We start from the raw sequence: 114,997 nt of genomic DNA on the forward strand, positions 1-114,997 counted from the left end.
TCGGCCTTGGAAGGAGTGGCTCCGCGAGCCGCTGCCTTTCCGCGCATTTCGCGCCTGCGCTGATGGGCCTGATCGCGGGCCTTCTTGCGGCGTTCGCGGACTAGTTTCGCCAGATGGCCAAGTTCTTCATCGGGAACGTTTTGCAAAAAAGGATGGTGCGATTTTTCGACCAGTTCTTTTTCGTCGGCATTGAGGGCACGCGCTTCCTGCTTTCTGGTGACGGCCATGGGACATCCTTTCTGCTAACGATGGGATTTTCTCGGTGGAATATAGGCGCGGCCGCCAGAATGGAAAGATAGGCTCCTCATTTCTGCTCCTCGGCGTGGACGGCTTCGCTTTGCTCTTCAAACCGTTGTAAAAGCAGCTTCAACTCATTGAGGGGCAGATGTTCCGCACCGATTGTCTCGATCTTGGTCGTAGAGACGATAGTCAGGATTTCATCAAGTTTGGCCTGGGTCGCACTCGCTTCGCGATTCTGCGCATTCTGGATAAGAAAGACCATCAGAAATGTGATTATGGTGGTCGACGTATTCACCACAAGTTGCCACGTGTCCGAGAAGTTAAACAGGGGGCCGGTGACGCCCCATATGATAATGAACAAACTCGCCAAGACGAACGCCAGGTAATGACCTGCAAGTTCGGCAGCTTTTTCGCTGAGCTTTGTGAAGAACTGTGACATCTAAACCTCCAAAATGGCTGACATGAAACGCTCAATGGAGGGGCGCGGTTCCGCAATCGCATGAGGCAGGGAACCTTCACGCGCCGCTCAACGTTTCCCCTGCATAGAAAACGCGGAGGTTAGCCGATGGAAATTGTTGAAACCCGCATCAGCTCGGTGGGGGGCTTCAAGCTCTATATGGTGGAATTCGTCACCGAGGGCGAAGAGAAGATCACTGTCAAGGTGGAGAATGAGACAGACGCAGAATTGGCACGCGATGAAGTACTGCGGCGCGCTGCCATGAAGCTGGGTGAGGCTCTTGGGGTTGCATGTACGGAATGCGGTATCGAGCCGGGCAGTTTTGTGACGCGTCCAAGCGCCCGCCGTGCCGGCGATCGGGCTGAGCTCGAACGCCAGCTAGATGAAGGTTTGGAGGACACGTTTCCCGCTAGCGATCCGGTCTCCGTAACTGGTTCAACGATTGCAGGTTTTACCGGGCCGAAAGATTGAAAGATGGCTGCAAGCAAGAAGCCGGGCTGTTCGCCCGGCTTCTGAAGTAGTTCAGAAAATGAGTCCTGCAATCAATATATCTAACTGATAATACTCAAAGATTGCGGCGCTTACCTTCCATCAGGTCGAGCACTGCACGGGCGCAGTCGAGCACATTGGAGCCCGGTCCAAACACCGCTGCCACTCCATGATCGAACAGATACTGATAATCCTGACGCGGAACGACACCGCCGCAGACCACGATGATATTCTCCGCCCCTTTTTTGCGCAGTGCGTCCACAAGCTGGGGCAGAAGTGTCTTGTGACCGGCTGCGAGCGATGAAACTCCCAGAACGTGCACCTTCGCCTTGATTGCCATGGCAGCGGCTTCGTCGGGCGTTTGGAACAGCGGACCAGCCAGCACCTCGAAGCCTATATCACCGAATGCCGAGGCAATAATTTTGGCGCCACGATCATGGCCATCCTGGCCGAGCTTGGCTACCATCACCTTTGGCTTTTCACCGATCTGTTTTGAAAAATCGCCCAGCCGGTCAACCAGCGTTTGATATTCCGGTTCGTTCTCATAGGCTGAGCCGTAAACTCTGTTGACGACCTTCGGAACGGCGGCGTGATCGCCGAATGCGCGGCGCATGGCGTCGGAAATTTCTCCGACGCTGGCGCGCGCACGAGAGGCTTCGACTGCGGCAGCGAGGAGGTTGCCTTCGCCGGTCTCGGCGACCCTTTGCAGTTCTGCAAGTGCGGCTTCGACCTTTGCCTTGTTGCGCGTTTCCTTGATACGGTTGAGACGCGCAATCTGCGACTGGCGAACGGCCGAATTGTCGATCTCCAGAATGTCGATTTCGTCTTCCTGCTCCAGCCGAAATTTGTTGACGCCGACAATGACTTCCTCGCCCTTATCGACTGCCGCTTGCCGTTTGGTGGCCGCTTCCTCGATGAGACGTTTAGGCAGTCCGCTTTCGACGGCCTTGGTCATGCCACCGAGTTTCTCGACCTCCTCAATCAAGGCCCAAGCCTTTTCGGCAAGCTCATTGGTGAGGTTTTCGATGTAATAAGACCCCGCCAACGGATCGACCACTTTGGTCACGCCGGTTTCATTCTGGAGGATGAGCTGCGTGTTGCGAGCAATGCGGGCGGAGAATTCCGTTGGCAAAGCAATGGCTTCATCGAAGGAATTGGTGTGCAGAGACTGCGTTCCGCCCAATGCGGCCGACATGGCTTCGAAGGCCGTGCGGACGATGTTGTTGTAGGGGTCCTGTTCCTGAAGCGAAACGCCGGAAGTCTGGCAATGTGTGCGCAGCATCAGCGAGCCGGGCTTCTTCGGATCGAATTCCTTCATGATGCGTGACCAGAGCAGGCGCGCGGCGCGCAGCTTGGCAATTTCCATGAAGAAATTCATGCCAATGGCGAAAAAGAAGGATAAACGCCCCGCAAATTCATCGACATTCAAGCCCTTATTGAGCGCAGCGCGTACATATTCGCGCCCATCGGCAAGCGTGAAGGCCAGTTCCTGAACCAGCGTCGCGCCTGCCTCTTGCATGTGGTACCCGGAAATGGAAATCGAGTTGAATTTCGGCATTTCGGTTGCCGTATAGGCGATAATATCCGCAATAATCCGCATGGATGGTTCCGGCGGATAGATATAGGTATTGCGAACCATGAACTCCTTGAGAATGTCGTTCTGGATCGTACCGGAGAGTTGCGCACGCGGCACGCCCTGTTCCTCACCCGCGACGATGAAATTGGCGAGGATCGGGATCACCGCGCCATTCATCGTCATCGAAACAGAGATTTTTTCAAGCGGAATGCCGTCGAAAAGGATCTTCATGTCCTCGACGGAATCGATCGCCACGCCAGCCTTGCCGACATCGCCTTCCACGCGTGGGTGATCACTGTCGTAGCCGCGATGGGTGGCGAGATCGAAGGCGACCGAAACGCCCTGCTGACCGGCGGCGAGAGCCTTGCGATAGAATGCATTGGATTCTTCCGCCGTCGAGAATCCCGCATATTGCCGGATTGTCCAGGGACGACCCGCATACATGGTGGCACGCGGGCCGCGAACAAAAGGCTCGAAACCAGGCAAGGTGCCCAGATGACCGATCCCTTTCAGGTCGTCTTCGGTATAGAGCGGTTTGACGTCAATCCCTTCGGGCGTGTGCCAGATCAAGCTGTCTGCTGGCCGCTTCAATTCCTTTTCAGCCAAGGTTTCCCAGTCTGCGCGGGTGGTGGGGCGCTCGCTCATATCGAACCTCACTCGAATTCCATGATCAGCTCATCGACAGCGAGGCTTGCACCTGCTTCCGCTGTGATGCGCTTTACGGTAGCACGGCGTTCGGCACGCAGCACGTTTTCCATCTTCATGGCCTCTACCGTGGCGAGCGGCTGCCCGGCTTCGACCGTATCGCCTTGCCCGACGAGGATGGACGTGATGACGCCCGGCATCGGACAGAGCAGCATCTTTGAGGTGTCCGGGGGGAGTTTCACGGGCATGAGCTTTGCAAGTTCGGCTATGCGCGGCTTGCGAACGTGGGCAACAACGTCCATGCCGCGCCAGCGAAGCCGCCAGCCAGTTCCGGAGCGTGAAACCTTGATGGCAATCGGCTTGCTGCCAACGGTGAATGAGCCCAGATGACTGCCGGGATGCCAGTCACTGGCAACAGGCAGGCTGCCGCCATCCACGAAATTGATTGTTGTCCCGCCTTCGCCTTCTGCGATACGCACCGGCAAGGCAAAGCCGCCGAGCGTCGCTACCCAGTCGGTGGCCACCGATTGCTGGTCGCTGGAAAGCCGCCCGGAGATTTGCGCGTTGCGTTGTTCTATCGCCAGATTGATCTGTGCGGCTACCGCAGCAAGTATGCGTGCGTCGTCTTCCGAAACGGGCACACCAGTAAAGCCGTCCGGGTATTCCTCGGCAATGAATGCGGTGGTGAGCGCGCCTTCGCGGAAGCGTGGATGATCCATCACAGCCGACAGGAAGGGCAGATTATGGCCGATGCCTTCAACCTCGAATGCGTCTAGCGCATCTCCCATCGCGTCGACAGCGCTGGCGCGGTCCGGCCCCCACGTGCAGAGCTTTGCGATCATCGGGTCATAATACATCGAGATTTCCCCGCCCTCGAATACGCCGGTATCGTTACGAACGATTGTGCCATCCGAGTTGCGGCCTTCGACCGGCGGTCGATAACGGGTCAGCCTGCCGATTGAAGGCAGGAAGTTGCGATAGGGATCTTCGGCATAGAGGCGGCTTTCCATCGCCCAGCCGTTCAGCTTCACGTCGCTCTGGCTGAAGCGGAGCTTTTCACCGGATGCTACGCGGATCATTTCTTCCACGAGATCAATGCCGGTGATGAGTTCCGTCACCGGGTGCTCGACCTGCAAACGCGTATTCATTTCAAGGAAATAGAAGTTCCGGTTACCATCGATAATGAATTCCACCGTGCCTGCCGAAAAATATCCAACGGCTTTTGCCAAAGCCACAGCCTGCTCACCCATGGCTTTGCGGGTGGCTTCATCCAGGAACGGCGAGGGGGCTTCTTCGATGACCTTCTGGTTGCGGCGCTGAATCGAACATTCACGTTCGCCCAGATAGACGACGTTGCCGTGCTGGTCGCCCAGAACCTGAATTTCGATATGGCGTGGCTGGGTGACGAATTTTTCAATGAATATGCGGTCGTCGCCGAAGGAGGATTTCGCCTCATTGCGTGAAAGCTGGAAGCCTTCGCGAGCCTCATCGTCGTTCCATGCGATGCGCATGCCCTTGCCGCCACCGCCAGCAGAAGCCTTGATCATCACCGGATAGCCGATGCTGCCAGCGATTTTGACGGCTTCGTCTGCGTCCTCGATCAAGCCCATATGCCCGGGCACGGTGGAAACACCGGCTTCGGCCGCAAGCTTCTTGGAGGTGATCTTGTCGCCCATGGCATCAATTGCTTTTACCGGCGGGCCGATAAAAGTGACGTTGGCGGCTTTCAGGGCTTCGGCAAAACGCGGGTTTTCCGAAAGGAAGCCGTAGCCCGGATGCACGGCATCGGCCCCGGTTTCCTTGATGGCGGCCAGAATTTTATCAATGACGATATAGGACTGATTGGACGGCGCTGGTCCGATATGGACTGCTTCATCGGCCATTTTGACATGGAGCGCATTGCGGTCGGCGTCGGAATAAACGGCAACCGTCGCGATGCCCATCTTCTTTGCCGTCTTGATGACCCGGCAAGCGATTTCGCCGCGATTGGCAATGAGAATTTTCTTGATCATGGGCATCTACTCAAAGAGGAATGGTGTCGTGCTTTTTCCACGGCGTGCTTTGGCTCTTGTTGCGCAGGCTTGCAAAAGCCCGTGCAATGCGGCGACGCGATGAATGCGGCATGATGACTTCGTCGATGAAGCCGCGTTCGGCAGCTTTGAACGGATTGGCGAAACGCTCTTCATATTCCTTCGTGCGCGCGGCGATTTTCTCAATGTCGCCCAGTTCTGAACGATAGAGGATTTCCGTCGCGCCTTTGGCGCCCATTACAGCGATTTCTGCCGTGGGCCAGGCATAATTGATGTCGGCGCCGATATGTTTCGAGGCCATCACATCATAAGCCCCACCATAGGCCTTGCGGGTAATAAGCGTAACCATGGGAACGGTCGCCTGGGCGTAGGCAAAAAGCAGCTTTGCGCCGTGCTTGATGACCCCGCCATATTCCTGGGCTGTGCCCGGCAAGAAGCCTGGTACATCGACAAGGGTCAGGATCGGGATATTGAAGGCATCGCAAAAGCGAACGAAGCGAGCAGCCTTTCGCGATGAATCAATGTCGAGGCAGCCGGCAAGAACCATGGGCTGGTTCGCAACCACACCGATGGTCTGCCCATCCATGCGGATGAAGCCGGTGATGATGTTCTTCGCAAAAGCTTCCTGAATTTCAAAGAAGTCGCTTTCGTCGGCCAGCGCGTGGATAAGCTCTTTCATGTCGTAAGGCTTGGTCGCGCTATCCGGGATCAGCGTGTCGAGCCGCATTTCGAGCCGCGCAGGGTCATCGAAGACCGGACGCACGGGCGGCTTTTCTCGATTGTTGAGCGGCAGGAAATCGAAAAGAATGCGAACCTGTTCCAGCGCTTCGATATCGTTTTCATAAGCGCCGTCCGCCACCGATGATTTTCGGGTATGGGTGGAGGCGCCGCCTAGTTCTTCCGCGGTGACAATTTCATTTGTGACGGTCTTGACCACGTCGGGGCCAGTCACGAACATATAGGAGCTATCCCGCACCATGAAGATGAAGTCGGTCATGGCGGGCGAGTAGACCGCGCCGCCCGCGCATGGCCCCATGATGACCGAAATTTGCGGAACTACGCCGGAAGCATCCACGTTGCGCTTGAACACGTCGGCATAGCCTGCGAGCGATGCGACACCTTCTTGAATGCGCGCGCCACCGGAATCGTTGAGCCCAATGACCGGCGCACCATTCTTCATGGCCATATCCATGATCTTGCAAATCTTCTGCGCGTGCGTTTCAGACAAGGAACCGCCCAGAACTGTGAAATCCTGGCTGAACACATAGACCTGACGGCCATTGATCGTGCCCCAGCCGGTCACCACGCCGTCGCCAGCGACTTTCTGCTTTTCCATGCCGAAATCGACGCAGCGATGGGTGACATACATGTCGAACTCCTCGAACGATCCATCGTCGAGAAGCACTTCGATCCTTTCGCGAGCAGTGAGCTTGCCTTTGGCGTGTTGCGCGTCGACGCGGCGCTGACCGCCGCCGAGGCGGGCTTCCGCCCGTCGGGATTCAAGCTGTTCGAGAAGTTCCTGCATAAAGTCCCCACTTTTGGGCGGCCTTCGGAAGGCGTGTTATGAAACTGAAAAGATAGTCTTTTTCTCCTTCCTGCTTAAAATCCGAAGGCGCTCTGGAAAAGCTTGAAAAGGTGCGATTGTGTAAGTTATAAATTTGCAAATAGCGAAATGCGAATTTGCAAAATGGCGCCAAGAAAACTTTATATCGGCAGAAAGATACGTGAAATCCGGGAGCAGCATCGAGCAACCCAGTCGGGCTTCGCCGAACGGCTTGGGATTTCAACGAGTTATCTCAATCAGATCGAGAATAATCAGCGGCCTGTTTCGGCGGCGGTCTTGCTGGCACTGGCTGAAAACTACCAGATCGACATCGGTGCCATTTCCCTGGGGGACGACGATCGTTTGCTATCCGCTGTTTCCGAAGCGCTGGCCGATCCGGTCTTCGACAATTACAAGCCGAACCTGCAGGAGCTGAAGCTTATCACGCAAAATGCGCCGGGGCTGGCGCATGCGCTGATCGCCTGCCACCAAGCCTATCGCCGCAACAGTGAACAGCTTGCAAGTCTGGATAACCAGTTGGGTCGCGCTCCGTCGGCTGCCGAACCTGCGCCTTATGAGGAGGTGCGCGACTTTTTTCATTTTATCGACAATTACGTACATGAGATCGATATTGCCGCAGAAAAGCTGGCGAGCGAGTTGAGCATTCCGGGACGCGACATCGGCGTGGCCCTGCCGCAGTATATGGGGGAGCGTCACCGTGTGCATATTGCCCGGGCTGCGCCGGAAGAAGCGGTTCTGCGCCGGTTCGACGCGCAGGCGCGGGTGCTTTATCTCAATCCCTATTCGCCCGCTTCAACCCGTAATTTCCAGATCGCGTTTCAGATTGCCGAACTGGAGATGGAAGAGCTTGTGAGTGCGATTGCCAGGCGGGCGGATTTTCGCTCTGCCGAGGCAATCGAGATTTGCAAGATCGGCTTGCGCAACTATTTTGCCGGGGCCCTCATGCTGCCCTATCAAACCTTTCTTTCAGCAGCAAAAGAACTGCGCCACGATCTGGAACTTCTGGCGTCACGCTTCGGGGCCAGCCTTGAGCAGGTCGCGCATCGTCTGAGTACCTTGCAGCGCTCCGGTCAGCGGGGTGTGCCGGTGTTTTTTGCCCGCATAGACAGGGCAGGAAACATCACAAAGCGGCATAGCGCAGCCAAGCTACAATTTGCCCGTTACGGTGCTGCGTGTCCCTTGTGGAACGTGCATCAGGCATTCGAGATGCCGGGCCGGATCATTCGCCAACTGGCTGAAACGCCGGATGGCGCGCGTTACCTTTGCATTGCGACAGAACTGACAAAGAGCGAAGGGGGCTTCAACGCTCCCCAGCGCCGCTATGCCATCGCCCTGGGCTGCGAGGTGGCCTATGCGCAGGATTTTGTCTATGCCGATGGGCTCGACATAGCAGTGCGTTCTGCCTTCGATCCGATCGGTGTTTCATGCCGCATCTGTGAGCGTGCTGAATGTGTGCAGCGGGCGGTTCCCCCGCTGAAAAGCCGATTGGCGGTCGATCACGACCGCCGCGGGATTTTACCGTATCGGCTGCTCTGAAGGTCAGAAGCCAGCATGTTCCTTGAGGAATTCAGCTTCCTCATGGGTCGTATCGCGCCCCAGCACCTTGTTGCGATGCGGGAAGCGGCCAAAGCGCTCAATGATGTCGTGATGCTGACGGGCGAAGCCGAGCGAGAACTCGTCGCCAAGCTTTTCATAGAGATCGACGCAGCGCTTCTGGTCGTTCAGATGTTCGCTATGCATGAAGGGCAAATAGAAGAACTGGCGCTGGTCAGGCGATAGCTGCCGATCGAAATCATGGTCGAGCGCCTGCGCCGCCACATCGCGGGCCAGCCCGTCGCTTTCGAATGAGCGTGGAGAGCCGCGAAACATATTGCGCGGAAACTGATCAAAAAGAATGGTGAGCGCCAGAGCGCTTTCCGGTTGCTGTTTCCACTGCTCCAGTTTGTCGGCACGCGCATCTTCGTAAGCAGCCAGAAATTTCTCGCGAATTTCAGCGTCGATCTCGTCACTTTTGCTGAACCAGTTTTCCCGCATCCGGGGCGAAAACCAGAAGTCCAGAACATCCTTGGGTTCGATAGCCATGACAGGCCTCCTCTCTGGTTTTATTGGGCTGGCTGGCTTGTGCCTTCCTGCGGCGGACAGGGTGGCTCTCCCTTGAAATTTCGCGACATGCAGGCGAATCGATCGAAGCTCTTACCCGTGTCCATCGCGGCCTTGCCGGCTCCCCCACATCCGGCAAGAACCACCAGAGAAATCAGAATAGCTAAGTTTTTCATGGAGGTCCTTTCAAGAGACTTTCACGCGGCCATGTCGCTAGCCTTTATAATAGGGATCGCAACATTCGGCGACAACCGATATAGGCCGATCACCCTCTGCCGCGATAGTTCGGGACGCCCTGTTCCGGTATCCAGACATTCTGGGGCGCCGCTCCGGTCTGGAAGAAGACGTCGATTGGAATGCCGCCGCGCGGATACCAGTAACCGCCGATCCTGAGCCATTCAGGTTCCAGCAGGTCGACGAGCCGCTTGCCGATGGTCACGGTGCAATCTTCGTGGAATGCGCCGTGATTACGAAATGAGAACAGGAAGAGTTTCAGGGATTTGCTCTCCACGAGCCAATGCCCGGGGACGTAGTCGATCACGAGATGCGCGAAATCAGGCTGACCCGTCATCGGGCAAAGCGAGGTGAATTCGGGCGCGGTGAAACGGACGCAATAAGGTGTTCCCGCTTGCGGATTTGCAACCCGTTCAAGGACGGCATCTTCCGGATTCTGCGGCACAGAAGCTTGGGAGCCGAGCTGCTTGAGGTCGGAATATATGGTCTTTTCAGACATTTACGTGCCTTTGTTTCAAGCCACGTCGCAGTCCTACAGCGCATGATTGCGCTTGTCCTTGTTTTGACCGGGTAGGCTGCGACCGGTGGCGAATTGCCAGTAGGGTGGAGCTAGCAGACCGTGTCCATCCCGTAAAGAGCGCGTGTAAAAGCCCGCGCCTTGGATAAAAGCGCGGGCACAGTATTGTGAATTTTGCGGTTAACGTCGGTCGGAAATGGCGCAACCAATCGCGACGCCGATGAGGATGCCGATAATACCGGCGGTTCCGAAGAGCGTTGTAGCCGTACCGGGATTCTCGCGCACTGTTTCGGCTACCACCTGGCCACGTTCACGCACCGCTTGCGCCGCGTTACGGAAACGACCGGATGCATCGTCCAGCGCATCTTCCGCACGTTCCCTCAGGTCACCGGATTGGGACGCCAGCGATTTGGAAAGACGTTTCAGTTCACTGCGCATGTCAGCGATCTGCTTTTCGAGCGCCTGCTGGATGTCGTTGGTGATCTTTTCATCAGCCATTTGGAGTCTCCGTTACGTTTTATAACGGTACAACGAGGAAGGGTGCGTTCGGTTCCATGCTGCGACAATGCGGTTAACAAACATGGTAAACCGCTCGTAAACCATTTTAATTTAAGCTTTTCGAATACAAGAACGATCTGGAGCGGGGCCAGAATGTATATCGAAAAAGATGCGCTTGTTGGTCGTTGCGAGCCGGTATCTGCGCGTGTTGTCCGGGCCGCACATCTGGCCAGACAATGTATCGACCAGCACCAGCCAGATCAGGTGCGCGCGCAGGCAGAAGCGGCGTTGACGCTTTTACTTGATGATCCTTCTCCGAAAGTTCGTATGGCGATGGCAGATGTGCTCTCCACCAGTGTGCATTCTCCGCTGCATATTGTAACGGCGCTTGCCGCTGACCAGCCGGGGGTTGCGGGCTATATCCTCGCGCGCTCAACGCTTCTCAGCGACGCCGATCTGATCGATCGTGTGGCCTATGGGGCGCCAACAATGCAGGTTTTGATCGCCGCGCGACCTCATGTTTCATCCGCAGTTTCAGCAGCAATTGCAGAAGTCGGAAGTAACGACGCGGTTGCCGAAATTCTCTTTAACAGTTGCGCCCGGATCGCTTCCGTTTCGTTCCGGCGCATGAGCGAACGCTGTGGACATGATGCTGTGGTGCGCGAGGCTCTGCTATCTCATCCGCATCTTCCGGCGGAATGCCGTCATCTGCTGGCTGTGAAAGTGGGGGAGGTCCTGCAGGCCCTCCCGCTGGTGAAGATGCTATTGGGCGAACGTCGCGCCGATAAAATCGTCGGAGATGCTACAGTTCGCGCATCGATGCATCTGGCGGAAACCTGTTCGCAGGAAGAACTCCCGGCGCTGGTCGAGCATCTGCGTCTGCGCGGGGAGATTACAACCAGCTTTGTCATTCGCGCCGTTGCAGGCGGACGTATAGATTTTTTTGCCAGCCTGCTGGCTGCGCTTTCCGACCTCGATGACGCGCGGATTTGTGCGATTATTTCCGGAGGTCGTCCTGCGGCTCTTGCTGCGCTGTTGCGCTCTGCCGGATTGAGCGATGCTACGCATGCACCCTTGATTGTTGCCATTGAGGCATGGCGAGCCGTGGCCGCCGGGCGGAAGCGGTGGGGAGCGGCAGAAATATCAGCCCTTATGTGCGAGGCCACACGTGCCAGCCGATACGCTGCGGCCAATGACGATCTGGCTGCACTTCTGCGCTCTATTCATCTGGAATTCATGCGTGAATCCGCGCTGGACAGGCTACAGGCTATTCCCGCCTGATCAGGTGTTTTGCCGAAAAGGGCGGATGAGGCTGAGGCCATAGCCGACGGCGATGCCGAACACTGCTCCGGCAGCCTTGAAAACGAAATCTATGAACTCCCCATGCCGTCCGGGAGCAAGACGCTGCATCAGTTCAAAAAGCGCCGCACAGCCGACCGTCAGCAAAAGAACGCCCATCCAACGGCGTGGGTAGGCTAGCGCAAACAAAGCGCCGACCAGAAAGAAAGCCCCAAACCTTTCGAGATCGGCTGGTTCGCCGGTAACGGGGCGGAAATTGATCGGGCTGATCGTAACCGCCAGAATGGCGAGAAGTATCACCCAGGCGCCGATGCGCACAATTCGCTTCATGAAGAGCGTCTCTATTCATCCGAGTAATCTCCAGGTGGCTCGTCCTGTTTCGGGTCGCCACACCGTTGGTACATTCGGTCCGTTATTGAAGTTTTCAGTGCGTTACCGAATGGCAACTCATAATGTGAAATGACATCGACGCCCATACACCATTTGACGTCATGAGGCGACAGCCCATAATTGGTTTCGAGAAAACCTAGCGCGTAGTTCATGCCTTCGTCGCATTGGTCAGTTTTGCAGAAATTGCCATCCCTTGCGAGCTGGCGAATCGAGCCTTCTCCAATCTTGACCACGATTGCTTCCACGGCAAAGGGGCTCGCTCCTATCACGGCGATGACGACAAGTCCGATCAAAGTAAATTTTATAGAGCGCCGCATGAATCGCCGTTCGTAGCTGGTTTCCGCAAGTTCATAACGCATGAGCGGCAATATGATGGCAAGCCGGAAAGCGGTGAAACCAACGCAATTGCGGGATTTTTTAGAACAATGCTGTTATCAACCGCACTTGTCGCCGAGATTGACAAATCGCGTTGACCATCCCGCCTTCGTCCAAATTCTAGCTAACCGAATTGTAGTTTACATCGCTTGCATATTGACTTTTACGTAAATGCGGGAGCACAACTTAAGCTCTGAATCCAATTTGGTTTGGAGCATGGTCCGCTTGATATAAGGCAGAAATGTTTTGGTGCGCGAATATTATACGATCACGGAGCTGACGCGCGAGTTCGGTATTTCAACCCGTACTTTGCGCTTTTATGAAGATGAGGGCTTGATCGCTCCTGTGAGACGTGGCCGTACGCGATTGTTCCGCCCGGCCGATCGCCATCTGGTGAAGCAGATTCTGCGCGGCAAGCGGCTTGGGTTTTCCATCGCGGAAATTCACGAGATCATCCAGATGTATCGCGAGCCGCCTGGGGAAACGGGGCAGCTGAAACTGCTCATGAAGCGCGTCGAGGAAAAACGCGCTGATCTTCGGCAGAAGCGGCGTGACATTGAAGAGACACTGGGCGAACTCGATCAGATCGAAGAGTCCTGCATCGAGCGCCTCGCCGAACTGGGCGTCAATACCTGAGTTGACCTACTGAGCGTCGGGCACTGGAGAGCACATTTGTGCGATGGCTTGAACCGTGCTGTTGTTGTCCTGATCGATTTTGCCGCTGAAGACATCGTCGAACAGTTTCGCCTTGTCGAGTTCCGTCACCACACAGCCGCAGAACTGCTGACATAGCCGTTCGCTGCCGTTTTGCAGGCATGCAGCGACGCAGGACTGCGTGAAGGCTTCTCGCGGCGTCGGCTGTGCCGGGGGCAGGAGCTGCGAGAACAAGTAAACCATTGCGATCAGCACAGGCTGATGAATGAGATAGAAGGCCAGGCTGTGCCTGCCTATGAAGGTCAGCGGCTTTTCAAGAAAGTGTGGTTTGATCCCGTCAGCCAAAAGCTGCAGCCAGCCGAAGCGCTGGAAAACCCGTGCGGCAGCTATTCCGACAAGGACTGCGCCGAACCATGGAAACAGCGGTACGTAATCGTTGGAGCGCAGCGTTACGGTCGAAAGCCCCACCCAACTCAACGCTGGATGATTGAAAATATCAGCCCGCGCAAAAAGCGGAGCGCTGATGACGAATACCGCAACGATCAAGGTTGCAATGGCGGGCAGGCGCAGAAACAGAAGGCCGAGGACACTTGCCAGAGCGATCTGGTGCAAGATGCCAAAGAAAATGAAACTGTCCGGAGATATATACCATGTGAGGGCTGAAATCGCCGCCGCCGCTACAACGATCTGAGCCAGCCGTTTCGCCATAGGCTTCCAGCGGATTATGTTGCCATGCGCCAGGACAAGGCTAAAGCCCACCAGAAACAGGAAGCTCGACGCGATGCAGCGCGCGAAAAGTTTCCATCCGCCGTGAGCAGTCGTTGCTGGCGCCATATAGCCGAAGAACTCGAGATCCCAGCCAAAGTGGTAGATCGCCATCGCGATCAGCGCAATTCCGCGTGCAATGTCGATGCGCCCAAGGCGAACCCGGGACGAGGGTGCGGTATCCTGGTGGGTGATGTTAGACATGGTTCCTTCCGGCTGGATAGCGATGTCCGGCGTTTTTCGATTCCCGGCAAATCTCTAACACAGCCATTTGCAACTCTATAGTATGCGGAAGCACACGGATTCGTGCTGGCGCTGGCGCAGGTAGATGGCAGATATTGGAGAGCTTGGTTGTTTTATAGTCTGTCGAAAATTTTTTGGCTGTTTTTTCAACCCGTTACGATAATATCTGTTCTCGTGTTGATTGCTTTTCTCGCCATCTGGCGAGGTATGCGCGGTTTCAGCATGGCGCTGCTGGCGCTGTCACTGGCCACGCTGTTTCTTGCCGCCTTTACGACGTTGGGTGCCGTTCTGCTGGCTCCTTTGGAAGACCGTTTCGCAAAGCTTGATGCGATGCCGCAACGTGTGGACGGGATCGTCGTGCTGGGCGGCTATATGAATGGCGAAATCAATGCGGGTCGCAAAGGCTTTGAATTGAATAGCGCGGCTGATCGCATTTTTGAAGCAATGCGGCTGGCACGACTACACCCCGACGCCAAGGTCATTATATCTGGCGGCGAGGGCGCATTCTTTGAAAAATCCGCCAAAGAAGCGGATAGTACCCGGCAGATGCTTGCCGATCTTGGCTTTTCCGGCGAGCGCTATATTTTTGAAAACAAATCTCGAAATACCGTCGAGAACGCGGTTTTCTCCAAGGAATTGGCTCAACCGAAGCCGGGTGAAACGTGGCTTCTGGTCACTTCGGCATATCATATGCCGCGGTCCATCGGATGTTTTCGCAAGGCAGGGTTCGACGTTGTGGCCTGGCCGGTGGACTTCAAGACGCGCGCCAGCGAGCACTTTGCCCTTTATCTCGAATCCCCGAATGAAGCGCTTTCGCGGTTCAGCGTGGCCATGCGGGAGTGGGTAGGACTGGCCGCTTATGGGCTGGCTGGCAAGACAGATATGCTTTTGCCTCAACCCTGATGCCGCATTTTCGCCGTCACTTTAAAGCTTTCATTAACGTTATCGTCCGGTAACCGTTTGATAATAAATGTATAGTCGGATTGTGTGCCCGGCGCGTGGAATTCGACGCCGCATTTCAGCCGTTTTTCATCGTTGCGTTCCGGTGATCACGAAGCTATATGATCGGTAACAGCGTTGTGAAGGGCGCTGTGTAGAAGAGTTGCACAACAAGGTTGCCAAAATTTCCATGGACGAAACCGTTCAAAAATCCTGCTGGGGCGTTACGCTCTGGGCAGTCATTGGTCTCGCTGCTGTCATTCTCATGGCCTATCTGTTCTCCGTCTAGAAGTCAGGCGGCATTGCGTATTCCGGAAATTTGATGCCGCATTTCGGCATTCCGTTTGCGTTGATCCTTTCCTACAACTATCTGATAGGAATGCGCGGATTCCGCGTTAGCGACTTTTTGCCCATTTTTGTCTAATATGGATGATCGGGCAAATCGCGAGCGGCGCTGCGACCAGGAATCAATCAGCCTTATGACGGCTGCAGAAGGTGTGGAATGTTTCTGTCGGTTTTCGATCTTTACAAGATTGGCATTGGGCCTTCCAGTTCTCATACGATGGGCCCGATGACGGCTGCTCGCATGTTTCTCAACGAGGTGATCGGCGGGAACTGGCCAAGGCCGGCACATTCTAAAATTCACCGTCTGAAAGCGAGCCTGCATGGCTCTCTTGCTTATACAGGTGTAGGGCATGCAACGGACCGCGCCGTTATCCTGGGGCTATGTGGCCATCTGCCGGATACGATTGACCCCGACATCATGGATGTTGAAGTCGAAAAGGTCTTTGCTGAGAAGAAGGTGAACCCGCAAGGGCATCCAGTCTACCACTTCGATCCGAAAGTCGATCTTGTGCTGGATCGGAAGACACCTTTGCCGGGACATGCCAATGGCATGGCCTTTTCCGCATTTGACGCCGACGACAATCTCTTGCTGCGTCGCGCATATTTTTCCATCGGCGGCGGCTTTGTCGTGACGGAAGAAGAACTGAGCCGCGTTCAGCGCAGTGGAGCGAAGCAGGACGATAAGGCCGACGTGCCGTTCCCATTCCGAAATGCTGCCGAAATGCTTGAGATGGCCCATGATAGTGGGCTGTCGATTGCTGAAATGAAGCGAGCCAATGAAGAAAAGCATATGGCCCGCGGCGATCTGGATGACGGGCTTGATCGCATCTGGGGTGCCATGCGCGGCTGCATCGAGCGGGGATTGAGCCGCGACGGTGTGATGCCCGGTGGCTTGAATGTTCGCCGTCGTGCGCGTCAGCTTCACGACAAGCTACAGGACGACTGGCGCAATAACCGCAGCAACCCGCTGCTGGCCAATGACTGGCTTTCCGTTTATGCGATGGCCGTCAACGAGGAAAATGCGTCGGGCGGCAGGGTAGTCACTGCTCCCACCAACGGTGCCGCTGGTGTCGTGCCGGCAGTTCTGCGCTATTACCTGCATTTTCATGATGATGCCGATCAGAAGGGCATAAGGGATTTTCTCCTGACTTCTGCCGCGATAGGCGGGGTCATCAAGCACAACGCGTCGATTTCAGGCGCGGAAGTCGGTTGTCAGGGCGAGGTGGGTTCCGCATCGGCCATGGCCGCAGCCGGTCTCGCAGCCGTGTTCGGTGGGTCGCCCGAACAGATTGAAAACGCCGCCGAAATAGCGCTTGAACACCACTTGGGCATGACCTGCGATCCGGTTGCCGGGCTTGTTCAGGTGCCGTGCATCGAGCGTAACGCGCTCGGCGCGGTAAAGGCCGTCACTGCCGCTTCGCTCGCCGTAAAGGGCGACGGCAAGCATTTTGTTCCGCTGGATGCCTGTATTGAGACGATGCGTCAGACCGGCCACGATATGAGCGAGCGTTACAAGGAGACCAGTCAAGGCGGTCTCGCGGTGAACGTGGTCGCCTGTTGATCAGCAATTCTTGGCAGAATGCGGTGCCCCGGCTTGAAGCTCGCATTCGTCTTGGCTAAATCACCTGTATGGCTCTCAATCTCGTTAAACTTTGCGTCGGCTGCGACAGTATCGAAGATCTTGCGGCTTGGATCGATTTTCGCCTGGCGGAACAGCGCGCTGCCGGCCTCGTGCCGGAACAGTTCCATACAACGAGGATGGTACCCAAGCGGATCGACGAACTGCTGGAGGGCGGCTCGCTCTACTGGGTTATCAAGGGCAATGTCCAATGCCGTCAGCGTTTGCTGGATGTGCGCCCGTTCACGGATGAGCAGGGTATCAATCGTTGTCATCTGGTTTTGGAGCCCAAGGTCATTCCGACCGAGTGGCAGCCGCGCCGTGCGTTCCAGGGTTGGCGCTATCTGAATGACAATGAAGTCCCGCGTGACGAGTCCGCCGGTAAGGCAGCCAGGGCTGCCTTACCGGCAGAATTGCGGCAGGAACTGGCGGCGCTCGGATTGCTGTAGAGATGACCTATCCATGAAAAAGGCCCTGCTTTTAAACGGCAGGGCCTTTTCGTTCTATCTGTGAAGTTTCAGTTTTCTATCGTCAGACGGACTGAAACCCTATCGAAATTCACTGGCAAGGTCATGCGCATGGACGCACGCGGTTGAACCAGGCGCTTGTTGCGCGCCGCATGGCAGACGAGCAGTCCGACCAGATCGCGGGTCTGAAAGCCGGTACCGCGCCTTACATCCGCGATTCGCAATGCGGCCTGCTTGAGGCCTTGCACCGAGAACAGCGCGCCGAGCGCTGATGCCTTACCTTCATCCGGTGTCCAGTCGACAGTTTTGAACGGAGACTGACCGAAAGTTTCTCTCATATTTGACATCTCGAAACCCTCTACGCACTACAAATTCGGGTTTGAAGCTGGCAACGAGGAGGCGAGCCTCCTCGTTATCGATTAGTTCGCGACCGCATAGCAGCCGAAATTTTTCTTCTTGAGCGAGGCGCATGCGTCCCATGCAGCCTGCTTGGAAGAGAAGCCGACAAAGCGGGCGCGGTAGAAAGTTGCGCTGCCCTTGCTGAACGTCTCGGTATAGGGAGACGCTGCGCGCAGGGTGCCGCCTGCCGTGGCAGACGCCTTGGCCAGCATGTCACGTGCCTGGCCTTCGCTTGGCAGGGAGCCGATCTGGATGGCCCAGCCGCCAGCGGCGGGCGCAGATGCGGTTGTAACCGGATCGACGTCCTGAGCCTGCGCTGATGGAACAGCTGCCTTTGGCGTTGGACGGATCGCAGCCTGTGCGGCGAGCGCCGCAGGGCGTGCCGTTGGAGCTGCGAGCGCCAGAACCTGCGGCTGTTCGCTGTCGCCTTCGCCGCTTTCATTGTTGATGAAATCTTCCACAGCCGCGGCCTCGCGTGTCACCGGAACAGGCGCGTTCTTCGCTTTTGGAAGATCGACCGAGGCGACTACCTGCGGAGCATCGTTGCGCATAGCTACGAGCGGAGCAGCGTTACGGCTACGTGTCGCCATAGGAAGATATTTGCGAATGAGCTGCGCCATATGGGCGTCACGGCTTGCGCCGGTATTGCCGCCCATCACGACTGCCACGAGCCGACGGCCGTCGAGACTGACCGATGAGGCCAGATTATAGCCGGAGGCATTGGTATAGCCGGTCTTGATGCCGTCCACGCCTTCAACGCGACCGAGCAAACGGTTGTGACCATTGATGGTCTGGCCGCGGAAAACGAAGCTGCGGCGCGAGAAATAGGAGAATTCATTCGGGAAATGCTGGCGAAGCGCAATGCTGAGGATTGCCATGTCACGTGCAGTTGTATGCTGCGCCATGTTCGGCAAGCCCGACGCGTTACGGAAAGTCGTGTTGCGCATGCCGAGACGGCGCGCCTTTGCGGTCATCATCTGGGCAAAGCGTTCTTCCGAGCCCCCAAGATATTCTCCAACCGCTGTCGCTACGTCGTTGGCAGATTTCGTGATCATGGCCAGTGCGGCATCTTCAGCGCGGATACTTTGTCCGGGGCGGAAACCGATTTTGGTGGGCGGACGCGCAGCCGCATAAGCGGAAACGGGGATACGCGTGTCCTTGCTCATGCGACCTGCCTGCATAGCCTCGAACAGCATGTAGAGGGTCATCATCTTGGTGAGAGAGGCAGGATAGCGCTGTGCATCCGCATTCGAGGCGAACAGCGTCTTGCCGGTGTTCGCATCAATTACGATGGCTGCGTATCGGTCACCCGCCGCTATCGCCGGTATTGTTGTCGAAGCTGTCGAACACCCCGTTACAACTGCAAGAAGAAGGGTGGCTTGTGCCGCTCTTTTCAAGGCATATGCGACTTTACTAAATGCGGTACGCACGATGATGACCTACCTGTATCCCGGATTTTTTAAACTGCGGCACAAAAGGCACACAGCGTCTAATTCGGTGATCCTAATGCCATCAGCGTTACCAATCCGTTTATGGTAACCGCATTGTTCATAAATTTCGGAAAAATTAGGGAGAGGGCAACGGGACCGGTAGCGGGTATCGATAGGGCCCCTTTCGGCGTTCACGCAGATGTGTCATTGAACGGGAATCCCCCTTTCGTGGCGGAGGGAGCGATAACAACAAAAAAACCCGCTTTCGCGAGTCTAATTTTTACTGCTGCCTTATCGTATAGGAGGGGAGGGGCAGCGACTTGAAATAAGTGTGTGTTAAAAAGTTGCTTTCTAATATTATATAAAATGCACCTATTATCGTTCTGATTATATGTGCAAAATAGTATTTTTTTCCATAGGTCGAAATGGCAATTTGTATTCCGCTTTCTATAGGGTGGAGTTTTTTGGGGGACAGTTAGCCCGGTCTGTATTTGAGAACTCAGGCATTTAGACCGCTATTTTATAAAGAACGCCCTTCAATTCGAGATACCATATAACTGTGTCAAGCCGCGTTATTGCAATAAGTCCCGGTTGCAAGTGCCAGTGAAGGGCTTAAAATCACCCCATGACGACCTACATAATAGGGCAAGTTGGGCCAGGCAGATGGGCATCCGGGTAATAGGTTTCATGAGGCATCTCGATATAGTCATGCAAAGCAAGACCGACGGCGGGAATGGTCCGGAAAACGGCACCGTTGTGGTCACGCGCACGCAGCCGAAGACCAAGAAACCCAGCCTCTATCGTGTCCTGCTCCTCAACGACGACTACACACCCATGGAGTTCGTCGTTCATGTCCTGCAGCGGTTTTTCCAGAAGAACCGGGATGATGCCACGCGCATCATGCTGCATGTTCACAATCACGGGGTCGGCGAGTGCGGCGTATTTACATACGAAGTCGCCGAAACCAAAGTCAGCCAGGTCATGGATTTCGCCCGCCAAAACCAGCATCCGCTGCAATGCGTGATGGAGAAAAAGTGAGGTCATATGCCATCGTTCTCCCCAAGCCTTGAAAGGGCTCTGCATCAAGCCCTCACAATAGCAAACGAGCGGCATCACGAATATGCGACGCTCGAACACCTTTTGCTTGCCTTGATCGACGATCAGGATGCGGGCGCAGTGATGCGTGCCTGCAGCGTCGACCTTGAGCATCTCAAGCGTATCGTTACCGATTATATTGATCGCGAACTTGATAACCTGGTCACGGGTTATGACGAAGATTCCAAACCCACTGCTGCGTTTCAGCGGGTCATCCAGCGTGCGGTCATCCATGTGCAGTCCTCGAACCGTGAGGAAGTGACTGGCGCGAACGTGCTGGTTGCCATCTTTGCGGAACGGGAAAGCCATGCTGCCTATTTCCTCCAGGAACAGCAGATGACCCGTTACGACGCCGTGAATTATATTTCGCACGGCATTTCCAAACGTCCGCAGAGCAGCGAAACCCGTCCGCCGCGCGGCGCGGAGAGCCCGAGCGAAGAACGGACAAGCACTGAGCAGGAGGAGAGCGCGAAGAAAAAGCAGGACGCGCTGTCAGCTTACTGCGTCAATCTCAATGAGAAAGCCAAGGCTGGTCGCATCGATCCACTGATCGGACGTGACAGCGAAATCAGCCGTACCATTCAGGTGCTTTGCCGCCGTTCGAAGAACAATCCGCTTTATGTGGGCGATCCGGGTGTTGGCAAAACCGCCATCGCCGAGGGTCTCGCCAAGCGGATCGTTGAAGGGCAGGTGCCCGAGGCGTTGGCCGACGCGACGATCTTTTCGCTCGACATGGGTACGCTTCTGGCTGGCACCCGTTATCGTGGTGACTTTGAAGAACGCCTGAAGCAGGTCGTCAAGGAACTCGAGGAGTATCCGGGTGCGGTCCTGTTCATCGACGAAATTCACACGGTCATCGGCGCTGGCGCTACCTCAGGAGGCGCAATGGACGCGTCGAACCTGTTGAAGCCTGCGCTTTCGTCGGGCGCTATCCGCTGCATCGGATCCACCACCTATAAGGAATATCGTCAGTTCTTCGAGAAAGATCGCGCCTTGGTGCGTCGTTTCCAAAAGATCGACGTCAACGAGCCTTCGATCCCGGATGCGATTGAAATCATGAAGGGGCTGAAGCCTTACTTCGAGGATTTCCACAAGGTCAAGTACACCGTCGATGCCATTAAGACGGCGGTGGAATTGTCTGCGCGTTATATTTCGGATCGCAAGCTGCCTGACAAGGCAATCGACGTGATTGACGAAACGGGCGCCAGCCAGATGCTCTTGCCCGAGAACAAGCGCAAGAAGACCATCGGCGTAAAGGAAATCGAAGCGACAATCGCAACGATGGCCCGTATCCCACCGAAATCGGTGTCGAAGGATGACGAACAGGTTCTGTCACATCTGGATGCAGAGCTGAAGCGCGTCGTCTATGGTCAGGATCTGGCAATCGAAGCTCTGTCGGCCTCAATCAAGCTCGCCCGTGCAGGACTGCGTGAACCGGACAAGCCAATCGGCTCTTATCTGTTCTCCGGCCCTACTGGCGTCGGCAAGACGGAAGTCGCCAAGCAACTGGCAAGTTCGCTCGGTGTCGAACTGTTGCGTTTCGATATGTCGGAATATATGGAGCGCCATACCGTCTCGCGGCTTATTGGTGCCCCTCCCGGCTATGTCGGATTCGATCAGGGCGGTCTTCTGACAGATGGGGTCGATCAGCATCCGCATTGCGTGCTGCTGCTCGATGAAATCGAGAAGGCGCATCCGGACCTGTTCAACATCCTGTTGCAGGTAATGGATCATGGCTCGCTGACCGATCATAACGGCAAGAAGATCGACTTCCGCAACGTGATCCTGATCATGACCACCAACGCCGGTGCGTCGGATATGGCCAGGGCAGCAATCGGTTTTGGTTCCACACGTCGCGAAGGCGATGACATGGAAGCGATCAACCGTCTGTTTACGCCGGAATTCCGTAACCGACTGGATGCGATCATTCCGTTCGGCCCGCTGCCGGTTCCGGTTATCCATCAGGTAGTGCAGAAGTTTGTGCTTCAGCTTGAAGCACAGCTTGCTGAACGCGGTGTGACTTTCGAACTGACCGAAGGTGCAATCTCCTGGCTGGCTGACAAGGGATACGACGAGCGCATGGGTGCACGTCCGCTGGGCCGGGTTATCCAGGAGCACATCAAGAAGCCATTGGCCGATGAAGTGCTGTTCGGAAAACTCAAGCACGGCGGCACGGTTCGCGTGGACGTGGTAACCAAGCCTGACGGAAAAACCGATCTGTCGTTGGAAAGTGTCGCCGACAAGCCGGTCAGTCCGAAAAAGGACATTCCGGCTGAAAAGAAGCAGTTGCAACGCAAGAAGGCTGCTCCGAAGAAGGCTGAAAAGGAAAAAGTGCTGGCGGGCAAGGACGAACCGGCGCCAAAAACGTCCTCGAAGTCTTCGGTGACCAAGTCCTCGGTGCCGAAGGTGCCGCGCAAGAAATAGTTGGGATAGAAACGGCCCCTCCGGGGGCCGTTTTTCTTGAATCCGTGACGAGCATGGACGAAAACTGAGGTTTTCCTATTCTGGCGGAAGAAACCGGGTGCAACTTGCTTGGACCTTGCTCTAACGTGGCTCCATGCCACCGATTCATCTCAGTCCTCCTGAACGTAATTTAGAAGATCAACGCCACATGCGATGGTTTCTGCGCGGTTGTATGCGCATTTGCAGCATTCCGGCTCTATTGCTGATGAGTTCATTCATCGGTTTTGCCGGGCTGGCCATCGAAAGCGGAATTACAGTTGTCCAGGCGGTTTTCATGACCCTTACCATCTGGGCTCTTCCGGCCAAGGTCGTTCTGATTGGCGCGATCAGCGCCGGCGTGGCTTTGCCTGCCGCAGCTCTCGCCGTTGGGCTGTCGTCGGTGCGTTTGATGCCGATGGTGGTTGCATTGCTTCCCGAACTGCAGGGTCCGAAGACCCGGAAACTGACGCTCGCGGCCTTGTGTCATTTCGTGGCTGTCACCGCGTGGGTCATGGCCATGGAAGAGTTGCGCAAGATACCGCGTGATATGAGAACCAGTTATTTTGCGGGAATCGGAATGGTGCTAGTGGGAACCAATGCGATCATCGTCGCAATCGTTTATTCGTTATCGACGTCTTTTCCGCCAATCGTTTTTGCGGCACTTTTCATGCTGACGCCGATGTATTTTCTGACATCGCTCTGGCGTTCAGCCAGGGAGCGGGCAGGGCAGGTTGCGATGATTTCCGGGATCGCTCTGTTTCCCATATTCCATCATCTGGCTCCGGGATACGATCTGCTGTTCACGGGTATTCTCGGCGGGCTGATAGCGTTCGGCTTTCATAGAATGCGTCAAATACCAGCAGGAGCGGGTGAATGAACTGGGACAGTTTTTCAACTTGGTGGTGGCCGTTCGTGTTTATCCTGCTGGCGGGAGCGTTGCCGACCTATCTGTTTCGCGTGATGGGAGTGCTGGTTGGCGGGCGGGTACGAGAGGATTCCGAGGCGCTTGTTCTCGTACGATGCATCGCAACCGCGCTGGTAGCAGGCGTTATTGCGCAGCTTGTTCTCTATCCCAATGGCGAATTGGCCAACTCGCCGCTGTGGCTGCGCGCTGGTTCCGCCGTGGCAGGATTTGCCGCTTTCATCATGACCGGCAAGCGATTGCTGGTCGGTGTTCTGATCGCGGAAATCCTGCTGGTGATCGGTCTGCTTACACTTTGAAAGTTTGAGTCATATCAAATTGCTGCGCGGATTTTTTCAGCGTTTGCTGAAAGAACTGCGGCGTCTTCCATCTGTCCCGTATGGGGCTTGAGCGCGACGCCTTCAAAACGCGGGATCACATGGAAGTGCAGGTGATAGACGGTCTGGCCGGATGCAGGTTCGTTGAACTGCATAACCGTTACGCCATCGGCGTTGAAAGCCGTTTTTACGGCCTGGGCGATTTTTTGCACAACCTGAATAACGTTCGCGAGGGTTTCCGGCTTGGCATCGAGCAGGTTGCGGGAAGGTGCCTTTGGCACAACCAGCGTATGGCCCGTGCCTTGCGGCATCACATCCATGAACGCAACGACATCGTCGGTTTCATAAACACGGGTGGACGGAATTTCACTGCGCAGAATCTTGGCGAAGATATTATTGTCGTCATAGGTAGCGGGCATGCGATTCTCTCCAATGCGGAATGTTTGAACGGATCAGACCGCATCTATTCCTGGTAGGCAAGGTGGATCGGTTCATGCGTCCCTGAATGGGGAGTGTTCATGCAAAGCGCTCTGGATTTGCTCGACTTCGCGGCGCTCATGCTCAAGATAATCACGCACTGCATTCCGAAAACCTTCATGGACAATGTAATGCGCCGAATGGGTCGTGACCGGCACATAACCGCGCGCGATTTTATGCTCGCCTTGTGCGCCAGCCTCCACGACACTCAGTTTTCGATCGATGGCAAAATCGATTGCCTGATGATAGCAAACCTCAAAATGCAGGTAGGGATGATCTTCAATGCAGCCCCAGTGCCGGCCGAAGAGCGTGTCACCCCCGATGAAATTGATTGCACCGGCGATATAATGCCCGTTGCGTTTTGCCATGATGAGCAGGATGTCCTCGGCCATGCTTTCGCCGATCAGCGAAAAGAACTGCCTGTTCAGATAGGGCCGTCCCCATTTGCGGCTGCCCGTATCGATATAAAACGCAAAGAAATCATCCCAGACGGCTTCCGTGAGGTCGTTGCCGGTCAGCCAGTCGATTTCTATGCCGTCCGACAAAGCCTGGCGGCGTTCTTTTTTTAACGCTTTGCGTTTCCGGGATACAAGTTCACTCAGAAAGTCATCATAGCTTTTAAAGTTCTTGTTTTTAAAGTGAAACTGCTGATCAGTGCGATGGAGAAAGCCTGCGCGCTCCAGTGCGGTAACCTCATCGGGCAGTGCAAATGTAACATGCGCAGATGAAACACCGGTCTGGTCCGCCAGTTCCCGCAATCCGCCAGCCAGCGCCAGTCGAACCGTTTCGCTTTCATAAGCGACGTGATTGATAAGGCGCGGGCCGGTAGCTGGAGTGAAGGGCACTGCTGCCTGAAATTTGGGATAATATCGGCCTCCGGCGCGCTCAAAAGCATCCGCCCAGCCATGGTCGAAGACATATTCTCCCTGACTGTGGCCTTTGAGATAATTTGGCACCACTCCGATGAGACTGCCCCGATCGTCTTCAAGGCGCAAATGCTTCGGAAGCCAGCCCGCCTTTCGGGAAACTGAGCCCGACTCTTCCAGAGCCAACAGGAAGTTGCGGGTTATGAAGGGATTGTAGTTCGCGTCCTGTCGGGAAGCCCCGACAAGACTGCTCCATTCGTCCTTCGTGAATTCGCTGATATTCTCAACGACACGGAGAACGAAGCTTTGCTCATTCCGCGGGTCTTCGTCGTTCACCGCTATTCCTTTGCCGTTATCGCGCATGTTGCGGCGCTCGGCGTGTTGTCGTCAAGCTAACAGGGCGCGTGGATCAAAACCTTCGAACGTGATCTGGTCGACATTGAGATCGCTATGCTTCTGCATTTCGCGATCTCGAACGGTCCAACTGATCACCGGCATGTGCAACTTCTCCTGAACGAAAGTGACGAACGGGTTGGGCAGATGATGCAGGTTATAGGATACGAAGGAAATGCCATGCGCCAGCATGGAGAAATGTCTTTCAAAATCTTTCGTACTGGTACCTTCGGCGGTAAGCCCTCCCGGGATTCCCGGCGCATCTGCTTCAAAGCGGCGGATCAGGTGGTGATCGAAAGACATGATCGCCGCTTCGCCCTTATAAGACGCCAGTTCTTTGGCAACGGCGGCCACTAGACCGTCGTCCTTACCTTCTATGCCCTTCAATTCGATGACAAGAGGAACACGGCCATCGACCAGATCAAGCATCTGACGAAGCGTCGGCACGTGATCGGCGGTGCCGCCGACCTTGAGCGCGGTCGCTTCGGCAAGCGTCAAATCGCTGATGTAGCCTTCGCGACCGGCGAGACGCTTCAGCTCGTCATCATGAAAGACGACCACGCCGCCATCACGGGTGAGATGAACATCGCATTCAATGGCGAATCCCGCTTTGGCTGCCGCCTCAAACGCTGAAAGGGTGTTTTCCCAGCGTTCCTTGTTAAGATCGTGCAATCCACGATGAGCGACAGGGCGCTTCTTGATCCAGTCAATGGACGTCATGTCACGCAACCTCGATGATTGCTTCTATTTCGACAGGTGCATTGAGCGGCAGGCTGGCAACGCCGACTGCGGAGCGGGCATGTTTGCCAGCGTCGCCGAGGACTGCGACGAGGAGATCGGATGCGCCATTGGCAACCAAATGCTGCTCCACAAAGTCGGGCGTTGAAGCTACGAAGGCCGTAATTTTTACAATTCGCTTGATGCGGCCGAGGTCACCAAGTGCCGCCTTTGCCTGGGCAAGAATGTTGACAGCACAGGCGCGTGCCGCCGCTTGTCCGTGCGCAACTGTCAGCTCGTCTCCGATCTGGCCAGTGTGCACCAGCTTGCCGCCTTCGAGTGGAAGCTGGCCAGAAGTGAGCAGCAAAGAGCCGCTTTGGGCAAAAGGAACATAGTTTGCGGCGGGTGCGGCGGCTTCCGGGATGGATATACCCAGATTTTTAAGGCGGCTGTCGATCGTGTCGGTCATTATATTAATCCTTGCTTGCAAAGGTACTTCGCGATCTACCTATAAGCAGAATCGGTGAAGCTTTGGGGAAGGGTGCTTTTTTTGCCTCGCTTCCGCCACGAGTTTTTTTATCATGCTCGTCAACTCATCGGGAGATTCATGTATGCGTTTTTTCAAGAGTGCGGTTGCGGCGAGTGGAACGGCTGCTTGTATTTGGGCCGGATTTGCGGTCGCCGCTCATGCGGCCTCGACGGTAACGTTGGTTCCACATCGCGCAGTCTATGATCTGACTCTGGATCGAGCCGATGAAAAATCAGGGATCAGTGGTTTGACCGGCCGCATGGTGTATGAGTTTAACGGATCGGCATGTGAAGGCTACACCACCAATTTCCGTTTCGTGACCCGGATCGATATGGAAGAGCAGCCGCAGCGCGTGACCGACCAGCAGACGACGACGTTCGAAGGAGCGGACGGAAAGAACTTCCGCTTCGTCAACAAGACCTTCGTGGACAAGGAACTGGTCAAGGAAGTGCGTGGCGACGCGAAGCTCGAGGGCGGCAAGACCGTCGTCGAGTTGAGCAAGCCGAAGGAAAACAAGCTCGACCTCAAGGGAACGCAATTTCCCACCGGTCATATGGAAGAACTGATCGGCAAGGCGGAAGCCGGGCAGAAGTTCTACCAGACATCGCTGTTTGATGCTTCCGAAGATGCCGACCGGGTGGTTGCAACCACCGTTGTCGTCGGCAAGGAACAGTCCTTGACGGACGACGAGACCAAGATCATGGGCAAGTTTTCCAAGGATCAGGTCTGGCCGGTAACGATTGCCTATTTCGATGACAAGGAAAAGCAGGACGGGCTGCCCATCTATCGCATCAATTTCAAGCTTTATCGCAATGGAATTACCCGCGACCTTACCATGGATTATGGAGATTTCTCCATGAGGGGAAAACTCGTGAAGCTTGATGTCTATGATACGGCAAAACAGGCTGGAACCTGCAAGTAGACGCCCTGGTGGGCATGTTTGTTAGCCCGTTCAGTGCTATATTGTGCAGACGACTTGCATTTTGCGGCGTGATCAGTTAACAGCGCGCCTATTCCACACACGGGATTGGGCTTTTGTCGGGAGAAATCCGGCAAAAACCTCCGGTGGCGAGAAATCGCCTCAGCCCGTGGAGGTTAAACCGGAAAAGGAAAATAAAGATGGCATTACCTGATTTCAGCATGCGCCAGCTTCTGGAAGCTGGTGTTCACTTCGGCCACCAGACCCATCGCTGGAACCCGAAAATGGCACCATACATCTATGGTGACCGCAACAATATCCACATTCTCGATCTGTCCCAGACCGTTCCTCTGCTGCACAACGCGCTGAAGATCGTTTCGGACACGGTTGCCCGCGGCGGTCGCGTTCTGTTCGTCGGCACGAAGCGTCAGGCTTCGGACATCATTGCCGATGCTGCCAATCGTTCGGCACAGTATTACGTCAATGCACGCTGGCTCGGCGGCATGATGACGAACTGGAAGACGATCTCCAATTCGATCCAGCGTCTGCGCAAGCTCGACGAACTGCTGGCTGGCGAAGCTCAGGGCTTCACCAAGAAGGAACGCCTCAACCTTGAGCGCGAGCGTGAAAAGCTTGACCGCGCCCTCGGCGGTATCAAGGACATGGGCTCGGTCCCGGACCTGATGTTCATCATCGACACCAACAAGGAAGCGATTGCCATTCAGGAAGCCAAGCGTCTTGGTATTCCGGTCGTTGCCGTGATCGATTCGAACTGCGATCCGGACCAGATCGATTACCCGATCCCGGGCAACGATGACGCCGCGCGCGCTATCGCCCTGTATTGCGATCTGATTGCCCGCGCTGCTCTCGACGGCATTGCGCGTCAGCAGGGCGCGATGGGCATCGACATCGGTGCACAGGCTGAAGCTCCGGTAGAGCCAGCCCTCGAAGCTCCGGCTGAAGGCGCTTAATCAGCGTATGATTTCATCCATCCGTCATATCTGTGATAGGGCGGGTGGATAATCTCGTTTCATCCCGGTGCGAGATCGTGATTCCTGTAGTGCAACGCTCAGGTCAGGTCGCGATCCAGAAACCAAGCGCCGGTTAAAAGTTGGCACACCTTTTCGGTGTGCCTTCGCTTTCATGAAAGGCGACATCATGAGCATTTCCGCATCTCTCGTCAAAGAACTCCGCGACCTCACCGGCGCCGGCATGATGGACTGCAAGGCAGCACTTGCCGAAACCAATGGCGACATCGACGCTGCCGTTGACTGGCTGCGCGCCAAGGGTATTGCAAAGGCTGACAAGAAGGCTGGCCGTACGGCTGCTGAAGGTCTGGTTGGCGTTGCAGCTTCCGGCAACAAGGCTGTTGTCGTTGAAGTAAACTCCGAAACCGACTTCGTTGCCCGCAACGATGCTTTCCAGGATCTGGTCCGCAAGATCGCCCAGGCTGCTCTGTCGACCGATGGCTCGACCGAAGCTGTGGCCGACGCCAAGATCGATGGTAAGACCGTTACCGAAACGGCAAAGGACGCTGTTGCCACCATCGGTGAAAACATTGGCTTCCGCCGTTCGGCTGCGCTGACCGTTCCGCAGGGCGTTGTCGCGACCTACATTCACAACGGTGTTGCTGATGGCCTTGGCAAGCTGGGCGTTCTCGTTGCAATCGAAACCGCTGGCGATGCAGAAGCTGCAAAGGCATTCGGTCGCCAGGTTGCCATGCACGTTGCTGCAATCAACCCGCTGGCTCTGACCGCCGAAGATGTCGATCCGGCTGCTGCCGAGCGCGAAAAGGCGATCTTCATTGAGCAGGCTCGCGAATCCGGCAAGCCGGACAATATCATCGAAAAGATGATCGAAGGCCGCATGCGCAAGTTCTACGAAGAAGTCGTTCTTCTTTCGCAGGCTTTCGTTATCAATCCTGACCTGACGGTTGCAGCTGCCCTCAAGGAAGCTGAAAAGACCATCGGTGCGCCGGCCAAGATCACGGGCTTTGCCCGTATCGCTCTCGGTGAAGGCATCGAAAAGGAAGAAACCGACTTTGCTGCTGAAGTAGCTGCTGCTGCCAAGGGCTAAGCAGGTCTGTTTTTCAGCGCATCTCGCCCGAAATTAGGTTTTCCCTTTTCGGAATGCGTTGATTGCCTGAAAAGGCTTTTGATTACGAAGGGCATCGCGTGACAACGCGGTGCCCTTCGTGTATCGGAACCCGAACACATCCACTTGATCACCATCTGCGGAGAGCATCCAATGCCAGGTCAACCCGCCTACAAACGCGTCCTTTTGAAAGCCTCAGGTGAGGCATTGATGGGCAGCCAGGGCTTTGGCATCGATGTTTCCGTAGCAGACCGTATTGCAAGCGATATCAAGCAGGCACGGTCGCTTGGGGTCGAAGTCGGCGTCGTCATTGGCGGCGGTAATATTTTCCGTGGCGTGGCAGTGGCCTCGAAAGGTGGCGACCGCGTGACGGGCGACCACATGGGAATGCTGGCCACGGTCATCAATTCTCTTGCGCTGCGTACCTCACTGCACAAGATCGGTGTCGACTCCGTCGTGCTCTCGGCCATCGCCATGCCTGAAATCTGTGAGAGCTTCTCGCAGAGACAGGCTACGGCCTACATGGATGAGGGCAAGGTCGTGATCTTTGCTGGCGGTACCGGAAATCCATTCTTCACGACGGATTCGGCGGCGGCTCTTCGCGCTGCCGAAATCGAGGCGGATGCGCTTTTGAAGGGCACGCAGGTTGACGGAATTTATTCCGCCGACCCAAAGAAAGATCCGAACGCCACGCGTTTCGATCGTCTGACGCACAAGGAAGTTCTCGATCGCGGGCTTGCGGTCATGGATACAGCCGCTGTTGCCCTTGCGCGTGAGAACAACATTCCGATAATAGTCTATTCCATCCATGAAAACGGCGGCTTGGCCGAAATTCTGCAAGGCAAGGGGCGCTGCACGATCGTTTCCGATAATTGATCGGCCCTTGCTGCGTATCGAAGGAGAAAATGCATGAGTGATGCTTTCGACATCAACGACCTGAAACGCCGCATGGAAGGCGCTATCAACTCTTTGAAGCACGATCTTGGTGGCCTGCGCACGGGCCGTGCTTCCGCAAGCCTGCTGGAGCCGATCGTGATTGAAGCCTATGGCTCGACGATGCCGATCAACCAGGTTGCAAATATTACCGTTCCCGAATCGCGCATGCTTTCGGTCTCCGTCTGGGACAAGAGCATGGTGGGCGCCGTGGAACGCGCAATTCGCGATTCAGGCCTCGGCCTCAATCCAATCACCGACGGTACGACGCTGCGCATTCCGCTGCCGGAGTTGAATGAACAGCGCCGCAAGGAACTGGTCAAGATTGCACATCAATACGCCGAGCAGGGCCGCATCGCTGCCCGCCATGTGCGTCGCGACGGCATGGATACGCTGAAAAAGCTGGAGAAAGACAGCCTCATCAGTCAGGATGATAGCCGTGTTCTGTCGGAAAAGGTGCAGAAGCTGACCGACGAAACCATTGCAGAGATGGATAAGATCGTTGCCGTGAAAGAAGGGGAGATCATGCAGGTCTAGGACTTGCATGATTTTCATTGAAGGAGAGCTTCGCCATGTCCGAACCGCGCCACATCGCCATTATCATGGATGGCAATGGCCGTTGGGCGAAGGCACGCAACTTGCCCCGCAGTGCCGGACATCGGGCAGGTGTGGAAGCTCTTCGCGAGACAGTGCGGGCAGCCGGGGATCGTGGCCTCGGCTACCTGACTTTGTTCGCATTCTCTTCTGAAAACTGGTCGCGCCCGAGTGGAGAGGTGAATGACCTCCTCGGCTTGCTGAAGATTTTCATCCGTCGCGATCTCGCGGAGCTGCACCGCAACAATGTGCGCGTCAGCATCATCGGCGAACGCGAGGAGCTTGCCCCCGATATCAGGACGCTATTGGTAGAAGCAGAAACGCTTACGCATCGCAATACCGGCCTCAACCTGATCATAGCTTTCAACTACGGTTCCCGCGACGAGATCGTTCGTGCCGTGCGAAGCCTGGCGCGCGACGTTGCCGCCGGTCTGCTTGATCCGGCGTCCATTTCCGCTGAACTGATTTCCGCAAATCTTGATACGGCGGGGATACCCGATCCGGATCTAATCATCCGCACGAGCGGAGAAATGCGGCTGTCGAATTTCCTGCTCTGGCAAGCGGCATATTCGGAATTCCTATTCCTGCCCATTCACTGGCCCGATTTTCGTTCATCGGACCTCGACGCTGCCTATGATGCTTTTCGCCAGCGGGAGCGTCGATTCGGTGGTGTTGAGGTGCGCACAGGAATTGAAGAACTCGAAGAAGAAATCGCATGCCCTTCGACCAAGGGGGCGGCAGTCTAAAGTGGTTCCTGAGAATCGGAACCACTGCAATGCTCTAGAAAGGCGCAAGCCGGTCCGTCGAAAGGTCTCAATGTCCAATCTGCAAACCCGTATCATTACTGCTATTGTTCTCGGTGCAGCTGCCTTGTGGCTGACATGGATTGGCGGTTTGGGTTTCACGCTGTTTTCGATTGCGATCGGATTGGCCATGTTCCATGAGTGGACCAGCTTGACCGCACCCAAGCAGACACTTTTCTCGCGAGCATTCGGTTGGGGATGGCTGGGTCTTACGAGTATTCTGCTCGTTTTGGACCGCTCTGCGTTGCTGACCATCGGCGTTCTGTTAGCGGGCACGCTCATACTTTTGCTCACCCAATGGCAGGCAGGGCGCGGCTGGCCGGCGGCAGGACTATTCTATGCGGGTTTCTCCGCCGTTTCGCTTTCGCTCCTGCGCGGCGACGAACCTTTCGGCTTTACAGCCATTGTTTTTCTTTTCGCTGTGGTCTGGTCCACAGATATCGCAGCCTACTTCAACGGCCGGGCATTGGGTGGGCCGAAGTTGGCGCCGCGCTTCTCGCCGAACAAGACGTGGTCTGGCGCCATCGGTGGCGCCGCTGCCGCGGTGGCCGGCGGCATCCTGGTTGCCTCTCTGGTGGCGGCTCCAGGCAGCTGGCTTGTACCGCTGCTCGCGCTCCTGCTGTCTATCGTATCGCAGATCGGCGACCTCGCGGAATCCTGGGTGAAGCGTCAGTTCGGCGCAAAGGATTCAGGGCGCTTGCTACCAGGACATGGCGGTGTATTGGACCGTGTTGACGGACTTGTAGCTGCTGCCGCACTTTTGTACCTGTTTGGTGCAATTTTCGCCGAGCCAGACGTCCCGTCCGCGATTTTCTTCAGTTTCTAAGGGCGCAAGGAATTGTTTAAATTCATTCGGTTTTTTGGCGATCCGGTAGTGTTTTGTAAGGAGCAGTGATTTGCAGGACGCGTTGGCCTTTTTTCTGGGTGGCGAAAGCCTGCTTGTCGGGACCATCATTCCTTTTCTGTTTGTGTTGACCGTTGTGGTCTTTGTCCATGAAATGGGCCACTATTTGGTTGCGCGCTGGTGCGGCATCGGCTCCCAGGCTTTTTCCATCGGTTTTGGGCCCGAGTTGATCGGTTTCACGGATAAACACGGAACGCGATGGAAGATTTCCGCCATTCCGCTTGGCGGCTACGTCAAGTTCATTGGCGATGAGAGCGCCACGAGTTCTCCGGTGGACGTCAATAATGCGTGTCTGAGTGTGGATGAGCAGCGAAGGGCGTTTCACACCCAACCTGTTTGGAAGCGTGCGGCGACGGTCTTTGCCGGACCTGCTTTCAATATTATTCTGACTGTCGTCATTTTCAGTGTGTTCTTCGCGCTTTACGGCCGTCAGATTTCTGATCCGCTTATCGCGGGTGTCCAGCCGGGCAGTCCAGCGGCTGAGGCCGGGTTTGAGGCTGGAGATCGCTTCATCAGCGTCGACGGCGAAAAGATTACCACTTTTTCCGATGTGCAGCGCATCGTATCCGGGCGAGCCGGGGACACGCTGAATTTCACTGTCGAGCGTGACGGCAAGATGGTTGATCTTCAAGCTGTTCCGGCAATTGTCGAGCGCACCGATCCGCTTGGAAACAGGATCAAGCTTGGCGCTATCGGTGTGGAAACCACTGAAGCTGTAGGCAATTTCCGCCGGATTGAATATGGCCCGCTCGAATCAGTGGCACAAGCTGTCATGGAAACGGGCTATATTATTGGTCGCACCGGAGAGTTTTTTCAGCGCTTTGCGGTCGGTCGTGAGGATAAATGCCAGCTTGGTGGGCCGGTCAAGATTGCCAATATGGCTGGCAAGGCAGCAAGCCAGGGATTTGATTGGCTCATCCAGTTGATGGCGATGTTATCTGTCGGCATCGGGCTTTTGAACCTGTTTCCGCTGCCTCCGCTGGATGGCGGTCATCTGGTTTTCTATGCGGTGGAGGCCATCAAGGGCAGTCCGGTGTCTGCCGCAGCGCAGGATATTTTCTATCGTGCCGGGTTCTTACTTGTTATGGGATTCATGGGGTTCGTACTTTTCAACGACCTGTTTGCCTGCTAGATGACTCTCCGGCTGGCTCAGTTGGTGATCTTGGGGATCGGTGCAGGCTGGAAGTTCCAGCGAGCAAACCGCTATGATGCGTTTCTTCTCCGGCGAGGACCGGGGAAGGTGTTAAACAGAAATGAAAGTTGGGAGTGACGGCTGGAAAAGCTAAGCGATTTGTTTACCATAACACCTAAATCGCGTGGCGCGGATGCCACGCTGGTTGCTTAAGTAAACAGAATTTAACCGTGACGCTTGCTTGTATGGAAAAACCGGGTATGACGGTTGTATCTGTACGTGCTTTTCTGGGTTAATCGCCCCGGGGACAGAAAGAAACGAAGGTTCGGAAAGCCTATGACGGCAAGTTCTAAATTCTTTGGCGCCGCTTCTGCGCTCGCCATGTCAGTGGCTCTTGTGGCTTCGGGTACTGCTGCACTCTCGCTGGCTTCGGTCAACGTTGCCGAGGCTGCTGTCGTTAGCCGTATCGAGGTACGCGGTAATACACGCGTCGACGCGCAGTCCATCCGTGACAATATCGATATTCGTCCGGGCAAGGCCTTCACCAGCGCCGATATTGATGCTGCGGTGAAGCGTCTGTTTGCGATGGGGCTGTTCTCGGATGTCCGCATCAACCAGTCCGGCAGCACGCTCGTCGTCAACGTTACGGAGCGCTCGGTTGTCAACAACGTCCTCTTCCAGGGCAATAAGAAGATCAAGGATCCCGATCTTGCCCGCGCTGTTCAGCTCAAGGCTCGCTCGCCTTACGATGCTGCAACGATGGAAGCGGACGTCGAGGCAATCAAGGGAGCATATGCACATATCGGGCGCAGCGATGCGACTGTGAATGCGCGTACCGTTGATCTCGGTCAGGGCCGTGTAAACGTTGTTTATGAAATCAACGAAGGCTCGCGTACCAAGATTGCGAACGTCGATTTTGTCGGCAATCAGGCTTTCAGTTCCCGTCGTCTGCGTGATGTGATTTCGACCAAGCGTTCGAATCCGCTTTCGTGGCTGACGCGTAACGACGTCTACGACGAAGGTCGTCTTCAGGCTGACGAAGAAACGCTCCGCCGTTTCTATTACAATCGCGGCTATGCGGATTTCCGCGTCATTTCGTCCAATGCTGTTCTCGATCCTTCGACGAACGAATACACGATCACCATCACGGTCGATGAAGGTCAGCGCTATACGTTCGGCAACGTCAGCGTCGAGAGCAATGTGGCTGGTGTCGACGGGCAGGCTCTGGATCATCTGGTCAAGACGCGCTCGGGTAAGCCTTACAGCGCGAAGGAAATCGAGGATTCTGTTCTCGCGGTTACCGAAAATGTCGCTGGAAGCGGTTACGCTTTTGCGAAAGTCGAGCCGCGTGGTGATCGTGATTTCGAAAACCGCACGATCTCGGTCGTTTACAGCGTCGATGAAGGTCCGCGCGCTTACATTCAGCGCATTGAAATCCGCGGCAACGATAAAACCCGCGATTTCGTGATTCGCCGCGAATTCGACGTGAATGAAGGTGATGCCTTCAATCAGGTCATGGTGCAGCGTGCAAAGCGTCGTCTGGAAGCGCTTGATTTCTTCCAGACCGTCAACATTTCGACCGCGCCTGGCTCTGAGCCGGATCAGGTCATTCTGGTTGTCGATGTGGTTGAAAAGTCGACCGGTGAATTCTCGATTGGTGGTGGCTATACCACCGGTGGTGAATCGCCAGGTGCGCAGGTTGAAGCTGCTATCACCGAGCGTAACTTCCTCGGACGTGGCCAGTATATCCGTATCAGCGCGGGTGCCGGCCAGGACGATATGCGCAATTACGGCCTTTCCTTTACAGAGCCATATTTCCTCGGTTACCGCCTCTCGGCCGGCTTTGACGTCTTCCGTCGTACATACCGCGTAAACGACGACTACGACGTCGAGCAGACCGGTGGTACCATCCGTTTCGGCCTGCCGATCACGGATGACTTCTCGGCAGGTATCGCGTATAACCTGGTTCAGGAAAAGTACGATCTGTTCCGTCCGGACCGGGAAAATTTCTATGCACCTGCTTTGCTTGAGGCTGCCGAACATAGCCCGTGGTTGCGTTCTTCGATTAGCTATTCGCTGACCTACAACTCCATCGATGACATGAAGAACCCGCATGACGGTCTTTATGGAAAGTTCACGCAGGAGTTTGCTGGTCTGGGTGGTGACGCCAAGTACATCAAGACCACGTTCAAGGGTAACTACTACAAGACGCTTTCTCAGGAAGCCGATATCGTCGGCATGCTGGGCATCGGCGGTGGTTATATCCATGAATTTGGTGATGATGGCGTCCGTATCTTCGACTTGTTCAAGAACAATTCGGACATCATTCGTGGCTTCAAGTTCAATGGTATCGGTCCGTATCAGGATGCTGCGAACGGCAAGCGTTACTGGATGGGTGGCACGACCTACATCAATGGTACGGCTGAAGTTCAGTTCCCCATGCCATTGGTTCCTGAGAGTCTGGGTATCCGTGGCGCCGTGTTCGCAGACGCTGCAACGCTTTACGGCAACGACTCCTCGCAGGGCGGTTCTCCGATCTACGGCGACGACAAGAAGCTTCGTGCTTCGGCAGGTGTCAGCTTGATGTGGGCTTCTCCGTTCGGTCCGCTGCGCTTTGACTATGCGTTCCCGATCGCGAAGGCTGATACCGACAAGGTTCAGAACTTCAACTTCGGTGTTTCGACCAAGTTCTAATAGATTTGCCTTTTCCCGGGGTATAACAACCGGGAAAGAAAGTGTTTTGATGGCAGATCCTGTTTTTTTCGCGCCTTCGCGTGAACTCACGATTGGCGATATAGCAGATTTTACCGGTGCAAGACTTCGCGATGCGAAGCTTGCGCCGCGTTCTGTTGCGCGTCTCTCTTCTCTTAAAGATGCAACTGAAGGTTCTCTTGTCTTCGTCGAGGGCAAAAAGAACGCCGATGGACTTTCGTCGATCAGTGCGGCCGGTGTTTTGTGTACGGAAGCCGTAGCCGACATAGTACCGTCGCATATAGCTGCATTGGTGACCCGTAATCCTCAGCGAGACTTTGCCTCCGTAGGGCGAATGCTGTTTCCTGCGTCGGTCAGACCAGTAAGCTGGTTTGGTGAAACAGGTATTTCGTCGTCGGCGATCATTCACCCGACCGCGCATATCGAGGATGGCGCGACCATCGAAGCCGGAGCAGTGATTGGTAAGGGCGTTACCGTTGGTAGCGGTACCCTGGTCGCATCGACTGCGGTCATTGGGGAAGGTAGCCAGATCGGTCGCAACACCTATATTGCGCCGGGCGTTACCGTCCAATGTGCTTTTATCGGCAACCAAGTTGCGCTTCATCCGGGCGTTCGGATTGGTCAAGATGGTTTCGGCTACGTCCCAGGCCCGGCTGGTCTGGAAAAAGTTCCCCAGCTCGGCAGGGTCATTATTCAGGACAATGTCGAGATCGGCGCCAATACGACGGTGGATCGTGGTTCGTTGAATGACACCGTTATCGGTGAAGGCACCAAGGTCGATAATCTTGTCCAGATCGCGCACAATGTGCGGATCGGCCGCTTTTGTATCATTGCCGCACATTGCGGCATCTCCGGCAGCTGCGTTATCGGTGACCAGACGATGCTGGGTGGACGTGTGGGCCTTGCTGACCATTTGATCATCGGTTCGCGCGTGCAGGTTGCCGCGGCGAGTGGCGTTATGAATGACATACCCGATGGTGAGCGCTGGGGCGGTATCCCCGCGCGGCCTATCAAGCAGTGGTTCCGCGATATTGCGAATATCCGCAGCATCGGGCAATCGAGAAAGGAGCAATCCTCTGATGAGTGATGCAAATCAGACCAAGCTGGAAGCAGCAGATATCCAGGACCTTCTGGCAGTGCTGCCGCATCGCTATCCGTTTTTGCTGATTGATCGTATCGTCGACATTGACGGTGACGTCTCTGCGACCGGCATCAAGAATGTGACAATCAACGAGCCGCATTTTACAGGCCATTTTCCTGAAAAGCCGATCATGCCGGGCGTATTGATTGTCGAAGCCATGGCACAAACGGCAGGCGCTATTTCCCTGCTTCAGCGCAAGACCGGGCGTCCGGGTGTGGTCTATTTCATGACTATCGACAATGCGAAATTCCGTCGTCCCGTCATACCGGGTGACAGGCTTTTGCTTCATGTCAAGAAGATCAAGCAACGCGCAAATATCTCCAAATATGAATGCATTGCGGAAGTTGATGGTGTGAAGGTTGCGGAAGCTGAAGTCGCTGCCATGATCAGCACAGCTGAAGAAAACCAGTGAGCATATCAATGAAAGAAACATTCATTCACCCCACCGCTCTCGTAGAGCAGGGCGTGGAACTGGGGCAGGGTGTGTCTGTCGGCCCTTTCTGTCATATTCAGTCTGGCGCCGTCATTGGCGACAATTCGGAATTGATGAGCCATGTGGTTGTAACGGGCGCGACGACGCTTGGCGAGGGAGCGAGGGTCTATCCGCACGCAGTTCTGGGGTGCGATCCGCAGAACAACAAGCATAAGGGAGGCCCCACCAAGCTGAACATCGGCACGAACTGCCTGATCCGTGAAGGCGTGACCATGCACAAAGGGTCGGACAGCGCACGGGGATATACTTCGGTTGGCGACAACTGTTCGTTTTTGGCTTACGCTCATGTAGCGCATGATTGCGATATTGGCGATTACGTCACATTTTCCAATAATGTGATGATTGGCGGCCACACGACGATCGGACACCACGCCATTCTGGGCGGTGGCGCGGCTATCCATCAATTCGTGCGTATCGGACACCACGCTTTCGTAGGTGGCATGGCTGCTGTTGTGAGCGATCTTATCCCATACGGCATGGCAATAGGCGTGCATGCTCATCTTGGCGGATTGAATATCGTCGGCATGAAGCGCTCTGGTATGGAGCGCAAGGAAATTCATAATCTTCGTCATGCTGTCAGGATGCTGTTCGACCGTACAAAGCCGATTCGGGACCGCGCCAAAGACGTTCTAATTGCAATACCGGGCTCTCCGGCTGTCATCGATATGATCGACTTCATCAACGTCGATACGAAGCGTGCCTACTGTACACCTCCGCTTGATGCGGTGCATGGCGGGGCCGGACATGACAGCGGCGAAGATTGAGAAAATCCAGCGTCTCGCAGACCATGCGGGGCGCGTTGCCATTATCGCCGGGAACGGCCTGTTGCCGATCAATGTGGCAGAGGCTCTGGCGACAGCGGGAAACTCTCCCTTCCTTGTGCCGCTGCGCGGAGAAGCCGACCCGATACTTTACAAGTATGAACATCAGGAAATCTCGATCGTAGAGTTTGCAAAGCTGCTGCGCTCTATGAAAGCTGCGGGAGTGGATCGGGTTGTCCTCGCCGGTGGCGTGACGAGCCGCCCTCATGTCAGCGATTTGAAGCTTGACTGGCCTACGCTGCGGGCGGTGCCTTATGTTCTGCGGGCTTTGGGACAAGGGGACGATGCGCTCTTGCGGGCGTTCATAGGGCTGCTGGAATCTTTTGGTTTCAAAGTTGTCGGGGCTCATGAAGTTGTCCCGGATCTGCTTTCCCCATCACCGGCTCAAATTCTGACTCGAGCCGTGCCAGACGCCCGAGAACGCCATAATCTTGAACTTGCGATGGAATCTGCGCTTCGCCTCGGTGATCTCGATGTCGGGCAGGGCGCAATTGCGGTCGGCGGACGTGTGGTGGCCCTCGAAGGAGCGGAAGGCACAGATCAAATGATCGAACGTGTGCGGGAGTTGCGTGCGGCTCGCCGCATACCTCGCCGAGGCGGTGTTCTCGTGAAGATGGCAAAGCCGCAGCAGGATGAAAGAGCCGACCTTCCAACCATCGGGATTTCAACAGTCGAGAATGCCGCCAAAGCGGGATTATCGGGAATAGCGGTTGAGGCAGGCAGGACATTCATTCTAGGCTTCGGTGAAACCATCGCTGCAGCAAACGACAAGGGTCTCTTCATAGAGACAGTCAGTCGCGAGAGAAAGGATGCCAGGACGTGAGCACTAACAGCCGGCCTCTGAAAATAGCAATCGTGGCCGGTGAAGAATCCGGTGATCTTCTCGGTGCTGATCTGATTGATGCACTACGAAACCAGACAGACCGGCTTGTTGATATCGTCGGCGTCGGTGGCGATCATCTTGCGGCCCGGGGCATGAAGTCTTTCTTTGATCCGCACGAAATTGCCCTTATGGGGCTGGGCGCAATTCTCAAGAATTTACCGGGGCTGATGCGGCGCATTAGGCAGACCGCGCAACGCATCATTGCGGAGAAGCCAGATTGCGTTCTTCTGATCGATAGTCCCGAGTTTACGCATCGTGTTGCCCAAAAGATCAGGGCAGCGAATGCGTCCATTCCCATTGTAAAATATATAGCGCCGAGTGTGTGGGCTTGGCGACCGCAGCGTGCCCGGGCGATGAAAGCCTATTTCGACCACGTGCTGACCATTCTTCCATTTGAGGTGGAGGTCATGCAAAAATTGAGTGGACCGAGTGCCACCTATGTCGGGCACCGCCTTTCCAGCTATGAACCGATATTGCAGGCAAGGGCAGAACAAAAAGTACTGGAAGTGCAACGGTCTAATGAATCCCGCAAAACGCTGCTTGTTCTACCGGGGTCTCGCCGTACTGAAATCCAGATGCTGATGGAACCGTTCGGGCAGGCTGTTGGTGAACTTGCTGCCAGAACCGAAAGACTTGATGTGGTTTTGCCGACACTGCCGCGCATCGAGGAAATGGTGCGGGATCTTTCGAAGAATTGGGCGGTCAAACCCCTTATTGTCTTGGGCGATGAGGAAAAGTGGAAAGCTTTTTCCAGGGCTGATGCGGCGCTTGCCGCTTCCGGGACGGTCTCGCTGGAACTGGCTCTCTCACGTATCCCAAGTGTGCTTTCCTATAAGGCGGACTGGTTTGCACGCAAGTTTCTGATGCCCAAGATAACCATCTGGAGCGCGGCTCTGCCGAACATCATAGCCGATGAGCCGGTAGTGCCTGAGTATTTCAATGAATTCGTTCGCCCCGGAATGCTTGCTCGCAATCTCGAGCGGCTGATGAAGCCCGGATCGGCACGGCAGGCACAACTCGACGGATTCGATAAGGTTGCTTCGATCATGGCGACCGAGCAGCCGTCTGGCGAGATCGGTGCGCGGGTCGTTCTGGAGCTGGCAGGGAAGAGCATTTCCAGTTTAAACTGAATCGTCGGAAGTACTCTATCGCAACACAACAATCGCGCTTTTGCTGGAAATGATTGTGTCCAGGACGTGACTACCTGCTGCGAGCAGGCGTGAAAAACCCGGTTGTTTTGCAACCGGGTTTTCTTGTGCGGATCTGATATTTATTTGCGCTTTGCGAGCGGCACGTAATCGCGTTCGGCGGCGCCGGTGTAGAGCTGGCGCGGGCGACCGATCTTCTGCTGCGGATCTTCGATCATTTCCTTCCACTGTGCGACCCAGCCAACGGTACGAGCAAGTGCAAAGAGAACCGTGAACATTTCGGTCGGGAAGCCGAGGGCCTTCAACGTGATGCCGGAATAGAAGTCGATGTTCGGATAAAGCTTCTTTTCGATGAAGTATTCATCCGTCAGGGCAATCTTTTCCAGTTCCATCGCAACGTCGAGCAACGGATCGTCCTTGATGCCGAGTTCGCCCAGAACTTCATGGCAGGTCTTCTGCATGATCTTGGCGCGCGGATCGTAATTCTTGTAGACGCGGTGACCGAAGCCCATCAGACGGAACGGATCGTTCTTGTCCTTTGCACGGCCGATGAATTCAGGAATGCGGTCGACGGAACCGATTTCAGCCAGCATGTTGAGCGCGGCTTCGTTAGCGCCGCCGTGGGCAGGGCCCCAGAGGCAGGCAACGCCGGCTGCGATACATGCAAATGGATTGGCGCCCGACGAGCCGGCAAGGCGCACGGTCGAGGTCGAGGCGTTCTGCTCGTGATCCGCGTGGAGAATGAAGATGCGGTCCATCGCGCGCGCCAGAACCGGATTGACCTTGTAATCCTCGCACGGAACGCCAAAGCACATGTGCAGGAAGTTCGACGCGAAATCGAGATCGTTCTTCGGGTACATGAACGGCTGGCCGATATGGTACTTATAGGCCATGGCAGCGAGCGTCGGGACCTTGGCGATCAGACGGATCGAGGCGACCATACGCTGATGCGGGTCGGTGATGTCGGTCGAGTCATGATAGAAAGCCGACATCGCGCCGACACAGCCGACCATTACGGCCATAGGATGGGCATCACGGCGGAAGCCCGTAAAGAACTTCGTCATCTGTTCGTGAATCATCGTGTGGCGCGTCACACGATAGTCGAAGTCAGCCTTCTGGGTTGCCGTTGGCAGTTCGCCGTACAGAAGCAGGTAGCAGGTTTCCAGAAAATCGCCGTGTTCGGCAAGCTGATCGATCGGGTAACCGCGATAGAGCAGGGTGCCTTCGTCACCGTCGATGTAGGTGATTTTGGATTCGCACGATGCCGTGGAGGTGAAGCCCGGATCGTAGGTGAACATCTGGGAATTCTTGTAGAGTGGACCAATATCAACGACGTCTGGTCCGACAGTGCCTTGTCGTACAGGCAGGTCGAATGTTTTGCCTTCTAGTGTAAAGCTGGCTGTCCTATCTGACATCGTGTTTCCTTTCATGTCCACTTTGCCGCCCGCACGACGGCAGAATTGTAATCGTCGTTATAATTTGTCTTTTATCTCGTGGAATGGTCCCGCCCCTGTGGGACCATTAGCGTTCACGCATTATCCTAACGATTTTGCCCGTCAAACTATCCCAAACGGTTCGCGATGCAATGCGTAATTTGAACTATTTACGCCGGTTTTGTCACGTCAGCGTGAATGTTCCCACCTTAACCGATTTGATCGCGAATACGCTCGAGTGACTCCTCACGGCCAAGGACGAACAGCACGTCGAACACGCCCGGAGAAGTGGCGCGACCGGTCAATGCTGCGCGTAGGGGCTGTGCGATCTTGCCGAGTTTCAGCCCGGTTTTTTCCGCGTGAGTCCTCACGACGGCGTCGAGAGATTCGACAGTCCATTCGGTTGCAGCTTCCAGATCCGGCAGAACAGACTTGAGTACAGCGCGGCCTTCTTCATTCAGGAGGGAGGCTGCCTTCTCATCAAGGTCAAGGGGACGAGCAGCGAAGATGAATTTCGATCCGTCAGCCAGTTCCACAAGAGTTTTGGCACGATCCTTCAGGCCGGGCATGGCGGCGAGCAATTGTGCGCGGCGCTTATCGTCCAGCGCATCGGAAATTTCCTTGCCGCCTTCAATCTCCGGAAGAACGGCTATAAGCGCATCATAGAGCGCCCGGTCGTCGCTGGCGCGCATATAGACGCCGTTGATCGCCTCCAGCTTCTGAAAATCGAAGCGGGCCGCACCCTTGTTGATGTCCTTGACGTCGAACCATTCGATCATCTGTTCGGTCGACATAATCTCGTCATCGCCGTGACTCCAGCCAAGGCGCACGAGATAGTTGCGCAGGGCCGCGGGCAAATAGCCCATCGCACGGTAGGCATCGACACCCAGAGCGCCGTGACGCTTGGAGAGTTTTGCGCCGTCAGCGCCATGGATCAGCGGGATGTGCGACATCTGCGGCACGTCCCAGTTCATTGCGTTGTAGATGACTGTCTGCCGCGCGGCATTGGTCAGATGATCGTCGCCGCGAATGATATGGGTCACCCCCATGTCGTGGTCATCGACAACGACTGCATGCATGTAGGTGGGCGTGCCATCGGAACGGAGGATGATGAAATCATCGAGATCCTTGTTCGGAAAGCGCACATCGCCCTGCACGGCATCCTGCACGAGAGTTTCCCCTTCCTGTGGCGCCTTGATGCGAATGACCGGCTTAACGCCTGCGGGTGCCTCAGATGGATCGCGATCACGCCAGCGACCGTCATAGCGCGGTGGACGACCTTCGGCGCGGGCTTTCTCGCGCATTTCTTCCAGTTCTTCCGGCGTTGCATAGCAGTAGTATGCCTTGCCAAGAGTAACCAGCTCCTCCGCTACTTCGCGATGGCGAGGCGCACGCTCGAATTGCGAGATGGCTTCGCCGTCCCAATCCAGCCCCAGCCAGGTCAGTCCATCGAGAATGGCAGCCGTCGCGGCATCGGTGGAACGTTCCCGGTCGGTGTCTTCGATACGTAGCAGCATCTTGCCGCCGTTATGCTTGGCGTAAAGCCAGTTGAACAGGGCAGTGCGTGCACCGCCAATGTGCAGATACCCCGTGGGCGAAGGGGCAAAACGGGTGACGACCGGTTTCGGCATGATAGCTCCACTATGTCGTGCGCCATTCCAGAGCAGCGGCGAATGCCGGAGACACAGGCGCGAACTTGAATTCCAATGCCTGCACGAGCAACTCGGCAGGTAATCGCGGTTCTTTGTACGAACTCACTCGATTTCGGCTGCGGTTCATGTAGCATAGGCAGCAACGTGCGCAAGGGCTTCGCAACCCTTTCGCACCGATGAGCCGTTGTTCTTTCGGGGTACTTTGGCGGCTTAGGCCAACTTTTGCGGTCAGGCGGGGGCATGACGGGCATCAGGGAAGCGAGCGATGTAAACGAACGGGCGCTTGTCAGAAGCATGCCTGATGGTTCGCTGCGCGCCTTATTTCCGGAGACTTCGCCTCCAGGTGAATTCGAAGTAGACTTACCACCCGTCAAGCCTTCGGTATTGAGCCTGCGTGAACGGCTTTTGTCTATAACTTCGGTCGCAGGCAGCCAGATCAAGGCTGCGGTGGAAACGGAAGCCGGACGCGGCGCATTCTTCCTCCTGCTTCCGGTTTTTGCCGGTATTGGCGCGATAATCTATTTCACGCTTTCATTCGAACCTGCGTGGACTCCGCTTCTGTCCATGCTCGCGATTGCCTTCAGCTTGCGAATTGCGACGCGCAAGCAGTTCGCGGTTGCCCAGGGCACGACCTTGGCCATCGCTCTGATCGGGGGGCTTATGGTCGGCAAATGGGAGACGGAACGTCGTGCAACGGCGATGTTGGGCTCAGACGTAGCGACGCGTGTGACGGGCCGAGTCGTTGCGCTTGAATATCAGGATAATGGCAGCTGGCGGATAACACTTGAGGTGCTTCAAACCGAGCGCCCCAAACTTCGCTTTCCGCCGAAGCGCGTTCGCATCAATGCCAGAGATATACCGGCGACAACAGCGATTGGCAGCGGATTGTCCGGTTTTGCGCGATTGCGCATCCCGTCTGGCCCCGTCCGCCCCGGAAACTACGATTTCTCTTTTCACGCATATTTCAATGGCATTGGCGCCAACGGGTTCTTTCTCGGGACGCCCAAATTAGCGATTGTTCCCCCGCCGGATGAACTGACAGCGGAAATGTCCCAGTGGATCGCCATGCTACGGGTCCGGGTTTCTGAACGGATTGAGGAAGTGGTTGGAGGGGAGGATGGTAGCGTCGCTTCGGCGCTGGTGGCAGGCACCCGCGCCGGGATCAGCGAGCAAACCAACGACGATCTGCGCAAGGCAGGGCTCGCACATATTCTTTCAATCTCGGGTTTGCATATGGCGCTCGCCGCTGGCGTCGTCATGTTGACGCTACGGTCCGCCTTCGCGCTGTTTCCCGCTTTCAGCGTCCGGCACCCGGTGAAGAAATACGCGGCTTTTTTCTCCCTGCTAAGCTGTACCTTCTACCTTGCCATGTCCGGTGCGGACGTTGCTGCGCAACGAAGCTATGTAATGATTGCGATTATGCTTGGAGCATTACTGGTCGATCGCGCTGCCATCAGCATGCGCAATCTGGCCATAGCGGCGCTCGCGATGATTGCTCTTTCGCCGCATGAGATTTTGGGGCCGAGTTTTCAGATGTCGTTCTCTGCAACCGCTGCGTTGATCGCCGGTTATGCCTGGTGGAGCGAAAGCAATGCGAACAGGCGTGTCGGCGCAGAGAAGCTTAGGAGGTCCAGAGACGGCTTTGTTGGGCGGATATTAAAGCTAGTCGCGGCAGCGGCAGGCACCTCGCTCATTGCCGGGTTGGCGAGCGGCATTTTCGCCGCCTATCATTTCAACAACACAGCGCCATTGGGATTGGTGGGAAATGTGCTTGCTGAACCCGCAATAGCCTTGCTTGTGATGCCGTTTGCTGTTTTCGGCCTGGTGCTGATGCCTTTGCAGCTTGACTGGGTGCCTTTGCAAATAATGGGCTGGGGCATTTTCGCGGTAAGGCACATTGCTGCCTTCGTCGCGGCCTGGTCGCCGGATGGTAATCCAGGAACCATGCCCGCGCTTACTCTTGTTTTCTGGACCATTGCGCTGGTTCTGGCGGTTGTGCTTTCCACCAGACTGAAGGTACTGGCGCTCCCATTTGTCGTCCTCGGCCTGATGGTTTTTATAAGGGAGCCTTTTCCCGATATCGTCGTATCCGAAGATGCCAAGCTGGTAGGCGTCCGATTGGAGGACGGAAGGTTTGCGGTTAATCGAAATCGACCTTCCCAGTTTACGATCGACAATTGGAAAACTGCCTATCTGGTCAAGGAAATGATTCCCCCGCTTTCGGTTAAAAAAGGAAAGCTGGCCGCGTCCGATGGTTTCGAGTGTGTTGAGGGAGTGTGCACGATTACCCTGCCTGATGGTCGCACGCTTGCCTATACTGCAGAACCGGCAATGCAGGAAATTGCCTGCAATATCGGGGATGTGGTCATCCTGGCTGTTCCGGGCAAGGATGCAACATGTCGTCGCTCAACGACTACCAGCATCAGTAAACGCGATCTGGCGCTGAAAGGAGCCGTAGAAATCAGACTTGGACAACAACGCGATGAAAGCCGCTCTCCCAAAGCGGCAACGGGAAAATCGCATGAAACTGCGAGGCTCGACAAGAAGCAGCCGACACCTGATTTGCGTCCGGACGACCGAATTACATACGCTGTGGATGCTCCAAGCCGTCCCTGGCATTTGCATCGCATTCATTCGCGCGCGGCACGCGGCTTGCCCGAACGAGAATACAAGCCCAAATCCGGTTCCACTCGAAACGTAGCAAACTGTTCATCAGAAGCGGCCGACGCTACAACGCGCTGCAATTGATCTCGAGCGGTCTCTCGCTCTATTCAATCCAAACCGCTCGTTCTAGTTTTGTCACGCGCATCACCCGAAACCGGTTCCCGCTTTCGGAAGACGTGCTCTAGTAACGGCGGATGAGACCGACGAGCTTCCCCTGTACGCGAACACGGTCAGGGCCGAATATCCTCGTTTCATAAGCGGGATTTGCCGCTTCCAGAGCGATGGAGGCACCCTTACGGCGAAAGCGCTTCAAGGTTGCTTCTTCATCATCGACCAGAGCTACCACGATCTCACCGGGATTTGCGGAATCTCCGCGTTTGATGATTACCGTGTCTCCGTCGAAAATTCCGGCATCGATCATTGAGTCCCCTTTGACCTCAAGCGCGTAATGCTCGCCCGCGCCGATCATTTCTGGCGGGAGACTGAGGGAGTGGGTCTGATTTTGAATGGCGGAGATCGGCACACCCGCAGCTATTCGTCCCATGACCGGTACGGATACCGTAGCCGACGTGTCGTCATTGGTAGCTACCGGGGCAGGGCGAGCCGGTGGAGGGGGGGGCGGCGCTTTGCCAAGACTACCTTCGATCACGCTGGGAGCGAACTTCTTTTGGGCATTGAGCCCAGGAGCGATTGAATCCGGCAACCGCAACACCTCAAGCGCACGCGCCCTGTTGGGCAGGCGGCGGATAAAGCCACGCTCCTCCAGAGCAGTGATCAGACGATGGATACCCGATTTTGAAGCCAGATCGAGCGCTTCCTTCATCTCGTCGAAAGAGGGAGGAATGCCCGTTTCCTTCAGACGTTCGTGAATGAACAGCAGAAGCTCGTGCTGCTTACGGGTCAACATGCGCGACACCCTCCCGGCCAGGAATCGAGAAAAACAAAACCAGAACGAACACTATATGTTCCAGTCTTGTTCTGCAATGGTTTTAAAATCGTTAATGCTCAAAACAAGGAAAGATGGGATGTTCCGGCGCTGCATTTCTGCCACCGGAGTGGGTGGGACGACATTCTGAATAATATATATCCCACCGGGGCTTAGGGCGAATTCCTCATGTTCGGATGAGGCGTTGCCGCTATAGCATCAGAACTCGGCAATCATCGCCACTAGCGGCAGCGGGAGCGTTCTCACCCCTGATGATAAGCGCTTTTGAGCGGACGAGGGCCGACAGCATGGACGAATCCTGCACCGGGAAAGGCGACGCGACCAGCGTTCCATCCGGTCCTGATTCGAGGGTCGCCCGGATATAGTCGCGGCGATGATCGTTAGCTGGCAGGGCAACACCCAGCTTTGCCGGACGGATGTCGGCGTCAAGGCTGGTGCCGGCAAGCTTCGCGACAAGCGGCCGGAGAAAAACAAGGCTGCACACCAGGCTGGAAACAGGATTGCCCGGCAAGCCGATAATATGGACGATCTTGCCATTCACCTCGATCCGTCCATGCATCAGCGGTTTGCCGGGCCGCATGGCGATCTTCCAGAAATCGAGGTCGACGCCCAGTTTCTGCAGCGCGCCATGGACAAAGTCCCTGTCACCGACCGAAGCTCCGCCGATTGTGACCAGAACGTCGACGCCGCTTTGCAGGCTATCTTCTATTGCCTGCTCTATTTTAGCGGGATCATCGGGAATGATCCCCTTATCTTGAGAAGTCCCGCCGGCTCGTCTTACGATCTCGGCAATTCCAACACTGTTCGATGCAACGATCTGGTCTTTTCCGGGTATCTCGCCCGGAGCAACAAGCTCGTCGCCGGTGGCGATAATGGCTACCGTGGGCTTTTTGAATACGTCGATTTTCGCATTGCCGCTGGCAGCTGCCAGCGACAGTGCAGCAGCATCCAGTTCACGGCCTGATGAAATGACTATGTTGCCCGGCGAAAAGTCCAGGCCTGCGCGGCGTATATGCCGTCCCGGTTCCATGCCTTTATGGACGATCAGCCGGTTGCCTGAGCGCTCGGTGTGCTCCTGAATGACGATTGTGTCCGTACCGTTGGGAAGCGGCGCGCCGGTGAAAATGCGGACTGCCTGTCCGCTTCTCAATTCGCCTTCGAAGCGATTGCCCGCTGCCGACTGGCCGATGATATCGAACTCGGCAGGATAGGAGATGTTGTCCGGCGCGATCAGGGCATAGCCGTCCATCGCCGAACCGTCAAAAGGCGGCTGCAGAAAATGTGCCAGCACGGGTGTTGCAACGACACGCCCACCAGCATCTGACAAAGCGATCTGCTCAGTGCCGCGCGGTTCCGCCGACTTCAGAATGCGGGCCAGTGCTTCATCGACCGGGAGAAGGGACATGGCGTTTCCTCTCGAACTGAATTTCTGCCCCGTCTAAACCATAAAAAACGATTGGCAGAATTGATCCAAAGCAAAGTCAGCAGCATATCTGGAAAAAGCGGTTTATGCCGTCCAGTCGCCTGATTTGCCGCCGCTCTTTTCGATAACGCGAATGCCGCCGATCTCCATATGCTTGTCGACCGCTTTGGCCATATCATAGATCGTGAGGCAAGTAACTGAAACGGCGGTGAGCGCTTCCATTTCCACGCCGGTGCGTCCCTTCAGCCTGGCGAGCGCACGAACGCGCAGGCCGGGCAAAGTGCGATCCGGTTCGATTTCGACCGCGACTTTGGTCAGCATCAATGGATGGCAGAGGGGAATAAGGTCCGAGGTCTTTTTCGCTGCCATGATGCCTGCCAGACGCGCAGTGCCGATGACATCCCCCTTGGCCGCATTGCCTTCCAGAATGAGCGCCAGCGTTTCCGGCTTCATTATGACCGATCCTTCGGCCACAGCTTGACGGTCTGTCTCGTCCTTGCTCCCAACATCTACCATGTTGGCAGCGCCACTCTGGTCGATATGGGTGAGTTTGGAGACCATCGGTCAGGCCTTGCCGGTCAGAAGTTCGCGGGTCGCCGCTGCAACATCTGCCTTGCGCATCAGGCTTTCCCCGATGAGGAACGTCCCGATCCCCGACTTTTCCAGCCGCAGACAATCTTCGTGTGTGAAGATGCCGCTTTCCCCAACCAGCAAACGGTCGGAGGGAGCCATTTTCGACAGGCGTTCGGAAACGGCGAGATCGACCTCGAATGTACGCAAATTGCGGTTGTTGACCCCGAGCAGACGCGACGACAGTTTGAGTGCGCGTTCCATCTCGGCCTCGTCGTGCACTTCGATGAGAGCATCCATTCCGAGCTCGAAAGCGGTTTCTTCGAGCGCTTTCGCCAGATCGTCATCGACGCTGGCCAGGATAATCAGAATGCAGTCAGCGCCCCAGCTGCGGGCTTCATGCACCTGATAGGTATCGAACAAAAAGTCTTTGCGAAGTGCCGGCAGGCTACATGCGTTGCGGGACGCCGTCAGAAATTCTGGCGCTCCTTGAAGGATGGCGCGTCGGTCAGCACGGAAAGACACGCCGCGCCACCAGCCTCGTAGGCCTGTGCAAGGATGGGCGGGTCGAAATCAGGACGAATAAGGCCTTTCGAAGGGCTCGCCTTCTTGATTTCGGCTATCAGGGCGAATTCCCCAGCCGCGCGTTTCGCTTCCAATGCCTTGAGAAAACCGCGCGGTGTTTCCTGATCCTGAGCGCGTGCTTTCAGATCTGCCACGCTACGCTCGGCCTTGGCGGCGGCGATTTCGTCGCGTTTGTAAGCCTCAATCTTGCGCAGAATATCGGTAGACATAGCTTGATCCTTTCCGTCAGGCGGTGTTGTCGTTTGAAACGGCAATCACCTTCTGCAAAACACCAAGTGCGGCACCGCTATCGATGGATTGCGCCGCCAGTTCGATGCCTTCTTTCAAATCTTTCGCCTTGCCAGCAATGACGAGCGCCGCGCCCGAATTGAGCAACACGATGTCTCGATAGGCGTTTTTATCGCCTTCAAGTACACCTAGCAGAGCCTTCGCGTTCACGGCAGCCTCGCCGCCTTTCAGTTCCGCAGGATCGCAACGGCGAAGCCCGACTTCTTCCGGCGTGATTTCAAAAGTACGGATTTGATCCTTCTCAAGAGCCGCAATCTGCGTCGTGCCTGTGGTGGTCATTTCGTCGAGACCATCGCCGTAGACAACCCATGCCGCTTCGGAACCCAGTTCCTTGAGCACTTCGGCCAAAGGTACGAGCCATTGAGGCGCGAACACTCCGACGAGCTGACGCTTGACGCTGGCCGGATTGGAAAGAGGTCCAAGCAGATTGAAGATGGTACGCGTGCCGAGTTCGACCCGTGAAGGGCCGACATGGCGCATGGCGGAATGGTGCATCGGCGCAAACATGAAGCCAAGGCCAGCTTCGGTGATGCTGCGGCCGATCGTGTTTGCATCGGCTTCGATATTGATGCCGAGCGCGGCGAGCGCATCGGCGGCACCTGAGCGAGAGGAGAGGGCCCGGTTGCCATGCTTGGCCACAGGGACGCCGGCGCCAGCCACGACAAACGCCGAGCAGCTTGAAACATTGTAGGAGCCGGACTGGTCACCGCCGGTTCCGACGATATCGATTGCATTGTCGGGAGCGGAGACTCCAAGCATGCGGGAGCGCATGGAGGCGACGGCCCCAGCGATCTCCGGTACTGTTTCACCGCGTACACGCAACGCCATCAGCAATCCACCTATCTGCGATGGCGTTGCTTGGCCAGACATCATGATGTCGAAGGCGGCCCTGGAATCTTCCAGCGAAAGCGGCTCTCCAGCAGCAGCTTTCGCAATATAGGGTTTTAGATCAGCCATTTTGGATGCCCACCGTCCCTAAAACGCCAAAGCGTTGTTGATGACGGTCTGATTTATCTTAACGGGGTACTGCTTCTGCAATTCACCGACGAGCTGTTCAAGGATGTCATCCGAGAGTGAGGTCGCCAGATATTTCTGCTGCTGTTCCGGAATGGCTTCCGGGCCAGCTGCGGCAGGTTCGGTTACTTCCGTAACCTTGAACAGGATCTGGGCATCATCCGAAGGTGCGGCAGCGCTGCCGGTGAAGCCATTTGCTCCGCGGAAAATCTGCGCTGCGGCAGCGGTTCCGATATCGGCATCATTGGTGGTGCGGACAACACCGCGCTTGGTTTGCTTTTCGACACCCAGTTCGGAAGCGATCGTGTCGAGTGTCGCGCCGCCATCGAGACGCTTCTTCAATTCTTCCACACGCTGGTTGAGGCGCTTAACGGCCTCTTCTCCCTTCCAGGCAGCCACAACCTTATCCTTGACTTCATCAAGCATACGGTCACGGGCCGGGGTGATCCCATCGACCTGATACCAGAGATAGCCGACATTGCCCATGGTCAGGGCGTCGTTGTCAAAACCCTGATCGGCCTGAAAGGCTGCTGCAAGGAGTGCTTCCGAGTTCGGCAGCTGGACAGGATTGCCGGAAGGATCGTTGCCTTCGGCGTCAACGGCTTCGACGGTGACAGTTTTCAGGCTCAGTTTCTTAGCCACATCTGCCATGGATGCGCCATCGGAGCGTTCCTGCTCGTAGGAGTCATGAATTCCGCTGATGCTGCTCGCTGCGATATTGTTCGCAAGGGTGGTGCGAATTTCGCCTTCGACTTCGGTCAGCGGCTTTACATGAGCCGGTTCGATCTGCGTTACGCGCAGGATGACGGGACCGAAGCTTCCCTTTACGACTGGGCTAACACCATTCTCCGCCAGCGCAAATGCTGCATCGGCCACGGCCTGGTCGGGAATAGCGGATTTTTCGAAGGTGCCGAGCTTCAGGTCGTCTTCGGTTTTGCCCTGTTCCTTACCGATGTCAACGAAGCTCGTTCCAGTGGCAATTTTCTGTTGGGCAGCTTCAGCCGCTGCGTCATCGGCAAAGTTCAACTGCTCGATGGCGCGCTTTTCGATTGTACCGAAGCGATCCTTGTTCTTCTCATAATACTCGCTGATTTCTTCCTGCGTGACGGCGGACGGATCGGCAATGTCAGCCGGCTCCAGCTTCACATAGGTTATCTTACGGTATTCCGGCGCCTTGTACTCGTCTTTGCGCGCTTCGAAATAGGTCTTGAGCGCATCGTCGGATGGCGCGGGGACGGCATCGGCTTTTTCCGCCTGAATGGTAACATAGTCGACGCTGCGAGTTTCACCCTGATACAGAGCCAACGCCTTCAACGCTGCATTCGGTAGCTTGATGCCATCCGTGGCAGCTTCCACGATCTGCTGGCGGCGGGCGACTTTGGCGCGGTTGTCGAGATAGTCCTGCGCACGAATGCCCGATTGACGAAGAACTGCGTCGAACTGAGCGCGATTGAAGTTGCCGCTTGCATCATGGAAAGCCGGATCCTCACCCGTCAGTCGCGCAATTCCGTCCTTGGAAAGGCCAAGCTGCATGTTGCGCGCGCCTTCATCTAGAACTACACCGGCTGCGAGTTGGGCAAGCACCTGGTTTTCGACGCCGAGCGTTTTTGCCTGTTCGCGCGTCAGGCGCTGGCGGAACTGCTGGGACAGACGCATCATCTGCTGCTCATAGGCAAAGCGATAATCAGTGGCGCTGACTTCAGAGCCCCCGGCCGTCAAAGCGGCATTGCCTGACAGGCCGCCGCGAAAGACATCGGAGATGCCCCAGATCGCAAAGCTCAGTACAAGCAGGCCAAGCAGAAGTTTGGCGACCCAGGATTGAGCGGCGGAACGCAGGCTGTCGAGCATTGGAAACCCTTCAAGAACAAAACGAAGCTCGGCTATTATGGATAGAGCCAGTCAGGGGATAACCTTAAGCCAGCCCTATATGCAAGGTCTCATTGCAAGTAGGAACCTAAGAACATTTGCATTGCGGCACGAATACGCTTAGTCAGTGGCAAATTTTGGCGCTGATCCGCTTTCAAGGCGCGTGATCACGCCTGCTGTTTCGAACAGGCGAGGAGAATGAAATGACTCCGGGAATCCGTCCGCTGGTTGCTGGCAACTGGAAGATGAATGGAACGGGAGAATCCCTGACCGAACTGCGTGCGATTGCTGCCGGCCTGAGCTCTGATCTCGGCCGCAAGCTTGATGCAGTGATCTGCGTGCCTGCGACGCTTCTTTCCCGCGCGGCGGAAACGCTCGAAGGTGAGACCGTTGGTCTCGGTGGTCAGGATTCCCACCATAAAGTGTCTGGCGCGCATACGGGCGATGTCTCGGCCGAGATGCTTAGGGAAGCAGGCGCCACACATGTCATTATCGGACATTCCGAGCGCCGAACTGACCATTACGAAAGCAATGAGGTCGTTCGCGCCAAGACCGAAGCCGCCTGGGCCGCGGGACTGATCGCCATCGTGTGCGTGGGCGAGACTGCCGATGAACGCAAAGCAGAGCGCACGCTGGATGTAATCGGCGAGCAGCTTGCCGGTTCCTTGCCCGACGGTGTCAATGCGGAGAATACCATCATCGCCTATGAGCCAGTCTGGGCAATTGGCACAGGCCTGACACCGACGGTGCAGGACGTGCGCGCTGCGCATGCTTTCATGCGTGAGCAACTGATTGAACGTTTCGGCGCGAAAGGTGCCCATCTTCGGTTGCTGTATGGCGGTTCGGTCAAGCCTTCAAATGCATTGGAATTGCTTGGCGTCGCGGATGTGGACGGCGCGCTTGTCGGCGGTGCGAGCTTGAAGGCTAACGATTTTCTCGCCATATGCGAAACCTATCGTAATTTGTAACCGGCGTCTCACGTCTGTCTATCTTGGTCTCGGGGCTTGGATTATCGGACAATAGCGTGTAAAGAGCCGCTCTAGTTTTAGGGATGTAAAGACCGTAACCCATGCAGACCGTACTCATTGTCATTCACTTGTTGATCGTGCTGGCGCTTGTCGGCGTTGTGCTCATCCAGCGCTCGGAAGGCGGCGGCCTTGGCATTGGCGGTGGTTCGGGGTTCATGACGGCTCGCGGTGCTGCGAACGCGCTGACCCGCACGACGGCCATTCTTGCGATTGGTTTCTTCGCCACGTCGCTTATCCTCGGCATCATGGCTCGCTACGGGGAAAAGCCTACCGACATCCTCAACCGTATTCCGGCAGCAACCGGTAGCCAGACGGCCCCGGCTGGTGGAAACGGCGGCGGTATTCTTAACCAGCTGGGCGGTGAGTCTTCACGCCCGGACGCAAATCAGGCAGCACCTGCGGCTCCAGGCGCCGGTGCGCCGGCAACGCAGCCTGATGCCGCGCAGCCACAGGCTCCGGCTGTTCCGGAAACCCCGGCCAATCCGGTTCCAAGCTCGCAATAAAACGCGCAGCGTGAATTGAATGCGGAAACCGGCCCTTGTGGCCGGTTTTCTTTTTGTTAACCACCAAGCCGCAAAGTGTTGCAGCTAGGCAATAGGCTGCGCCGAATCGCATTGCAGAACGGTGGCAGCGAATTGAGAACCGGATCGCTTTGCAGTAAGCAGGGCGAAAGTCTGGTCGCAATTAATGCGGCAGGCGTTTCTCCCTTGTGCTTGATTTTTCGGGAACCGAACATGTTTTCACGCCGTATTCTGATGGCAGGTATTGCAAGTCTCTGCATTGGGGCGACTGCTCCGGCATTTGCAGCTTCGCCGGTAAGCGCTGAAGCGCAGCTCAACGAAGCTGCCGCATCCGTTCAGCAGGTAGCGCTTTCAAGCGACACCAAGGCCAATCCCGAAAAGCCGAAGAAGAAAAAGGCTTCCAAGAACGGCAATGCGGTTAAAGCCAACAAGTACAACATTGATCCCAAGTTCCGGGCGCAGGAAGTAGCATTCACCGGCTATAAGCCCGGCACGATCGTGATCGACCCGAAACAGCGTTTCCTTTATCTCGTTGAAACGTCGTCGACGGCTCGCCGCTATGGCATTGCTGTCGGCAAGCAGGGGCTGGAGTTCAAGGGCACCGGAACAATCAACGCGAAGCGTGAGTGGCCGCGCTGGATTCCGACCAAGGAAATGATCGAGCGCGATCCCGCCCACTATGGTCGCTTCAAGAACGGGATGGATGGTGGTCCGGGCAACCCGCTTGGTTCCCGCGCCCTCTACCTGTTCCAGGGAAACAAGGATACCTATATCCGCATTCACGGCACTGTGCAGCCCTGGACCATTGGAAGCTCGGCTTCGAACGGCTGCTTCCGCATGATCAACGAGGATGTGATGGATCTATATGAGCGCGTCGGACTTGGCACCGAAGTGGTTGTTCTCTGATCTGCAATTGACTATGTGAAAGTGGCCGGGCTTCGGGCTCGGCCTTTTCTTTTGCGCATTCATCATTTCGGAAGCTGTGGATTTCGAGCTTCGACATGGCTTTATGTGAAGATGGGCGCTAGAGAGTACAAGCGTATTCGCTCCGGGGTTTCTGGCTCCGGTTTTTCTTTGTGCAACGACGATTACCGCCTGGCTCCGGTGAAAAAACACCACCGGGGTGCATTTTTTTGTGGCGGAATCAATCAAGAAAGTCTAACGAGATAAGCCCATGGCGCGATATGTATTCATCACTGGCGGCGTGGTTTCTTCCCTTGGAAAAGGCATAGCTGCCGCAGCTCTGGCTGCACTCCTTCAGGCACGTGGTTACCGCGTGCGTATCCGTAAACTCGACCCTTATCTGAATGTCGATCCCGGCACTATGTCGCCTTACCAGCATGGTGAGGTGTTCGTTACTGACGATGGTGCCGAAACCGACCTTGATCTGGGCCATTACGAGCGGTTCACCGGTCGTCCTGCCAACCAGCAGGACAATATCACGACCGGCCGTATCTACCGCAACATCATCGAAAAGGAACGCCGCGGCGATTATCTTGGCGCGACGGTTCAGGTCATTCCGCATGTGACCGACGAGATCAAGAACTTCGTCCTTGAAGGCAACGAAGATTACGATTTCGTGCTTTGCGAAATCGGCGGCACGGTTGGCGACATCGAAGCCATGCCGTTCCTCGAAGCAATCCGACAGCTCGGCAATGAACTGCCACGCGGAACAGCGGTTTATATCCACCTGACCCTGATGCCTTATATTCCAGCTGCGGGCGAACTGAAGACCAAGCCGACCCAGCATTCGGTCAAGGAGCTGCGCTCTATCGGCATTGCTCCGGATATCCTTCTGGTTCGTGCTGATCGCGAGATTCCGGAATCGGAACGGCGCAAGCTTTCATTGTTCTGTAATGTCCGCGAAAGCGCGGTCATTCAGGCGCTCGACGTGGCCACGATCTATGACGTTCCGATTGCCTATCATAAGGAAGGTCTTGATTCGGAAGTCCTGTCTGCATTCGGTATCGATCCGGCTCCAAAGCCACGCATGGATCGCTGGGAAGAAGTTTCCAACCGGCTTCACAATCCGGAAGGCGAAGTGACCATTGCCATTGTCGGCAAATATACGGGTCTCAAGGATGCGTATAAGTCGCTGATCGAAGCGCTTTATCACGGTGGTCTCGCCAATAAGGTGAAGGTCAACCTCGACTGGATTGAGGCGGAAGTCTTCGAAAGTGAAGACCCGGCTCCATATCTGGAAAAGGTTCATGGCATTCTGGTGCCTGGCGGTTTCGGCGAGCGTGGTGCGGAAGGCAAGATACTGGCGGCGAAGTTTGCTCGCGAACGCAAGGTTCCTTACTTCGGCATCTGCTTTGGTATGCAGATGGCCTGCATTGAGGCTGCGCGTAATCTCGTTGGCATCGAAAACGCCTCTTCGACCGAGTTTGGTCCGACCAAGGAGCCGGTTGTTGGCCTGATGACCGAGTGGCTGAGGGGCAATATGCTTGAAAAGCGTGCAGCGGCGGGCGACCTTGGCGGTACGATGCGCCTTGGCGCATATGAAGCAGCATTGAAGCCGGGCTCAAAGATCGCGGAAATCTATGGCTCGACCGATATTTCCGAGCGCCATCGTCATCGCTATGAAGTCAATATTGACTACAAGGAACGTCTGGAAACTGCCGGGTTGAACTTTGCAGGCATGTCGCCGGATGGTGTTCTGCCTGAAACAGTTGAATATCCTGACCATCCTTGGTTTATCGGTGTTCAGTACCATCCCGAACTGAAATCCCGGCCGTTCGAACCACATCCGCTCTTCGCTTCCTTTATCGAAGCGGCAATCGAGCAGAGCCGTCTGGTCTAAAACTCTAACGCGCCTTTCGGGGCGCGTTTTCGTTTCGGCATTCAGGATGCGGTCTTGTTTTCAACCTGCCTTTACGCCAGATAAGATGCCGGAAAGCATCCAATATTGAGGTTCACGTTATGGCCACTGCCAATTCATCCGTAAAAATCGGAAACGTTACTTTTTCAAACAGTGCGCCATTTGCCCTGATCGCAGGTCCATGCCAGATGGAAACGCGTGAACACGCTTTCGAGATGGCAGGACGTCTCAAGGAAATGACCGACAAACTCGGCATCGGTCTCGTCTACAAGTCGAGCTTCGACAAGGCTAATCGCACCTCCTTGAAGGCAGAGCGCGGTATTGGTCTCGAAAAGGCGCTCGAAGTCTTTGCCGACCTCAAGAAAGAATTCGGTTTTCCAGTACTGACCGATATCCATACGGAAGGGCAATGTGCTGAAGTTGCTCCCGTGGTTGATGTCCTGCAAATCCCAGCATTCCTCTGCCGCCAGACCGATCTGCTGATCGCTGCGGCAAAGACTGGACGCGTCGTGAACGTAAAGAAGGGCCAGTTTCTGGCGCCGTGGGACATGAAGAATGTTCTTTCCAAGATCACGGAAAGCGGCAATCCGAATGTACTGGCGACAGAACGCGGCGTTTCTTTCGGCTATAATACGCTTGTTTCCGATATGCGTTCCTTGCCGATCATGGCTGCCCTTGGTTCGCCGGTTGTGTTCGATGCGACTCACTCGGTCCAGCAGCCAGGCGGGCAGGGCGGTTCGTCGGGCGGACAGCGCGAGTTTGTTGAAACACTTTCGCGCGCGGCCGTTGCTGTTGGCGTCGCGGGGCTGTTCATCGAAACGCATCAGGACCCCGATAACGCGCCCTCCGATGGTCCCAACATGGTGCCGGTGGATAAGATGCCCGCACTGCTCGAAAAGCTCATGGCTTTCGATCGTATCGCGAAGGGGCTTTAAACAGTTCTCGGAGAATTTAGAAAGGCGGGGGATTTTCCTCCGCCTTTTGTTTCGCTAAGGCTTAGAAACCGGCCCGGTGGATAATCTTTTCTGAAATGTCTGCAAAGTTTCGGGATTATGCGCTAAGAAATGGCCGCATCGGATTTGTTAAGCGCCTCGCGCATATGGCGGGGCAATCTATAGGGAAGGACTGGTTCCTATGACTGCAATCATCGACATCGTCGGTCGCGAAATTCTCGACAGCCGCGGCAACCCGACCGTCGAAGTGGACGTTGTGCTTGAAGATGGCTCTTTCGGACGCGCGGCGGTTCCGTCCGGCGCATCGACTGGCGCACATGAAGCCGTAGAATTGCGCGACGGTGGCGGCCGCTATCTTGGGAAGGGCGTGGAAAAGGCCGTTGAAGCGGTCAACGGCAAGATTTTCGACGCGATTGCCGGCATGGACGCAGAAAGCCAGCTGCTTATCGACCAGACGATGATCGAGCTCGACGGCTCGGCCAACAAGGGCAATCTCGGCGCCAATGCAATTCTGGGTGTTTCGCTTGCCGTTGCCAAGGCTGCAGCCCAGGCAGCCGGTTTGCCGCTTTACCGCTACGTCGGCGGCGCAAACGCCCATGTCCTGCCGGTTCCCATGATGAACATCATCAATGGCGGCGCACATGCCGACAATCCGATCGATTTCCAGGAATTCATGATTCTTCCGGTCGGCGCTTCGTCCGTTCGTGAAGCTGTTCGTTATGGTTCGGAAGTTTTCCACACGCTCAAGAAGCGCCTCAAGGATGCCGGTCACAACACCAATGTCGGCGATGAAGGCGGATTTGCTCCGAATCTGAAGAATGCCCAGGCTGCCCTCGATTTCATCATGGAGTCGATTGAGAAGGCTGGCTTCAAGCCGGGTGAAGATATCGCTCTTGGCCTCGATTGCGCGGCAACCGAGTTCTTCAAGGATGGCAACTACGTCTATGAAGGCGAACGGAAGACGCGCGATCCAAAGGCTCAAGCCAAGTATCTCGCCAAGCTCGCCAGTGACTATCCTATCGTCACCATCGAAGACGGTATGGCTGAAGACGACTGGGAAGGCTGGAAATATCTGACCGATCTGATCGGCAACAAGTGCCAGCTCGTTGGCGATGATCTCTTCGTCACCAATTCGGCCCGGCTTCGCGACGGTATCCGCATGGGCGTCGCCAACTCGATTCTCGTGAAGGTCAACCAGATCGGCTCGCTGTCCGAAACGCTTGATGCTGTCGAAACCGCTCACAAGGCCGGCTACACTGCTGTCATGTCGCACCGTTCAGGTGAAACCGAGGACTCAACCATTGCCGATCTCGCGGTTGCCACCAACTGCGGACAGATCAAGACCGGCTCTCTGGCTCGCTCGGACCGTACTGCAAAGTACAACCAGCTTATCCGCATCGAGGAAGAGCTTGGCAAGCAGGCGCGTTATGCTGGTCGCAACGCCCTGAAATTCCTCTAATTTTTCGCAACGAATCATACAATGGGCGGGCTTCGGTCCGCCTTTTTTCGTTTTGGCTCTATTTGATCCGGATATCGGGTATTTGACCCAATGCAGTTATATTGATATCAATATTATTGCATTGGTGCTCAAGCTGATGAGGGAACGGCTTGCAATTCTGGTAACCGAGCCGTGGGCGGAGCTAGCAACGGGAGAGAGAAGATGGCTTATATTGAAGGATTTGTTGTCGCGGTCCCCAAGGCGAACAAGGAACTCTATCGCAAACATGCCGCCGAAGCGGCTGTATTGTTCAAGGAATTCGGCGTAACGCGCATGGTCGAAGCATGGGGAGACGATGTGCCGGATGGCAAGGTCACCGATTTTCGACGTGCTGTTAAGGCTGAAGCCGACGAGGAGGTTGTGTTCTCCTGGTTCGAATATCCCGACAAGGCAACGCGCGATGCTGCAAACAGCAAGATGATGAGTGACCCGCGCATGAAAGCAATGGGCGACCAGATGCCATTTGATGGCAAGCGCATGATATATGGCGGCTTTTCCACCATCGTTGATGTCTGATCAGATTAAAGACTTTCTATGAAAACGAGGAAGCGGTTTGTTCTGACGGCGAGCCGCTTTCCTATTCTGGCCGCTCCGCGTCTTTCCGCTTCTTGAGCATACAACAAAAACGCTGCCCCACTGGCCGTAGCGAGGGTCCTTGGTAAATCTCTGTTAAGCAAAATAATGCTTGATGGTGGAATTCGGAATGCTGCCTTTCGCAGGATTCGCCGTGGCTCCGAATATCCGGGAAGGAAGCCGAAATGTGGACCAAGCAGAAGCGTAAATCGATCCGTGGGCGTTTTGTATTGCCTATCCTGACGGCTGCGTTTCTGAGCTACTTTGGCTTTCACGCTTATCATGGCGAGTTCGGTCTTTATTCCCGTATTCAGCTGGAAGAGCAGAAAAGCCTTCTGGCCAAGCAGCTCGAACAGGTAACTGCCGATCGCAACGCTCTTGAAAAGCGAGTCACACTTTTACGTGACGGTTCCATCGAAAAGGATATGCTTGACGAGCAGGCCCGCAGGGCGCTTAATCTCTCCCATCCCGATGAAGTGACAATTATCACTTCCCGGGAAGATCGATCGAATTAACTGAAATCCGGTTAATTGTCTTTTTGTGATATGTTTTTAAGGGTTTGGCGACATAGCAGCTATGCTCTGGGCGCATATTGTATCTTGTGGTGCGCCCGTATAACGTCACAATAGAACGACAATTTAGGGAGCGAGAAATGGCACCGAGGGCTAAAAAGGCGCCTGCTAACAAAGCGCAGGCGTCTTCTGTAACTGCACCCAAGGCACCTGCACCTGCGAACTTCGACAAGAAGCAGGAGTTGGACGCTTATCGCGAAATGCTGTTGATCCGGCGTTTCGAAGAAAAGGCCGGCCAGCTTTACGGCATGGGCTTCATTGGCGGTTTCTGCCATCTCTACATCGGCCAGGAGGCCGTGGTGGTTGGAATGCAGATGGCGCTGAAGGAAGGTGATCAGGTTATCACCGCCTATCGCGATCATGGTCATATGCTTGCAGCGGGCATGAGCGCGCGCGGCGTCATGGCCGAACTGACCGGACGCCGCAGCGGCCTTTCCAAGGGCAAGGGTGGCTCCATGCACATGTTCTCCAAAGAGAAGCATTTCTACGGTGGTCACGGTATCGTCGGTGCACAGGTTTCGCTCGGCACGGGTCTGGCTTTCGCGAATCGTTACCGCGACAACGACAATGTCACGCTGACCTATTTCGGCGACGGCGCTTCCAATCAGGGGCAGGTCTACGAAAGCTTCAACATGGCATCGCTGTGGAAGCTGCCGGTGGTCTACATCATCGAGAACAACCGCTACGCCATGGGTACATCGGTTTCGCGCTCGTCCGCAGAAACCGATTTCTCGAAGCGCGGTCTCTCTTTCAATATTCCGGGCATCCAGGTCGACGGTATGGATGTTCGTGCGGTCAAGGCTGCTGCCGACCTGGCTGTAGAATGGACGCGTTCCGGCAAGGGGCCGATCATTCTCGACATGCAGACCTATCGCTATCGCGGTCACTCGATGTCGGACCCCGCCAAGTATCGCTCGAAGGAAGAAGTGCAGAAGATGCGCTCCGAACACGATCCGATCGAGCAGGTCAAGCAGCGTGTGATCGAGAAGGGTTGGGCAACCGAGGAAGAGCTGAAGGAAATCGACAAGGAAGTTCGCGACATTGTCGCCGATTCTGCCGATTTCGCTCAAAACGATCCGGAGCCGGATGCATCCGAGCTCTACACGGATATTCTGCTCTAATTCCAGGAAGGTGTTGTCATGCCTGTAGAAATTCTCATGCCCGCACTTTCCCCAACCATGGAAGAGGGCAAGCTCTCCAAGTGGCTGAAGAAAGAAGGCGACAAGGTTACGTCCGGCGATGTGATCGCTGAAATTGAAACCGACAAGGCGACGATGGAAGTCGAAGCTGTCGATGAAGGCACGATCGGCAAGATCCTTGTCGATGAAGGCACGGAAGGCGTGAAGGTTAATACGCCGATTGCCGTGCTTCTCGGTGACGGGGAAAGCGCTTCCGATATCGGTGCTGCTCCTGCCGCCAAGGCTGAAGCGCCGAAGGCCGAAGCCAAGGAAGAACCCAAGGCCGAAGAAAAGAAGGCCGACGCTGTTCCGGCTGCGCCCAAGGCTCCCGCGCTCGAAGTGGCGTCCGATCCAGACATTCCGGCTGGAACCGAAATGGTCTCCACCACGGTTCGTGAAGCGCTTCGCGATGCGATGGCTGAAGAAATGCGCCGTGACCCGAACGTTTTCGTAATGGGTGAAGAAGTTGCCGAATATCAGGGCGCTTACAAGGTAACGCAGGGCCTTCTCGATGAGTTCGGTCCCAAGCGCGTTGTCGATACCCCGATTACCGAGCACGGTTTTGCCGGCGTTGGTGTTGGTGCGGCTTTCGCAGGACTGCGCCCGATCGTTGAATTCATGACTTTCAATTTTGCCATGCAGGCAATTGACCAGATCGTGAACTCCGCTGCCAAGACGCTTTATATGTCCGGTGGGCAGATGGGCGCTCCGATGGTCTTCCGCGGTCCATCCGGTGCGGCTGCGCGCGTTGCTGCCCAGCACTCGCAGTGCTACGCTGCCTGGTACAGCCATATTCCCGGTCTGAAGGTCGTCATGCCGTACACGGCTGCTGACGCCAAGGGCTTGCTGAAGGCTGCTATCCGCGATCCGAATCCGGTGATCTTCCTCGAAAATGAAATCCTTTACGGTCACCATTTCGATGTGCCGAAGCTTGATGATTTCGTTCTGCCGATCGGCAAGGCCCGCATTCACAAGCAGGGCAAGGACGCGACCATCGTTTCGTTCGGTATCGGCATGACCTATGCCGTCAAGGCGGCAGAAGAGCTGGCCGAGCAGGGCATCGATGTCGAAATCATCGATCTGCGCACGATCCGTCCGATGGACATTCCGACCGTCATCGAATCGGTCAAGAAGACTGGCCGACTGGTGACAGTGGAAGAAGGTTTCCCGCAGTCGTCGGTGGGTACGGAAATTGCTACCCGCGTCATGCAGCAGGCTTTCGATTATCTCGATGCGCCGATCCTGACCATTGCCGGTAAGGATGTTCCGATGCCTTACGCGGCAAATCTGGAAAAGCTGGCGCTGCCGACTGTCGCAGAAGTGGTCGAAGCGGTGAAAGCCGTTACCTATACCGCTTAAACAGAAAGGGTCTGGACATGCCGATCAATATCACCATGCCAGCGCTTTCTCCGACGATGGAAGAAGGCAATTTGTCGAAATGGCTGGTCAAGGAAGGCGACAAGATCGCTCCTGGCGATGTCATCGCTGAAATCGAGACCGACAAGGCCACGATGGAAGTGGAAGCCGTGGATGAAGGCACGATTGCCAAGATCGTCGTTCCCGCAGGTTCCGAAGGCGTCAAGGTCAATGCGTTGATCGCCATCCTTGCCGAGGAAGGCGAGGACGTGGCTGCTGCGGCCAAGGGTGCAGCTTCTGCCCCTAAGGCTGAAGCAAAGGCCGAAACTCCGAAGGAAGAGCCAAAGCCAGCTGCCCCTCCTGTGACAGCCCCTGCACCAGCCAAGGCAGAGCAGCCTGCTGCTGCGAACAAGGGTGACCGGGTGTTTGCGTCGCCGCTCGCGCGCCGCATTGCCAAGGAATCCGGTGTCGATATTACTGCTGTGAAGGGCACCGGTCCGCATGGACGTGTCGTTCAGCGGGATGTGGAAGCTGCTCTGACGTCGGGTGGCGTAAAGGCCGCTGCGCCGAAGGCCGAAGCCGTCTCCGCTACCGCTCCAAAGCCGATGTCTGACGATGCCGTTCTCAAGCTCTTTGAGGAAGGCACCTACGAAATCGTTCCTCACGACGGCATGCGCAAGACGATTGCCCGCCGTTTGGTGGAATCGAAGCAGACTGTTCCGCATTTCTATCTGACGATCGATTGTGAACTGGATGCGCTTCTGGCTCTGCGTTCGCAGATCAATGCCGCTGCACCGATGATCAAGACCGAGAAGGGCGAGGTTCCGGCCTACAAGCTTTCCGTCAACGATCTGGTGATCAAGGCTGTTGCTCTTGCGCTGCGTGACATTCCTGAAGCCAATGTCTCCTGGACTGAAGGCGGCATGGTGAAGCATAAGCGTGCGGATGTCGGTGTTGCCGTGTCGATCCCGGGTGGTCTGATTACGCCAATCGTGCGTCAGTCGGAATCGAAGACTCTTTCCGCCATCTCGAATGAGATGAAGGATCTTGCCAAGCGCGCGCGTGATCGCAAGCTCAAGCCTGAGGAATATCAGGGCGGTTCGACCTCCGTTTCCAACCTCGGCATGTTCGGTGTGAAGGATTTTGCCGCTATTATCAATCCGCCGCATGCGACCATTTTCGCAATCGGTGCTGGTGAACAGCGTGCAGTGGTCAAGAACGGTGAAATCAAGGTTGCGACGGTTATGTCCGTAACCCTTTCAACCGACCACCGTGCTGTCGACGGGGCGCTGGCTGCGGAACTTGCACAGGCCTTCAAGCGCCACATCGAAAACCCGATGGGTATGCTGGTCTGATCGATCAACTTCAAGGGCGTCGCGTTCCAATGAACTCGACGCCTGAGGTTTTTAATGGCTGGACAACTGAACCTACGCCCGGCTCAATGCCGTGAAGCCGCTGAGATCGCCATTCTTGTCGATATCTCGTCGCACGGTTTTGCGTCATGGCTCTGGTACGGAGCCGTTCTCGATGGACGGACTGAAACGGCCATGGAACGGGGGCGGCAATATATGCGCGCTGACGGGACCGAAGGCTGGCAGAGCACCACGATTGCCGAATGGGCAGGCGACATTGCCGGACTTTCGATCGGCTTCACACTCGATGACAGTTTGAACGACATCCCGCCGCAGCATCCGGTTCTCGATCAGTTGATCGACCTGCAGCGCAAGGTGATAGGCAACCGTTTCCTAGACAGCGTTGGCGTTTATCGGGAGTTTCGCGGCAAAGGAATTGGCCGCGCCCTTGTCGCCAATGAAATCGACCTGGCCCGCCGGAACGGTAACCCGGGAATCAGCCTGATAACCGAAAGCCACAACGATGTGGCGCTCTCCCTTTACGGCGCCCATGGTTTCAAGGAAATTGAGCGGCTCGAAGCGATAGAACGCATTGGGCAGGACAAAAGACACGACTGGGTGCTGCTCACCCGAGAAGTGAACTGAGCAAAGGCAGGACAATATGGCCGACATTTACGACGTTATTGTTATCGGCTCGGGCCCGGGTGGCTATGTAACCGCAATCCGCGCTGCGCAGCTTGGCCTCAAGACCGCTATCGTCGAGCGCGAACATCTGGGCGGCATTTGCCTCAACTGGGGCTGTATTCCTACCAAGGCACTGTTGCGCTCGGCGGAAATCCTGCATTTTGGCGAACATGCCAAGGATTACGGCCTCAAGTTGGAAGGTACGATTACGCCTGATGTGAAGGCTGTCGTACAGCGCTCGCGCGGTGTTTCGGCCCGGCTTAACGGCGGCGTCGGGTTCTTGATGAAGAAGAACAAGATTGATGTGATCTGGGGTGAGGCAAAGCTGGTAAAGGCTGCTTCGGGCAGCAATCCGGTCGAGATTTCGGTCGGGAAGTCGTCAAAGCAGCCGATGCAGCCGCAGAACCCCGTTCCCAAGGGTGTTCTGGGCGAGGGCAGCTACAAGGCGAAGCATGTCATCGTCGCGACCGGCGCGCGTCCGCGTTCTCTGCCGGGCATCGAGCCGGACGGCAAGCTGATCTGGACTTATTTCGAGGCAATGGTTCCGCACGAACTGCCGAAATCCATGCTTGTGATGGGCTCGGGTGCAATCGGTATCGAGTTTGCCTCTTTCTACAACGACATGGGCGTCGACGTGACGGTCGTGGAGTTGATGCCGCAGATCATGCCTGTTGAGGATGCGGAAATTTCCGCACTCGCTCGCAAGCAGCTTGAAAAGCGCGGCCTGAAGATCATTACCGATGCCAAGGTTACAAAGGTGGAGAAGGGCACAAATAATGTGACCGCTCACATCGAGACCAAGGACGGCAAGACCCAGTCGCTAACCGTTGACCGCATGATTTCGGCTGTTGGTGTTCAGGGCAATATTGAAAACCTCGGCCTCGAAGCTCTCGGCGTGAAAACCGACCGAGGATGCGTTGTCATCGACGGTTATGGCAAGACCAATGTGGCGGGCATCTATGCTATCGGCGACGTTGCCGGCCCGCCTATGCTTGCACACAAGGCTGAGCATGAAGGAGTTATCTGTATCGAGAAGATTGCCGGTCTTCCGAACGTGCATCCGCTCGAAAAGAATATGATTCCGGGCTGCACCTATTGTAATCCGCAGGTTGCGTCGGTTGGTCTGACCGAAGCAAAGGCCAAGGAAAAGGGTTACGATATTCGCGTCGGCCGCTATTCCTTTGCCGCAAACGGCAAGGCGATTGCGCTTGGTGAAGACCAGGGACTGGTCAAGACCGTCTTTGACAAGAAGACGGGACAGCTGCTCGGCGCCCATATGGTCGGAGCGGAAGTGACCGAACTCATCCAGGGGTTCGTGATCGCCATGAACCTTGAAACAACTGAGGAAGAACTGATGCATTCGGTCTTCCCGCATCCGACGCTTTCGGAAATGATGAAGGAAAGCGTTCTGGACGCATATGGTCGCGTGCTGAATGCATAAGATGGAGGGACGCTCATTCCGCTGATCGAAAACGGAGGGCCTTGGCGGCGTGCCGCCTGGCCCACCATCAAATGGTGCACCGTCGGAGGACTGGTGCTGGGGTTCGCAGCCGGCACCTTGAGTGTTCTTGGCGGGAACACCATATCGATCAACGGAATGGCCTTGCCCGGCTGGTATGGCGTGTGGATGCTCACCTTAGCGCTGGGGACTGCTGGTTTGGTATTTGGCCTCATATGGGCGTTGGTCTTCCGCGCTCTCGGACTGGCGACGCGGCGATGAGTAGCAAATCGCTCAAGTTGACAGGGTAGAGGGCAGGGATTAGGACCGAACCCAATTTTGAAAGCATTTCAGGTCCATTCTTGAAAATGGCCCGGATAGGCAGGGATAAGCATGGTTACAGTTCTCGATCTGGTGAACCAAGGCAAGCGCGAACGGCATCCAGAAAAGGCGCATCGTCCGGACAATGTTGTCCTGAAGAAGCCGGACTGGATCCGCGTCAAAGCTCCTGTCTCGCGTGGCTATAGCGAAACGCGCGATATCGTTCGCTCGAACAAGCTTGTTACGGTTTGTGAGGAGGCTGGTTGCCCGAATATCGGCGAGTGCTGGGAAAAGAAGCACGCCACCTTCATGATCATGGGCGAGATTTGCACACGCGCCTGCGCATTCTGCAATGTCTCCACCGGCATTCCAACCGCACTTGATCCGAATGAACCGGAAAATGTCGCGAAGGCCGTCAAGCAGATGGGCCTGACTCACGTGGTCATTACTTCGGTGGATCGCGACGATCTTGCCGACGGTGGTGCGCAGCATTTTGCGGAAGTTATTCAGGCTATCCGCGAAGCCACGCCTGCGACCACGATCGAAATCCTGACGCCGGATTTCCTGCGCAAGGAAGGCGCTCTTGAAATCGTCGTTAAGGCACGTCCTGACGTTTTCAACCACAATCTGGAAACCGTTCCTTCGAAGTATCTCAAGGTTCGTCCCGGCGCCCGGTACTTCCATTCGATCCGCCTCCTGCAGCGCGTCAAGGAACTCGATCCAACCATTTTCACCAAGTCCGGCATTATGGTTGGCCTTGGCGAAGAGCGGAATGAAATCCTTCAGCTGATGGATGATCTTCGTTCGGCTGACGTGGACTTCATGACCATCGGTCAGTATCTTCAGCCGACCCGCAAGCATCATCCTGTCATTCGCTTCGTGACCCCTGATGAATTCAAGTCGTTCGAAACGATTGGCCGGACGAAGGGCTTCCTGCTGGTCGCATCCAGCCCGTTGACCCGCTCGTCGCATCATGCTGGCGATGACTTTGCCAAGCTGAGGGCAGCCCGCGAGGCGCAGATCGCAGCCAGGGCCTGAGATCAGACATGCCGCAGTTTACAACCGTCAGGCGGGTGCATCACCGGGCAGAGCAGATGTTCGGGCTCGTAGCGGATGTGGAGAAATATCCGGAATTTCTGCCAATGTGCGAGGCTTTGTCGGTTCGCTCCCGCAAGGAGCGTGACGGGAAGGCCCTTCTCATTGCCGACATGACGGTTGGTTACAAGCTCATACGCGAGACATTCACCAGTCAGGTACTGCTGAAGCCTGAGGATAATGTCATTGATGTGAAATATCTCGACGGGCCGTTTCGCTATCTCGACAATCGCTGGACCTTTAAACCCGTGGATGATGGCAGCGAATGTGATGTCGAGTTCTTCATCGATTACGAGTTCAAGAGCCGGACGCTGGGTCTTCTCATGGGAACCATGTTCGATCTAGCTTTCAAGAAGTTTTCCGAAGCTTTCGAGAAACGGGCCGATCAGATATACGGAACGGCCTGAATGTAGCCCCGATTTTCGGGGGCTCTGTTTATTGCGCCGTATAGCCGCCATCGACCAATATGGACGCACCGGTGACGAAGGAAGCTTCGTCGCTCGCCAGGAAGAGCACGACGCTGGCAACTTCCTCGGCGCGTCCGAGCCGGCCAATTGGATGCAAGGCTACCAGGGCCTCTTTCTTGTCTTCGGGTATATCCTTGAGCAGCGGTGTGTCGATATAGCCGGGGCAGACTGCATTTACCCGAATGTTCTGCGCTCCATAATCAATCGCAAGCGTCTGCGTCAGGAGTTTCACGCCTCCCTTTGCTGCCGCATAAGCCGTGACACCAGATTTTCCAACATGACTATGGATGGACCCGCAATTCACGATCACACCGCCGCCTTGCGAACGCATCTGGTCGATGGCGTATTTATCGCAAAGATAGACGCCGGTAAGATTGATATCGATGGTTTTCTGCCATGCAGTTTCGTCCAGTTCATCAATCGGGCCATCTGCGGCGATGCCTGCATTGGCGAACATGATGTCGAGGCGCCCATAGGTTTCGACGGTTTTAGCAATCAGCGCCTGCACGGCTTTTGTGTCGGCCACATCGGTCTTGACGAATAATGCCCGCTCGCTGCCGCCGGCAAGCTCATTGGCCAACTGCTGGCCGTGCTCAGAATAATCGGCGATGACGACATTCGCTCCCTCGCGAATGAAAGCTCGAGCAGTTGCTTCACCGATGCCGCTTGCCCCACCGGTAACGATTGCCACCTTTCCGTCGAAACGCATCGCCATGTTCTCCTTATCTTGACCAAAGACAAAGGTAGGGCGCGGCAGATAAAAGTGTACGCCTCAAGGCTGTCGAAGATTTTCCAGAACGAGGTCCAATGCAGCAAGAACCGTTGCGTGGCGGATGTCAGCTCTGGTTTTTTGACCGAAACGGCATTCGCGATGGAGCGTCGTGTAGCCTTTTCGCGCCGAGGCGATGTGAACAAGCCCGACAGGCTTTTCATCGGAGCCCCCACCAGGTCCGGCAACCCCGGTAACAGCCACAGTTACACCGGCGCGGGACCGCGCAAGTGCGCCTTCAGCCATGGAAAGTGCTACTTCCTTCGAAACCGCGCCAAGGCGATTGATCAATTCCAGCGGAACGTTGATCATTTCGGCTTTTGCTTCATTGGAATAGGTGACAAAACCGCGATCCACGACATCGGATGATCCGGCGATATCGGTCAAGGCTCCGGCTATCAGTCCCCCTGTGCAGGACTCAGCCGTGGCGATCATTACACCGGCGTTGCGGCATGCCTCCAGCACGACAATGGCTTTTTCTTCTGCGATGAGTGCGCTCATTCGGGAACCTCACCGGGATAGATGACGGTTGCCGTTGCGATTGCTGCGATACCCTCACGACGTCCCACGAAGCCCAGCTTTTCATTGGTCGTGGCTTTGACGGAAACGCGGTCCGCTGCAATGCCCAGCATGTCGCAAAGCGCTTCTGTCATTGCTGTGCGATGCGGGCCAATCTTCGGTGCTTCGCTGATAAAGGTAACATCGACATTGGCGATACGACCGCCTGCTTCCCGCACGATATTTGCGGCATGCTCAACAAATATACGGGAAGCCGCACCTTTCCATTGCGGATCGGAAGGAGGGAAATGCGTGCCGATATCGCCGGCTCCCCGTGTTGCAAGCAGGGCGTCGGTCAGCGCATGAAGTCCGACATCGGCATCTGAATGGCCGTTGAGTTTTGCTTCATGGGGGATTTTCACACCGCACAGCGTCACGTGATCGCCGGGTTCAAAAGAATGAACGTCGTAGCCATTGCCGGTGCGAATGTCGGGAAACGAAACGTGGTCTTGCCGCAGGCGCTTGTCAGCCATTTCAATATCCTTTGCCCAGGTAAGCTTTGTATTGTCTGCCGATCCTTCGATGATGCGAACAGCAATGCCCTGCCATTCGGCAATGGCGGCATCATCCGTGAAATCAGAACGATTGATTGCGAAGGCCTTTTCATGCGCGTTTAGGATCGGCGCGTAGGGAAACGCTTGTGGTGTCTGCGCCGCAAAAAGACCGGCGCGGGGCACAGTCGTTTTTACGGTTCCGTCCGTGGACGATTGCTTGAGCGTGTCGGAGACAGCTAATGCGGGCAGAACGCCTTCATCCGGCGCAAGGTTTTCAACGATACGCTTCAGCAAGTCCTGACCGACGAACGGCCTCACGCCATCATGGATCATGACATGTTGGGGCGCAGAGTCTTGCAACGCACGGAGACCAAGACGCGTGGATTCCTGCCGGGTGGGGCCGCCGTTCACAACCAGAATATTGCTTCCGTTTTCCGGAAGGGCGCGTTCATAAAGCGCATGATCGTCAGGATGAATCACGACAACGATGCTATCAATCAGGGGGCAGTCGATAAAGACGCGCAAAGTACGGGCAAGCACGGCTTCGCCGCCGATGCGCCGGTACTGTTTCGGCCCTTCGACACTCTGCCCGGCTCGCTCTCCGCGGCCAGCTGCCACAATGACTGCTGCAATCTTTGAAATGGTTGTTGCCTCTGCCAAGGGTTGTGTTCCCAAGCCGAATAATGCCTTGCGCGGATAAATGCCAGACGACAATTGATTTATCGTAATCTTGCGCGCGCTTTTCCTTGCGTTGAAAAGTGAGACTGATTAATGTATGTGCTAATCGCACTATGCACATCAAATAGGCATTATTGGTGAGTTTTCTCGATCAACCTTTGAACATCGGCGGTGTGGCGCTTGCCAACCGCGTCTTTCTCGCGCCTATGTCGGGAGTTTCGGACCTTCCTTTCCGCAGGCGTGCCGCAGAGGCTGGCGCGGGCATGGTGGTGTCTGAAATGGTCGCCAGCGCCGAACTGTGCAACCACCACAAGGAAAGTCTTCTGCGCCTTTCCGGAGAAGGGCTTGGAACACACGTTGTACAACTCGCGGGACGTGAAGCCCAATGGATGGGCGAAGCGGCCAGGATCGCCGAGGGAGAAGGCGCTGATATCATCGATATCAACATGGGCTGTCCAGCCAAGAAGGTGACGGGCGGCTATTCCGGGTCCGCACTAATGCGCGATCTTGATCACGCAATGACGCTTGTTGAGGCCACCGTTAATGCGGTCAACGTTCCGGTTACGCTCAAGATGCGGCTGGGATGGGATGAGAAAAGCATCAATGCGCCTGAACTCGCAAGGCGGGCGGAAAGTGCGGGTATCGCCATGGTGACTGTGCATGGGCGGACCCGTTGCCAGTTTTATGAAGGCAAGGCGGACTGGGATGCAATTCGCGCCGTTCGCGATGCGGTCAAGATTCCGTTAGTCGCCAACGGAGATGTGGCGTGTCGGGAGGATGCCGAGGAAATTCTGCGCCGTTCCGGGGCGGACGCCGTGATGGTGGGACGTGCTTCTTATGGCCAGCCTTGGTTGGCTGGCGCAATCGCAGGAAGTGATTTTGCCCCAAAGTCGCGAAGTGAAGTTCTCGAATATATTATAAAGCATTACGAAGATATGCTCGACCATTATGGAAGCACGACGGGTGTCCGTCATTCCCGTAAACATCTTGGCTGGTATCTTGATCGTCATGCGGGTGCGGCATGTATGCCTGCCGAGAAAGCGGAAGTTATGACTCAAACCGACCGGCAAGCCGTTATCGATGCTTTGCGCCGTATTTTCACGCGCGAAGTTCCGGAAGTCGCGCTCAAAGAGGTTGCCTGATGCGCGAAAGAACAGAAGCGAATGGCATTCCTTCCGTCGTGCTCGATGCCATCAGCCAGCCGGTCATCATGGTCAGCGCCGAGAATTATATCGCCTATGCCAATCTGGATGCGGAACAATTCTTTCGTTCCGGCTCGTCTATTCTGGCGCGCAACCGACTGGAATCCTTTCTGCCTTTCGGCAGTCCGCTTCTGGCGCTGGTCGATCAGGTTCGCACCAGCCAGATGCCGGTGAATGAATATCGCGTGGATGTCTCGTCGCCCCGTCTTGGAGCCGAACGTATCGTTGATATTTACGTGGCGCCCGTCGCAGAACTGCCGGGAGCGGTGGTCATCCTCTTCAAGGAAAAGACGATGGCCGAAAAAATCGATCGGCAGATGACACATCGCGGCGCTGCACGGTCGGTGACCGGGCTTGCATCGATGTTGGCCCATGAGATCAAGAACCCGCTTTCTGGTATCCGTGGCGCGGCGCAATTGCTGGAGCAGGTTGTCAGTGACGAGGACCGCGCCCTTGCCCGGCTTATTACTGACGAAACGGATCGGATCGTCTCCCTTGTCGACCGCATGGAAGTTTTCTCGGATGAACGTCCTATCGAGCGCTCTGCGGTCAATATTCATGCGGTTCTGGATCATGTGAAGGCAATTGCGAAGAACGGATTCGCGCGTAAGATTCGTTTCGTGGAAGATTATGATCCGTCGCTCCCGCCGGTCTTCGCCAATCGTGACCAACTCGTGCAGGTTTTTCTCAATCTGCTGAAGAATGCCTCGGAAGCCATCGGTGAGCGTGAGGGCGGCGAGATTGTTCTGTCCACGGCCTATCGTCCGGGCATCCGCCTCCAGGTGCCGGGTGCGCGGGACAGGGTGGCGCTGCCTCTCGAGTTCTGCGTGCATGATAATGGGCCGGGAGTGCCGCAGGACATGCTCCCGCATCTGTTCGATCCCTTCGTGACGACGAAGACCAACGGTTCCGGGCTCGGCCTGGCGCTGGTCGCGAAGATCATTGGTGATCATGGCGGCATCATCGAATGCGACAGCCATCCTTCGCGCACGACTTTTCGGGTTTTGATGCCCGCATGGAAAAATACGGCTGGAAATACTGGAGATAACGCATGATCGCAGGACGTCCGTCTGGAACCATATTGGTGGCGGATGATGATGCCGCCATTCGGACAGTGCTGAACCAGGCCTTGTCGCGTGCAGGCTACGATGTGCGCGTGACTTCCAATGCTGCCTCGCTCTGGCGGTGGGTGGCTGCAGGTGACGGCGATCTGGTCATTACCGACGTCAATATGCCCGACGAAAACGCCTTCGACCTTCTCCCGCGCGTCAAGAAGATGCGCCCGGACCTTCCGGTCGTCGTCATGAGTGCGCAGAACACATTCATGACAGCAATCCGGGCCTCCGAGGCGGGAGCGTACGAATATCTGCCGAAGCCATTCGATCTCACGGAGCTCATCAATATAGCCGGTCGAGCGCTGTCGGAGCCCAAGAACAAGCCCGCCGCAGCCCTTTCCGACGAGCAGGCAGACAACATGCCACTGGTTGGCCGCTCGCCTGCGATGCAGGAAATCTATCGTTTGCTGGCGCGCATGATGCAGACGGATTTGACCGTCATGGTGACAGGTGAATCCGGTACGGGCAAGGAACTGGTTGCGCGCGCCCTTCACGAATACGGGCGTCGCCGAAAAGGACCCTTTGTTGCGATCAATATGGCGGCAATCCCGCGCGATCTGATCGAGTCTGAACTGTTCGGTCATGAGAAGGGCGCTTTCACCGGAGCACAAAACCGCTCAAGCGGCCGCTTCGAGCAGGCAAATGGCGGCACGCTGTTTCTCGATGAGATTGGCGATATGCCAATGGAAGCGCAAACCCGTCTTCTGCGTGTGCTCCAACAGGGCGAGTATATGACAGTCGGCGGACGCACGCCGATCAAGACAGATGTGCGTATCGTTGCTGCAACCAACAAGGATTTGCGGCAACTGATCGCGCAAGGACTGTTTCGCGAGGATCTCTATTACCGTCTGAATGTCGTACCTCTGCGCCTGCCGCCACTTCGCGAGCGAAGCGAGGACGTAGCCGATCTCGTGCGCCATTTTTTCAAGCGGGCTGCTGAAGAAGGACTGCCGGAGAAACGCATCAGCACTGCTGGTTTGGAAATGATGCGCCGGTATCCATGGCCGGGCAATGTCCGCGAGCTTGAAAATCTCGTGCGAAGGCTCGCGGCGCTTTATCCGCAAGAAGAAATTTCCCCCGAAATTATCGAAACGGAGTTGCGGGCCGAGCTTACCAAACCGGATGTGGTTCCAGCAGGCGCCGGAGATATGGAAAATATCTCCATTTCTCAGGCTGTCGAGCAGAACATGCAACGCTATTTTGCGTCTTTCGGTTCGGATTTGCCACCCCCGGGCCTCTATCACAGGGTTCTGGCAGAACTGGAATATCCTCTGATCCTGGCGTGCCTTACGGCGACACGGGGAAATCAGATCAAGGCGGCCGATCTTCTGGGGCTGAACCGCAATACGCTGCGCAAGAAAATTCGCGAACTCGGTGTGAATATATATCGCGGAAACAAGGGAAATTAGCGACAATCACGTGCTGATAACCTATTAACTACGTTATTTAACGGCCGGTTAAGTCTGTTCAGCTACTGTTGGTTGTATGAGAAATCAGCAATCAACACGACACAACAGAACCCGGCGTATTCTTGAACCGGCTGTAAGGAGCGGCATTCTTGCCGCACCGTTGATATTGATGCTTGCCATCGTTGTGATTTTATCCGGAGCAGAGCCGAAACTCTCTGCCATGATCGATCAAACTTTCACGGGTTCGATCAGTCCTATCATCAAGTAATTATCTGTGGGGCTTGAAGACGGCGCCTGAACCCCTATCCTTTACGGTAGATAAAGGAGAAGATCATGCGTCTTGCCGCTACGACCTTGTTTATTGGTTTATCCGCCGCTGCCGCTTATGCTGCACCGCCACCGGAAGGCTCCAAGCTTTCGGAGATAATCGCAAAAATCGAACAGAAGGCGGATACGGCTTTTATCGATGAAGTCGACTGGAACGACCGCGGATATTATGAGATCGAGTATGTGACCAAGGCCGGCGCCAAGGTGGAGGTCAAAGTCGATCCCAAGACCGGAGAAAATGTCCGGTAGACCTTCGCTTTTCAGTGGGGTCGGCTGGAGCGGGTAGCGGGAATCGAACCCGCGCGTTCAGCTTGGGAAGCTGACAGGCTACCATTACATCATACCCGCAAACTGTAATACATTTCAATAATTTAGCGACAAATCCGAGGAGGTCGCTTTAGAACGATTTACAGTTGGTTTTGACAACCTATGTTCTCTTTCTAGGCTCGTCAAACTGTTTTGTCGACAGCCTCCGCTTGTCATTCCAATCGATCTCACCGCCTCACGAAACACTACAGCGCCGTGACAAATCTTTCATGACCTGTCCCATTGATATCCGAGTTCCAGGGGCCATCTGCAGATGACGCTCCCAACCATGCAGCCAGATTCCAGGCTGTTGCAGATGACAGGAAATCCATGGGCAAGACCACAATGCGGCGGGCACTGCTTATAGTAAATCCACATGCCCGAAACGGTAGGGGATACGGTGCGGACATTCGTTCCGCGTTGGAGCACGGCGGGCTCCAACTCGTCGAGCGAAGCCCGCAAGATGACGAGACGATTTCCGATGTGATCCTTAGGGAAAGAGATTGCGATCTCGTCATCGTTGGTGGTGGCGACGGATCGTTGAATGCTGCGGCCAGAGGATTGATGGAAACGGGACTGCCGCTCGCAATTCTGCCACTTGGAACCGCAAACGATTTTGCTCGGACCGTCGGCATTCCTGCCGATCCGGTTGAGGCGGCGCGGCGCATTGCTTCTTATGAGGCGCGCCCCATCGATCTTGGCGAGGTGAACGGTCATCTTTACTTCAATGTCGCGAGCATAGGTTTCAGCGCCGAACTGGCACAGCAGCTGAGTTCCGCGGCGAAGAAGAAATGGGGCAAACTCGGCTACGCGATTGTCGCGGCACGGATTCTCATGCGTTCGGAGCTTTTTACGGTCTATCTGGAACATGACGGCATGACGGAAAAAATCCGTACGTTGCAGGTCTCAGTGGGGAATGGAAAATTCTACGGCGGGGGCATGGCTGTAGAGAAGGATGCCACTGTGGATGACGGTAAACTCGATTTCTACAGCCTGGAAGTCGATCACTGGTGGAAGCTGTTGCGTCTTCTGCCAAGCCTCCGTCGTGGTACGCATTCGAAATGGGATGATGTGCGGGCCTTTCAGACAACGGAGGTGATTGTTCGCACCAAGAAACCTCGCGCCGTCAATACTGACGGGGAGTTGTCGACGTGGACGCCCGCCCATTTCCGTCTGCTGCGCAGGGCAATAAAAGTCTATATGCCCGATCCCACGGCGAGGCCGTAACGCGATTGCGCGAAAAAAGGGCCCGCCTTTTAGACGGGCCTAATCCATGACGTTAGGTGACTGGCTCGGAGGTCATTTGAGCCGTATGAATAACGGTTCAATGGGCCGAACGTTCCACCGTCAAAAGAAAAAATACCAGATAACCAGCACGAGAATGAGCGGGACGCCCATCAGCCAAAGGATCATTGCTCTGAACATTTGTTTTCTCCTTCCTGTTGAAAATCCAACGTTTCTGATGAACGATTGTTCCATCGGGCAGGAGGAATGCGGTGCGGTGTAGTTGAGTAGAGGGGCAACACGACTCAAATGAGCAGAATTCCGAAAACTTTAATGATCCGTCAATGAATCGGTGACATCACTAAAATCTAAAAAGGCGCAACCAGCGTTTCCGGTTGCGTTTGTTGAGTAACGGGCGTGTGGCGTATGGATTCGAAACGAGGGCTGAAACATTCGGTCAACGGAAAGACGGCTAAGCTGCGAGATAAGCGTGGTTCAGTCGCCTTATTGTTATTCATGGCTATTGCTGTCGCCTTGGCGGGCTGCGCATCGGCGCCGCAGCCGAAATCGAAGAGCAAGCGATCCAAGGAATATTTCGCCGAGTCCAAATACGGTGTGAAAGCCAGTCCCCGCGTGGCTTTTGCAAAAGGAAAGCCCTTGCCGCGTGGCGGCGGACGAGATCAGACGGGGCAGCCGTACAAAGTTAAGGGACGCTGGTACTATCCCAAGGAAGACAAGAACTATGTCAAAGTTGGTCATGCCTCCTGGTATGGCGAAGCTTTTCATGGCCGCCTGACGGCGAACGGTGAAGTTTACGACATGGCGCACTTGACCGCTGCGCATCCAACCATGCCGTTGCCCAGTTATGCTCGCGTCACCAATCTTGCCAATGGCAGCTCGGTCATCGTGCGCGTGAATGATCGTGGTCCGTATGAATTCGACCGCGTCATCGATCTTTCCCAGAAAGCTGCCGAAATGCTGGATTACCAGCACCACGGTACCGCGAATGTGAAGGTTGAGTATGTTGGTAGAGCGCCTCTCGACGGGAACGACGACGCATTTCTTATGGCCTCTTACCGTCCCGGAGGTGGTGATGCGATCGGCCAGCCGGCAACCGGCGTCATGATGGCGATGAACGGACCGACGCCTACCTCGCCGAAGTCTCGTGTTCCGATGCCTGTGATGGAAGCGGTTCCGGCCTCTGCGCCTGTACCTGAAAATTCACCTTTTGCGGTCGATCCTGCCTATGGCGATCCGTCTGGTGGGGCAGCTCCGTTGCTGCCGGCAAACGTTCCTGTGCCATCGCATCGTCCGGCAACCAGCTTCGGCGTGGCGAATGCTGCCGGTGTGAGCGGTCTTGCCGGTTATGCCACCGATCGGCTTGCTGTGGCTGCTTATGCTGAGGAGCGTGCGTATGGCAGCATCTTGTCCAAGGATGCGATCTCAAGCGCGTGGAAGCGTCGCCTGGCTGAAGAACATGGAGAATATGTCGAGCTTGGTACTTTCGAAACGCTGGAAGAGGCAAAACAGATTCAGTCATCGCTGCCTCGCTCGACCAGATTCACACTGACCAAGCTTCCGACCGAAACCGGCGCAACCTATGAGTTGACGGCGGTGGCGACGAAGGGTGGAAACGATGCCCTGTTGCGCGAGGCCTGGAAGGCTGGTGCAGTGAATGCGTTTGTCGTTCGCCTCGATTGAGCTCACGATGCGGTGATAAGAGCTGCCATATTGATTTTGGTCAGATTCGTTGCGTAAGCTCTAAGACATTGCTCACGTAACGGGGTTCGCATGGGGCTGTTATCAAAAACACTGGTATTCGTCCGTGCCGCTGCCGCTGGCATTTCGGTGGCGGTTGTGGTGCCAGCTATTTGTGGGGCAGCCCCTGTTGACGCAGCATTCGTTACGAAAGCGCCGCAGGTGTTGCTCGTAGATGACCGGAGCGGAACGGTGCTTCTCTCCAAGAACGCCAATGTCCCGATTCCTCCCGCTTCTCTGGCCAAGCTGATGACGGCTGAAGTAGTATTTGAAGCTCTCGAAAAGGGACTTACCACACTCGATACTGCTTATCCCGTCAGCGAGAATGCCTGGAGAACGGGCGGCGCTCCTTCAGGAACGTCTACGATGTTTGCGCGCATCAAATCGTCGCCGACGGTTGCTGATCTGTTGCAGGGAATGATCGTTCAGGCGGCGAATGATGGGGCCATCGTGCTGGCGGAAGGGCTGGCAGGCAGCGAACGCGCTTTTGCAGAGCGGATGAACGACCGGGCGCGGGAGCTCGGCTTGACCGCCTCCAGATTCGTCAACTCCACAGGGTTACCCGCCGAAGGGCAGACGGTTTCTCTCCAGGATCTGGTCAGATTGGCCCAGCATATCCGGACCGCCCATCCTGAATACTATAAATATTATGCTCAACCAGCTTTCACCTGGAACAACATCATGCAACGCAACCGCAATCCATTGCTGCGGCTTGATGTGGGAGCTGACGGTATGGGTACAGGATTTACGGAGGCATCCGGCTTTGCACTCGTCGGGTCCGCTGAGCAGAATGGCCGCAGGCTCTATCTGGCGATGAGCGGTCTTTCCAGCATCAAGGAGCGTGAGGAGGAGGCAAAGCGGCTTCTGCAATGGGGGATGACGGCATTTGACGATGTGCTGCTGTATCCCGCAAACGAAATTGTAGGTGAAGCGCAGGTTTTCGGAGGTGCGCTCGCGCATGTGCCGCTGAAGGTCAAGGACAGTGTCGAGTTGTTGCTGCCGAAGAATGGTCGCGATAGGCTTAAAGCGCGTATCGTCTATAAGGGCCCACTTGATGCCCCCGTTGCCGACGATCAGCAAGTCGGCGTTCTTCAGCTTGAGCTGAATGGAAGCATTCTCCGCGATGTGCCTGTTTTTACGGCTCAATCTGTCGATGAGGGAAGCCTTTCAAAGCGCGCCTTGGGGGCGGCGATGGAGCTTTCCACAGGTTGGCTACGGAAATACCTTTAGCCTGCGTCATGCGTAATCCAGGCTCGACCTGATAACCAAAGGCCGATAATAACTTTCACAGAAGTCCATTCGGACATCGATTCAAACATTTGGAAGTTGGCTTGTCGGGATTGTTCATCACATTCGAGGGCGGCGAAGGAGCGGGCAAATCAACGCAAATTGCGTTGCTGGCGAAGCACCTGCGTGCAAGCGGCTTCGATCCGGTCATCACACGAGAACCTGGCGGTTCTCCTGGTGCGGAAGCAATTCGTCACGTCATATTGAGCGGCAATGCGGAGACCTACGGTCCGGCGATGGAGGCGCTGCTGTTCGCCGCTGCAAGAGCAGACCATGTGGACCAGCTTATCCGCCCGGCATTGGACGAGGGACGTGTGGTGCTGTGCGATCGCTTCATCGATTCCAGCCGCGCTTATCAGGGCGTTACCGGCAATCTCGACAGCACCTATATGTCGGCAGTGGAACGTATTGCTATCGACGGTATCATGCCAGATATGACGATCATTCTCGATATTTCTGCGGAGAAGGGATTGTCACGTGCCGGAAAACGGCGCGGCAGCGAAACTGCGGACCGGTTCGAGAAGGAAGATATCGCAGTACACGAGGCACGGCGGCAGGCCTTTCTCGCAATCGCGGAAGCAGAGCCTCGGCGCTGTAAGGTAATCGACGCCGATCGCCAGCAAGACGCGATTGCGGGCGAGATAGCAAGAGAGATCGATAGTGTTCTAAAGGAAAGGGGGCTGTTGTGATCGAGGAACTCGACGTCCCTAAAGCTCACGATTCGATTGAGGGTGTGCCTGAGCCATCCGCGAGCGATTATGTTTCCGGACACCGCGAGATCAGTGGTTTTCTGGCTCAAGCCTATCGTGAGGGGCGCATGCATCACGCGCTGCTCTTTGAAGGTGCGCAGGGCATCGGCAAGGCAACGCTCGCGTTTCACCTCGCAGGCCATATGCTGGCGCATGGCAACAATGGACAGGCGCCGGAACATATTACCGCTCCGGATTTTGCAAGACCGCTCTGGCGTCAGATTGCGGGCGGCATGCATCCGGCTGTCCTGCATATCAACCGTCCGTTCGATCAGAAGACCGGAAAGTTCAAAACCGGCATCCCGGTGGAGGAAATTCGCCGTGTCACGCATTTTCTGACCAGAACGGCATCGGACCACGCCTGGCGCATCGTCATTGTCGATCCAGCCGACGATATGAACCGCAATGCCGCCAACGCTTTGTTGAAAACGCTGGAAGAGCCTCCCGCACGGGCGCTCTTTATCCTCATTTCCCACTCGTCTGGACGCTTGCTCCCGACAATCCGGTCGCGCTGCCAGAGCATCGGCTTCAAGCCGCTTGACGATAAGGCGCTTACGGACGCCTTGTCTCATGTCGGTCCTGGTGTCGGAATGGAGGCTGGTAGGGTAACGCAAACGCTGCTCCAGCGATCGGAAGGCAGTGTGCGCAAGGCACTTTTGTTGGTGGCAAATGGCGGTATCGAAATCTCCGACACGGTCGACACCCTTCTTGAAGGACAGAATTTCGACCTGCCGAAAGCACAGGCGCTTGGCGGCATATTGAATGGCCGGGAGTCGGAAGTTCAGTATGAACTGTTTCGCGACCACCTGCTGGGGCGGGTTGCAATGGAAGCTCGGCGTCGCGCCGAGACTGGGCAACTGCATGATGCAGATCGCTGGTCGCGATTCTGGAGCGATCTGTCACGCGAAACCGTGGATGCTGAAACCTACAATCTCGACCGTCGGCAAGCGGTGGTAATCCTTCTGGAAAAAACCCATCGCGCTTTTCGTTCCGGTCTGCCTCCACTTGCGTGACATGGCCGCTGACATGCGTTATGTCACCGCTGACGAATTTTCTTCCGCGTGTGCCTTGTTTTGTTCAGAGCGCGCGCTTCCAAACATCGAAAGACCGGGTCCATAATGAGCCGCGAAAAATATTACATCACCACCGCGATTGCTTATCCCAACGGAAAGCCACACATCGGTCACGCGTATGAACTGATCGCGACCGATGCGATGGCACGTTTTCAGCGACTGAACGGTAAGGATGTTTTCTTTCTGACCGGTACGGACGAACACGGCATCAAGATGCTGCAGAGCGCGCGCAAGGAAGGCATCACGCCGCGCGAGCTTGCCGACCGCAATACGACTGCGTTCCGGCAGATGGCAGACGTGCTGAACAGCTCCAATGACGATTATATTCGCACTTCTGAAGAGCGCCACTACAAGGCCAGCCAGGCTATCTGGAAAGCGATGGCTGATAATGGCGATATCTACAAGGGTGGATATGCCGGTTGGTATTCCGTGCGTGACGAGGCCTATTACGGTGAAGAGGAAACAGAAGTTCGCGAGGACGGCGTTCGTTATGGCCCGCAGGGGACCCCTGTCGAGTGGGTTGAGGAGGAAAGCTATTTCTTCCGTCTCTCATCCTATCAGGACAGGCTGCTCGATCTTTACGAGCAAAACCCCGGCTTCATCATGCCTGCGGAACGTCGCAATGAGATCGTGAGCTTCGTCAAGTCCGGGCTGAAGGACCTGTCGATTTCCCGCACGACCTTCGATTGGGGCATTCCGGTGCCGGGTGACGAAAAGCATGTCATGTATGTCTGGGTCGACGCCCTGACAAACTACATCACGGCCCTTGGCTATCCGGACACTACGGACGGCAAATGGGGCTATTGGCCTGCCGATGCGCACATCATCGGCAAGGACATCTCTCGCTTCCATGCTGTCTATTGGCCCGCATTCCTGATGTCGGCTGGCATTCCGTTGCCGAAGCGGGTTTTCGCGCATGGCTTCCTGTTCAATCGCGGCGAGAAGATGTCGAAGTCGCTCGGTAACGTGATCGATCCGTTCGGTCTCGTTGAGCGCTATGGGCTCGATCAGTTGCGCTATTTCCTGATGCGCGAAGTACCGTTTGGTCAGGACGGCAGCTACAGCCATGACGCTATTGTCAACCGCACAAATGCCGACCTGGCGAATGATCTCGGCAATCTCGCCCAGCGCTCGCTGTCGATGATCGCCAAGAATTGCGAAGGCAAGGTCCCGGTTCCAGGTGAATTCTCGGAAGCTGATAAAGCTATTCTGGATCAGGCCGAGGCGGCGCTGGATACCGCGCGCAAGGCAATGGACGATCAGGCGCTGCATCTGGCGCTCGGTGCGATCTTCGCTGTCGTTGCCGAAGCAAACCGCTATTTTGCGGGGCAGGAGCCCTGGGCGTTGCGGAAGACCGATCCGGCGCGTATGGGAACCGTCCTTTATGTGACCGCGGAAGTGATCCGGCGTGTCGGCATCATGGTACAGCCCTTCATCCCGCAGTCGGCGGAAAAGCTTCTCGACATATTGGCAATTCCTGCCGACAAGCGTCAGTTCTCTGACGTTACGGCAAGCCAACTTGTCGGCGGTACCGATCTGCCAGCTCCGCAGCCGGTATTCCCGCGTTATGTGGAAACAGAAGAGTAGAACTGAGTTCGATGATGCTTGTCGATAGCCATTGTCATCTCGACTTTGCCGATTTCGAGCCGGAGCGCGATGCCGTTGTGCAGCGCGCGCTCGACGCCGGGATCAAGCGCATGGTGACGATTTCCACGCGGGTCAGGAAATTCGATACGATCCGTGCCATAGCGGAAGCCTATGAGTCCGTCTATTGTTCCGTCGGTACCCATCCCAACAATGCGCATGAAGAACTGGACATTACGGCTGACGATCTCGTGCGCCTTGCGGAACATCCGAAGGTTGTCGCCATAGGCGAAGCAGGTCTCGATTATCACTACGACTACGCTCCGCCGGCAGCGCAGCGTCAAGGTTTTCTCGTTCACATCGAAGCCGCACGTCGGACCCAGTTGCCACTTGTTATACATGCACGCAGTGCGGACGACGATATGGCTGAAATTCTTGAGCAGGAGACGGAAAAGGGTGTTTTTCCGTTCATTCTCCATTGCTTTTCTTCCGGACGAGCGCTGGCTGAAAAAGGCATTGAACTGGGCGGCTATATTTCCTTTTCCGGCATTTTGACATTCAAGAACTCACCAGAAATCCGCGAAATAGCATCCATCGTTCCGCGTAACCGCCTGCTGGTGGAAACAGATGCTCCGTTCCTTGCCCCGTTGCCACATCGCGGCAAGCGCAATGAGCCGTCTTTCGTTCAACATACGGCCGCCATGTTGGCCGAAACGATTGGCGTGAGCAATGACGAGGTTGCGCGTATTACGAGTGATAACGTGTTCAGGCTGTTTTCCAAGATGCCTCGGCCTTCAGAGGAAAATTGAGCGTGAATTTCCCCCGAAACTGCCTGCGCTTTACGCTTCTGGGTTGCGGCTCTTCTCCCGGCGTCCCGCGCATCAATGGCGATTGGGGCAGTTGCGATCCCGAGAACCCAAAGAACAGGCGTCGTCGTGCATCGCTTCTGGTTGAGCGGTTTGACATGGACGGCAAGAGCACAACGGTTGTGATCGATACGGGCCCGGATTTCCGCGCCCAGATGATCGATGCGGGCGCACATAGCCTCGATGCGGCTGTCTACACCCACCCGCACGCGGATCATATTCATGGAATCGACGATCTTCGCACCTACGTCGTTGAAAATCGTCGTCTGATGGATGTCTACGCCAATCGGCTGACGCGTAATCGGCTCTTCGAGGCCTTCGGTTATTGTTTTGAGACACCTGCCGGGTCGAGTTATCCGCCTATCCTCAGCATGCACGATATTGCCCCCGAAACCCCGTTTTCAATATCGGGGGCCGGCGGTGCAATTCGTTTTGAGCCATTCAGCCAGGTGCACGGCGATATCGAGTCGCTCGGATTTCGCATTGGTTCTGTGGTCTATTGCACCGATGTGAGCGCGTTTCCCGAGCAAAGCCTCAACTATTTGGGCGGAGCCGATGTCCTTATAATCGATGCATTGCAATACCGCCCGCACCCAAGCCATTTCTCCCTCGGCGAAGCGCTCGAATGGATTGAGAAGCTGGCGCCCAAGCGCGCCGTTCTCACGCATATGCATGTTCCGCTCGATTATGAAACCGTCTTGCGTGAGACACCGGACAATGTGGAGCCCGGATATGATGGACTCCGCTTCGAGGTGCCGCTTTAAATTCAGGCGTGTTGGTAAAAAGCAAAAGCCCGCGATGAGATCACCGCGGGCTTTTCGCTTGCAACATGTCTGATTTTAGCCAACTGCGCCTTTGGTCGGGAAAGGCATGACGTTGCTACCTTCGATGACTTTGGTAGCCTTGTCTTCAAGCTTGAGACCACCAGCGCGCAGAAGGTCGGTAAAGCGACCGCCGCGTGCGGCAAGCTCATCGAAGCTGCCGCTTTCAACCAGATGTCCCTTGTCCATGAACAGGACCAGATCGGCCGAACGAACCGTCGAAAGACGGTGCGCGATGATAAAGGTTGTACGGTCATGGCTCAGATCGTCCACCGCCTGTTTCACCTTCTCTTCGGTTTCGACGTCAAGCGCACTGGTGGCTTCGTCAAGAACGAGGATGGGCGAATCCTTCAGGATAGCACGCGCAATCGCGAGACGCTGGCGTTCGCCGCCTGAAAGCTGCGAGCCACGTTCGCCGACAACGGTATCGTAGCCATCGCTCTTGGCCAGAATGAAGTCGTGGGCGGCAGCAGCGCGAGCGGCAGCGTGCACTTCTTCAGATGTGGCGTCTTCACGACCAACACGAATATTCTCTTCAACAGAGCGATTGAACAGTCCGGCGTCCTGAAAGACGGTCGCAATAGCATGACGCAGGGAGCGACGGCTGACGGTACGCGTATCGGTTCCATCGATGGTGATGCGACCGGCTGCCGGATCGAAGACCCGTTGCAGCAGATTGATGAGTGTGGTCTTGCCCGCGCCGGTGGGGCCGACAATAGCCACCGTCTGCCCTGGCTTGATCTCGAAAGACACGTCATAGACGCCCTGACCGGAGTTCGGAAACTCGAAGGTAACGTTGTCGAAAACGATGTCGCCCTTGACGTTGGCGAGGTCCGAAACGTCCTGCGGTTCCTGACGGTCAGCGGTTGCATCTTCCATCTGGAAAAATTCTTCAAGCTTGGCGCGTGCGGTTACGGTCTGATTGATGAAAGCGCTGATCTGATCGAGACGGCCGATCATCAGTTGGGCAAAACCGATAAAGGCGATCACGTCGCCGACGCGCATCTGGCCCTTGGTGACGAAGTAGGCGCCCAGAACGAGGACAACCACCATCGAGAAGGTCGAGGCCATCCGGTTCAGGCCGCTGGCAAGTGCCCACCAGTTGAGAACGGGGAACTGGGCCTTCTCAAGATTTTTGGCATAATTGCGCAGGGATTGCGTTTCCGACGCGATACGGTTGTAGCTCTGCACGACCGAGACGTTGCTGATCGTATCGCTGACATGCTCGAAAAGCTTGTGGTGGTGCTTTTCGACAGCTGTCTGACCGTCCTTGGTCTTGCGCATGACCAACTGCCCGATCATCACATAGATGACGCCGAGCACAATAAGCACCAGCGACATGCGCATATCCATGTTCATGGCAACCGGGATAAGCGTCGCCAGAGCAACGATTGTCGTCAGATGCTGGCGCATGAATTCGAGCCAGAGGGTGAAAAGCGAGTCCGTTGCGCGGATCAGCGTATGGAGCGCGTTGGACGTGCCGCGCTTCTGGTGCCACGAAAGCGGCATCGTGATGAGACGCTCATAGGAATCGATCATCACGCCCAGACGGCGGCGGTGTGCGAGACGGTCTGCGCCGCGGGCCACAAAGACGGCGGCAACAATGTTGAAGCCGCCGAGTGCAGCCCACATCGCCAGGGGCGAGAAAATGTCACCCTTGTCGGAGATAGCCTGAATGACCCGACCGAACAGAATTGGTTCGGCAAGTGTGACCAGGGCAACCAGGACGCTGGCCACGCACATGGTTATCGTTGCAGCCTTCTCGACCGCAAGATATTCCATGGCTCGCCAGTAGATTTTGAGCAATGACACTTTCGCACTCCCGCTCGTGTATTCACGGGCTAAATGGTATAGCCCGCTTGTTCTATCAATATCAGATGGCGACAAGAAGTGGCGATTGGGTGTCAAGACCGACCATAAATTAAAAACGTATGTAACCGAGCGTGAAGTTTATGCGTGGAAATCAAACTCTTTGAAGAAAGAGAACCGGTTTCCTTCAAAGCAGCCAAATTTCGGTTTTCGGGAATTCCGCCTAGCAATCCGCGAAACTCGCGTCTATTGAGATGACTAAATGACCGGCGGGCTAGTACACGCCGTATTAGGAAGAGTTGATCGGGTTTCTCCATGGCAGTCGTTGAACAGAAGATTGTGGATACAGGCGAGGCGGGCATGCGGCTCGACCGCTGGTTCAAGGTCCATTATCCAGGCCTGGGTTTCGGTCACCTGCAAAAACTTCTGCGGTCGGGCCAGATCCGTATCGACGGCTCCCGGGCCAAGGCCGATACACGTGTTCAAGCCGGGCAGACTGTTCGCATTCCGCCGCTCGGCGTCGATGAAAAAGCCACCGGACCGGTTACGGCGCGAACAATCCGCAGCCAGCAGGACGGTGATGTGCTTTCGCAGATGCTTCTGTACGAAGACCCGAAAGTGTATGTTTTCAACAAACCGGCAGGCCTCGCTGTGCAGGGCGGGTCCGGCGTAACGCGACATATCGACGGTATGCTGGAGGCATGGCGCAACAAAAAGGGCGAAAAGCCGCGTCTTGTGCACCGCATCGACCGTGACACGTCGGGCGTGCTCGTCGTGGCGCGCACCCGCGGCGCGGCACAGGCGTTAACCGCCGCTTTTCGCGAGCGCGATACCAAGAAGACCTACTGGGCCTTGGTAAAAGGTGTTCCACGCAAGCGCGAGGACAAGATTTCCACGTGGCTGGTCAAGGATCAGACGCCCGACGGTGACAAGATGCGTGTCTGCCAGCATGGCGAACCGGACTCTGATCATGCGGTCTCTTATTATCGCATCATCGAGAAGGCAGGGAACAACCTGACCTGGCTCGAGATGGAACCCTATACCGGCAGAACCCATCAGCTGCGCGTTCATGCGGCTTATATCGGTCATCCAATTATCGGTGATCCAAAATATTTTGAAGCTGACCAGAATTGGGAGTTTCCGGGCGGGATTCAGAAACGGCTGCATCTTCATGCACGCCGCATTCGCATTCCGAACCCGTCGGGCGGCATCATCGATGTGACGGCTCCTTTGCCGCCACACATGGTGCAGTCGTGGAATCTGCTCGGCTTTGACGAGGAAAGCGCGGTAGATTAAAAATGTCAGGCGAAGCGGGGGGATCGTCCCAAGGACGAGTTTCGTTCGATGGGCTGGCCATCATGCTGGTCGTGTTCATCATGTTCAGTTGGGGGCTTAATCAGGTTGCCATCAAGATCGGCAATCAAGGTTTCAACCCTATGCTCATGGCGGCGGGACGTTCTGCGCTCGGCGGCATGTGTGTCTTTCTCTGGTGTTGTTGGCGTCGTATCCCGCTTTTCAAGCGTGATGGCACGCTTGCGGCGGGAATAGCCGCCGGATTGCTATTCGGCACCGAGTTCGTCCTGATTTTTCTGGCGATGGAGCTGACAAGCGTGGGACGTGTAACGCTCATGATGAATGTCATGCCGTTCTGGGTCGCTATCGGCAGTCATTTCCTTTTAGGCGAACGCATGTCTGTTCGTGCGTTCATCGGCATGTGTATCGCCTTTCTGGGCGTGTTTCTGGTCTTTTCCGATCATGTCAGCCGTCCGGGACCGCATGCGATATATGGCGATATGCTAGCGCTGGTGTCCGGTGTGTTGTGGGGTTTAACCACGCTGGTCATCAAGCGGACCCGGCTTGCCTACACAGCGCCGGAGAAGACACTTCTTTACCAGTTGGTGATTGCAACGCTGGTGCCGTTGCCGTTCATTTCGTTGAGTGGCCCGCTGCTTCGCAGTCCCGATGTGTTGTCAATATTAGCCTTCCTGTTTCAGGCGGTATTCGTGGTGGCGTTTACCTATCCGCTCTGGTTCTGGATGGTACGCCGATACCCCGTGTCAAAACTTTCAAACTTTGCCTTTCTCACGCCGGCTTTCGGCGTGTTATTGAGCGGCCTCATCCTGAACGAGCCACTGAGCTGGAAAATATTTGCGGCTCTCGCGTTGATCGGTTGCGGACTGATGATTATCAGCAAGCCGGCAAAGGTATCCAACGCCCGATGAAACTTGTACTCTTCGATTGCGACGGAACGCTCGTCGACAGCGGCGACTTCATTCACAGATGCATGGCAACCAGTTTTGCCGATGCTGGTCTGGAACCTCCTGCAATCGAGGAAACGCATTCGATCATCGGCCTGTCGTTGCATCTTGCCATTGCGAAGCTGTTGAATCGGGAACCGGACGAGCAGGTCCACTGGCTGACACAACGTTACAAGCAAAACTTCGTGATGTTGCGACAGGCGCCGGACTTCGCAGAGCCGCTTTATGATGGAATTCTGCCGCTCCTGAGCGAGCTTGGGGCGAGGGACGATCTTCTGCTCGGTATCGTAACCGGCAAGTCGCAGCGCGGTGTCCGCTCTGTTTTTGAACGTCACGGTATAGGGCACCATTTCGTGGTCACACGTACCGCCGATGACTGCCCGTCGAAGCCGCATCCGGCTATGGTGCTTGAATCCTGTGCTGAAATGGGAATAGAACCCAATCGAACGATTGTTATCGGCGATGCTGTTTATGATATGCAGATGGCCCGCTCGGCGGGCGCTATGGCCGCAGGCGTCTCCTGGGGTTATCATCACCGGCAGGGACTGATCGAAGCTGGCGCCCATCATATTCTGGAAGTGCCATCTGAACTCCATGCATTGCTGCAGACTATGGACGAACAGGTCCTCTAGTTGTTGGGGCGTTCTGCCAAGTCAGCGATACAGAACTGGATAAATATATGCGTGATATTCTGAGTGATCTTGAAGCGGGAAAGCAGCTTTCCGACGAGAACCCCATCGTGCGTGCGCAGAAGCAGATGCTGGCGCAACTGCCCAAACGTTTCTACGAGAAAGCAGAAGTAGCCGAAGTTGAAGGCGGTTTTGCAGTCCATCTGGACGGTCGTCCGGTCAAGACGCCAGCGCGCAGCCTGCTGAGGTTGCCGACGAAGGCCGCTGCCGAGATCGTGGCGGACGAATTTGCTGCTCAGGAAAAGGTCATCGATCCCGGCAAAATGCCCGCAACGCGTTTGGTCAATACGGCAATCGACGGAATTGCGCAGGACCCGCAGGCGGTTTTCGAGGATATTCTACGTTTTGCGGGTACGGATATGCTTTGCTATCGCGCCGACAGTCCGCAGGAACTCGTTTCTCGGCAGACGCAGCAATGGGACCCGCTGATCGATTGGATGCAAGGGCTTGGCGCACGGTTTTCGCTCGCCGAAGGTGTAATGCATATTGAGCAGCCGCGTGAAGCCATAGCAGCCTTTGGTGTGCATCTGTCTGCCTTCAAGGATCCAATTGCACTGGCGGCTCTGCATACGATGACGACACTGACGGGGTCAGCGATTATTGCACTGGCTATAGCAAAAGGCGAAGTGACCGCGGAACAAGGCTGGCAGCTGGCCCATATCGATGAGGATTGGACCATCGAACATTGGGGAGCCGATGCGGAAGCAGTGGAGCGCCGCAGGAGCCGTGAAATCGAAATGATGATGGCTGCCCGCGTGCTCGCAGCCCTTTAAATAACATGTCTATTGCATTGGTCTAACAAAGAAACCCCGGCGTTGCCGGGGTTTCTTTTTTTGGGGGCCTCGGTAGAAGGCAAAAAACGCGCGGACTACCTGAACCGGTGTCCGCGCACTTTTTTAAACCGAGTAATACATGTCGTACTCGACCGGGTGCGGCGTCGTTTCATAACGCATCACTTCGGCCATCTTGAGTTCGATGAAGCTGTCGATCTGATCGTCGTCGAACACACCGCCGGCCTTGAGGAATTCACGATCCTTGTCGAGCGACTGCAGGGCTTCGCGCAGGGAACCGCAGACGGTTGGAATTTTCTTCAGTTCCTTGGCGGGCAGATCATAAAGATCCTTGTCCATGGCCTGTCCCGGATGAATCTTGTTCTTGATGCCGTCAAGACCAGCCATCAGCAGGGCAGCAAAGCACAGATAAGGGTTGGCCGCCGGGTCAGGGAAGCGAACTTCCAGACGCTTGGACTTCGGCGAGTTGCCAAACGGAATACGGCAGGAAGCCGAACGGTTGCGAGCCGAATAGGCGAGCAGAACCGGAGCTTCATAACCTGGAACCAGACGCTTGTAGGAGTTGGTTGACGGATTGGTGAATGCATTCACGGCCTTTGCGTGCTTGATGACGCCGCCGATGAAATAGAGGCAGTTTTCCGACAGGCCAGCATATTCGTTGCCAGCGAAGGTCGGCTTGCCTTCTTTCCAGATCGAGAAGTGGACATGCATGCCCGAGCCGTTGTCACCGAAGATTGGTTTCGGCATGAAGGTCGCCGTCTTGCCATAAGCATTGGCAACCTGATGCACGACATACTTGTAGATCTGCATCTTGTCTGCATTGCGCACGAGCGTGTCGAATTTGACGCCGAGTTCGTGCTGGGCGGAAGCCACTTCATGGTGATGCTTTTCGACAGTCACACCCATTTCGGTGAGAACGGTCAGCATTTCCGAGCGCATGTCCTGCGCGCTGTCGATTGGCGGAACCGGGAAATAGCCGCCCTTAACACGCGGACGGTGGCCGAGGTTGCCTGTTTCATAATCGGTGTCGTCATTCGACGGAAGTTCGGTCGAATCGAGCTTGAAACCGGTATTGTACGGGTCGGCCTTGTATTTCACGTCGTCGAAGACAAAGAATTCAGCTTCCGGGCCGACATAGACCGTATCGCCGATACCGAGCGACTTCATGTAGGCTTCGGCCTTCTTCGCGGTCGTGCGGGGATCGCGGCCATAGGCCTCGCCCGAAACGGGGTCGAGAATGTCGCAAAGGATGACGAGTGTAGACTGAGCGAAGAACGGATCGATATGAGCGGTCGTCGGATCCGGCATCAAAACCATGTCGGATTCGTTGATTGCCTTCCAGCCAGCGATGGAAGAGCCGTCGAACATCACGCCGTCGACAAACATGTCTTCGTCGACGAGGCCGATATCCATCGTAACGTGCTGCAGCTTACCCTTCGGATCGGTGAAGCGAAGGTCGACAAACTTGATGTCGTTGTCTTTGATTTGTTTCAGAATATCGTTGGCAGTCGTCATATTAATTCCCTGTTTGCACGACGATGGATTGTACGCAGGTATTGTCAGATGGCATCCACGCCGGATTCACCGGTACGGATACGGATAACTTCTTCGATGTTGGAGACGAAAATCTTGCCATCGCCGATGCGTCCCGTCTGGGCAGCCTTGCGGATGGCTTCAATAGCGCTGTCCACGGTTTCGTCTGCGACGATGACTTCAACTTTCACCTTGGGAAGAAAGTCGACGACATATTCGGCGCCGCGGTAAAGCTCGGTATGACCCTTCTGTCGTCCAAAGCCCTTGGCTTCGATGACAGTGATCCCCTGCAAGCCGACTTCCTGAAGGGCTTCCTTCACTTCATCCAGCTTGAAGGGCTTTATGATGGCTTCGATCTTTTTCATCAGAGAATGGTCTCCGCTCTTCTTCGGAAATGAGCATTGTGCCCGCTTCACCCATAGAGAAGCATGAACTGTGCCAGTTTGAATGGGGTGTGAAAATTTTCTCCCACTTCCTTCATCTGGAGGCAGATTGGCACTAATCATGATGCTAGTGCAAGCGCCACTCTGGCGGCGCGCAAGAAAAGCGGTTCTATCAACTGGGCCTTCTGGCTAAAAAATAGCCATTTCGCCTTAAAAGAAGGCAAGCTTGCATAAAGCCCGCTGCCGCGTATTTAATCACTCCAATCACCCATGTTCAAAAGGTACGCGATGTACGAGTTGCTGACCCCGCAGGAAATGGCAGAAGCGGATCGCCAGACGATAAAGGCTGGTATCAAGGATGGCTTTTCGCTGATGTTGGTGGCAGGACGCGCCGTCGCGGAGGTTGCGCAGGGGATGTTCGCCCGCAATTCGCCGGTCGCGGTTCTGTGCGGACCCGGCAATAACGGTGGTGACGGCTATGTCGCGGCCCAACTTCTGCTGGAAGCCGGTCTGGAGGTCATGTGTTTTGCATCGGCTCCTCCGCAAAAAGGTTCGGATGCCATGCGCGCATCGCTTTTTTACAAGGGGCCTGTCTCGAATCTGGGTGAGTTTTCAGCCGTCAGTTTTGGGGGCGTGATCGATGCTTTATTCGGTGCCGGGCTCGCCCGCGATATTCATGGGTCCGAAGCCGTTGCGATTGATGCGCTGAACAGTTCGGACGTACCGGTGGTGGCTGTTGATTTGCCGAGTGGCATATCGGGTGAGACCGGAGAGGTTCTGGGAACAGCGATCCGGGCGCGCGCCACAGTTACTTTTTTTCGAAAGAAGCCCGGCCATCTGCTGCAGCCGGGAAGGGCGCATTGCGGGGTGCTTCACGTCGCGGATATCGGCATTCCCGATCATATACTTGCAGCCATCGAGCCCCATACTTTTGAAAATGCGCCCGAGCTTTGGGAAGGTGCCCTTCCTGTGCTGGGCGTTGAAACTTATAAATATAGTCGCGGCCACGCAGCCGTGTTTTCGGGTGGCCCTCATTCGACTGGCGCTGCGCGTCTCTCGGCTCTCGCCGCAGCACGCATTGGGGCAGGGGCGGTTACGCTTTTATCTCCGCCCGATGCGATGGCGATTAATGCTGCCAATCTGACCAGCATCATGGTTCGCGAAACCCGCAGCTTGAAGGATGTTCGGCAGTTTTTCGCCGAGCGCAAGGTTGGAGCGGCGGTCCTCGGTCCGGGCTACGGGAATCCAGCATTTGCGCGTGAGCACGCACTATTTCTCGCCGCTGGCGGACTAGAGGGGTGCCACGGACTGGTCCTCGATGCTGACGGAATTACGGCCTTTGAGCAGGACCCAAATGAGCTTTTCGATCGCCGGCAGGATGCCCGGTCTGCACTTGTGCTGACACCACATGAAGGTGAATTTCGACGGCTTTTTCCCGATATTGCAAAGGCTGCGGTCTCGAAGATTGAAAAGGCGCGTGAGGCGGCAAGGCGCGCCAACGCTATCATTGTATATAAAGGGCCTGATAGCGTGATTGCGGAACCGGGCGGGGTGGCCGTGGTCAACGCCAATGGAACTCCTTTGCTCGCAACGGCAGGATCAGGCGATGTTTTGACCGGAATTGTATGCGGCCTGCTTGCGCAGGGCATGCCCGCATTCGCGGCAGCCTGTGCTGCTGTGTGGATACATGCCGACGCAGCCCGCCGTTTCGGTCATGGGCTTATCGCCGAAGATTTGCCCGCTCAACTGCCAGCCGTCCTGTCGGCGCTGGCCCGAGCTTCCCGAAATTAGCGACGGGACGAGCGACTGTTTCCGGTGCCGACATCGACGCTAATGCTGCCCGAAATCGACACGTCGGTGTTACCAACACGAAAATTTCTCCAGTTGCCGCTTTGTGCCTGATCCGGTTCGGGAGCGGGTGGTGGAGCGGACACTATTGGTTTTTGCGGGTGCACGCCGGGCAAACCCGGCGATCCATCATTCGCAGACGCCGTTGATAATGCGGCTAAGAAAATCGCGCCCGATACTAGAATCCGCAGCGTAGACATTTTCTGCTTCCCGTTACACTGGATCAGTTACGGCAGCGATGAGTTCGCCAGCCATTTCGAGAGTGAACTCGTCAAAATGCGAGATGACGCGGCTAGGACCATAATGCTGCACGGGCAGATCAGTATATCCGAAATCGACGGCAACAACGGGGATGCCAGCCGCTTTCGCAGTGTCGATGTCGGTGCGGCTGTCGCCAACCATTATGGCCCGTTCGCGATTGCCGCCTGCACGTGCGATGGTGTCAGTAAGGTGACGCGGGTCAGGCTTGCGATAAGCGAATGTATCTGCCCCGCAGATCGCTGCAAATCGCGTGGCTTCGCCCATCGAAGTCAGGAGTTTTACCGACAGGGCCTCGAATTTGTTCGTGCAGACCGCCAGTTCGTAACCGCTCGCGGAGAAGCGGTCCATTGCCTCCAGTACGCCTGGAAAGAAAGTGGAATGCCCCGGCATATTATTCGCATAATGCTCCCGGAACTCTTCTACGAGGTTATCGAGTTGCGCTTCGTCTGCCTGTTTCTGCTGCGCGGCGAATGCGCGTTCGATCATGACGCGTCCGCCTTGTCCCACGAATCTGCGCAACGATTCACGGTCGGCTGTTTTCAGTCCGGATATCGCCAGGCAGTGATTGAGGCTATCGAGAAGGTCTGGTGCTGTATCGACGATGGTTCCGTCGAGATCGAAAACGATGATGGGCTTGGGATTAGCAGCAGACATTAGCTTCTCGTATGTGAAAATAGGGAATAGAGAACTCCTATCTGATTGTCGTCCTCGGCTCAACCTCGCGATCAGATTTGCTTAAAATCCGAAATTCTGCGTCATAGTTCGAATAGAAGCTTTGTTGCGCCGCGCCCGCATGCTAGAGGCGAACCGGATGACAATGAGAATCCGCTGGGATTTCGGGGAACTTGGTATGGATGAAGCTCGCAAGTTAAAAATTGCAGCCGCCGCAGAAGCACTCACACACGTCAAGGACGGAATGCGTCTGGGAATTGGTACCGGTTCAACTGCCGAGGAGTTTGTGCGACTGCTTGCTGAAAAGGTAAGTGGTGGCTTCAAGATCATTGGCGTGCCCACTTCCGAACGTACCGCCAAGCTTTGTGAGGAACTCGGAGTTCCGCTTACAACGCTTGACGAAACGCCCCATCTCGATCTCACGGTTGACGGTGCGGACGAAGTCGATACCAATCTCTCGCTCATCAAGGGTGGCGGTGGGGCGCTTCTTCGTGAAAAGATCGTTGCTGCCGCCTCTGATGCAATGATCGTCATTGCCGACAGCTCCAAGGTGGTCGAGACGCTCGGACGTTTTCCTCTGCCAGTGGAAGTCAACCGCTTCGGTCTTGGCGCGACCTTCCGCGCTATCGAGGAAGCAGCTGCAAAGTGTGGCCTTGCAGGCCCGCTGGCACTGCGTTTAAAAGATGGCTCACCCTTCGTAACAGATGGTGGGCATTATATCGTGGATGCATCTTTTGGCCGCATTCCCGATCCAAAGACACTATCTGACGCTCTCTTCGCAATTCCAGGCGTTGTCGAGCACGGACTTTTCATCGGACTCGCGCGTGCGGCAGTGATTGCCGGCAACGACGGCATCCGCACCATGAACCGGTCTTGAACTGATTGAACGGAGTACTGACTTATGATCCCGGCAACTGGCTTTCGCCGTCTGATTGCACCGTTTTCCGCGCTCGTACTGATGTCGGGCATTCACGCAGCATCGGCACAGGAAATCTCTGAAGCCCATCTGGAAGCTGCCCGCGCTGCTATTTCTGCAATTAATGCCACCGAGCAGTTCGACGAAATTCTTCCGAATGCGGCGCGCTCCCTGAAGGGCGAGCTGATTCAGAAGGACCCGAATCTGGAAGCCCTCATCACCAAGACAGTCGATGACAAGGCTTTGGCTCTTGCTTCCCGCCGCGCAGATCTCGAAACCGAATCCGCTCGCGCTTACGCAAAGGCTTTTTCGGAAGACGAACTGAAGGCTATCGCAGCATTCTATACGTCGTCTGCAGGCAAGAAGCTTTTGTCGGAAGGCCCGATTGTAACACGTGAAGTCGTCAAGGCCGCCAATATCTGGCAGAACGGCATCGCCCGGGATCTGGCAACCAGCGTGGCAGAAGTTCTGGCCGCACAGGCCGGCGCCGCTGCCGCTCCGGCGCAGCCTGCACAGCAGTAATTTTAGCGATAACAGGGAATTTGAAAGCCCGGTCACTTGGCCGGGCTTTTTCTTTTGCCTACATATCGGCCAACCTAATGTTTTTTGGAGAATCCCATGTCCGGCTTCGATTATGATCTTTTTGTTATCGGCGGCGGGTCCGGCGGGGTCCGGGCTGCCCGCCTTGCCGGAGCGATGGGTAAGAAAGTCGCCCTTGCTGAAGAGTATCGCATGGGCGGAACTTGCGTTATCCGTGGGTGTGTCCCGAAGAAGCTTTTTGTCTATGCCTCGCAGTTCCCCGAACATTTCGAAGATGCTGCTGGCTATGGCTGGAATGTGGGCGCATCGGCATTCGACTGGAAAAAGCTGATCGATGCCAAGGACAAGGAGATTGCACGGCTAGAGGGGCTCTACACCAAGGGGCTCCAGAATTCTGAAGTCGAGATTTTCGCCAGCCGTGCTGAATTGATCGATGAGCATACCGTCGAACTGAAGGCGGAGGGTCGCCGCATAACGACCGACCAGATATTGATTGCGACGGGCGGCCACCCCACGATGCCGGAAACCATGCCGGGCCATGAATATTGCATCAGTTCCAATGAAGCGTTCCATCTCGCCGAGCTGCCGAAAGCGATCGCCATCGCAGGTGGCGGTTATATCGCTGTTGAGTTCGCGAACATATTCCATGGTCTTGGCGTCGAGACCACGCTCGTCTATCGCGGCAAGGAGATTCTCTCCCGTTTCGATCCCGACTTGCGCCATCTCTTGCACGAAACCATGGAAGCAAAGGGCATCCGTATCATTTGCGAAGCGGTTTTCGAGAAAATCGAGAAGCAGTCCGACGGCAACCTGAAGATTTCGCTGAATAACGGCGACAGGTTGGAAGTCGGTCAGGCAATGATGGCTATCGGGCGCAAAGCCAACACGACTGGTCTCGGCCTGGAGAGGGCTGGTGTAGAGACGGATGAGCTGGGTGCCATTCTTGTGGACGATTATTCACGCACCAATATCGCGAATATATGGGCAGTGGGCGACGTCACGAACCGTGTCCAGCTGACGCCCGTGGCAATCCATGAAGCAATGTGCTTTCTCGAGACAGCCTTCAAGGACAATCCGACGAAGCCGGATCATGAACTGATCGCGACGGCCGTCTTCTCGCAGCCGGAAATCGGTACTGTCGGCCTGCCCGAAGATGAGGCTGCGAAGAAGTATCCGGAGCTTGAAGTCTACAGAGCACTGTTCCGTCCGATGAAGAACACGCTTTCCGGTCGAAACGAGAAAATGCTGATGAAGCTCATCGTGGATGCAGTAAGCCGCCGTGTGATCGGAGCCCATATCATGGGGCCGGATGCTGGTGAGATGGCCCAGCTTCTGGGCATTTCGCTCAAGGCTGGCGCGACCAAGGATGACTTCGATCGCACGATGGCGGTTCATCCGACTGCGGCCGAAGAACTGGTCACCATGTACAAGCCGACCTATCGGGTTGTACATGGTGAGAAAGTCGCCGGATAAATCTTTCGCAGCCGGTTTCTTCGGTTAACGAATATTGCTGGCATAAAGTTTCAGCCTGCATTATATCAGCGCGATCACGCACGCCGGTTTTCCGGGATATGCTGTCATCTTTGTCAGATGGGGCTGTCCGTTAAGGAATTCCGGCTTTCGTGCAAGGAGGATATAATCCGAGAGAAATCGAGCGGATAGAAGCAAACAGGTGCTCAAATGACGAAGAACTGGACCCCGCATTCCTGGAGAAGCAAGCCGATCAAGCAAGTGCCGTTTTATCCGGACGCACAGGCTCTGAACGACGTTGAGGCCCGTCTTCGCACCTATCCGCCGCTGGTTTTTGCAGGTGAAGCGCGCAAGCTCAAGCAGCAGTTGGCCGAGGTTGCGGAAGGCAAGGCATTTCTGCTTCAGGGCGGTGATTGCGCCGAAAGTTTTGCGGAACACGGCGCAGACAATATCCGCGACTTTTTCCGTGTATTCCTTCAGATGGCCGTCGTGCTTACATTTGGCGCATCGAAGCCTGTTGTGAAGGTTGGCCGTATCGCCGGTCAGTTCGCCAAGCCGCGTTCGTCCGACATGGAAACGCTGAATGGCGTAGAACTGCCATCTTACCGTGGTGACATCATCAACGGTATCGAATTTGATTCAGCTTCGCGCACACCCGATCCTCAGCGGCAGGACATGGCATACCGTCAGTCGGCGGCGACGCTCAATCTGCTGCGCGCTTTCGCTCAGGGCGGCTACGCAAATCTGGAGAACGTTCACCAGTGGATGCTCGGCTTTGTCGGCAAAAGCCCACAGGCAGAACGCTATGCAGCTTTGGCCCAGCGTATTTCCGAAACCATGAACTTCATGCGTGCAATCGGGATTACGGCTGACAGCAATCATTCGTTGCGCGAAACCGATTTCTACACCAGCCATGAAGCGCTGCTTCTTGGGTATGAGGAAGCGCTGACCCGTGTCGACTCGACCTCTGGCGATTGGTATGGCACGTCCGGTCACATGATCTGGATCGGCGACCGCACCCGCCAGGCCGATCACGCGCATATTGAATACTGTCGCGGCATCAAGAATCCGCTCGGTCTCAAATGCGGCCCGTCTTTGCAGCCGGATGATCTTATCCGCCTGATCGATCTTCTGAATCCCGAAAATGAAGCAGGTCGCCTGACGCTGATTGCGCGCTTTGGCTACGATAAGGTCGGCGATCACCTGCCGCAGCTTATTCGTGCTGTCGAGAAGGAAGGCCGTAAGGTCGTATGGTCATGCGACCCCATGCACGGCAACACGATCACCGCTGGCGGCTACAAGACCCGTCCGTTCGACCGTATCCTCAAGGAAGTGGAATCTTTCTTCGCGATCCATCGTGCCGAAGGCACGCATCCGGGCGGCATCCATGTCGAAATGACCGGTAAGAACGTAACGGAATGCACAGGCGGCGCACGTGCGATCTCGGCCGAGGATCTGCATGATCGCTACCATACGCATTGCGACCCACGTTTGAACGCCGATCAGGCGCTGGAACTGGCGTTTCTGCTGGCTGAACTCCTCAAGAAGGAGCGCGATGCTGGAACTGCCCAACTGGCGGAAATCGCCTGATCCTGCAAAGATAGTGCGTTTTGATTTTGAGCATCAAAACGCACATCCATTATTATCTTCTAAATACTATTAAAATTACTTGCTCATGCATTCATTGTATTTTTGATCTATACATTGTGCATGAATGGGACTTTTCTCGAAAGGTTTGCACTGTATGGTGGCGTATTTCATGCAGGATTGTGATTTGCTGTCGCCGAATTGCTGCCCTTCATTGGAGTAGCTTTTTTCGACGGAAAGAATCGTCAATGTGGAAACGAATGTAAGAAATAATGCTCTTTTAAACATAAATCTTTCCTTGAAGTTGACATTCAATACATACGAAACTTTGTAGTTTTGATATAATCCAAAAATATTCCGGCAATTATTTTGATGATCGGTCGCTATTAGTTGATTATATTATCCCTGTTTAGATGTAATGACTTATGTAATCAGAACAACATCGAAGATGCACGCCTGTGGGCAGCTAACGTAGCGATTTCGATCTCCGCCCTGTTGCTTTTCAGGAAAACTCGCCTATTGATTGCCGTGACCGATCATATTGGGGGTATTCATGCAGCGCATTTTTCTGGCTTTTCTGAACTCCATGCGGGCACTGAAATATCTCGCGGGACATGAAAAGGCCGTCCAACAGGAATTGGTGCTGTTTCTCCTATCGTTGCCGGTGGCGTATTTTCTTGCGCCGACCTGGCTCACTTTCCTCTTCATGGTCGGCTCGATCCTGTTTCTTCTCCTCGTGGAAGTATTGAACACCGGTATCGAGGCAACTTGCGATGCCGTTTCCCGGGATTTTCACAAGGAGATCCAGATTGCAAAGGACTGCGGGTCGCTCGCTGTCCTGATTTCCATTGTGTTCGTCGTTGCCGTCTGGGGCTACATTCTCGCCAATACCTATCTGGCCTGACAAACAAAGCGTTGATTGATTGCATCCGTTGCATTTGCTTGCCCAAGCGCGCTAAAGCTTGGACATGTTAGCCTCTCACGAGAATCTCGCCATGCTCCGTATTGCCGTTGCGCAACTCAATCCCGTCATGGGTGATATCGCCGGAAATCTGGCAAAGGCACGTGCCGCGCGCGCTGAAGCCGCCAGAATGCAAGCCGATCTCATTCTTTTTACGGAATTGTTCATCTCAGGATATCCGCCGGAAGATCTGGTTCTGAAACCATCTTTTCTTGCTGCGTGCGAAAAGGCTGTTCGTGATCTGGCGAACGACACCTCGGACGGAGGGCCGGGCGTCATTATTGGTACGCCGCTCAGTCGTGAAAGTGGTCTGCATAACTCCATTGTCGTTCTGGATAGCGGCGAGGTTATTGCGGAACGGTTCAAGGTGGATCTGCCGAATTATGGCGAGTTTGATGAGAAGCGGGTATTTCAGTCCGGCCCAATGCCGGGCCCGGTCAACTTCCGTGGTGTTCGCATCGGAATACCGATCTGTGAAGACATTTGGGGTGAACTCGGTGTAGCTGAAACCCTGGCGGAGAGCGGCGCCGAGATCTTGCTTGTGCCGAATGGTTCGCCCTATCACCGCGCGAAGATGGATCGGCGTCATCAGGTGGTTCTCAAGCAGGTGATCGAAACCGAGTTGCCGATGGTCTATGCCAATCAGGTCGGCGGGCAGGATGAGTTGGTCTTCGATGGTGGATCGTTCGCCTTCAACGCCGACCGGTCGCTCTGTTTGCAAATGCCGCAGTTTGCGGAGCAAATCGTACTCACCGTATGGCATAGGCATAATGACGGCTGGCGCTGCGAAGAGGGCGAGAAAGCTAATCTTCCAGAAGGACTCGAAGCTGATTATTCCGCCTGCATGCTGGGTTTGCGGGATTATGTGAACAAGAATGGTTTCAAGGATGTGGTGCTTGGGCTTTCGGGCGGCATCGACTCGGCGATCTGTGCGGCACTGGGTGTAGACGCCCTGGGCAAGGATCGCGTGCGCTGCATCATGCTGCCTTACCGCTATACATCCGACGAATCGCTGAAAGACGCAGCTGACTGTGCAAAAGCGCTCGGTGTTCGATACGATGTTGTGCCGATCGCTGCACCGGTCGAAGGCTTTCTTGAAGCGTTGCATCCGCTGTTCTCGGGAACCGAAAGCGGTGTCACCGAAGAAAATCTGCAGAGCCGCGCACGTGGAACCATTCTGATGGCGGTTTCGAACAAGTTCGGTTCGATGGTTGTTACCACGGGCAACAAGTCCGAAATGTCGGTGGGCTATGCCACGCTTTATGGCGACATGAACGGCGGGTTCAACCCGATCAAGGACGTCTACAAGATGCAGGTCTATGCAATGTCGGAATGGCGCAACAACCATGTACCGACTGGTGCGCTTGGACCATCAGGAGAAGTGATCCCGCAAAATATCATTTCCAAGGCGCCATCGGCCGAACTGCGCGAAAACCAGACCGATCAGGATAGTCTGCCGCCTTACCCGGTTCTAGACGACATCCTTGAATGCCTTGTCGAAAACGAAATGAGCAACACCGAGATCGCTGCGCGGGGGCATCCGCTCGAAACAGTCCAACGGATTGAACACCTGCTCTATCTGGCTGAATACAAGCGCCGCCAGTCGGCGCCCGGTGTAAAAATTACCAAGAAGAATTTCGGACGCGATCGCCGCTACCCTATAACGAACCGCTTCCGCGACCGCTGAAAGACAATAAAATGACTGTGACCGTTCGTTTTGCTCCGTCACCAACGGGCTATATTCATATAGGCAATACGCGTACAGCGCTGTCAAACTGGCTCTTCGCGCAAAAGAATGGCGGCAAGTTCATTCTGCGCTATGACGACACTGATGTTGAACGCTCCAGGGACGAGTATGCGCAGGCAATTGCAGTCGATCTTGATTGGCTGGGCGTTAAACCGGATCGCGTGGAATATCAGTCGAAACGTTTCGATGTTTATGGCAGGGCGGTCGAAAAGCTGAAGCAGGCCGGGTTGCTTTATGCCTGCTACGAAACGGCGGATGAGCTGGAGCGTCGTCGTAAGCTTCGCCTCGCGCGTCGCTTGCCACCCGTTTATGGCCGCGAGGGCCTGAAGCTCACGGACGAAGAGAAAGCAGCCTTCCAAGCGGAGGGGCGCAAGCCCCATTGGCGTTTCCTGCTGCCAAATTTCGATGCCGATCCTTTTAACACCAAGCGTACTGAGGTGCATTGGGACGATCTGGTCCGCGGCCCGCAGACGGTGGATCTTGCCTCGATGTCCGATCCGGTACTGGTGCGCGAGGATGGCACCTACCTCTATACGCTGCCCTCTGTGGTCGATGACATTGATCTCGGCATCACCCACATTATTCGTGGTGATGACCACGTGACCAATACGGGTGTGCAGATCGCGATTTTCGAAGCTCTTGGTGCCAAAGCGCCCGTTTTTGGTCACCACAATCTGCTGACGACGATTTCAGGCGAGGGGCTTTCAAAGAGAACCGGGGCTCTATCGGTAGGATCGTTGCGCGAAGCTGGATTCGAGCCTATGGCCGTAGCTTCGCTTGCTGTTCTGATCGGCACATCGGAAAGTGTTTCGGCTTCCCCAAACATGGAAAGCCTGGCTGAGAGGTTCGATCTGGCTTCGATATCGAAGTCGTCGGCGAAGTTTGACCCCGCGGAACTCGATACACTCAATCGCGCCCTGCTGCACGAGATGCCGTTTTCAGAAGCCAAGTTGCGCTTGGCGGCATCGGGTATTTCCGGCGACAAGGCCGAACCCTTCTGGCTCGCGGTACGGGGAAATCTCGACCGCTTCAAGGATGTGGCTCATTGGTGGGCTATCGTTGACGGCGAGTTACCAGAAACGCCGGATTTCTCGGAAGAAGATCGCGCTTTCCTGGGAGAGGCTTTCACTCTTCTGCCACCAGCGCCCTGGGATCATCAAACCTGGAAAATCTGGGCTGATTCCGTGAAGGCAGCAACAGGTCGCAAGGGCAAGAATCTTTTCATGCCGCTACGCCTGGCACTCACGGGGCAGGCGCATGGTCCGGAATTGGCTGACTTGCTAGTGCTGCTTGGTCCGGAAAGAACTCTGAGCCGACGACCCTGACTTTTGTGTTTGCGGTATAGGCGCGCTCAGCAGGCGGGGTGGATGTGACCGGCGCAACATAGGTCGGTGCGTTTGACGTTTGCGTTATCGGGGAGGAGTTGTAGTTCACTTCCTCGGCTTTGACGGGAGCGACCGTTTCATAGACCGGTAATGTAACCGTGGCGACGGATTTGGTGATCGGCCTGGCGGGGGTCTTGATCTTCCGCTGCGGAATGTGAGCGGCTTTCGGCTGAACTTTTTTGGGTACGACGACCCAGGAGGCTTTGCATAATTTGACATGCTTGGACGGCGATGGGCGTCCGGCAATTGCCATATTCAACTCGTGAACGCGCTCGTGCAAAGTTCTTGTTTCCGTTGTCAGCCGATCCATCTTTGTCAGCAATTTGGTGCACTGGGCTGATTTTGCCGCTGGAGCAAACAAAGTTCCCAGGCAACGATCCTGAGTTGCTGTCTTTCGCAAAACCGAGAGATTGGTTTCGTTTCGATCCAGAAGTGACTGGGTAATGAGAAGTTGCTTTCTAAGCTGTTTCTGTTCCTTGGGCGAGCATAATTCTGCGGGAGGTACCGTTGTGCAGCCGGCCAACGCTCCCGAAACTATCAAAAGTACTGAGTAAAACAAATTTCTATTAGAACACTGTGAAATAATAGACATGATTTCCTCGTGTGTGATAGCGATTAAAACATGTTTGAAGAATATAGTAAATTAAATATTAATGGCGAGTATACCTAAATATACTCGCCACCAACTGTACTTATATTAAGTAATTCTAACTTAGTTTTGGATGATTAACCTCTTTTGCGAAGAGTTTCTCCGGATTTCTGCAAAGCCTCAACCACTGCCAGAGCGGTCATATTGACAACGCCACGTGAGGTGACGGAAGGGGTCAGAATATGAGCTGGTCGAGCTGCTCCGAGCAGAATTGGCCCCACATGCAGCGCGTCTGTAACCATCTTGACCACATTCAGCGTAATGTTTGCAGCGTCGAGGTTCGGGAACACGAGAAGGTTGGCTTCACCTTTCAGACGCGAGTTCGGGAAAACGCGGTCGCGAAGGGCCTGCGAGAGTGCCGAATCGCCATGCATTTCACCATCAGACTCAAGTTCAGGCGCCTTTTCGGCGAGAATTGCCGCTGCTTCGCGCATTTTTTCCGCGCTTGCTGATTCTTTCGATCCGAAATTCGAATGCGACACCAGCGCCGCTTTCGGTTCGATACCGAAGCGGCTGATTTCTTTAGCGGCAAGAATTGCCATTTCGGCGACTTCGTTCGCGCTCGGTTCGACGTTGACATAAGTGTCTGTGAGGAACAGCGCGCCGCGTTGCGAGATGAGCAGGCTCAAAGCCGAATAGTCGCGGATGCCGGGAACCTTGCCGATAATCTGGCGCACGACACGAAGATGGCGTTCGAAGCGGCCTTCAAGACCGCAGATCATGGCGTCAGCTTCGTCACGCATGACGGCCAGGGCGGCAATAGCGGTCGAATTCGTACGTACGATGGTGCGCGCGGCTTCCGGTGTGACGCCTTGTCTGCCAGTATAGGACAGATAGAGATCGACGTAGTCGCGATAGCGCGGATCGTCTTCGGGATTGATGAGTTCGAAATCCGTTCCCGGTCGGATTTTCAGGCCGTAGCGGCGCAGGCGCGTTTCGATAACCTGCGGGCGGCCGACGAGGATCGGAGCGGCGACGCGCTCTTCGATCACAACTTGGGCTGCACGCAATACGCGTTCATCTTCGCCATCGGCATAAATTACGCGCTTTGGCTTTTCCTGTGCGCGAGCCGCGGCAAAGACCGGCTTCATGATGAGGCCGGACCGGAAAACGAAGCGATTGAGGCGATCGAGATAAGCTTCCATGTCTTCGATCGGACGCGTCGCCACGCCTGTTTCCATGGCGGCCTTGGCCACTGCCGGGGCGATGCGGAGAATCAGGCGCTGATCGAATGGCGAGGGGATGATATAGTCAGGTCCGAAAGTGGGCGTATCGCCGGAATAAGCGCGTGCGGCGACATCGGAAGGCTCTTCGCGGGCGAGCGCGGCAATCGCGCGAACCGCCGCGAGCTTCATTTCTTCGTTGATCGCAGTGGCACCGACATCGAGCGCGCCACGGAAGATATAAGGGAAGCAGAGGACGTTGTTGACCTGGTTCGGATAATCCGAACGTCCGGTGCAGATCATGGCGTCGGCGCGGGCAGCACGGGCCTCTTCCGGCATAATTTCCGGCTTCGGGTTGGCGAGTGCCATGATGAGAGGCTTTTCGGCCATCTGCTTGAGAAGTTCGGGCTTCAGCACGCCTGCGGCCGAAAGGCCGAGGAAAACATCGGCTCCGCCGATAACGTCTGCCAGCACGCGCGCGTCGGTCTTTTGGGCGTAAACTTCCTTCCAGCGATCCATCAGCGTGTTACGGCCTTCGTAGACGACGCCTTCGAGATCGCAGACCCAGATGTTTTCGCGCTTTGCACCGAGATTGACGAGCAGATTAAGGCAGGCAAGGGCCGCTGCACCTGCTCCTGAGGTGACAATCTTGGCGTCGCTGATTTTCTTGCCAGCGAGTTCCAGGCCGTTCAGCACTGCGGAAGCCACGATAATCGCCGTGCCGTGCTGGTCGTCATGGAAGACAGGGATGTTCATTTTTGCGCGAAGCTGCTCTTCAACTTCGAAGCACTCAGGTGCCTTGATATCTTCAAGATTGATACCGCCGAAAGTTGGCTCCAAGGCAGCGACTACATCGACGATGCGATCGATTTCGTGCGCGTCGATTTCGATATCGAACACGTCGATATCAGCAAATTTTTTGAAAAGGACGGCCTTGCCTTCCATGACCGGCTTGGAAGCAAGTGCACCGATATTGCCAAGGCCAAGAACCGCAGTGCCGTTCGATACGACGGCGACGAGATTCCCCCGGGCGGTGTATTCGGCAGCCGTTGCAGGGTCTTCGTGGATCGCGAGGCAGGGAGCGGCTACACCGGGCGAATAGGCGAGCGCCAGATCTCGCTGGTTGCCAAGGGGCTTTGTCGCCTGAATTTCCAGCTTTCCGGGCTTCGGATAACGGTGAAAGAACAAGGCTGCTTCATCGAAATCCGAACGGGAAGTGGAAGGTGTTTTCTTGGTCATGGTCGCATCGCTTTCCAAAATTTCTTGTGCAGGGCAAAAGCTTGTTTGCACGTGGAGGAAACGGTGACATCCCGTTTCTGCACGCAGCTTTCGCTCACAACTTCCGCACGCTGGGCCATTATTGTTCTTAGTCTATCGGCTCAAGTCTCAGTAGGCCCGTTTTCGAGAATGAGTTTTTCCAAATTTGCAGATCTATCGTTTGGTGCTGTTAAAACGCACTCTGATAAGCGCCGCCATCGATAACGAGATTCTGCCCGGTAATGAACCCGGAATGTTCCGAGCAAAGGAAGGCGCATGCCTGCCCGAATTCCTTCGGCTGGCCAATTCGCCCGGCAGGAATTGCCGACGCTCGCTTCGCAGCTTCCGCATCGGGCGTTGTGCCATTCTTCTGGGCGGAAAATGCAAAGCCGCTGCGAAGCCGGTCTGTGTCGAAAGCGCCGGGGAGAATGTTGTTGATCGTCACGTTGGAGGCTGCGACCGTCCGGGCGACACCGGCGAGAAACGCGGTAAGACCGGCGCGAGCCCCGGATGAAAGATCGAGGCCAGGAATAGGCGCGTATACAGACGTCGATGTGATGTTGACGATACGACCGAACCGGCGCTCGACCATTCCGTCGATCACGGCTTTGATCAACTCCAGAGGAGTAACCATATTCTGCGTTACACCTCGAAGGATCGCATCGCGATCGAGAAGGCGGAAATCCTTGAAGGCCGGTCCGCCGTTATTGTTGACGAGAATGTCAGGCGCAGGACAGGCGGAAAGCAGTTCAGCCTGTCCTTCAGCGGTGGATACATCCGCGGCAACAGCGTCAACCCTTACATTAAATGCCTGCCGAATTGCTTTCGCGGTTTCTGCGAGGGTTTGCTCATTTCGCCCATTGAGAACCAGGTCGCACCCGGCCTCGGCGAGTGCCTCTGCACAGGCTCGTCCGAGCCCCTTGCTGGAAGCGCACACAATTGCTTTTCGACCTTTCAGGCCCAAATCCACGGCTTCATCCTCGCAATTCATTCAGTTTTCAAGACATGCCACCAAGCAAGCAGTCTGATCAACCGGATTCTGGTTCATCGGCTCATATGTCCACCTTTTAGGGCAGAAACCGTGTTACTCGAGAACAAAATTTGGTGAGTTCCGCTATTCAAGCGGAGGCGTAAACTCTGCTCTTGGCCGTATCAGCGATCCACTATCCGCCTGTTCCAGCGCATGAGCAAGCCACCCTGCGATCCGCGCGAGCGCAAACAACAACAGTGGCGCATCTGACGGAAGTCCATAGATTTCAGTCACTGCGGCGAGGGCGAAATCGACATTCGGTTTCTCACCAAGAATATCTGCAGCGGATTGTTCAAGATCGCGATAAGGCGCGGGTAGTTCCAGATGTTTCAGCAGGGCGGAAGCACGGATATCCCCGGTTTCGCCGTAAAGCGGATGACCGAACAAATGAAGTTGGGCACCTTGCCTGAGCAGGTCCTTGATGGTGGCTTCGGCGCCTATCTGGCGGGCTTGTGCGATGATTGTCGTTGCGGCAGTTGCGGCACGTCCATGTCGCGGGCCGATCAATGTAGATAACCCGGCAAGAACTGCTGCGGAAAGTGGCGCTCCTGTCGAGGCCGCAACGCGGGTGCCAAATGCTGATGCGTTGAGTTCATGATCAGCCAGAAGCACCAATACACGCCGGATCACATCGCTCGCCCGCGGCTTTTGCCAGGCTGACGCAATGCGTTCATGCATAGGGGCGCTGGATGAGGGAACGTCAAGGATCGTATTGTGGAATAACTGCAGCAGAGCGAAAGCCTCTTGCTGCAGGATTGCCGTGGAACGTCCGGAACTGGGCAGATCATTCGCTGCCCGAATGGCAAAGACGGTAAACAACCTTTCCAACGGTGAAGATTGTGGCTGATGTCTGCGGAGCTTCGTCTCGTCGAAATTGCTGGCACTGGTATCGAAATTCATCTGCCATAGCAGGGCGGCCACTTCTTCCAAGGTTGCTGTTTCGGACAGTTCGACCGCGTCACGACCGCGATAAAGCAGGCGACCGTCGACAATGGTCGAAATGCCCGAACGCATGATGGGAAGCCCCCAACGAATAGTATCGGCTGCAACAACACTGTCTCTTTTACGACCGGGACGCCTCTCGGCCAATCGATGAACGTCCTCCGATCTGTAGAGGCTGCGTCTGGGGTCGTCGGGCAGGGGCTTGGAACGAATGCGGCCGCGGCTGACGTTGGCATAAAGGGTTTGCGGCTTTGTCTGAAGAATGGAAAGCGCTTCCTCCGCTGTGAGCCAGTTCATTGTTGCTCCCAACATTGATCGATTTCATCAAGATTGACGTCAATTATACTTGGAACCAATGTCGAAAGGCAAACAAGGAGAAATACCATGAATAGCGGACTTGAAGATGTGGTTGCTGCCGAAACCGTGCTGTCTGATGTTGATGGGCTTGCAGGCAGGCTGGTCATCCGCGGTCGATCGCTGGATGATCTGGTCCCCCACAGCAGCGTCGAAGATGGAATTGAACTTTTGTGGGACGGATTCTTCGAACAACTCCCGACAGGAGAAGAGCTTCAGAAGGCGCTCGGCGAAGCCCGCTTGCAGGTATTTCATCACACGGATGCTCTTGATGACGCACTGATGGAGTTGTCGCCGCTGGAAGCACTGCGTGCCTTGATGGCTCGCATCCCAGACGAGAACGATTTGACAGCCGCCTTGCATCTGATGGCCGCACCGGCAGTTTTCACAACCGCCATTTTGCGTGAACGCAAGGGGCGGCGCCCCATCCGCCCTGATCCCACACTGCCGCATAGTGCGGACATACTCCGCATGATGAATGCCGGAATGCCTGACGAAGTGGAAGTTGCCGGGCTGGATACTTATCTCATGGCGGTTTGCGATCATGGATTGAACGCCTCGACATTCGCCGCCCGCGTCGTGGCATCGACACGTGCTGGCCTGACTTCTTCCCTGCTCGCCGCCATCAGTGCGCTGAAAGGACCGTTACACGGTGGAGCTCCGGGTCCCGTACTCGATATGCTTGATGCCATTGGCAGGCCTGATAACGCAGAGTGGTGGCTTGAATCGGCAATTGCCGACGGAGAACGGTTGATGGGCTTCGGTCATCGGGTCTATCGCGTGCGCGACCCGCGTGCCGACGCCCTGAAAGGCGCCTTGAAGCGTATAGAATCCCTTGGGCATGAGCGTGGAAAACACCGGGTTGAGTTGGCGGAGGCGGTGGAAAAGGCAGCCATAGCAATTCTCAGGCGCCACAAGCCGGATCGGGCTCTCGAAACCAATGTCGAGTTCTATACCGCCCTTTTGCTTGAGCAACTGGGTTTCCCTCGCGAGGCATTCACCTGCGTCTTTGCAATGGGCAGAACCATGGGGTGGATAGCTCACTGCCGAGAGCAGATCGCGACCAACAAGCTCATTCGTCCGCAATCGCGTTATGTTGGTCCAAAGGTGGAGCTCGTAGCTTGAAACATAGTCAGCGCATTCGAAGCTGTGTGAAGTTGCTCATCGCACCATAAAAACAGCTGTCATATCGCTGTGACAGGAATCGGGTTTTCTGCGCTCAGATCAGGTTGCCATTGAAGGGGACAACCAATGAGCGCAGATGCTCCGCAGCCCAGAAAACTCCGAACGCTATTCATTTCGGATGTGCATCTCGGTTCAAAAGCAGCACAGGCTGAACTGCTTTTGGATTTTCTCCGTTATCATGAAGCGGAGACAATCTATCTCGTAGGGGATATTGTCGATGGATGGCGCCTGCGGCGCAATTGGCATTGGCCGCAGGAACACAATGATGTGGTCCAGAAACTGCTTCGCAAAAGCCGCAAGGGCGCGAATATCATCTACATCGCCGGCAACCACGACGAATTCCTGCGAAATTTCCAGGGAACGCATTTCGGCGGCATCGAAGTGATGAACCGGGCGATCCATGAGACGGCAGACGGTCGGAAGTTTCTGGTCATCCATGGCGACCAGTTCGATGTAGTTGTCCGCAATGCTCGCTTCATCGCTTATCTCGGCGATTGGGCATATGACAGTGCGATCTGGATAAACACCGTCATGAGCCGTGTCCGCTCGCTTTTCGGATTGCGCTACTGGTCATTTTCAGCCTGGGCGAAATTCCGGGTCAAGAAGGCGGTAAATTTTATCGGCCAGTTCGAGAATGTGGTTTCTGAAGAGGCGCAGCGTATTGGTGTTGATGGAGTGATCTGCGGTCATATCCATCATGCGACAATCGAAAGCATGAATGGCGTCGAATACATCAACACGGGTGACTGGGTGGAAAGCTGCACCGCTGTGATCGAACATTTTGACGGTCGGATGGAACTCGTCGAATGGACCGAACGCCGTGACCACCGCCCGAAGGCAGGACGCGTCAATTTCGACAGCGAAGAGCATGACGAGGGCAGGATAATCCAACTGCCGCGCCCCGTTCGCGAATTGGCGAACCTTCGCCAATGAAGAAAATTGTCATCGTCACCGACGCCTGGCATCCACAAGTCAACGGCGTCGTGCGCACGTTGACCAAGTGTCATGATCTGATGATCGAACGGGGATATGACGTCACTGTCGTGTCCCCATTAGACTATAGATCAGTTCCGTGTCCGACATACCCGGAAATCCGGCTGGCCTTGACGACACCGGGCGCGCTCAAGCGGCGCTTAAAAACCATGCAGCCGGATTTCGTGCATATTGCAACTGAAGGCCCGCTTGGATTTATGGCTCGACGTGCCTGTCTGAAAATGGGGTGGTCCTTCACGACGAGTTTCCACACACGGTTTCCAGAATATCTGCAGGAACGCTTTCCGGTCCCTCCGAGTTGGACCTACGCATTCCTTCGGCGTTTCCACAATGCGGCCCGGCACACGCTCGTGCCTACCCAATCCATACTGGATGACCTCAAGGCCCGTGGCTTTACGCAACTGGATCTCTGGACGCGCGGTGTCGACCGTACATTGTTCTACCCCCGACCCGAGGTGCCGAAGGAATTGCCCCGACCGGTGTTTATCTGCGTGGGACGAGTCGCGGCAGAAAAGAACCTGCCTGCATTTCTGGAACTCGATCTTCCCGGCACAAAGCTGATTGTCGGAGACGGGCCCTCCCTTAATGATCTGCAGGCGCGGTTTCCGGAAGTGGTGTTCGTCGGGAAACGCGAAGGCGAAGCGCTGGCCCAGACTTATGCCGCAGCAGACGTGTTTGTCTTTCCTAGCCGAACGGATACGTTCGGTCTCGTTTTGCTTGAAGCGATTGCATCCGGCCTGCCGGTCGCAGCCTATCCGGTCCCCGGATCACGAGATGTTGTCGGTGTTACCGGTGCAGGCGTTCTTTCCGAAGACCTAGGCGAGGCATGCTTGGCCGCCCTGGAGATGGAGCCGTTTGAGCCTGCAACAGTGCTCAAACAATTCACCTGGGATGCCTGCGCCGATATCTTTGAAAGTGCGCTCGCTCCGGTCAACGGGACAGGGAGCGAGAGCTATCAACGCGCAGATCAGCCCCAGACGGCAGCTTCCGGCGGATAGACCAAAGCGCCTTCATAACGCAGGCCGGGATTGCGGTCATGGGCCAGAAGCAGCGGTCCATCTAGGTCGACCACATTGGCTTTCTGGGCAAGCAGGACTGCCGGCGCCATACCGAGCGACGTGCCGACCATGCAGCCGACCATGATCTGAAGCCCCAGGTCGATCGCCTTGTCCCGCATGATGAGGCCTTCCGTCAGCCCTCCTGCTTTATCGAGCTTGATGTTGACAGCGTCATAGCGTTTGGCAAGTTCTTCAAGGCCCACCGACGTATGAACGCTCTCATCGGCGCATATAGTGACCGGTCGTTCGATTTCACTGAGAATCTGATCGTTGTCGGCTGGCAAGGGCTGCTCGATAAGGACGACACCTGCTGCGGCGGCGGCGCGCATGTTCTCGGCAATATTGTCGGCTGTCCATCCCTCGTTCGCATCGATGATGATCCGGCTGTTCGGAGCAGCATCTGCGACGGCGCGGATTTTCTCGATATCGTTTTCACCGCCCATTTTCACCTTGATAAGAGGATAATGAGCGACTTTTGCCGCTGATTCCGCCATTTCGGAAGGCGTGCCAAGCGAAACGGTGATTGCCGTTTCGAGGGGGTGTGGCGGCATACCGAGCATATCGGCAACGCTTTTGCCCGATTGCTTTGCTTCGAGGTCCCATAGAGCGCAATCGACTGCGTTGCGTGCAGCTCCAGCAGACATCAAACTCTGAATATCCTTTCGCGTCGCGCCGTTCTCGATAGCGGAGCGGACGGCCTCTATCTGGGCGCTTACGCTTTCGATACTCTCGCCATAGCGTGCGTAAGGAACGCATTCGCCACGTCCTTGACGAGAACCGTTGCTGATCGCACACACAACAACAGCGGCCTCTGTCTTGGAGCCTCTGGAGATTGTGAATTTTCCGGCGATGGGATAGCGTTCTACAGTGATATTCAAGGTATTGTGCATAGAGATGCCCTCTGGGACGCAGTATTTCGGTCGTTCAACGACTCGTATATGAGGTAGGCCATGTTGACCGACACTGCCGACAAAGCAAGAGCCACCGACAACTCTGCGCCGAAGATTGATCTGGCGGAGCACGACGGCGTGCGCCATATACGGATGAACGGTCGCTGGGTATCGCAGAGCGTCAACCTTGTTGATGACAAGGTGCGCCGCCTGGAGAAGGCGGACAAGAGAGAAGCCACGATCATTGATATTTCTGGCGTTTCCGGTCTCGATACGGCCGGCGCCTGGCTCATTGAACGCTTGCGGCAGCGTCTTGTCGCGCAGCAAGTGGAAGTGCAGCTGGAAGGTGTGCGTCAATCCTGGCTTCCTCTGATGGAGGAAGTAGGGCAGGCCGTCGAGCGTACCCTGGACATCCCACGCCAGAAGAAACCGTTCTTCCTTATTTCGTTTCTGGCCGCGCTGGGCGGTGGCGTTGTTTCCTTGGGTAATGACTTCAAGA

106 protein-coding genes, 1 tRNA gene and 1 pseudogene (2 of these 108 running past the window's edge) are annotated in these 114,997 nt (G+C 55.6%); 69 read left to right on the plus strand and 39 right to left on the minus strand.

Going from position 1 to position 114,997, the window contains the following annotated elements:
* Both ACS5UA_RS02425 and ACS5UA_RS02430 read right to left on the minus strand, forming a co-directional pair.
* A protein-coding gene (locus ACS5UA_RS02425) for a hypothetical protein (protein WP_021585267.1) crosses the window boundary here: on the minus strand, positions 1-227 show its beginning. The gene continues 310 nt to the left of window position 1, outside the view; the window shows 227 of its 537 coding nt (coding positions 1-227); its start codon is at positions 225-227; its stop codon lies off the left edge, out of view.
* A gap of 77 nt (positions 228-304) precedes the next feature.
* Positions 305-679, minus strand: a complete 375-nt coding sequence (locus tag ACS5UA_RS02430) for a low affinity iron permease family protein (protein WP_021585266.1) — start codon at positions 677-679, stop codon at positions 305-307.
* 126 nt (positions 680-805) lie between these two features.
* On the opposite strand from ACS5UA_RS02430, the gene ACS5UA_RS02435 reads away from it, so the two are divergent.
* Positions 806-1,168, plus strand: a complete 363-nt coding sequence (locus tag ACS5UA_RS02435) for a hypothetical protein (protein WP_021585265.1) — start codon at positions 806-808, stop codon at positions 1,166-1,168.
* 94 nt (positions 1,169-1,262) lie between these two features.
* Here the strand turns inward: ACS5UA_RS02435 and scpA are convergent, their stop codons facing one another.
* The 3 genes from scpA to ACS5UA_RS02450 are packed head-to-tail and all read right to left on the minus strand — an operon-like array spanning position 1,263 to position 6,962.
* Positions 1,263-3,407: a methylmalonyl-CoA mutase gene (gene scpA, locus ACS5UA_RS02440; protein WP_021585264.1), complete on the minus strand. Its 2,145-nt coding sequence runs from the start codon at positions 3,405-3,407 to the stop codon at positions 1,263-1,265.
* Positions 3,408-3,415: 8 nt separating this feature from the next.
* On the minus strand, positions 3,416-5,419 hold the full coding sequence (locus ACS5UA_RS02445; protein WP_021585263.1) for an acetyl-CoA carboxylase biotin carboxylase subunit: 2,004 nt from the start codon (positions 5,417-5,419) through the stop codon (positions 3,416-3,418).
* 10 nt (positions 5,420-5,429) lie between these two features.
* Positions 5,430-6,962, minus strand: coding sequence for an acyl-CoA carboxylase subunit beta (locus tag ACS5UA_RS02450; RefSeq protein WP_443101127.1), 1,533 nt, complete (start codon positions 6,960-6,962; stop codon positions 5,430-5,432).
* A gap of 162 nt (positions 6,963-7,124) precedes the next feature.
* Between ACS5UA_RS02450 and ACS5UA_RS02455 the strand changes: the two genes are divergently transcribed.
* Positions 7,125-8,537, plus strand: a complete 1,413-nt coding sequence (locus ACS5UA_RS02455; RefSeq protein WP_021585261.1) for a helix-turn-helix domain-containing protein — start codon at positions 7,125-7,127, stop codon at positions 8,535-8,537.
* A 3-nt stretch (positions 8,538-8,540) separates the two neighbouring features.
* Here ACS5UA_RS02455 and ACS5UA_RS02460 read toward each other — a convergent pair whose 3' ends face one another.
* From ACS5UA_RS02460 to ACS5UA_RS02470, 3 genes are all read right to left on the minus strand, one after another.
* Positions 8,541-9,083 carry a DUF924 family protein gene (locus tag ACS5UA_RS02460; protein WP_021585260.1) on the minus strand — a complete coding sequence of 181 codons (543 nt, stop codon included), beginning with the start codon at positions 9,081-9,083 and terminating at the stop codon, positions 8,541-8,543.
* A gap of 283 nt (positions 9,084-9,366) precedes the next feature.
* Positions 9,367-9,834, minus strand: coding sequence for a preQ(1) synthase (queF, locus tag ACS5UA_RS02465; protein ID WP_021585259.1), 468 nt, complete (start codon positions 9,832-9,834; stop codon positions 9,367-9,369).
* A 198-nt stretch (positions 9,835-10,032) separates the two neighbouring features.
* Positions 10,033-10,350 (minus strand): DUF883 family protein, encoded by a 318-nt coding sequence (locus ACS5UA_RS02470; RefSeq protein ID WP_006466974.1) that lies wholly within the window; start codon positions 10,348-10,350, stop codon positions 10,033-10,035.
* A gap of 153 nt (positions 10,351-10,503) precedes the next feature.
* Here ACS5UA_RS02470 and ACS5UA_RS02475 point away from each other — a divergent pair, with 153 nt between their 5' ends.
* Complete coding sequence (locus tag ACS5UA_RS02475) at positions 10,504-11,631, plus strand: DUF2336 domain-containing protein (protein ID WP_021585258.1); 1,128 nt, start codon at positions 10,504-10,506, stop codon at positions 11,629-11,631.
* Here ACS5UA_RS02475 and ACS5UA_RS02480 read toward each other — a convergent pair whose 3' ends face one another.
* The gene (locus tag ACS5UA_RS02480) at positions 11,632-11,979 is read right to left on the minus strand and encodes a VanZ family protein (protein ID WP_006466973.1); all 348 of its coding nucleotides are present in this window, start codon (positions 11,977-11,979) and stop codon (positions 11,632-11,634) included. It abuts the gene before it with no gap.
* 11 nt (positions 11,980-11,990) lie between these two features.
* Entirely contained in the window at positions 11,991-12,356 is a 366-nt protein-coding gene (locus tag ACS5UA_RS02485) for a hypothetical protein (protein WP_021585257.1), read from the minus strand.
* 307 nt (positions 12,357-12,663) lie between these two features.
* Between ACS5UA_RS02485 and ACS5UA_RS02490 the strand changes: the two genes are divergently transcribed.
* Complete coding sequence (locus ACS5UA_RS02490) at positions 12,664-13,050, plus strand: MerR family transcriptional regulator (RefSeq protein ID WP_006471625.1); 387 nt, start codon at positions 12,664-12,666, stop codon at positions 13,048-13,050.
* 6 nt (positions 13,051-13,056) lie between these two features.
* Here ACS5UA_RS02490 and ACS5UA_RS02495 read toward each other — a convergent pair whose 3' ends face one another.
* The gene (locus ACS5UA_RS02495; RefSeq protein WP_021585256.1) at positions 13,057-14,037 is read right to left on the minus strand and encodes a heparan-alpha-glucosaminide N-acetyltransferase; all 981 of its coding nucleotides are present in this window, start codon (positions 14,035-14,037) and stop codon (positions 13,057-13,059) included.
* 147 nt (positions 14,038-14,184) lie between these two features.
* On the opposite strand from ACS5UA_RS02495, the gene ACS5UA_RS02500 reads away from it, so the two are divergent.
* The 3 genes from ACS5UA_RS02500 to ACS5UA_RS02510 all read left to right on the plus strand — a co-directional run bounded on the left by ACS5UA_RS02500 (position 14,185) and on the right by ACS5UA_RS02510 (position 17,427).
* The gene (locus ACS5UA_RS02500) at positions 14,185-14,979 is read left to right on the plus strand and encodes a YdcF family protein (protein WP_021585255.1); all 795 of its coding nucleotides are present in this window, start codon (positions 14,185-14,187) and stop codon (positions 14,977-14,979) included.
* 538 nt (positions 14,980-15,517) lie between these two features.
* Positions 15,518-16,921, plus strand: a complete 1,404-nt coding sequence (locus ACS5UA_RS02505) for an L-serine ammonia-lyase (RefSeq protein ID WP_021585253.1) — start codon at positions 15,518-15,520, stop codon at positions 16,919-16,921.
* Positions 16,922-16,989: 68 nt separating this feature from the next.
* On the plus strand, positions 16,990-17,427 hold the full coding sequence (locus ACS5UA_RS02510) for a DUF1489 family protein (protein ID WP_021585252.1): 438 nt from the start codon (positions 16,990-16,992) through the stop codon (positions 17,425-17,427).
* Between the two features lie 68 nt (positions 17,428-17,495).
* On the opposite strand, the gene ACS5UA_RS02515 is transcribed toward ACS5UA_RS02510, so the two are convergent.
* Positions 17,496-17,792 (minus strand): hypothetical protein, encoded by a 297-nt coding sequence (locus tag ACS5UA_RS02515; RefSeq protein ID WP_006466964.1) that lies wholly within the window; start codon positions 17,790-17,792, stop codon positions 17,496-17,498.
* A gap of 72 nt (positions 17,793-17,864) precedes the next feature.
* A complete protein-coding gene (locus ACS5UA_RS02520; protein WP_025089495.1) occupies positions 17,865-19,274 on the minus strand; it encodes a D-alanyl-D-alanine carboxypeptidase family protein in 1,410 nt (469 codons plus the stop codon).
* A gap of 708 nt (positions 19,275-19,982) precedes the next feature.
* Here ACS5UA_RS02520 and clpS point away from each other — a divergent pair.
* From clpS to ACS5UA_RS02540, 4 genes are all read left to right on the plus strand, one after another.
* Complete coding sequence (gene clpS / locus ACS5UA_RS02525) at positions 19,983-20,312, plus strand: ATP-dependent Clp protease adapter ClpS (RefSeq protein WP_036565154.1); 330 nt, start codon at positions 19,983-19,985, stop codon at positions 20,310-20,312.
* Between the two features lie 6 nt (positions 20,313-20,318).
* Positions 20,319-22,793, plus strand: a complete 2,475-nt coding sequence (clpA, locus tag ACS5UA_RS02530; RefSeq protein ID WP_021585248.1) for an ATP-dependent Clp protease ATP-binding subunit ClpA — start codon at positions 20,319-20,321, stop codon at positions 22,791-22,793.
* 244 nt (positions 22,794-23,037) lie between these two features.
* Positions 23,038-23,688, plus strand: coding sequence for an AzlC family ABC transporter permease (locus tag ACS5UA_RS02535; protein ID WP_318258017.1), 651 nt, complete (start codon positions 23,038-23,040; stop codon positions 23,686-23,688).
* A complete protein-coding gene (locus ACS5UA_RS02540) occupies positions 23,685-24,032 on the plus strand; it encodes an AzlD domain-containing protein (protein WP_021585246.1) in 348 nt (115 codons plus the stop codon). Before ACS5UA_RS02535 ends, ACS5UA_RS02540 begins: the two co-directional genes overlap by 4 nt.
* Before the next feature lie 14 nt (positions 24,033-24,046).
* On the opposite strand, the gene ACS5UA_RS02545 is transcribed toward ACS5UA_RS02540, so the two are convergent.
* The 4 genes from ACS5UA_RS02545 to ACS5UA_RS02560 all read right to left on the minus strand — a co-directional run bounded on the left by ACS5UA_RS02545 (position 24,047) and on the right by ACS5UA_RS02560 (position 26,972).
* A complete protein-coding gene (locus ACS5UA_RS02545) occupies positions 24,047-24,469 on the minus strand; it encodes an HIT family protein (RefSeq protein ID WP_021585245.1) in 423 nt (140 codons plus the stop codon).
* Positions 24,470-24,541: 72 nt separating this feature from the next.
* Positions 24,542-25,729, minus strand: coding sequence for a GNAT family N-acetyltransferase (locus tag ACS5UA_RS02550; RefSeq protein WP_025089497.1), 1,188 nt, complete (start codon positions 25,727-25,729; stop codon positions 24,542-24,544).
* A 51-nt stretch (positions 25,730-25,780) separates the two neighbouring features.
* Entirely contained in the window at positions 25,781-26,506 is a 726-nt protein-coding gene (locus ACS5UA_RS02555) for a glycerophosphodiester phosphodiesterase (RefSeq protein WP_021585243.1), read from the minus strand.
* A gap of 1 nt (position 26,507) precedes the next feature.
* Positions 26,508-26,972 (minus strand): RidA family protein, encoded by a 465-nt coding sequence (locus ACS5UA_RS02560; protein WP_006471616.1) that lies wholly within the window; start codon positions 26,970-26,972, stop codon positions 26,508-26,510.
* A gap of 142 nt (positions 26,973-27,114) precedes the next feature.
* On the opposite strand from ACS5UA_RS02560, the gene eipB reads away from it, so the two are divergent.
* From eipB to lpxB, 14 genes are all read left to right on the plus strand, one after another.
* Complete coding sequence (gene eipB, locus ACS5UA_RS02565; protein ID WP_021585242.1) at positions 27,115-27,954, plus strand: cell envelope integrity protein EipB; 840 nt, start codon at positions 27,115-27,117, stop codon at positions 27,952-27,954.
* Positions 27,955-28,151: 197 nt separating this feature from the next.
* Positions 28,152-28,922, plus strand: a complete 771-nt coding sequence (rpsB, locus tag ACS5UA_RS02570; protein WP_006466952.1) for a 30S ribosomal protein S2 — start codon at positions 28,152-28,154, stop codon at positions 28,920-28,922.
* Between the two features lie 187 nt (positions 28,923-29,109).
* Positions 29,110-30,027 carry a translation elongation factor Ts gene (tsf, locus tag ACS5UA_RS02575; RefSeq protein ID WP_031346049.1) on the plus strand — a complete coding sequence of 306 codons (918 nt, stop codon included), beginning with the start codon at positions 29,110-29,112 and terminating at the stop codon, positions 30,025-30,027.
* Between the two features lie 171 nt (positions 30,028-30,198).
* A complete protein-coding gene (gene pyrH, locus ACS5UA_RS02580) occupies positions 30,199-30,921 on the plus strand; it encodes a UMP kinase (RefSeq protein WP_006471613.1) in 723 nt (240 codons plus the stop codon).
* A 33-nt stretch (positions 30,922-30,954) separates the two neighbouring features.
* Positions 30,955-31,515, plus strand: coding sequence for a ribosome recycling factor (gene frr, locus ACS5UA_RS02585; protein WP_006466949.1), 561 nt, complete (start codon positions 30,955-30,957; stop codon positions 31,513-31,515).
* Between the two features lie 35 nt (positions 31,516-31,550).
* A complete protein-coding gene (locus tag ACS5UA_RS02590; protein WP_021585240.1) occupies positions 31,551-32,318 on the plus strand; it encodes an isoprenyl transferase in 768 nt (255 codons plus the stop codon).
* 70 nt (positions 32,319-32,388) lie between these two features.
* Positions 32,389-33,201 carry a phosphatidate cytidylyltransferase gene (locus ACS5UA_RS02595; protein ID WP_021585239.1) on the plus strand — a complete coding sequence of 271 codons (813 nt, stop codon included), beginning with the start codon at positions 32,389-32,391 and terminating at the stop codon, positions 33,199-33,201.
* A gap of 70 nt (positions 33,202-33,271) precedes the next feature.
* Positions 33,272-34,411, plus strand: coding sequence for an RIP metalloprotease RseP (rseP, locus tag ACS5UA_RS02600; RefSeq protein ID WP_021585238.1), 1,140 nt, complete (start codon positions 33,272-33,274; stop codon positions 34,409-34,411).
* 336 nt (positions 34,412-34,747) lie between these two features.
* Positions 34,748-37,105, plus strand: a complete 2,358-nt coding sequence (gene bamA, locus ACS5UA_RS02605) for an outer membrane protein assembly factor BamA (protein ID WP_021585237.1) — start codon at positions 34,748-34,750, stop codon at positions 37,103-37,105.
* Between the two features lie 49 nt (positions 37,106-37,154).
* On the plus strand, positions 37,155-38,210 hold the full coding sequence (gene lpxD / locus ACS5UA_RS02610) for a UDP-3-O-(3-hydroxymyristoyl)glucosamine N-acyltransferase (protein ID WP_021585236.1): 1,056 nt from the start codon (positions 37,155-37,157) through the stop codon (positions 38,208-38,210).
* Positions 38,203-38,676 (plus strand): 3-hydroxyacyl-ACP dehydratase FabZ, encoded by a 474-nt coding sequence (gene fabZ, locus ACS5UA_RS02615; RefSeq protein WP_006466942.1) that lies wholly within the window; start codon positions 38,203-38,205, stop codon positions 38,674-38,676. Before lpxD ends, fabZ begins: the two co-directional genes overlap by 8 nt.
* 8 nt (positions 38,677-38,684) lie before the next feature.
* On the plus strand, positions 38,685-39,521 hold the full coding sequence (gene lpxA / locus ACS5UA_RS02620; RefSeq protein WP_021585235.1) for an acyl-ACP--UDP-N-acetylglucosamine O-acyltransferase: 837 nt from the start codon (positions 38,685-38,687) through the stop codon (positions 39,519-39,521).
* Positions 39,502-40,401, plus strand: a complete 900-nt coding sequence (locus ACS5UA_RS02625; protein ID WP_025089501.1) for an LpxI family protein — start codon at positions 39,502-39,504, stop codon at positions 40,399-40,401. Before lpxA ends, ACS5UA_RS02625 begins: the two co-directional genes overlap by 20 nt.
* Entirely contained in the window at positions 40,398-41,591 is a 1,194-nt protein-coding gene (gene lpxB / locus ACS5UA_RS02630) for a lipid-A-disaccharide synthase (RefSeq protein WP_025089502.1), read from the plus strand. Before ACS5UA_RS02625 ends, lpxB begins: the two co-directional genes overlap by 4 nt.
* A gap of 140 nt (positions 41,592-41,731) precedes the next feature.
* Here lpxB and gltA read toward each other — a convergent pair whose 3' ends face one another.
* Entirely contained in the window at positions 41,732-43,024 is a 1,293-nt protein-coding gene (gene gltA, locus ACS5UA_RS02635; RefSeq protein WP_025089503.1) for a citrate synthase, read from the minus strand.
* 227 nt (positions 43,025-43,251) lie between these two features.
* A complete protein-coding gene (gltX, locus tag ACS5UA_RS02640) occupies positions 43,252-44,673 on the minus strand; it encodes a glutamate--tRNA ligase (protein WP_021585231.1) in 1,422 nt (473 codons plus the stop codon).
* A 261-nt stretch (positions 44,674-44,934) separates the two neighbouring features.
* Here gltX (ACS5UA_RS02640) and ACS5UA_RS02645 point away from each other — a divergent pair, with 261 nt between their 5' ends.
* Positions 44,935-47,442, plus strand: a complete 2,508-nt coding sequence (locus ACS5UA_RS02645; RefSeq protein WP_443101128.1) for a ComEC/Rec2 family competence protein — start codon at positions 44,935-44,937, stop codon at positions 47,440-47,442.
* Positions 47,443-47,539: 97 nt separating this feature from the next.
* On the opposite strand, the gene lexA is transcribed toward ACS5UA_RS02645, so the two are convergent.
* The 6 genes and pseudogenes from lexA to ACS5UA_RS02675 form a co-directional block, all read right to left on the minus strand.
* On the minus strand, positions 47,540-48,265 hold the full coding sequence (gene lexA, locus ACS5UA_RS02650; protein ID WP_006470537.1) for a transcriptional repressor LexA: 726 nt from the start codon (positions 48,263-48,265) through the stop codon (positions 47,540-47,542).
* 229 nt (positions 48,266-48,494) lie between these two features.
* On the minus strand, positions 48,495-49,709 hold the full coding sequence (locus ACS5UA_RS02655) for a molybdopterin molybdotransferase MoeA (protein ID WP_021585229.1): 1,215 nt from the start codon (positions 49,707-49,709) through the stop codon (positions 48,495-48,497).
* A gap of 102 nt (positions 49,710-49,811) precedes the next feature.
* Entirely contained in the window at positions 49,812-50,288 is a 477-nt protein-coding gene (moaC, locus tag ACS5UA_RS02660; protein WP_021585228.1) for a cyclic pyranopterin monophosphate synthase MoaC, read from the minus strand.
* A 3-nt stretch (positions 50,289-50,291) separates the two neighbouring features.
* Positions 50,292-51,091 (minus strand): annotated as a pseudogene (gene trpC, locus ACS5UA_RS02665) (indole-3-glycerol phosphate synthase TrpC).
* Between the two features lie 16 nt (positions 51,092-51,107).
* Positions 51,108-52,127, minus strand: coding sequence for an anthranilate phosphoribosyltransferase (trpD, locus tag ACS5UA_RS02670; RefSeq protein ID WP_021585226.1), 1,020 nt, complete (start codon positions 52,125-52,127; stop codon positions 51,108-51,110).
* An 18-nt stretch (positions 52,128-52,145) separates the two neighbouring features.
* Complete coding sequence (locus ACS5UA_RS02675; protein ID WP_021585225.1) at positions 52,146-54,032, minus strand: peptidyl-prolyl cis-trans isomerase; 1,887 nt, start codon at positions 54,030-54,032, stop codon at positions 52,146-52,148.
* Between the two features lie 221 nt (positions 54,033-54,253).
* On the opposite strand from ACS5UA_RS02675, the gene tpiA reads away from it, so the two are divergent.
* The 15 genes from tpiA (at position 54,254) to ACS5UA_RS02750 (ending at position 69,847) form a co-directional block, all read left to right on the plus strand.
* Positions 54,254-55,018: a triose-phosphate isomerase gene (gene tpiA / locus ACS5UA_RS02680; RefSeq protein ID WP_021585224.1), complete on the plus strand. Its 765-nt coding sequence runs from the start codon at positions 54,254-54,256 to the stop codon at positions 55,016-55,018.
* 101 nt (positions 55,019-55,119) lie between these two features.
* Positions 55,120-55,581: a preprotein translocase subunit SecG gene (gene secG, locus ACS5UA_RS02685; protein WP_021585223.1), complete on the plus strand. Its 462-nt coding sequence runs from the start codon at positions 55,120-55,122 to the stop codon at positions 55,579-55,581.
* A gap of 231 nt (positions 55,582-55,812) precedes the next feature.
* Positions 55,813-56,505 (plus strand): L,D-transpeptidase, encoded by a 693-nt coding sequence (locus ACS5UA_RS02690; protein WP_006470535.1) that lies wholly within the window; start codon positions 55,813-55,815, stop codon positions 56,503-56,505.
* A gap of 268 nt (positions 56,506-56,773) precedes the next feature.
* A complete protein-coding gene (locus tag ACS5UA_RS02695; RefSeq protein ID WP_006466926.1) occupies positions 56,774-58,402 on the plus strand; it encodes a CTP synthase in 1,629 nt (542 codons plus the stop codon).
* 119 nt (positions 58,403-58,521) lie between these two features.
* The gene (gene kdsA, locus ACS5UA_RS02700) at positions 58,522-59,355 is read left to right on the plus strand and encodes a 3-deoxy-8-phosphooctulonate synthase (protein WP_021585222.1); all 834 of its coding nucleotides are present in this window, start codon (positions 58,522-58,524) and stop codon (positions 59,353-59,355) included.
* 199 nt (positions 59,356-59,554) lie between these two features.
* Positions 59,555-60,832, plus strand: a complete 1,278-nt coding sequence (gene eno, locus ACS5UA_RS02705; RefSeq protein ID WP_021585221.1) for a phosphopyruvate hydratase — start codon at positions 59,555-59,557, stop codon at positions 60,830-60,832.
* Between the two features lie 201 nt (positions 60,833-61,033).
* Entirely contained in the window at positions 61,034-61,387 is a 354-nt protein-coding gene (locus ACS5UA_RS02710) for a DUF1428 domain-containing protein (protein WP_021585220.1), read from the plus strand.
* 242 nt (positions 61,388-61,629) lie between these two features.
* Positions 61,630-61,959, plus strand: a complete 330-nt coding sequence (locus tag ACS5UA_RS02715) for an FtsB family cell division protein (protein WP_021585219.1) — start codon at positions 61,630-61,632, stop codon at positions 61,957-61,959.
* A 137-nt stretch (positions 61,960-62,096) separates the two neighbouring features.
* The gene (pdhA, locus tag ACS5UA_RS02720; protein WP_006470533.1) at positions 62,097-63,137 is read left to right on the plus strand and encodes a pyruvate dehydrogenase (acetyl-transferring) E1 component subunit alpha; all 1,041 of its coding nucleotides are present in this window, start codon (positions 62,097-62,099) and stop codon (positions 63,135-63,137) included.
* A gap of 18 nt (positions 63,138-63,155) precedes the next feature.
* A complete protein-coding gene (locus ACS5UA_RS02725) occupies positions 63,156-64,553 on the plus strand; it encodes a pyruvate dehydrogenase complex E1 component subunit beta (RefSeq protein ID WP_021585218.1) in 1,398 nt (465 codons plus the stop codon).
* Positions 64,554-64,609: 56 nt separating this feature from the next.
* Positions 64,610-65,905: a pyruvate dehydrogenase complex dihydrolipoamide acetyltransferase gene (locus tag ACS5UA_RS02730; protein ID WP_376780789.1), complete on the plus strand. Its 1,296-nt coding sequence runs from the start codon at positions 64,610-64,612 to the stop codon at positions 65,903-65,905.
* 54 nt (positions 65,906-65,959) lie between these two features.
* A complete protein-coding gene (locus tag ACS5UA_RS02735) occupies positions 65,960-66,547 on the plus strand; it encodes a GNAT family N-acetyltransferase (RefSeq protein ID WP_021585216.1) in 588 nt (195 codons plus the stop codon).
* 16 nt (positions 66,548-66,563) lie between these two features.
* A complete protein-coding gene (gene lpdA / locus ACS5UA_RS02740) occupies positions 66,564-68,027 on the plus strand; it encodes a dihydrolipoyl dehydrogenase (RefSeq protein WP_021585215.1) in 1,464 nt (487 codons plus the stop codon).
* 390 nt (positions 68,028-68,417) lie between these two features.
* Entirely contained in the window at positions 68,418-69,383 is a 966-nt protein-coding gene (gene lipA / locus ACS5UA_RS02745; protein ID WP_006470529.1) for a lipoyl synthase, read from the plus strand.
* 8 nt (positions 69,384-69,391) lie between these two features.
* Positions 69,392-69,847, plus strand: a complete 456-nt coding sequence (locus tag ACS5UA_RS02750; RefSeq protein ID WP_025089505.1) for a type II toxin-antitoxin system RatA family toxin — start codon at positions 69,392-69,394, stop codon at positions 69,845-69,847.
* A gap of 28 nt (positions 69,848-69,875) precedes the next feature.
* Here the strand turns inward: ACS5UA_RS02750 and ACS5UA_RS02755 are convergent, their stop codons facing one another.
* From ACS5UA_RS02755 to ACS5UA_RS02765, 3 genes are all read right to left on the minus strand, one after another.
* Entirely contained in the window at positions 69,876-70,616 is a 741-nt protein-coding gene (locus ACS5UA_RS02755) for an SDR family NAD(P)-dependent oxidoreductase (protein ID WP_021585212.1), read from the minus strand.
* Between the two features lie 63 nt (positions 70,617-70,679).
* Positions 70,680-71,177: a CinA family protein gene (locus ACS5UA_RS02760; RefSeq protein WP_021585211.1), complete on the minus strand. Its 498-nt coding sequence runs from the start codon at positions 71,175-71,177 to the stop codon at positions 70,680-70,682.
* The gene (locus ACS5UA_RS02765; protein ID WP_051556890.1) at positions 71,174-72,403 is read right to left on the minus strand and encodes a bifunctional 2-C-methyl-D-erythritol 4-phosphate cytidylyltransferase/2-C-methyl-D-erythritol 2,4-cyclodiphosphate synthase; all 1,230 of its coding nucleotides are present in this window, start codon (positions 72,401-72,403) and stop codon (positions 71,174-71,176) included. Before ACS5UA_RS02765 ends, ACS5UA_RS02760 begins: the two co-directional genes overlap by 4 nt.
* 140 nt (positions 72,404-72,543) lie before the next feature.
* Here ACS5UA_RS02765 and dusB point away from each other — a divergent pair, with 140 nt between their 5' ends.
* From dusB to ACS5UA_RS02785, 4 genes are all read left to right on the plus strand, one after another.
* Entirely contained in the window at positions 72,544-73,548 is a 1,005-nt protein-coding gene (dusB, locus tag ACS5UA_RS02770; protein WP_021585209.1) for a tRNA dihydrouridine synthase DusB, read from the plus strand.
* Entirely contained in the window at positions 73,548-74,663 is a 1,116-nt protein-coding gene (locus ACS5UA_RS02775) for a two-component system sensor histidine kinase NtrB (RefSeq protein ID WP_021585208.1), read from the plus strand. The genes dusB and ACS5UA_RS02775 overlap by 1 nt, the downstream gene beginning before the upstream one ends.
* Positions 74,660-76,132: a nitrogen regulation protein NR(I) gene (ntrC, locus tag ACS5UA_RS02780; RefSeq protein WP_021585207.1), complete on the plus strand. Its 1,473-nt coding sequence runs from the start codon at positions 74,660-74,662 to the stop codon at positions 76,130-76,132. Before ACS5UA_RS02775 ends, ntrC begins: the two co-directional genes overlap by 4 nt.
* A 333-nt stretch (positions 76,133-76,465) precedes the next feature.
* Positions 76,466-76,708 (plus strand): PepSY domain-containing protein, encoded by a 243-nt coding sequence (locus ACS5UA_RS02785; protein WP_006466907.1) that lies wholly within the window; start codon positions 76,466-76,468, stop codon positions 76,706-76,708.
* Between the two features lie 25 nt (positions 76,709-76,733).
* Here ACS5UA_RS02785 and ACS5UA_RS02790 read toward each other — a convergent pair.
* Positions 76,734-76,807: transfer RNA gene (locus tag ACS5UA_RS02790), tRNA-Gly, on the minus strand.
* 288 nt (positions 76,808-77,095) lie between these two features.
* On the opposite strand from ACS5UA_RS02790, the gene ACS5UA_RS02795 reads away from it, so the two are divergent.
* The 8 genes from ACS5UA_RS02795 to ACS5UA_RS02830 all read left to right on the plus strand — a co-directional run bounded on the left by ACS5UA_RS02795 (position 77,096) and on the right by ACS5UA_RS02830 (position 86,070).
* Entirely contained in the window at positions 77,096-77,992 is an 897-nt protein-coding gene (locus ACS5UA_RS02795) for a lipid kinase (RefSeq protein ID WP_443101129.1), read from the plus strand.
* Positions 77,993-78,415: 423 nt separating this feature from the next.
* Positions 78,416-79,690 (plus strand): septal ring lytic transglycosylase RlpA family protein, encoded by a 1,275-nt coding sequence (locus tag ACS5UA_RS02800; RefSeq protein ID WP_025089508.1) that lies wholly within the window; start codon positions 78,416-78,418, stop codon positions 79,688-79,690.
* A 90-nt stretch (positions 79,691-79,780) separates the two neighbouring features.
* The gene (locus ACS5UA_RS02805; protein WP_021585202.1) at positions 79,781-80,977 is read left to right on the plus strand and encodes a D-alanyl-D-alanine carboxypeptidase family protein; all 1,197 of its coding nucleotides are present in this window, start codon (positions 79,781-79,783) and stop codon (positions 80,975-80,977) included.
* Positions 80,978-81,078: 101 nt separating this feature from the next.
* On the plus strand, positions 81,079-81,723 hold the full coding sequence (gene tmk / locus ACS5UA_RS02810) for a dTMP kinase (RefSeq protein ID WP_021585201.1): 645 nt from the start codon (positions 81,079-81,081) through the stop codon (positions 81,721-81,723).
* Positions 81,720-82,796, plus strand: coding sequence for a DNA polymerase III subunit delta' (locus ACS5UA_RS02815; RefSeq protein ID WP_025089509.1), 1,077 nt, complete (start codon positions 81,720-81,722; stop codon positions 82,794-82,796). The genes tmk and ACS5UA_RS02815 overlap by 4 nt, the downstream gene beginning before the upstream one ends.
* 105 nt (positions 82,797-82,901) lie before the next feature.
* Positions 82,902-84,443 (plus strand): methionine--tRNA ligase, encoded by a 1,542-nt coding sequence (metG, locus tag ACS5UA_RS02820; RefSeq protein ID WP_021585199.1) that lies wholly within the window; start codon positions 82,902-82,904, stop codon positions 84,441-84,443.
* Positions 84,444-84,457: 14 nt separating this feature from the next.
* Positions 84,458-85,249 carry a TatD family hydrolase gene (locus ACS5UA_RS02825; RefSeq protein WP_025089510.1) on the plus strand — a complete coding sequence of 264 codons (792 nt, stop codon included), beginning with the start codon at positions 84,458-84,460 and terminating at the stop codon, positions 85,247-85,249.
* 2 nt (positions 85,250-85,251) lie between these two features.
* Entirely contained in the window at positions 85,252-86,070 is an 819-nt protein-coding gene (locus tag ACS5UA_RS02830) for an MBL fold metallo-hydrolase (protein WP_021585197.1), read from the plus strand.
* Positions 86,071-86,145: 75 nt separating this feature from the next.
* On the opposite strand, the gene ACS5UA_RS02835 is transcribed toward ACS5UA_RS02830, so the two are convergent.
* Positions 86,146-87,939, minus strand: a complete 1,794-nt coding sequence (locus ACS5UA_RS02835; RefSeq protein ID WP_025089512.1) for a glucan ABC transporter ATP-binding protein/ permease — start codon at positions 87,937-87,939, stop codon at positions 86,146-86,148.
* 312 nt (positions 87,940-88,251) lie between these two features.
* Between ACS5UA_RS02835 and ACS5UA_RS02840 the strand changes: the two genes are divergently transcribed.
* The 4 genes from ACS5UA_RS02840 to ACS5UA_RS02855 are packed head-to-tail and all read left to right on the plus strand — an operon-like array spanning position 88,252 to position 91,656.
* Positions 88,252-89,232, plus strand: coding sequence for an RluA family pseudouridine synthase (locus ACS5UA_RS02840; RefSeq protein ID WP_021585195.1), 981 nt, complete (start codon positions 88,252-88,254; stop codon positions 89,230-89,232).
* 2 nt (positions 89,233-89,234) lie between these two features.
* Positions 89,235-90,158 carry a DMT family transporter gene (locus ACS5UA_RS02845; RefSeq protein ID WP_021585194.1) on the plus strand — a complete coding sequence of 308 codons (924 nt, stop codon included), beginning with the start codon at positions 89,235-89,237 and terminating at the stop codon, positions 90,156-90,158.
* On the plus strand, positions 90,155-90,826 hold the full coding sequence (locus ACS5UA_RS02850) for an HAD-IA family hydrolase (protein WP_021585193.1): 672 nt from the start codon (positions 90,155-90,157) through the stop codon (positions 90,824-90,826). Before ACS5UA_RS02845 ends, ACS5UA_RS02850 begins: the two co-directional genes overlap by 4 nt.
* 47 nt (positions 90,827-90,873) lie before the next feature.
* Positions 90,874-91,656 (plus strand): ATP12 family chaperone protein, encoded by a 783-nt coding sequence (locus ACS5UA_RS02855; RefSeq protein ID WP_021585192.1) that lies wholly within the window; start codon positions 90,874-90,876, stop codon positions 91,654-91,656.
* 123 nt (positions 91,657-91,779) lie between these two features.
* Here the strand turns inward: ACS5UA_RS02855 and glnA are convergent, their stop codons facing one another.
* Both glnA and ACS5UA_RS02865 read right to left on the minus strand, forming a co-directional pair.
* Entirely contained in the window at positions 91,780-93,189 is a 1,410-nt protein-coding gene (glnA, locus tag ACS5UA_RS02860; protein ID WP_006466891.1) for a type I glutamate--ammonia ligase, read from the minus strand.
* Between the two features lie 44 nt (positions 93,190-93,233).
* Entirely contained in the window at positions 93,234-93,572 is a 339-nt protein-coding gene (locus ACS5UA_RS02865) for a P-II family nitrogen regulator (protein WP_002964122.1), read from the minus strand.
* A 306-nt stretch (positions 93,573-93,878) separates the two neighbouring features.
* On the opposite strand from ACS5UA_RS02865, the gene ACS5UA_RS02870 reads away from it, so the two are divergent.
* Positions 93,879-95,381: a bifunctional ADP-dependent NAD(P)H-hydrate dehydratase/NAD(P)H-hydrate epimerase gene (locus ACS5UA_RS02870; protein WP_021585191.1), complete on the plus strand. Its 1,503-nt coding sequence runs from the start codon at positions 93,879-93,881 to the stop codon at positions 95,379-95,381.
* Here the strand turns inward: ACS5UA_RS02870 and ACS5UA_RS02875 are convergent.
* A complete protein-coding gene (locus ACS5UA_RS02875; protein WP_112669750.1) occupies positions 95,378-95,638 on the minus strand; it encodes a hypothetical protein in 261 nt (86 codons plus the stop codon). The genes ACS5UA_RS02870 and ACS5UA_RS02875 overlap by 4 nt on opposite strands.
* Positions 95,639-95,651: 13 nt before the next feature.
* The gene (locus ACS5UA_RS02880) at positions 95,652-96,353 is read right to left on the minus strand and encodes an HAD family hydrolase (protein ID WP_021585190.1); all 702 of its coding nucleotides are present in this window, start codon (positions 96,351-96,353) and stop codon (positions 95,652-95,654) included.
* 196 nt (positions 96,354-96,549) lie between these two features.
* Between ACS5UA_RS02880 and rpiA the strand changes: the two genes are divergently transcribed.
* The 7 genes from rpiA (at position 96,550) to gltX (ACS5UA_RS02915) (ending at position 104,917) form a co-directional block, all read left to right on the plus strand.
* On the plus strand, positions 96,550-97,248 hold the full coding sequence (gene rpiA, locus ACS5UA_RS02885; protein ID WP_006470515.1) for a ribose-5-phosphate isomerase RpiA: 699 nt from the start codon (positions 96,550-96,552) through the stop codon (positions 97,246-97,248).
* Between the two features lie 24 nt (positions 97,249-97,272).
* Positions 97,273-97,809 (plus strand): DUF2059 domain-containing protein, encoded by a 537-nt coding sequence (locus ACS5UA_RS02890; protein ID WP_006466887.1) that lies wholly within the window; start codon positions 97,273-97,275, stop codon positions 97,807-97,809.
* A gap of 96 nt (positions 97,810-97,905) precedes the next feature.
* Positions 97,906-99,300: a glutathione-disulfide reductase gene (gor, locus tag ACS5UA_RS02895; protein WP_443101130.1), complete on the plus strand. Its 1,395-nt coding sequence runs from the start codon at positions 97,906-97,908 to the stop codon at positions 99,298-99,300.
* Positions 99,301-99,507: 207 nt separating this feature from the next.
* Complete coding sequence (locus ACS5UA_RS02900) at positions 99,508-100,887, plus strand: class II 3-deoxy-7-phosphoheptulonate synthase (RefSeq protein ID WP_021585187.1); 1,380 nt, start codon at positions 99,508-99,510, stop codon at positions 100,885-100,887.
* A gap of 550 nt (positions 100,888-101,437) precedes the next feature.
* Positions 101,438-101,788, plus strand: coding sequence for a diacylglycerol kinase (locus ACS5UA_RS02905; protein ID WP_025089515.1), 351 nt, complete (start codon positions 101,438-101,440; stop codon positions 101,786-101,788).
* Positions 101,789-101,852: 64 nt separating this feature from the next.
* Complete coding sequence (locus ACS5UA_RS02910; protein WP_036592383.1) at positions 101,853-103,532, plus strand: NAD+ synthase; 1,680 nt, start codon at positions 101,853-101,855, stop codon at positions 103,530-103,532.
* A gap of 11 nt (positions 103,533-103,543) precedes the next feature.
* Positions 103,544-104,917, plus strand: a complete 1,374-nt coding sequence (gene gltX, locus ACS5UA_RS02915; protein WP_021585183.1) for a glutamate--tRNA ligase — start codon at positions 103,544-103,546, stop codon at positions 104,915-104,917.
* Here gltX (ACS5UA_RS02915) and ACS5UA_RS02920 read toward each other — a convergent pair.
* The 4 genes from ACS5UA_RS02920 to ACS5UA_RS02935 form a co-directional block, all read right to left on the minus strand.
* Positions 104,835-105,569, minus strand: a complete 735-nt coding sequence (locus ACS5UA_RS02920) for a hypothetical protein (protein ID WP_080697252.1) — start codon at positions 105,567-105,569, stop codon at positions 104,835-104,837. The two genes, gltX (ACS5UA_RS02915) and ACS5UA_RS02920, sit on opposite strands and share 83 nt — an antisense overlap.
* A 134-nt stretch (positions 105,570-105,703) precedes the next feature.
* The gene (locus ACS5UA_RS02925; protein WP_006470512.1) at positions 105,704-108,028 is read right to left on the minus strand and encodes an NADP-dependent malic enzyme; all 2,325 of its coding nucleotides are present in this window, start codon (positions 108,026-108,028) and stop codon (positions 105,704-105,706) included.
* Positions 108,029-108,236: 208 nt separating this feature from the next.
* Entirely contained in the window at positions 108,237-109,016 is a 780-nt protein-coding gene (locus ACS5UA_RS02930; RefSeq protein WP_063882410.1) for an SDR family oxidoreductase, read from the minus strand.
* Between the two features lie 144 nt (positions 109,017-109,160).
* A complete protein-coding gene (locus tag ACS5UA_RS02935) occupies positions 109,161-110,315 on the minus strand; it encodes a citrate synthase (protein WP_443101131.1) in 1,155 nt (384 codons plus the stop codon).
* Between the two features lie 87 nt (positions 110,316-110,402).
* Between ACS5UA_RS02935 and ACS5UA_RS02940 the strand changes: the two genes are divergently transcribed.
* The 3 genes from ACS5UA_RS02940 (at position 110,403) to ACS5UA_RS02950 (ending at position 113,548) form a co-directional block, all read left to right on the plus strand.
* Entirely contained in the window at positions 110,403-111,497 is a 1,095-nt protein-coding gene (locus ACS5UA_RS02940) for a citrate synthase/methylcitrate synthase (protein ID WP_021585180.1), read from the plus strand.
* Between the two features lie 126 nt (positions 111,498-111,623).
* On the plus strand, positions 111,624-112,490 hold the full coding sequence (locus ACS5UA_RS02945) for a UDP-2,3-diacylglucosamine diphosphatase (protein ID WP_021585179.1): 867 nt from the start codon (positions 111,624-111,626) through the stop codon (positions 112,488-112,490).
* Positions 112,487-113,548 (plus strand): glycosyltransferase family 4 protein, encoded by a 1,062-nt coding sequence (locus tag ACS5UA_RS02950; RefSeq protein ID WP_021585178.1) that lies wholly within the window; start codon positions 112,487-112,489, stop codon positions 113,546-113,548. Before ACS5UA_RS02945 ends, ACS5UA_RS02950 begins: the two co-directional genes overlap by 4 nt.
* On the opposite strand, the gene dgcA is transcribed toward ACS5UA_RS02950, so the two are convergent.
* Positions 113,518-114,498, minus strand: a complete 981-nt coding sequence (dgcA, locus tag ACS5UA_RS02955; protein ID WP_021585177.1) for an N-acetyl-D-Glu racemase DgcA — start codon at positions 114,496-114,498, stop codon at positions 113,518-113,520. The two genes, ACS5UA_RS02950 and dgcA, sit on opposite strands and share 31 nt — an antisense overlap.
* A 60-nt stretch (positions 114,499-114,558) precedes the next feature.
* On the opposite strand from dgcA, the gene ACS5UA_RS02960 reads away from it, so the two are divergent.
* A protein-coding gene (locus tag ACS5UA_RS02960; protein WP_443101132.1) for an ABC transporter permease crosses the window boundary here: on the plus strand, positions 114,559-114,997 show its start. It continues 737 nt past the right edge of the window; only the first 439 of its 1,176 coding nucleotides appear in the window; the start codon lies at positions 114,559-114,561; its stop codon lies off the right edge, out of view.

This window comes from Brucella sp. RRSP16 (assembly GCF_052246815.1).
Classification (GTDB): Bacteria; Pseudomonadota; Alphaproteobacteria; order Rhizobiales; family Rhizobiaceae; genus Brucella; species Brucella intermedia.

What these genes read in the sequence shown, in the direction of transcription:
- ACS5UA_RS02935 (WP_443101131.1), bottom strand. Translation starts at nt 110,315, where the DNA reads ATGAACTGGCTCACAGCGGAGGAAGCGCTTTCCATTCTTCAGACAAAG.
- ACS5UA_RS02545 (WP_021585245.1), bottom strand. Translation starts at nt 24,469, where the DNA reads ATGCCCGCTACCTATGACGACAATAATATCTTCGCCAAGATTCTGCGC.
- gor (WP_443101130.1), top strand. Translation starts at nt 97,906, where the DNA reads ATGTCCGGCTTCGATTATGATCTTTTTGTTATCGGCGGCGGGTCCGGC.
- gltX (WP_021585183.1), top strand. Translation starts at nt 103,544, where the DNA reads ATGACTGTGACCGTTCGTTTTGCTCCGTCACCAACGGGCTATATTCAT.
- ACS5UA_RS02445 (WP_021585263.1), bottom strand. Translation starts at nt 5,419, where the DNA reads ATGATCAAGAAAATTCTCATTGCCAATCGCGGCGAAATCGCTTGCCGG.
- ACS5UA_RS02510 (WP_021585252.1), top strand. Translation starts at nt 16,990, where the DNA reads ATGGCTCTCAATCTCGTTAAACTTTGCGTCGGCTGCGACAGTATCGAA.
- ACS5UA_RS02495 (WP_021585256.1), bottom strand. Translation starts at nt 14,037, where the DNA reads ATGTCTAACATCACCCACCAGGATACCGCACCCTCGTCCCGGGTTCGC.
- eipB (WP_021585242.1), top strand. Translation starts at nt 27,115, where the DNA reads ATGCGTTTTTTCAAGAGTGCGGTTGCGGCGAGTGGAACGGCTGCTTGT.
- lpxD (WP_021585236.1), top strand. Translation starts at nt 37,155, where the DNA reads ATGGCAGATCCTGTTTTTTTCGCGCCTTCGCGTGAACTCACGATTGGC.
- ACS5UA_RS02925 (WP_006470512.1), bottom strand. Translation starts at nt 108,028, where the DNA reads ATGACCAAGAAAACACCTTCCACTTCCCGTTCGGATTTCGATGAAGCA.
- ACS5UA_RS02655 (WP_021585229.1), bottom strand. Translation starts at nt 49,709, where the DNA reads ATGTCCCTTCTCCCGGTCGATGAAGCACTGGCCCGCATTCTGAAGTCG.
- ACS5UA_RS02940 (WP_021585180.1), top strand. Translation starts at nt 110,403, where the DNA reads ATGAATAGCGGACTTGAAGATGTGGTTGCTGCCGAAACCGTGCTGTCT.
- ACS5UA_RS02480 (WP_006466973.1), bottom strand. Translation starts at nt 11,979, where the DNA reads ATGAAGCGAATTGTGCGCATCGGCGCCTGGGTGATACTTCTCGCCATT.
- ACS5UA_RS02470 (WP_006466974.1), bottom strand. Translation starts at nt 10,350, where the DNA reads ATGGCTGATGAAAAGATCACCAACGACATCCAGCAGGCGCTCGAAAAG.
- ACS5UA_RS02515 (WP_006466964.1), bottom strand. Translation starts at nt 17,792, where the DNA reads ATGTCAAATATGAGAGAAACTTTCGGTCAGTCTCCGTTCAAAACTGTC.
- ACS5UA_RS02910 (WP_036592383.1), top strand. Translation starts at nt 101,853, where the DNA reads ATGTTAGCCTCTCACGAGAATCTCGCCATGCTCCGTATTGCCGTTGCG.
- moaC (WP_021585228.1), bottom strand. Translation starts at nt 50,288, where the DNA reads ATGGTCTCCAAACTCACCCATATCGACCAGAGTGGCGCTGCCAACATG.
- ACS5UA_RS02590 (WP_021585240.1), top strand. Translation starts at nt 31,551, where the DNA reads ATGTCCGAACCGCGCCACATCGCCATTATCATGGATGGCAATGGCCGT.
- ACS5UA_RS02800 (WP_025089508.1), top strand. Translation starts at nt 78,416, where the DNA reads ATGGATTCGAAACGAGGGCTGAAACATTCGGTCAACGGAAAGACGGCT.
- trpD (WP_021585226.1), bottom strand. Translation starts at nt 52,127, where the DNA reads ATGGCTGATCTAAAACCCTATATTGCGAAAGCTGCTGCTGGAGAGCCG.
- queF (WP_021585259.1), bottom strand. Translation starts at nt 9,834, where the DNA reads ATGTCTGAAAAGACCATATATTCCGACCTCAAGCAGCTCGGCTCCCAA.
- ACS5UA_RS02825 (WP_025089510.1), top strand. Translation starts at nt 84,458, where the DNA reads ATGCTTGTCGATAGCCATTGTCATCTCGACTTTGCCGATTTCGAGCCG.
- ACS5UA_RS02460 (WP_021585260.1), bottom strand. Translation starts at nt 9,083, where the DNA reads ATGGCTATCGAACCCAAGGATGTTCTGGACTTCTGGTTTTCGCCCCGG.
- ACS5UA_RS02625 (WP_025089501.1), top strand. Translation starts at nt 39,502, where the DNA reads ATGACAGCGGCGAAGATTGAGAAAATCCAGCGTCTCGCAGACCATGCG.
- ACS5UA_RS02430 (WP_021585266.1), bottom strand. Translation starts at nt 679, where the DNA reads ATGTCACAGTTCTTCACAAAGCTCAGCGAAAAAGCTGCCGAACTTGCA.
- ACS5UA_RS02485 (WP_021585257.1), bottom strand. Translation starts at nt 12,356, where the DNA reads ATGCGGCGCTCTATAAAATTTACTTTGATCGGACTTGTCGTCATCGCC.
- lexA (WP_006470537.1), bottom strand. Translation starts at nt 48,265, where the DNA reads ATGTTGACCCGTAAGCAGCACGAGCTTCTGCTGTTCATTCACGAACGT.
- ACS5UA_RS02735 (WP_021585216.1), top strand. Translation starts at nt 65,960, where the DNA reads ATGGCTGGACAACTGAACCTACGCCCGGCTCAATGCCGTGAAGCCGCT.
- ACS5UA_RS02675 (WP_021585225.1), bottom strand. Translation starts at nt 54,032, where the DNA reads ATGCTCGACAGCCTGCGTTCCGCCGCTCAATCCTGGGTCGCCAAACTT.
- rpsB (WP_006466952.1), top strand. Translation starts at nt 28,152, where the DNA reads ATGGCATTACCTGATTTCAGCATGCGCCAGCTTCTGGAAGCTGGTGTT.
- lpxA (WP_021585235.1), top strand. Translation starts at nt 38,685, where the DNA reads ATGAAAGAAACATTCATTCACCCCACCGCTCTCGTAGAGCAGGGCGTG.
- lpdA (WP_021585215.1), top strand. Translation starts at nt 66,564, where the DNA reads ATGGCCGACATTTACGACGTTATTGTTATCGGCTCGGGCCCGGGTGGC.
- ACS5UA_RS02595 (WP_021585239.1), top strand. Translation starts at nt 32,389, where the DNA reads ATGTCCAATCTGCAAACCCGTATCATTACTGCTATTGTTCTCGGTGCA.
- bamA (WP_021585237.1), top strand. Translation starts at nt 34,748, where the DNA reads ATGACGGCAAGTTCTAAATTCTTTGGCGCCGCTTCTGCGCTCGCCATG.
- rpiA (WP_006470515.1), top strand. Translation starts at nt 96,550, where the DNA reads ATGGATGAAGCTCGCAAGTTAAAAATTGCAGCCGCCGCAGAAGCACTC.
- ACS5UA_RS02905 (WP_025089515.1), top strand. Translation starts at nt 101,438, where the DNA reads ATGCAGCGCATTTTTCTGGCTTTTCTGAACTCCATGCGGGCACTGAAA.
- dgcA (WP_021585177.1), bottom strand. Translation starts at nt 114,498, where the DNA reads ATGCACAATACCTTGAATATCACTGTAGAACGCTATCCCATCGCCGGA.
- ACS5UA_RS02900 (WP_021585187.1), top strand. Translation starts at nt 99,508, where the DNA reads ATGACGAAGAACTGGACCCCGCATTCCTGGAGAAGCAAGCCGATCAAG.
- ACS5UA_RS02805 (WP_021585202.1), top strand. Translation starts at nt 79,781, where the DNA reads ATGGGGCTGTTATCAAAAACACTGGTATTCGTCCGTGCCGCTGCCGCT.
- ACS5UA_RS02560 (WP_006471616.1), bottom strand. Translation starts at nt 26,972, where the DNA reads ATGACCGACACGATCGACAGCCGCCTTAAAAATCTGGGTATATCCATC.
- ACS5UA_RS02945 (WP_021585179.1), top strand. Translation starts at nt 111,624, where the DNA reads ATGAGCGCAGATGCTCCGCAGCCCAGAAAACTCCGAACGCTATTCATT.
- metG (WP_021585199.1), top strand. Translation starts at nt 82,902, where the DNA reads ATGAGCCGCGAAAAATATTACATCACCACCGCGATTGCTTATCCCAAC.
- ACS5UA_RS02775 (WP_021585208.1), top strand. Translation starts at nt 73,548, where the DNA reads ATGCGCGAAAGAACAGAAGCGAATGGCATTCCTTCCGTCGTGCTCGAT.
- ACS5UA_RS02875 (WP_112669750.1), bottom strand. Translation starts at nt 95,638, where the DNA reads ATGTCTACGCTGCGGATTCTAGTATCGGGCGCGATTTTCTTAGCCGCA.
- ACS5UA_RS02555 (WP_021585243.1), bottom strand. Translation starts at nt 26,506, where the DNA reads ATGACGTCCATTGACTGGATCAAGAAGCGCCCTGTCGCTCATCGTGGA.
- ACS5UA_RS02865 (WP_002964122.1), bottom strand. Translation starts at nt 93,572, where the DNA reads ATGAAAAAGATCGAAGCCATCATAAAGCCCTTCAAGCTGGATGAAGTG.
- ACS5UA_RS02920 (WP_080697252.1), bottom strand. Translation starts at nt 105,569, where the DNA reads ATGTCTATTATTTCACAGTGTTCTAATAGAAATTTGTTTTACTCAGTA.
- scpA (WP_021585264.1), bottom strand. Translation starts at nt 3,407, where the DNA reads ATGAGCGAGCGCCCCACCACCCGCGCAGACTGGGAAACCTTGGCTGAA.
- ACS5UA_RS02730 (WP_376780789.1), top strand. Translation starts at nt 64,610, where the DNA reads ATGGAAGAAGGCAATTTGTCGAAATGGCTGGTCAAGGAAGGCGACAAG.
- ACS5UA_RS02695 (WP_006466926.1), top strand. Translation starts at nt 56,774, where the DNA reads ATGGCGCGATATGTATTCATCACTGGCGGCGTGGTTTCTTCCCTTGGA.
- ACS5UA_RS02845 (WP_021585194.1), top strand. Translation starts at nt 89,235, where the DNA reads ATGTCAGGCGAAGCGGGGGGATCGTCCCAAGGACGAGTTTCGTTCGAT.
- ACS5UA_RS02840 (WP_021585195.1), top strand. Translation starts at nt 88,252, where the DNA reads ATGGCAGTCGTTGAACAGAAGATTGTGGATACAGGCGAGGCGGGCATG.
- ACS5UA_RS02645 (WP_443101128.1), top strand. Translation starts at nt 44,935, where the DNA reads ATGACGGGCATCAGGGAAGCGAGCGATGTAAACGAACGGGCGCTTGTC.
- frr (WP_006466949.1), top strand. Translation starts at nt 30,955, where the DNA reads ATGAGTGATGCTTTCGACATCAACGACCTGAAACGCCGCATGGAAGGC.
- ACS5UA_RS02755 (WP_021585212.1), bottom strand. Translation starts at nt 70,616, where the DNA reads ATGCGTTTCGACGGAAAGGTGGCAATCGTTACCGGTGGGGCAAGCGGC.
- ACS5UA_RS02725 (WP_021585218.1), top strand. Translation starts at nt 63,156, where the DNA reads ATGCCTGTAGAAATTCTCATGCCCGCACTTTCCCCAACCATGGAAGAG.
- secG (WP_021585223.1), top strand. Translation starts at nt 55,120, where the DNA reads ATGCAGACCGTACTCATTGTCATTCACTTGTTGATCGTGCTGGCGCTT.
- ACS5UA_RS02785 (WP_006466907.1), top strand. Translation starts at nt 76,466, where the DNA reads ATGCGTCTTGCCGCTACGACCTTGTTTATTGGTTTATCCGCCGCTGCC.
- ACS5UA_RS02750 (WP_025089505.1), top strand. Translation starts at nt 69,392, where the DNA reads ATGCCGCAGTTTACAACCGTCAGGCGGGTGCATCACCGGGCAGAGCAG.
- ACS5UA_RS02450 (WP_443101127.1), bottom strand. Translation starts at nt 6,962, where the DNA reads ATGCAGGAACTTCTCGAACAGCTTGAATCCCGACGGGCGGAAGCCCGC.
- gltX (WP_021585231.1), bottom strand. Translation starts at nt 44,673, where the DNA reads ATGCCGAAACCGGTCGTCACCCGTTTTGCCCCTTCGCCCACGGGGTAT.
- lipA (WP_006470529.1), top strand. Translation starts at nt 68,418, where the DNA reads ATGGTTACAGTTCTCGATCTGGTGAACCAAGGCAAGCGCGAACGGCAT.
- ACS5UA_RS02795 (WP_443101129.1), top strand. Translation starts at nt 77,096, where the DNA reads ATGGGCAAGACCACAATGCGGCGGGCACTGCTTATAGTAAATCCACAT.
- ACS5UA_RS02760 (WP_021585211.1), bottom strand. Translation starts at nt 71,177, where the DNA reads ATGAGCGCACTCATCGCAGAAGAAAAAGCCATTGTCGTGCTGGAGGCA.
- kdsA (WP_021585222.1), top strand. Translation starts at nt 58,522, where the DNA reads ATGGCCACTGCCAATTCATCCGTAAAAATCGGAAACGTTACTTTTTCA.
- gltA (WP_025089503.1), bottom strand. Translation starts at nt 43,024, where the DNA reads ATGTCAGATAGGACAGCCAGCTTTACACTAGAAGGCAAAACATTCGAC.
- ACS5UA_RS02715 (WP_021585219.1), top strand. Translation starts at nt 61,630, where the DNA reads ATGTGGACCAAGCAGAAGCGTAAATCGATCCGTGGGCGTTTTGTATTG.
- clpA (WP_021585248.1), top strand. Translation starts at nt 20,319, where the DNA reads ATGCCATCGTTCTCCCCAAGCCTTGAAAGGGCTCTGCATCAAGCCCTC.
- ACS5UA_RS02880 (WP_021585190.1), bottom strand. Translation starts at nt 96,353, where the DNA reads ATGTCTGCTGCTAATCCCAAGCCCATCATCGTTTTCGATCTCGACGGA.
- ACS5UA_RS02535 (WP_318258017.1), top strand. Translation starts at nt 23,038, where the DNA reads ATGAGTTCATTCATCGGTTTTGCCGGGCTGGCCATCGAAAGCGGAATT.
- pdhA (WP_006470533.1), top strand. Translation starts at nt 62,097, where the DNA reads ATGGCACCGAGGGCTAAAAAGGCGCCTGCTAACAAAGCGCAGGCGTCT.
- ACS5UA_RS02505 (WP_021585253.1), top strand. Translation starts at nt 15,518, where the DNA reads ATGTTTCTGTCGGTTTTCGATCTTTACAAGATTGGCATTGGGCCTTCC.
- ACS5UA_RS02455 (WP_021585261.1), top strand. Translation starts at nt 7,125, where the DNA reads ATGGCGCCAAGAAAACTTTATATCGGCAGAAAGATACGTGAAATCCGG.
- ACS5UA_RS02540 (WP_021585246.1), top strand. Translation starts at nt 23,685, where the DNA reads ATGAACTGGGACAGTTTTTCAACTTGGTGGTGGCCGTTCGTGTTTATC.
- ACS5UA_RS02475 (WP_021585258.1), top strand. Translation starts at nt 10,504, where the DNA reads ATGTATATCGAAAAAGATGCGCTTGTTGGTCGTTGCGAGCCGGTATCT.
- ACS5UA_RS02710 (WP_021585220.1), top strand. Translation starts at nt 61,034, where the DNA reads ATGGCTTATATTGAAGGATTTGTTGTCGCGGTCCCCAAGGCGAACAAG.
- ACS5UA_RS02890 (WP_006466887.1), top strand. Translation starts at nt 97,273, where the DNA reads ATGATCCCGGCAACTGGCTTTCGCCGTCTGATTGCACCGTTTTCCGCG.
- eno (WP_021585221.1), top strand. Translation starts at nt 59,555, where the DNA reads ATGACTGCAATCATCGACATCGTCGGTCGCGAAATTCTCGACAGCCGC.
- ACS5UA_RS02855 (WP_021585192.1), top strand. Translation starts at nt 90,874, where the DNA reads ATGCGTGATATTCTGAGTGATCTTGAAGCGGGAAAGCAGCTTTCCGAC.
- glnA (WP_006466891.1), bottom strand. Translation starts at nt 93,189, where the DNA reads ATGACGACTGCCAACGATATTCTGAAACAAATCAAAGACAACGACATC.
- clpS (WP_036565154.1), top strand. Translation starts at nt 19,983, where the DNA reads ATGCAAAGCAAGACCGACGGCGGGAATGGTCCGGAAAACGGCACCGTT.
- ntrC (WP_021585207.1), top strand. Translation starts at nt 74,660, where the DNA reads ATGATCGCAGGACGTCCGTCTGGAACCATATTGGTGGCGGATGATGAT.
- ACS5UA_RS02870 (WP_021585191.1), top strand. Translation starts at nt 93,879, where the DNA reads ATGTACGAGTTGCTGACCCCGCAGGAAATGGCAGAAGCGGATCGCCAG.
- ACS5UA_RS02690 (WP_006470535.1), top strand. Translation starts at nt 55,813, where the DNA reads ATGTTTTCACGCCGTATTCTGATGGCAGGTATTGCAAGTCTCTGCATT.
- ACS5UA_RS02850 (WP_021585193.1), top strand. Translation starts at nt 90,155, where the DNA reads ATGAAACTTGTACTCTTCGATTGCGACGGAACGCTCGTCGACAGCGGC.
- tsf (WP_031346049.1), top strand. Translation starts at nt 29,110, where the DNA reads ATGAGCATTTCCGCATCTCTCGTCAAAGAACTCCGCGACCTCACCGGC.
- ACS5UA_RS02950 (WP_021585178.1), top strand. Translation starts at nt 112,487, where the DNA reads ATGAAGAAAATTGTCATCGTCACCGACGCCTGGCATCCACAAGTCAAC.
- tpiA (WP_021585224.1), top strand. Translation starts at nt 54,254, where the DNA reads ATGACTCCGGGAATCCGTCCGCTGGTTGCTGGCAACTGGAAGATGAAT.
- fabZ (WP_006466942.1), top strand. Translation starts at nt 38,203, where the DNA reads ATGAGTGATGCAAATCAGACCAAGCTGGAAGCAGCAGATATCCAGGAC.
- ACS5UA_RS02435 (WP_021585265.1), top strand. Translation starts at nt 806, where the DNA reads ATGGAAATTGTTGAAACCCGCATCAGCTCGGTGGGGGGCTTCAAGCTC.
- pyrH (WP_006471613.1), top strand. Translation starts at nt 30,199, where the DNA reads ATGCCAGGTCAACCCGCCTACAAACGCGTCCTTTTGAAAGCCTCAGGT.